Origin of the sequence: Bradyrhizobium sp. PSBB068, assembly GCA_016839165.1 — a bacterium.
Taxonomy (GTDB): domain Bacteria; phylum Pseudomonadota; class Alphaproteobacteria; order Rhizobiales; family Xanthobacteraceae; genus Bradyrhizobium.
Map to the genome: position 1 here is coordinate 4,006,015 of CP069300.1, position 114,072 is coordinate 4,120,086.

General features: G+C 65.4%; 110 protein-coding genes, 1 tRNA gene and 1 pseudogene (2 of these 112 cut by a window edge). 47 read left to right on the forward strand and 65 right to left on the reverse strand.

The genetic code is table 11. The features are described from left to right. The 3 genes from JQ507_18575 to JQ507_18585 form a co-directional block, all read right to left on the reverse strand. Positions 1–1,619, reverse strand: the 5' portion of a protein-coding gene (locus tag JQ507_18575) for an acyl-CoA dehydrogenase family protein (protein QRI67018.1). It extends 25 nt beyond the left edge of the window; only the first 1,619 of its 1,644 coding nucleotides appear in the window; the start codon lies at positions 1,617–1,619; its stop codon lies beyond the left edge, outside the window. Between the two features lie 149 nt (positions 1,620–1,768). Beyond that, entirely contained in the window at positions 1,769–2,182 is a 414-nt protein-coding gene (locus JQ507_18580) for a hypothetical protein (GenBank protein ID QRI67019.1), read from the reverse strand. Between the two features lie 129 nt (positions 2,183–2,311). Then, positions 2,312–3,079, reverse strand: a complete 768-nt coding sequence (locus JQ507_18585; protein ID QRI73406.1) for a M15 family metallopeptidase — start codon at positions 3,077–3,079, stop codon at positions 2,312–2,314. Positions 3,080–3,263: 184 nt separating this feature from the next. Here JQ507_18585 and JQ507_18590 point away from each other — a divergent pair, with 184 nt between their 5' ends. From JQ507_18590 to plsY, 3 genes are all read left to right on the forward strand, one after another. Then, positions 3,264–4,217, forward strand: a complete 954-nt coding sequence (locus tag JQ507_18590) for an aspartate carbamoyltransferase catalytic subunit (protein ID QRI67020.1) — start codon at positions 3,264–3,266, stop codon at positions 4,215–4,217. Positions 4,218–4,221: 4 nt separating this feature from the next. Beyond that, positions 4,222–5,523, forward strand: coding sequence for a dihydroorotase (locus JQ507_18595; protein QRI67021.1), 1,302 nt, complete (start codon positions 4,222–4,224; stop codon positions 5,521–5,523). Positions 5,524–5,749: 226 nt separating this feature from the next. After that, the gene (plsY, locus tag JQ507_18600) at positions 5,750–6,346 is read left to right on the forward strand and encodes a glycerol-3-phosphate 1-O-acyltransferase PlsY (GenBank protein QRI67022.1); all 597 of its coding nucleotides are present in this window, start codon (positions 5,750–5,752) and stop codon (positions 6,344–6,346) included. A gap of 116 nt (positions 6,347–6,462) precedes the next feature. Here plsY and JQ507_18605 read toward each other — a convergent pair whose 3' ends face one another. Next, a complete protein-coding gene (locus tag JQ507_18605; GenBank protein ID QRI67023.1) occupies positions 6,463–7,701 on the reverse strand; it encodes an amidase in 1,239 nt (412 codons plus the stop codon). A gap of 101 nt (positions 7,702–7,802) precedes the next feature. Here JQ507_18605 and dprA point away from each other — a divergent pair, with 101 nt between their 5' ends. Continuing rightward, positions 7,803–8,918 (forward strand): DNA-protecting protein DprA, encoded by a 1,116-nt coding sequence (gene dprA, locus JQ507_18610; GenBank protein ID QRI67024.1) that lies wholly within the window; start codon positions 7,803–7,805, stop codon positions 8,916–8,918. Positions 8,919–8,935: 17 nt separating this feature from the next. Here dprA and JQ507_18615 read toward each other — a convergent pair whose 3' ends face one another. Next, on the reverse strand, positions 8,936–9,343 hold the full coding sequence (locus JQ507_18615; protein ID QRI67025.1) for a helix-turn-helix transcriptional regulator: 408 nt from the start codon (positions 9,341–9,343) through the stop codon (positions 8,936–8,938). A 99-nt stretch (positions 9,344–9,442) separates the two neighbouring features. On the opposite strand from JQ507_18615, the gene JQ507_18620 reads away from it, so the two are divergent. Beyond that, complete coding sequence (locus JQ507_18620) at positions 9,443–10,051, forward strand: FMN-dependent NADH-azoreductase (protein QRI67026.1); 609 nt, start codon at positions 9,443–9,445, stop codon at positions 10,049–10,051. 57 nt (positions 10,052–10,108) lie between these two features. Here the strand turns inward: JQ507_18620 and JQ507_18625 are convergent, their stop codons facing one another. Next, positions 10,109–10,276, reverse strand: a complete 168-nt coding sequence (locus JQ507_18625) for a hypothetical protein (protein QRI67027.1) — start codon at positions 10,274–10,276, stop codon at positions 10,109–10,111. Between the two features lie 158 nt (positions 10,277–10,434). Continuing rightward, on the reverse strand, positions 10,435–11,208 hold the full coding sequence (locus JQ507_18630; GenBank protein ID QRI67028.1) for a glucose 1-dehydrogenase: 774 nt from the start codon (positions 11,206–11,208) through the stop codon (positions 10,435–10,437). 106 nt (positions 11,209–11,314) lie between these two features. Here JQ507_18630 and JQ507_18635 point away from each other — a divergent pair, with 106 nt between their 5' ends. Further along, positions 11,315–11,794, forward strand: coding sequence for a helix-turn-helix transcriptional regulator (locus JQ507_18635; GenBank protein QRI67029.1), 480 nt, complete (start codon positions 11,315–11,317; stop codon positions 11,792–11,794). A gap of 237 nt (positions 11,795–12,031) precedes the next feature. Here the strand turns inward: JQ507_18635 and JQ507_18640 are convergent, their stop codons facing one another. Next, positions 12,032–12,205 (reverse strand): hypothetical protein, encoded by a 174-nt coding sequence (locus JQ507_18640; GenBank protein QRI67030.1) that lies wholly within the window; start codon positions 12,203–12,205, stop codon positions 12,032–12,034. A gap of 295 nt (positions 12,206–12,500) precedes the next feature. On the opposite strand from JQ507_18640, the gene topA reads away from it, so the two are divergent. The 7 genes from topA (at position 12,501) to JQ507_18675 (ending at position 21,354) form a co-directional block, all read left to right on the forward strand. After that, complete coding sequence (gene topA, locus JQ507_18645) at positions 12,501–15,269, forward strand: type I DNA topoisomerase (GenBank protein QRI67031.1); 2,769 nt, start codon at positions 12,501–12,503, stop codon at positions 15,267–15,269. Continuing rightward, entirely contained in the window at positions 15,270–17,633 is a 2,364-nt protein-coding gene (gene rnr / locus JQ507_18650; protein ID QRI67032.1) for a ribonuclease R, read from the forward strand. Between the two features lie 18 nt (positions 17,634–17,651). Next, positions 17,652–18,089 carry a DUF983 domain-containing protein gene (locus tag JQ507_18655; protein QRI67033.1) on the forward strand — a complete coding sequence of 146 codons (438 nt, stop codon included), beginning with the start codon at positions 17,652–17,654 and terminating at the stop codon, positions 18,087–18,089. Between the two features lie 36 nt (positions 18,090–18,125). Continuing rightward, positions 18,126–18,875 carry an NUDIX domain-containing protein gene (locus JQ507_18660; GenBank protein QRI67034.1) on the forward strand — a complete coding sequence of 250 codons (750 nt, stop codon included), beginning with the start codon at positions 18,126–18,128 and terminating at the stop codon, positions 18,873–18,875. Positions 18,876–19,092: 217 nt separating this feature from the next. Beyond that, positions 19,093–20,418, forward strand: a complete 1,326-nt coding sequence (locus tag JQ507_18665) for an LLM class flavin-dependent oxidoreductase (GenBank protein QRI67035.1) — start codon at positions 19,093–19,095, stop codon at positions 20,416–20,418. A gap of 128 nt (positions 20,419–20,546) precedes the next feature. Beyond that, positions 20,547–20,714, forward strand: coding sequence for a 50S ribosomal protein L33 (rpmG, locus tag JQ507_18670; GenBank protein ID QRI67036.1), 168 nt, complete (start codon positions 20,547–20,549; stop codon positions 20,712–20,714). A 109-nt stretch (positions 20,715–20,823) separates the two neighbouring features. After that, complete coding sequence (locus tag JQ507_18675) at positions 20,824–21,354, forward strand: hypothetical protein (protein QRI67037.1); 531 nt, start codon at positions 20,824–20,826, stop codon at positions 21,352–21,354. Between the two features lie 197 nt (positions 21,355–21,551). On the opposite strand, the gene JQ507_18680 is transcribed toward JQ507_18675, so the two are convergent. Together JQ507_18680 and JQ507_18685 are read right to left on the reverse strand one after the other, a co-directional pair. Continuing rightward, a complete protein-coding gene (locus JQ507_18680) occupies positions 21,552–22,949 on the reverse strand; it encodes an ammonium transporter (protein QRI67038.1) in 1,398 nt (465 codons plus the stop codon). A gap of 502 nt (positions 22,950–23,451) precedes the next feature. Continuing rightward, on the reverse strand, positions 23,452–24,684 hold the full coding sequence (locus JQ507_18685) for an MFS transporter (protein QRI67039.1): 1,233 nt from the start codon (positions 24,682–24,684) through the stop codon (positions 23,452–23,454). A 133-nt stretch (positions 24,685–24,817) separates the two neighbouring features. Between JQ507_18685 and JQ507_18690 the strand changes: the two genes are divergently transcribed. After that, positions 24,818–25,420, forward strand: a complete 603-nt coding sequence (locus tag JQ507_18690) for a TetR/AcrR family transcriptional regulator (GenBank protein QRI67040.1) — start codon at positions 24,818–24,820, stop codon at positions 25,418–25,420. A gap of 190 nt (positions 25,421–25,610) precedes the next feature. Continuing rightward, positions 25,611–26,759, forward strand: coding sequence for a beta-lactamase family protein (locus tag JQ507_18695; GenBank protein QRI73407.1), 1,149 nt, complete (start codon positions 25,611–25,613; stop codon positions 26,757–26,759). A gap of 163 nt (positions 26,760–26,922) precedes the next feature. Here JQ507_18695 and JQ507_18700 read toward each other — a convergent pair whose 3' ends face one another. Both JQ507_18700 and JQ507_18705 read right to left on the reverse strand, forming a co-directional pair. After that, positions 26,923–28,296, reverse strand: coding sequence for a PleD family two-component system response regulator (locus JQ507_18700; GenBank protein QRI67041.1), 1,374 nt, complete (start codon positions 28,294–28,296; stop codon positions 26,923–26,925). Positions 28,297–28,311: 15 nt separating this feature from the next. Then, positions 28,312–28,677 (reverse strand): response regulator, encoded by a 366-nt coding sequence (locus JQ507_18705; GenBank protein ID QRI67042.1) that lies wholly within the window; start codon positions 28,675–28,677, stop codon positions 28,312–28,314. A gap of 228 nt (positions 28,678–28,905) precedes the next feature. On the opposite strand from JQ507_18705, the gene JQ507_18710 reads away from it, so the two are divergent. After that, the gene (locus JQ507_18710; protein QRI73408.1) at positions 28,906–29,205 is read left to right on the forward strand and encodes a DUF3572 domain-containing protein; all 300 of its coding nucleotides are present in this window, start codon (positions 28,906–28,908) and stop codon (positions 29,203–29,205) included. Further along, entirely contained in the window at positions 29,184–30,494 is a 1,311-nt protein-coding gene (locus JQ507_18715; protein ID QRI67043.1) for a DNA polymerase IV, read from the forward strand. The genes JQ507_18710 and JQ507_18715 overlap by 22 nt, the downstream gene beginning before the upstream one ends. Before the next feature lie 126 nt (positions 30,495–30,620). Here the strand turns inward: JQ507_18715 and JQ507_18720 are convergent, their stop codons facing one another. After that, on the reverse strand, positions 30,621–31,022 hold the full coding sequence (locus tag JQ507_18720) for a RidA family protein (protein ID QRI67044.1): 402 nt from the start codon (positions 31,020–31,022) through the stop codon (positions 30,621–30,623). Positions 31,023–31,249: 227 nt separating this feature from the next. Next, positions 31,250–32,113: a cell envelope integrity EipB family protein gene (locus tag JQ507_18725; protein QRI67045.1), complete on the reverse strand. Its 864-nt coding sequence runs from the start codon at positions 32,111–32,113 to the stop codon at positions 31,250–31,252. A 263-nt stretch (positions 32,114–32,376) separates the two neighbouring features. Here JQ507_18725 and JQ507_18730 point away from each other — a divergent pair, with 263 nt between their 5' ends. The 4 genes from JQ507_18730 (at position 32,377) to JQ507_18745 (ending at position 35,481) form a co-directional block, all read left to right on the forward strand. Next, entirely contained in the window at positions 32,377–32,844 is a 468-nt protein-coding gene (locus tag JQ507_18730; GenBank protein ID QRI67046.1) for a RidA family protein, read from the forward strand. A 3-nt stretch (positions 32,845–32,847) separates the two neighbouring features. Beyond that, entirely contained in the window at positions 32,848–33,600 is a 753-nt protein-coding gene (locus tag JQ507_18735; protein QRI67047.1) for a glycerophosphodiester phosphodiesterase, read from the forward strand. A gap of 155 nt (positions 33,601–33,755) precedes the next feature. Next, on the forward strand, positions 33,756–35,006 hold the full coding sequence (locus JQ507_18740; GenBank protein QRI67048.1) for an N-acetyltransferase: 1,251 nt from the start codon (positions 33,756–33,758) through the stop codon (positions 35,004–35,006). 52 nt (positions 35,007–35,058) lie between these two features. Next, positions 35,059–35,481: an HIT family protein gene (locus JQ507_18745; protein QRI67049.1), complete on the forward strand. Its 423-nt coding sequence runs from the start codon at positions 35,059–35,061 to the stop codon at positions 35,479–35,481. Between the two features lie 139 nt (positions 35,482–35,620). On the opposite strand, the gene tsaA is transcribed toward JQ507_18745, so the two are convergent. From tsaA to JQ507_18770, 5 genes are all read right to left on the reverse strand, one after another. Then, positions 35,621–36,112: a tRNA (N6-threonylcarbamoyladenosine(37)-N6)-methyltransferase TrmO gene (gene tsaA / locus JQ507_18750; GenBank protein QRI67050.1), complete on the reverse strand. Its 492-nt coding sequence runs from the start codon at positions 36,110–36,112 to the stop codon at positions 35,621–35,623. Between the two features lie 3 nt (positions 36,113–36,115). Then, positions 36,116–37,051, reverse strand: a complete 936-nt coding sequence (locus JQ507_18755; protein QRI73409.1) for a tripartite tricarboxylate transporter substrate binding protein — start codon at positions 37,049–37,051, stop codon at positions 36,116–36,118. 106 nt (positions 37,052–37,157) lie between these two features. Beyond that, positions 37,158–37,502, reverse strand: coding sequence for an AzlD domain-containing protein (locus JQ507_18760; GenBank protein QRI67051.1), 345 nt, complete (start codon positions 37,500–37,502; stop codon positions 37,158–37,160). Next, positions 37,499–38,251, reverse strand: a complete 753-nt coding sequence (locus JQ507_18765) for an AzlC family ABC transporter permease (protein ID QRI67052.1) — start codon at positions 38,249–38,251, stop codon at positions 37,499–37,501. Before JQ507_18765 ends, JQ507_18760 begins: the two co-directional genes overlap by 4 nt. Before the next feature lie 109 nt (positions 38,252–38,360). Beyond that, positions 38,361–39,419, reverse strand: a complete 1,059-nt coding sequence (locus JQ507_18770; protein ID QRI73410.1) for a lytic transglycosylase domain-containing protein — start codon at positions 39,417–39,419, stop codon at positions 38,361–38,363. 121 nt (positions 39,420–39,540) lie between these two features. Here JQ507_18770 and JQ507_18775 point away from each other — a divergent pair, with 121 nt between their 5' ends. Then, the gene (locus JQ507_18775) at positions 39,541–40,470 is read left to right on the forward strand and encodes a glycine reductase (GenBank protein ID QRI67053.1); all 930 of its coding nucleotides are present in this window, start codon (positions 39,541–39,543) and stop codon (positions 40,468–40,470) included. Between the two features lie 158 nt (positions 40,471–40,628). On the opposite strand, the gene JQ507_18780 is transcribed toward JQ507_18775, so the two are convergent. Further along, positions 40,629–41,642: a bile acid:sodium symporter gene (locus tag JQ507_18780; protein QRI67054.1), complete on the reverse strand. Its 1,014-nt coding sequence runs from the start codon at positions 41,640–41,642 to the stop codon at positions 40,629–40,631. 105 nt (positions 41,643–41,747) lie between these two features. Between JQ507_18780 and JQ507_18785 the strand changes: the two genes are divergently transcribed. Further along, positions 41,748–42,599 (forward strand): LysR family transcriptional regulator, encoded by an 852-nt coding sequence (locus tag JQ507_18785; protein ID QRI67055.1) that lies wholly within the window; start codon positions 41,748–41,750, stop codon positions 42,597–42,599. A 30-nt stretch (positions 42,600–42,629) separates the two neighbouring features. Here the strand turns inward: JQ507_18785 and JQ507_18790 are convergent, their stop codons facing one another. Both JQ507_18790 and JQ507_18795 read right to left on the reverse strand, forming a co-directional pair. Further along, on the reverse strand, positions 42,630–43,658 hold the full coding sequence (locus JQ507_18790; protein ID QRI67056.1) for a phenylacetaldoxime dehydratase family protein: 1,029 nt from the start codon (positions 43,656–43,658) through the stop codon (positions 42,630–42,632). Positions 43,659–43,694: 36 nt separating this feature from the next. Next, positions 43,695–44,705, reverse strand: a complete 1,011-nt coding sequence (locus JQ507_18795) for a carbon-nitrogen hydrolase family protein (GenBank protein QRI67057.1) — start codon at positions 44,703–44,705, stop codon at positions 43,695–43,697. Between the two features lie 208 nt (positions 44,706–44,913). On the opposite strand from JQ507_18795, the gene JQ507_18800 reads away from it, so the two are divergent. From JQ507_18800 to JQ507_18815, 4 genes are all read left to right on the forward strand, one after another. Further along, positions 44,914–45,870, forward strand: a complete 957-nt coding sequence (locus JQ507_18800; GenBank protein QRI67058.1) for a helix-turn-helix domain-containing protein — start codon at positions 44,914–44,916, stop codon at positions 45,868–45,870. A gap of 151 nt (positions 45,871–46,021) precedes the next feature. After that, positions 46,022–46,375: a PilZ domain-containing protein gene (locus JQ507_18805; protein ID QRI67059.1), complete on the forward strand. Its 354-nt coding sequence runs from the start codon at positions 46,022–46,024 to the stop codon at positions 46,373–46,375. 134 nt (positions 46,376–46,509) lie between these two features. Next, positions 46,510–47,931: an MFS transporter gene (locus JQ507_18810; GenBank protein QRI67060.1), complete on the forward strand. Its 1,422-nt coding sequence runs from the start codon at positions 46,510–46,512 to the stop codon at positions 47,929–47,931. A 108-nt stretch (positions 47,932–48,039) separates the two neighbouring features. Continuing rightward, positions 48,040–48,297, forward strand: coding sequence for a hypothetical protein (locus JQ507_18815; GenBank protein ID QRI67061.1), 258 nt, complete (start codon positions 48,040–48,042; stop codon positions 48,295–48,297). Positions 48,298–48,394: 97 nt separating this feature from the next. On the opposite strand, the gene clpA is transcribed toward JQ507_18815, so the two are convergent. Beyond that, positions 48,395–50,803, reverse strand: a complete 2,409-nt coding sequence (gene clpA / locus JQ507_18820) for an ATP-dependent Clp protease ATP-binding subunit ClpA (GenBank protein ID QRI67062.1) — start codon at positions 50,801–50,803, stop codon at positions 48,395–48,397. Between the two features lie 260 nt (positions 50,804–51,063). Beyond that, on the reverse strand, positions 51,064–51,396 hold the full coding sequence (gene clpS / locus JQ507_18825; GenBank protein ID QRI67063.1) for an ATP-dependent Clp protease adapter ClpS: 333 nt from the start codon (positions 51,394–51,396) through the stop codon (positions 51,064–51,066). Here clpS and JQ507_18830 point away from each other — a divergent pair. After that, the gene (locus tag JQ507_18830) at positions 51,389–51,733 is read left to right on the forward strand and encodes a hypothetical protein (GenBank protein ID QRI67064.1); all 345 of its coding nucleotides are present in this window, start codon (positions 51,389–51,391) and stop codon (positions 51,731–51,733) included. The two genes, clpS and JQ507_18830, sit on opposite strands and share 8 nt — an antisense overlap. A gap of 170 nt (positions 51,734–51,903) precedes the next feature. Next, complete coding sequence (locus JQ507_18835) at positions 51,904–53,787, forward strand: pilus assembly protein (protein ID QRI67065.1); 1,884 nt, start codon at positions 51,904–51,906, stop codon at positions 53,785–53,787. Positions 53,788–53,860: 73 nt separating this feature from the next. On the opposite strand, the gene JQ507_18840 is transcribed toward JQ507_18835, so the two are convergent. Beyond that, positions 53,861–54,196, reverse strand: a complete 336-nt coding sequence (locus JQ507_18840) for a phasin family protein (GenBank protein ID QRI67066.1) — start codon at positions 54,194–54,196, stop codon at positions 53,861–53,863. Between the two features lie 423 nt (positions 54,197–54,619). Between JQ507_18840 and JQ507_18845 the strand changes: the two genes are divergently transcribed. Next, entirely contained in the window at positions 54,620–56,401 is a 1,782-nt protein-coding gene (locus JQ507_18845; protein ID QRI67067.1) for a D-alanyl-D-alanine carboxypeptidase, read from the forward strand. 243 nt (positions 56,402–56,644) lie between these two features. On the opposite strand, the gene JQ507_18850 is transcribed toward JQ507_18845, so the two are convergent. The 4 genes from JQ507_18850 to JQ507_18865 form a co-directional block, all read right to left on the reverse strand. Next, complete coding sequence (locus JQ507_18850) at positions 56,645–57,364, reverse strand: DnaJ domain-containing protein (protein ID QRI67068.1); 720 nt, start codon at positions 57,362–57,364, stop codon at positions 56,645–56,647. Between the two features lie 162 nt (positions 57,365–57,526). After that, positions 57,527–58,267 (reverse strand): VWA domain-containing protein, encoded by a 741-nt coding sequence (locus tag JQ507_18855; GenBank protein ID QRI67069.1) that lies wholly within the window; start codon positions 58,265–58,267, stop codon positions 57,527–57,529. A 97-nt stretch (positions 58,268–58,364) separates the two neighbouring features. Beyond that, complete coding sequence (locus JQ507_18860) at positions 58,365–59,303, reverse strand: alpha/beta fold hydrolase (GenBank protein QRI67070.1); 939 nt, start codon at positions 59,301–59,303, stop codon at positions 58,365–58,367. 332 nt (positions 59,304–59,635) lie between these two features. Continuing rightward, entirely contained in the window at positions 59,636–60,412 is a 777-nt protein-coding gene (locus tag JQ507_18865; GenBank protein QRI67071.1) for a helix-turn-helix domain-containing protein, read from the reverse strand. Positions 60,413–60,515: 103 nt separating this feature from the next. Here JQ507_18865 and JQ507_18870 point away from each other — a divergent pair, with 103 nt between their 5' ends. Further along, positions 60,516–61,598 carry a zinc-binding alcohol dehydrogenase family protein gene (locus JQ507_18870; protein ID QRI67072.1) on the forward strand — a complete coding sequence of 361 codons (1,083 nt, stop codon included), beginning with the start codon at positions 60,516–60,518 and terminating at the stop codon, positions 61,596–61,598. A 10-nt stretch (positions 61,599–61,608) separates the two neighbouring features. On the opposite strand, the gene JQ507_18875 is transcribed toward JQ507_18870, so the two are convergent. Next, positions 61,609–62,778, reverse strand: a complete 1,170-nt coding sequence (locus JQ507_18875; GenBank protein ID QRI67073.1) for a serine hydrolase — start codon at positions 62,776–62,778, stop codon at positions 61,609–61,611. Between the two features lie 461 nt (positions 62,779–63,239). Then, positions 63,240–64,163: a division plane positioning ATPase MipZ gene (locus tag JQ507_18880; protein ID QRI67074.1), complete on the reverse strand. Its 924-nt coding sequence runs from the start codon at positions 64,161–64,163 to the stop codon at positions 63,240–63,242. A gap of 240 nt (positions 64,164–64,403) precedes the next feature. Here JQ507_18880 and JQ507_18885 point away from each other — a divergent pair, with 240 nt between their 5' ends. Further along, the gene (locus JQ507_18885) at positions 64,404–65,255 is read left to right on the forward strand and encodes a pantoate--beta-alanine ligase (GenBank protein QRI67075.1); all 852 of its coding nucleotides are present in this window, start codon (positions 64,404–64,406) and stop codon (positions 65,253–65,255) included. A gap of 81 nt (positions 65,256–65,336) precedes the next feature. Continuing rightward, positions 65,337–66,083, forward strand: a complete 747-nt coding sequence (locus JQ507_18890; GenBank protein ID QRI67076.1) for a hypothetical protein — start codon at positions 65,337–65,339, stop codon at positions 66,081–66,083. A gap of 21 nt (positions 66,084–66,104) precedes the next feature. On the opposite strand, the gene JQ507_18895 is transcribed toward JQ507_18890, so the two are convergent. The 5 genes from JQ507_18895 to JQ507_18915 all read right to left on the reverse strand — a co-directional run bounded on the left by JQ507_18895 (position 66,105) and on the right by JQ507_18915 (position 69,338). Continuing rightward, on the reverse strand, positions 66,105–66,545 hold the full coding sequence (locus JQ507_18895) for a DUF1489 domain-containing protein (protein ID QRI67077.1): 441 nt from the start codon (positions 66,543–66,545) through the stop codon (positions 66,105–66,107). Positions 66,546–66,674: 129 nt separating this feature from the next. Then, positions 66,675–67,625, reverse strand: a complete 951-nt coding sequence (locus tag JQ507_18900; protein QRI67078.1) for a hypothetical protein — start codon at positions 67,623–67,625, stop codon at positions 66,675–66,677. Between the two features lie 153 nt (positions 67,626–67,778). Next, the gene (locus JQ507_18905) at positions 67,779–67,982 is read right to left on the reverse strand and encodes a hypothetical protein (protein ID QRI67079.1); all 204 of its coding nucleotides are present in this window, start codon (positions 67,980–67,982) and stop codon (positions 67,779–67,781) included. 217 nt (positions 67,983–68,199) lie between these two features. Beyond that, positions 68,200–68,568, reverse strand: coding sequence for a DUF937 domain-containing protein (locus tag JQ507_18910; protein QRI67080.1), 369 nt, complete (start codon positions 68,566–68,568; stop codon positions 68,200–68,202). 116 nt (positions 68,569–68,684) lie between these two features. Next, positions 68,685–69,338, reverse strand: coding sequence for a glutathione S-transferase family protein (locus JQ507_18915; GenBank protein ID QRI67081.1), 654 nt, complete (start codon positions 69,336–69,338; stop codon positions 68,685–68,687). A 121-nt stretch (positions 69,339–69,459) separates the two neighbouring features. Between JQ507_18915 and JQ507_18920 the strand changes: the two genes are divergently transcribed. Beyond that, a complete protein-coding gene (locus JQ507_18920) occupies positions 69,460–70,137 on the forward strand; it encodes a DUF599 domain-containing protein (protein QRI67082.1) in 678 nt (225 codons plus the stop codon). A 13-nt stretch (positions 70,138–70,150) separates the two neighbouring features. Here the strand turns inward: JQ507_18920 and JQ507_18925 are convergent, their stop codons facing one another. From JQ507_18925 to mgtE, 12 genes and pseudogenes are all read right to left on the reverse strand, one after another. After that, positions 70,151–71,035, reverse strand: coding sequence for a hypothetical protein (locus JQ507_18925; protein QRI67083.1), 885 nt, complete (start codon positions 71,033–71,035; stop codon positions 70,151–70,153). Positions 71,036–71,221: 186 nt separating this feature from the next. After that, positions 71,222–72,007, reverse strand: coding sequence for an aldo/keto reductase (locus tag JQ507_18930; GenBank protein QRI67084.1), 786 nt, complete (start codon positions 72,005–72,007; stop codon positions 71,222–71,224). A gap of 72 nt (positions 72,008–72,079) precedes the next feature. Beyond that, a pseudogene (locus JQ507_18935) lies at positions 72,080–72,410 on the reverse strand (cytochrome-c peroxidase). A gap of 86 nt (positions 72,411–72,496) precedes the next feature. Then, positions 72,497–73,381, reverse strand: a complete 885-nt coding sequence (locus JQ507_18940) for an alpha/beta fold hydrolase (GenBank protein QRI67085.1) — start codon at positions 73,379–73,381, stop codon at positions 72,497–72,499. 29 nt (positions 73,382–73,410) lie between these two features. Beyond that, on the reverse strand, positions 73,411–74,823 hold the full coding sequence (hydA, locus tag JQ507_18945; protein ID QRI67086.1) for a dihydropyrimidinase: 1,413 nt from the start codon (positions 74,821–74,823) through the stop codon (positions 73,411–73,413). Then, the gene (locus JQ507_18950) at positions 74,823–75,587 is read right to left on the reverse strand and encodes an aspartate/glutamate racemase family protein (GenBank protein QRI67087.1); all 765 of its coding nucleotides are present in this window, start codon (positions 75,585–75,587) and stop codon (positions 74,823–74,825) included. Before JQ507_18950 ends, hydA begins: the two co-directional genes overlap by 1 nt. Next, positions 75,584–76,405: a GntR family transcriptional regulator gene (locus JQ507_18955; protein QRI67088.1), complete on the reverse strand. Its 822-nt coding sequence runs from the start codon at positions 76,403–76,405 to the stop codon at positions 75,584–75,586. The genes JQ507_18950 and JQ507_18955 overlap by 4 nt, the downstream gene beginning before the upstream one ends. Then, entirely contained in the window at positions 76,402–77,184 is a 783-nt protein-coding gene (locus JQ507_18960) for an aspartate/glutamate racemase family protein (GenBank protein ID QRI67089.1), read from the reverse strand. The genes JQ507_18955 and JQ507_18960 overlap by 4 nt, the downstream gene beginning before the upstream one ends. A gap of 55 nt (positions 77,185–77,239) precedes the next feature. Then, positions 77,240–78,544, reverse strand: coding sequence for an MFS transporter (locus JQ507_18965; GenBank protein ID QRI67090.1), 1,305 nt, complete (start codon positions 78,542–78,544; stop codon positions 77,240–77,242). A gap of 400 nt (positions 78,545–78,944) precedes the next feature. Beyond that, positions 78,945–79,154 carry a hypothetical protein gene (locus JQ507_18970; GenBank protein QRI67091.1) on the reverse strand — a complete coding sequence of 70 codons (210 nt, stop codon included), beginning with the start codon at positions 79,152–79,154 and terminating at the stop codon, positions 78,945–78,947. Between the two features lie 364 nt (positions 79,155–79,518). Beyond that, positions 79,519–79,839 carry a helix-turn-helix domain-containing protein gene (locus JQ507_18975; protein ID QRI67092.1) on the reverse strand — a complete coding sequence of 107 codons (321 nt, stop codon included), beginning with the start codon at positions 79,837–79,839 and terminating at the stop codon, positions 79,519–79,521. Between the two features lie 94 nt (positions 79,840–79,933). Further along, positions 79,934–81,355, reverse strand: coding sequence for a magnesium transporter (gene mgtE, locus JQ507_18980; protein QRI67093.1), 1,422 nt, complete (start codon positions 81,353–81,355; stop codon positions 79,934–79,936). A 134-nt stretch (positions 81,356–81,489) separates the two neighbouring features. Here mgtE and JQ507_18985 point away from each other — a divergent pair, with 134 nt between their 5' ends. Continuing rightward, positions 81,490–82,254: a polysaccharide deacetylase family protein gene (locus JQ507_18985; GenBank protein ID QRI73411.1), complete on the forward strand. Its 765-nt coding sequence runs from the start codon at positions 81,490–81,492 to the stop codon at positions 82,252–82,254. Positions 82,255–82,350: 96 nt separating this feature from the next. Continuing rightward, entirely contained in the window at positions 82,351–83,712 is a 1,362-nt protein-coding gene (locus tag JQ507_18990; GenBank protein QRI67094.1) for a polysaccharide deacetylase family protein, read from the forward strand. Between the two features lie 6 nt (positions 83,713–83,718). Here JQ507_18990 and JQ507_18995 read toward each other — a convergent pair whose 3' ends face one another. Next, positions 83,719–84,093: a hypothetical protein gene (locus JQ507_18995; protein QRI67095.1), complete on the reverse strand. Its 375-nt coding sequence runs from the start codon at positions 84,091–84,093 to the stop codon at positions 83,719–83,721. A 223-nt stretch (positions 84,094–84,316) separates the two neighbouring features. Between JQ507_18995 and JQ507_19000 the strand changes: the two genes are divergently transcribed. Continuing rightward, positions 84,317–85,741, forward strand: a complete 1,425-nt coding sequence (locus JQ507_19000; GenBank protein QRI73412.1) for an RNA-directed DNA polymerase — start codon at positions 84,317–84,319, stop codon at positions 85,739–85,741. A 191-nt stretch (positions 85,742–85,932) separates the two neighbouring features. Here JQ507_19000 and JQ507_19005 read toward each other — a convergent pair. Both JQ507_19005 and fliN read right to left on the reverse strand, forming a co-directional pair. Next, positions 85,933–86,017 (reverse strand) — tRNA-Leu (locus JQ507_19005). Positions 86,018–86,109: 92 nt separating this feature from the next. Beyond that, positions 86,110–86,355 carry a flagellar motor switch protein FliN gene (gene fliN, locus JQ507_19010; GenBank protein ID QRI67096.1) on the reverse strand — a complete coding sequence of 82 codons (246 nt, stop codon included), beginning with the start codon at positions 86,353–86,355 and terminating at the stop codon, positions 86,110–86,112. A gap of 60 nt (positions 86,356–86,415) precedes the next feature. Between fliN and lipB the strand changes: the two genes are divergently transcribed. Next, positions 86,416–87,144, forward strand: coding sequence for a lipoyl(octanoyl) transferase LipB (gene lipB, locus JQ507_19015; GenBank protein QRI67097.1), 729 nt, complete (start codon positions 86,416–86,418; stop codon positions 87,142–87,144). On the opposite strand, the gene JQ507_19020 is transcribed toward lipB, so the two are convergent. From JQ507_19020 to JQ507_19055, 8 genes are all read right to left on the reverse strand, one after another. After that, complete coding sequence (locus tag JQ507_19020; protein ID QRI67098.1) at positions 87,141–87,614, reverse strand: hypothetical protein; 474 nt, start codon at positions 87,612–87,614, stop codon at positions 87,141–87,143. The two genes, lipB and JQ507_19020, sit on opposite strands and share 4 nt — an antisense overlap. A gap of 11 nt (positions 87,615–87,625) precedes the next feature. Continuing rightward, complete coding sequence (locus JQ507_19025; protein QRI67099.1) at positions 87,626–89,062, reverse strand: TIGR01777 family oxidoreductase; 1,437 nt, start codon at positions 89,060–89,062, stop codon at positions 87,626–87,628. Then, the gene (locus JQ507_19030; GenBank protein QRI67100.1) at positions 89,059–89,724 is read right to left on the reverse strand and encodes a DUF4166 domain-containing protein; all 666 of its coding nucleotides are present in this window, start codon (positions 89,722–89,724) and stop codon (positions 89,059–89,061) included. The genes JQ507_19025 and JQ507_19030 overlap by 4 nt, the downstream gene beginning before the upstream one ends. A gap of 26 nt (positions 89,725–89,750) precedes the next feature. Then, positions 89,751–90,308 carry a MarR family transcriptional regulator gene (locus tag JQ507_19035; protein ID QRI67101.1) on the reverse strand — a complete coding sequence of 186 codons (558 nt, stop codon included), beginning with the start codon at positions 90,306–90,308 and terminating at the stop codon, positions 89,751–89,753. 99 nt (positions 90,309–90,407) lie between these two features. After that, positions 90,408–90,707: an acylphosphatase gene (locus tag JQ507_19040; protein QRI67102.1), complete on the reverse strand. Its 300-nt coding sequence runs from the start codon at positions 90,705–90,707 to the stop codon at positions 90,408–90,410. Next, positions 90,704–91,570, reverse strand: a complete 867-nt coding sequence (locus JQ507_19045) for an isocitrate lyase/PEP mutase family protein (protein ID QRI67103.1) — start codon at positions 91,568–91,570, stop codon at positions 90,704–90,706. The genes JQ507_19040 and JQ507_19045 overlap by 4 nt, the downstream gene beginning before the upstream one ends. A gap of 113 nt (positions 91,571–91,683) precedes the next feature. After that, a complete protein-coding gene (locus tag JQ507_19050) occupies positions 91,684–93,699 on the reverse strand; it encodes an acetyl/propionyl/methylcrotonyl-CoA carboxylase subunit alpha (protein QRI67104.1) in 2,016 nt (671 codons plus the stop codon). 182 nt (positions 93,700–93,881) lie between these two features. Continuing rightward, positions 93,882–94,085 (reverse strand): hypothetical protein, encoded by a 204-nt coding sequence (locus JQ507_19055; GenBank protein ID QRI67105.1) that lies wholly within the window; start codon positions 94,083–94,085, stop codon positions 93,882–93,884. Positions 94,086–94,382: 297 nt separating this feature from the next. On the opposite strand from JQ507_19055, the gene JQ507_19060 reads away from it, so the two are divergent. Beyond that, positions 94,383–95,162, forward strand: a complete 780-nt coding sequence (locus JQ507_19060) for a thermonuclease family protein (protein ID QRI67106.1) — start codon at positions 94,383–94,385, stop codon at positions 95,160–95,162. Between the two features lie 68 nt (positions 95,163–95,230). Continuing rightward, positions 95,231–97,711, forward strand: coding sequence for a PAS domain-containing protein (locus JQ507_19065; GenBank protein ID QRI67107.1), 2,481 nt, complete (start codon positions 95,231–95,233; stop codon positions 97,709–97,711). An 18-nt stretch (positions 97,712–97,729) separates the two neighbouring features. Here JQ507_19065 and JQ507_19070 read toward each other — a convergent pair whose 3' ends face one another. The 3 genes from JQ507_19070 to JQ507_19080 form a co-directional block, all read right to left on the reverse strand. Then, positions 97,730–97,999 carry a hypothetical protein gene (locus JQ507_19070; protein ID QRI67108.1) on the reverse strand — a complete coding sequence of 90 codons (270 nt, stop codon included), beginning with the start codon at positions 97,997–97,999 and terminating at the stop codon, positions 97,730–97,732. 164 nt (positions 98,000–98,163) lie between these two features. Continuing rightward, complete coding sequence (locus JQ507_19075; protein QRI73413.1) at positions 98,164–100,848, reverse strand: EAL domain-containing protein; 2,685 nt, start codon at positions 100,846–100,848, stop codon at positions 98,164–98,166. Between the two features lie 143 nt (positions 100,849–100,991). Beyond that, a complete protein-coding gene (locus tag JQ507_19080) occupies positions 100,992–101,528 on the reverse strand; it encodes a hypothetical protein (protein ID QRI67109.1) in 537 nt (178 codons plus the stop codon). A gap of 347 nt (positions 101,529–101,875) precedes the next feature. Between JQ507_19080 and JQ507_19085 the strand changes: the two genes are divergently transcribed. The 5 genes from JQ507_19085 to JQ507_19105 all read left to right on the forward strand — a co-directional run bounded on the left by JQ507_19085 (position 101,876) and on the right by JQ507_19105 (position 109,079). After that, positions 101,876–102,103, forward strand: coding sequence for a hypothetical protein (locus JQ507_19085; GenBank protein ID QRI67110.1), 228 nt, complete (start codon positions 101,876–101,878; stop codon positions 102,101–102,103). Positions 102,104–102,177: 74 nt separating this feature from the next. After that, the gene (locus JQ507_19090; GenBank protein ID QRI67111.1) at positions 102,178–102,546 is read left to right on the forward strand and encodes a hypothetical protein; all 369 of its coding nucleotides are present in this window, start codon (positions 102,178–102,180) and stop codon (positions 102,544–102,546) included. A 113-nt stretch (positions 102,547–102,659) separates the two neighbouring features. After that, positions 102,660–103,883, forward strand: a complete 1,224-nt coding sequence (locus JQ507_19095; protein ID QRI67112.1) for an efflux RND transporter periplasmic adaptor subunit — start codon at positions 102,660–102,662, stop codon at positions 103,881–103,883. Next, positions 103,876–107,100 (forward strand): CusA/CzcA family heavy metal efflux RND transporter, encoded by a 3,225-nt coding sequence (locus JQ507_19100; protein ID QRI67113.1) that lies wholly within the window; start codon positions 103,876–103,878, stop codon positions 107,098–107,100. The genes JQ507_19095 and JQ507_19100 overlap by 8 nt, the downstream gene beginning before the upstream one ends. A 137-nt stretch (positions 107,101–107,237) precedes the next feature. Continuing rightward, complete coding sequence (locus tag JQ507_19105) at positions 107,238–109,079, forward strand: alkaline phosphatase family protein (protein ID QRI67114.1); 1,842 nt, start codon at positions 107,238–107,240, stop codon at positions 109,077–109,079. A 63-nt stretch (positions 109,080–109,142) separates the two neighbouring features. On the opposite strand, the gene JQ507_19110 is transcribed toward JQ507_19105, so the two are convergent. Further along, complete coding sequence (locus JQ507_19110; protein QRI67115.1) at positions 109,143–109,724, reverse strand: hypothetical protein; 582 nt, start codon at positions 109,722–109,724, stop codon at positions 109,143–109,145. Positions 109,725–110,112: 388 nt separating this feature from the next. On the opposite strand from JQ507_19110, the gene JQ507_19115 reads away from it, so the two are divergent. Together JQ507_19115 and JQ507_19120 are read left to right on the forward strand one after the other, a co-directional pair. Next, on the forward strand, positions 110,113–110,772 hold the full coding sequence (locus JQ507_19115; GenBank protein ID QRI67116.1) for a peroxiredoxin: 660 nt from the start codon (positions 110,113–110,115) through the stop codon (positions 110,770–110,772). 21 nt (positions 110,773–110,793) lie between these two features. Beyond that, positions 110,794–112,257 carry a deoxyribodipyrimidine photo-lyase gene (locus tag JQ507_19120; GenBank protein ID QRI73414.1) on the forward strand — a complete coding sequence of 488 codons (1,464 nt, stop codon included), beginning with the start codon at positions 110,794–110,796 and terminating at the stop codon, positions 112,255–112,257. Here the strand turns inward: JQ507_19120 and JQ507_19125 are convergent. Then, on the reverse strand, positions 112,254–113,126 hold the full coding sequence (locus JQ507_19125; protein ID QRI67117.1) for a DMT family transporter: 873 nt from the start codon (positions 113,124–113,126) through the stop codon (positions 112,254–112,256). The two genes, JQ507_19120 and JQ507_19125, sit on opposite strands and share 4 nt — an antisense overlap. Positions 113,127–113,819: 693 nt before the next feature. Beyond that, positions 113,820–114,072, reverse strand: partial view of a hypothetical protein gene (locus JQ507_19130; protein QRI67118.1) — the 3' portion only. 95 nt of this gene lie beyond the right edge of the window; 253 of the gene's 348 nt are visible here — the last part of the coding sequence; its start codon lies beyond the right edge, outside the window — the gene reads right to left on this strand; the stop codon is at positions 113,820–113,822.

The following is a 114,072-nucleotide window of genomic DNA, read 5'->3' on the forward strand; positions in this document are numbered from 1 at the left end:
GCGCGCTGATCGGCGTCGGACAGATCCACCGCGCCGTACATGCCGGCGTGGCGTTCGGCAAGACGTGTCGCCGCGAATAGTTCGGCACTCTTCTGCGAGACCTGGTTGAGCGCCGCGGCCGCCGCCAGCAGCGCCAGCTTCTCGACCGCAAGCCGCGCGATGCGCTCGCTGTCGGGGCGGCGGAACGATTGCCCGATCGATGCGACCGCCTCGGCGGCACCCGGCAGGCCCTCGGTCTCGTCGGCCAGCGCACGCAGCACGACGAGCGCGGCATCGGCCTCGCGGCCGAGCGCGCGCAACACGTCGAGGCACATCACATTCCCTGAGCCTTCCCAGATCGCGTTGACCGGCGACTCCCGGTAGTGCCGCGCCAGAATGCCCTCCTCGACATAGCCATTGCCGCCGAGGCACTCCATCGCCTCATAGAGGAAGCCGGGCGCGCTCTTGCAGGTCCAGTATTTGATCGCCGGCGTCAGCAGCCGCATATAGGCCGCCTCGCCTGCATCGGCTCCCGCGCGATCGAAGGCGCGGCACAGCCGCATCACCAGCGCGACGGACGCCTCGACATGCAGCGCCATGTCTGACAGCACCGCCTGCATCAGCGGCTGGTCGGCGAGATGCTTCTGGAACACGCTGCGATGCCGCGCATGGTTGAGCGCATGCGCCAGCCCCGATCGCATCAGGCCGGCGGACGCGATCGCGCAATCCTGCCGCGTCAGCTGCACCATCTGGATGATGGTGCGGATGCCCTTGCCCTCCTCGCCGATCAACTCGGCATGCGCGCCGTGGAATTCGACCTCGGACGAGGCATTGGAGCGGTTGCCGAGCTTGTCCTTGAGGCGCTGGAAATGGATCGCATTCACGGTGCCGTCAGGCGCAAACCGCGGCATGAAGAAGCAGCTCAGGCCATCCTTCGCCTGCGCCAGCACCAGGAACGCGTCGCACATCGGCGCCGACATGAACCATTTGTGCCCGGTGATGCGCCAGGCGTCGCCATCGGGCTCGGCACGCGTCATGTTGGCGCGCACATCGGTGCCGCCCTGCTTTTCGGTCATGCCCATGCCGAGCGTCATGCCGCGCTTGGCCCACCATGGCGCAAAGCTCGGGTCGTAGGCGCGCGTGCCGATCACTGGCATCGTTTTCGCGAGGATGTCCGGTTGCGAGGCCAGCGCCGCGACCGAGGCGCGCGTCATCGTGATCGGGCAGAGGTGACCGGTCTCGACCTGGGAAGCGATGTAGAATTTCGCCGCGCGCACCACCTCGGCCGCGCCGCCGGCGGGTTTGCCGTCCGCGGTCCAGGTCGAGTTGTGCACCCCGGCATGAGCGGAGTGCGCCATCAACTCGTGATAGGCCGGATGAAACTCGACCTCGTCGCGACGATTGCCCCTGGCATCGAAGCTGCGCAGCTTCGGCGTGTTTTCATTGGCGACGCGGCCGCGCTCCGCCATCACGGCGGAGCCCCAATGCTTGCCGAAATCGGAGAGTTCAGCTGACGCCGGCGCCCCGCCATTGGCGGCCACCGCGGCCACGAGCGGCGCGTCGGCCGCGAAGAAGTCGATATCCTCAAACGGCGGCGACTGGTTGAGGACGTCGTGCGTGGCAAACGGAGCCTGCGTCATGGTCTCCTCGGGATTGATCTTTCTGCGCGCAATGCCGGGAACGCCGGCCTGCACGGGCCAGGATCATGCGCCGGCGGCAGCGCGATGGAATCGCGGGGATCATAGGCCTGCGACCCGGCGCGGGGCAGCAAAAAGTACACGCCAGACGGTCAGGTCAAACGCGTCCTGTCCACCTTGGTCCTGGACGCCAGTACCGGAAGCAGATCGCCGGCGTGCAGCGCTTGGCCGCAGGGGAAGGACGACATCCGCAGCACCGACTGATGCGTGGCCCCGTCGACCGGCGACACATAGGCGACGCGGACCTCGATCTTGTGTCTCACATCGTAGCCCTGCCACTTCGGATTGTCTTTCCGCAGCGCTTCGGCAGCTTCGCAACGGACCATGTCGGAGGTCCACCTGGTCTTGGTGAGGATTCCGCGCTCGACCCTTTCCAGATAGCATTGGTCGCTGACGCCGCTGATGCGCGCGTCGACGCGCGTGTAGTTCGTGGTCTTGTCGTACTGGTCATAGGCCACGACGCCGATCGCACCGACCAAGATGATCGCAAGGCCTGCCAGACGCATGTTCCGTGCTCCCGTTCGTCCGCCCATGATAGGCGCGGCAATTAAGGAGTGTTGAATGCGCGCGCCGCCGCCGTTGCGAGGGCAAGCATTGGGTTGCGCACATGCTTCGGATTTGAGGAAAATCCGGTGCTATCGCGCCCGCACGATCGGGAAATCGTAGGCGGCGCCGCCCGCCCCCGGCAGCGAGAAGTGCCACCATTCCTTTGAATAGTTGGCAAACCCCTGCCGGGCCATCGCCGCGACCAGCGTGCTCCGCCAGCGCCGCTGCGCCGGCGTGACCGAGCTCGCAGCGGTGTGGGCCTTGACGTCGGAACAATCATAGCCGGTGCCCATGTCGACACTGCCCTCCGGGGCGCGGGCGGCGGCGGGCGCGGTGCAATCGGCATAATCCTTGGCCGGATCGAATTTGCGCGAATTGTCGGCGCCAAGATCGACCAGCGTGAGATCGACGGCGGCGCCGGTCGAATGACCGGAATGAGTGGCGATATAGCCGAGGCGGAACAAATCCGCCTTCGAGAACGCCGGGTTGTAGCGGCGTTCGGCAGCGGTCTCCTTGCCGTTCCGCGACCACGCCACCATGTCGGCGACCGCACGGGCCGGCCGGTAGCAATCGAACATCTTCAGCGACAGTCGTTGCCGCGCCAGCTCCTGCTGCACGGCCTTGAGGCGCACCCCCACCTCCCGCTTCACCACGCATTCCGCCGCGTCGTACCCCGCGATCGGCCGCCCCGTGAAGTTGTTCGCACCGGCGTAACGGATGTCCTGGATGATGGTCGGATCGACATCGCGGAGGAACACGAAGTCGCCCGGCAGCCCCTGGGCAAGGGCCGGCCAGACCAGCCCCGCAACAGCGATGACGATCACGACAATTTTCACGAGCGCGCGCTCCGGCGTCATCGCCGGGTTGATCCCGGGCTCCAGTTCTTGTTCCGGAAACGCCTGCAAAAGCAAGGCGCGGATGCCGGGCGGAAGCCGTGCCGTGGCCGCCGGGAAGCCCTGCCGCATCTTACTCGGGGAAAACTCCTGAGGCCCCTCTTCGCGCTTGCCCCACCGGCCATCCGCGCCTATAGCTCTGGCTTTAATGACCCCATCATTGAAATCGACTTTTGTCCTCGGTCACCGGCATCTGCTGGGCATCGAGGGCCTTTCCGCTGACGACATCACGGGCCTGCTCGACCTCTCCGAGGAGTATGTCGAGCTCAACCGCCAGGTCGACAAGAAACGCGCCAGTCTGCGCGGCCGCACCCAGGTCAATCTGTTCTTCGAGGCCTCGACCCGGACCCAGTCCTCGTTCGAGATCGCCGGAAAACGCTTGGGCGCCGACGTCATGAACATGTCGGTGTCATCAATGTCGACCCGCAAGGGCGAGACCCTGATGGACACCGCGGTGACGCTGAACGCGATGCACCCCGACATCCTGGTGGTGCGCCACCACGCCTCCGGCGCGGTCGAGCTGCTGGCGCGCAAGGTTGACGGTTCCGTGATCAATGCCGGCGACGGCAGCCACGAGCACCCGACCCAGGCGCTACTCGACGCGCTCACCATCCGCCGCAACAAGGGCCGGCTCGAGGGGCTCGTGATCGCGATCTGCGGCGACGTGCTGCATTCCCGAGTGGCGCGCTCCAACATCTTCCTGCTCAACACGATGGGCGCCCGCGTCCGCGTGGTGGCTCCCTCCACCTTGCTGCCGCCCGGCATCGAGCGGATGGGCGTCGAGGTCGCGCGTGACATGCGCGAGGGGCTGAACGGCGCCGACATCGTCATGATGCTGCGGCTGCAGCGCGAGCGCATGAACGGCTCCTTCGTGCCGTCGTCGGGCGAGTATTTCCACTATTTCGGCCTCGACCAGAAGAAGCTCGGCTACGCCAAGCCGGACGCGCTGGTGATGCATCCGGGGCCGATGAACCGCGGTGTCGAGATCGACACCTTCGTTGCCGACGGCGCGCAATCGCTGATCCGTGAACAAGTCGAAATGGGTGTGGCGGTGCGCATGGCAGTGCTCGAAGCGCTCGCCCGCAACCTGCCGAACGCGTGACGCCATGCTGACTGACCGCCGCCCCATCCTGCTCGCCAACGCCCGCGTCATCGATCCCTCCCGCGACTTCGACGGTCCGGGCGATGTCCTGATCGCAGACGGCGTGATCCGTGACGCCAAGCGTGGCATCGGTGCCGCCGGCGTCCCCGAAGGCACCGACATCGTCAATTGCGCCGGCAAGATCGTGGCCCCCGGCCTGATCGACATGCGCGCCTTCGTCGGCGAACCCGGCGCCAGCCATCGCGAGACCTTTGCATCCGCCAGCCAGGCCGCCGCCGCCGGCGGCATCACCACCATCATCTGCCAGCCCGACACCTCGCCAGTGATCGACAATTCGGCGACCGTCGACTTCGTGCTGCGCCGCGCCCGCGACACCGCGATCGTCAACATCCATCCGATGGCGGCGCTGACCAAGGGCATGCAGGGCCAGGAGATGACCGAGATCGGCCTGCTCAAGGCCGCCGGCGCCGTCGCCTTCACCGATGGCGACCGCAGCGTCACCAACGCCCAGGTGATGCGGCGCGCGCTGACCTATGCCCGCGATTTCGATGCGCTGATCGTGCATCACACCGAGGATCCGCATCTGGTCGGCGAAGGCGTCATGAACGAAGGCGAGTTCGCCACCCGGCTCGGCCTCGCCGGGATTCCGACCGCCGCCGAATCGATCATGCTCGAGCGCGACATGCGGCTCGCGGGGCTGACCGGCGGGCGCTATCACGCGGCCTCGCTGACCTCGACCGAGTCGCTGGAGATCCTCAAGCGTGCCCGCGACGCCGGCCACAACGTTTCGGCCTCGGTCTCGATCAACCATGTGACCTTGAACGAAAACGACATCGGCCCCTACCGCACCTTCCTCAAGCTGGCGCCGCCGCTGCGCACCGAGGAGGACCGCAGGGCGCTGGTCGCGGCGCTGGCCTCCGGGCTGATTGATGTCGTGATGAGCGATCACAATCCGCAGGACGTCGAGGTCAAGCGGTTGCCGTTCGCGGAAGCGGCCAGCGGCGCAGTCGGCCTGCAGACCATGCTGCCGGCGGCGCTGCGGCTGATCCACAATGGCGAGATGGACTTCAAGACGCTGATCCGGGCGATGTCGACGCGGCCGGCCGAACTGCTCGGCCTGCCGGGCGGCACCCTGCGCGCCGGCGCCCCGGCCGACGTGATCGTGATCGATGCCGACACACCCTGGGTGCTCGATCGCGACGATCTCAAATCACTGTGCAAGAATACGCCGTTCGACGACGCCCGCTTCTCGGGCCGCGTGACGCGGACCATCGTCGGTGGACGCACCGTGTACGAGCACGTCTAAGTCAGAGTGGAACCTAGCGCGCCGCGAGTTGCGACATCGCCTCCATCGTCGTTCCAACGACGATGGCCGCGACGTAAACGACAAAGAAAACCTGCTCCAGCCGCCTGCGAACAGAAGCCATGATAAGCTCCCTCATTTCCACGGCCATGGTGCGGATTGATGGTTAATATTTCATTGATGGATTCGTCCGAATTGGACCGTCCCGGCTGTCCAGGGAGCCACCGCGATGTCTGCTGACGCGTTCCTGCCGGCCGCCTTGCTGATAGGCTATCTCTTGGGCTCGATCCCGTTCGGCATGATCCTGACGAGGCTCGCCGGCACGCAGGATCTGCGCACCATCGGCTCGGGCAATATCGGCGCCACCAACGTGCTGCGCACCGGCCGCAAGGGCCTCGCCGCGGCGACGCTGATCGGCGACATGCTGAAGGGCACGGTCGCCGTCATCATCGCGGGGACGATCGGTGGCCCGAATGCGGCAATGCTGGCGGCGCTGGGGGCATTCCTCGGCCACCTCTTCCCGGTCTGGCTGAAATTCCACGGCGGCAAGGGTGTCGCGACCTATCTCGGCGTGCTGCTCGGCCTGTTCTGGCCGGCGGCGCTGATCTTTGCCGTGATCTGGCTCGGCACCGCCTACACCACGCGCTACTCGTCGCTGTCGGCGCTGATCGCCGCGTTCGTGACGCCGCTGTTCCTGTGGTGGTTCGGCCACAGCGCGCTCGCCTCGCTGTTCGCCGTGCTGACGCTGCTGCTGTTCTACATGCACCGCGAGAACATCAAGCGCCTGCAGGCCGGCACCGAAGGCAAGATCGGCGAGAAGAAATAGATCTCTCCGTCATTCCGGGGCTCGCGTAGCGAGAGCCCGGAATCCATCGAGCCGCAGATGTCGCTGTGAAATGGATTCCGGGCTCGCGACTTCGTCGCGCCCCGGAATGACAGTCGTTATTTTCCCAACGCATCCTCAACAAAACTCGCGGCCGCCAGCGCCTTCGCATCGCCGCCGAACGGCGCGATCACCGTCACTCCCACCGGCAATCCCGCTTCGGCAACCAGCGTCGGCACGTTGACGCAGGGTACGCCCATCAAGGTCCAGAGCCGGTTGTAACGGGGATCGCCGGTCGACGTCAGTCCCTTCGGCGCGGCACCCGGCGCCGACAGCGTCAGCAGCACGTCGACCTCGTCGAAAATGCCGGCCAGCGCCTGCCGCGCCCGCAGCGTGACGTCCATCGCCGCGTCGTACTCGGCGGGCGTGCCGCCTTTGCTCTCGTCGAGCCGGCCACGCAGCAGCGGCGGCATCGCCTCGTAGTTCTGCCCATACTCCCAGGCGAGCGACTGATGCGCCTCGAACTCCTGCACGTCAGGATGGATCCGCCATGCCTCCGCGATGACGTCGGCCACGGCAATCTCACGCACCGTCGCGCCGGCCTGCTCCGCGGCGCGTGCGGCCCGCTGCAACGCCTCCGCGCCGGACGGTTCGGGCGCGCCGGCGAAGGCTTGCGTCACCATGCCGATCCGCGGCGCCGGCACAGCCGATGGCACGACAAGATCAGTCCGTTTCGTCATCGCGGCCAGCCCCAGCGCGACATCGCGCACGCCGGCGCCGAACAACCCGACCGTATCGAGCGTCCATGAAAAACACTTCACGCCGACGGTCGGCAGCAGCCGGTAGCTCGGCTTGATCGCGGCGACGCCGCAGAACGAGGCCGGCCGGATCACCGAGCCTCCGGTCTGTGTCCCCAATGCCAGCGAGACCATGCCGGCAGCGACCGCAGCCGCCGAGCCCGAGGACGATCCACCCGGGGTGTGCGCGTGGTTGCGCGGATTGACCGTCGCGGTCGGATCATTCGCCGCGAACGCGGTCGTCGTGGTCTTGCCGATGATGGTCGCGCCAGCCTGCTTCAGCGCCATCACCACAGGCGCATCGGCCCGCGGCTGATGGCCGCGATAGATCGCAGCGCCCATCTCGGTCGGGAAGTCAGCGGTATCGATGATGTCCTTGATGCCGACCGCGATGCCACGCAAAGGCCCGGCCGTTTGCGCACGCGCCCTTGGATCATGGCGGACGAAGGCCCCGATCGCATTGTCCTGTGCGCGGATCGCCTCCAGCGATTGGCCGATGGCGGCATCCGGCAACAGCGCGCCCTGCTCGATACGCGCTTGAAAGTCGGCAAGTGAGATCATGGGAGCTTCCTGATGTTGGCGGCTGCTTTTAGCGCGTCACGCGCGGTGGCGCCAATGTCGCAGTTGATCACAATCTCTGGTTGGGCGAAGCTGGGCCTCCCATGCATGACCGCTCGCCCAGCCCGACAAAACTCACCGACATCGAACGGCTCAACCGCCTGCGGCTGATCCGCTCCGACAATGTCGGCCCGCGTACCTTTGCATCGCTGCTCCGCCATTTTGGCGACGCCGCGCACGCGCTGGAGCGCTTGCCGGACCTCGCACGCCGCGGCGGCGGATCGGGACCGCAGCGGATCTGCAGCGAGGCCGACGCCACAGCCGAGCTCGCGGCCTGCCGCCGGTTCGGCATCGACCTCGTCGCACCGGAAGAGGAGCATTATCCGGCGCGGCTTGCCACCATCGACGATGCGCCGCCGTTGCTCGGCGTGCGCGGCACGCGCGCCACAATGATGCGGCCGATGATCGCGATCGTCGGCTCCCGCAATGCGTCCGGCGCCGGGCTGAAATTTGCAGGCACCCTGGCGCGCGATCTCGGCGACGCCGGCTTTGTCGTGATCTCGGGCCTGGCCCGCGGCATCGACCAGGCAGCGCATCGCACCACCGTTGCCAGCGGCACAGTCGCGGTGCTCGCCGGCGGCCACGACCGCATCTATCCGCCGGAGCACGCGGATCTGCTGGCGGCCCTGCTCGAACACGGCGCGGCGATCTCGGAGATGCCGCTCGGCCACGTGCCGCGAGCGCGCGACTTTCCCCGCCGCAACCGGCTGATCTCGGGCGCCTCGCTCGGCGTCGTGGTGGTGGAGGCCGCGCACCGTTCGGGTTCGTTGATCACGGCGCGGATGGCGGCCGAACAGGGCCGCGAAGTGTTCGCGGTGCCGGGCTCGCCGATCGATCCGCGCGCTGCCGGCGCCAACGACCTGATCAAGCAAGGTGCCACGCTGGTGACCGAAGCTGCCGACGTCATCAACGCGGTCGCGCCGATCATGGAGCGGCCCGTCATGCTCGGCGCGCGCGAAAACGACGAGCCACTCGATTTTGCCACTGATGGCGGTGATCGCGCCCGCATCATCAACCTGCTCGGGCCGAGCCCGATCAGCCTCGACGATCTGATCCGGATGGCCGACGTCTCGCCCGCCATCGTCCGCGCCGTGCTGCTGGAGCTTGAATTGGCAGGCAAACTGGAGCGTCACGGCGGCGGGCTGGTGTCGATGATTTAGTCGCGGTTGCGACCTGATCACTCCGCATTGCGCGCATCAAAATCGTTCCGCGCGCCCTCGATCTCCGGCAGATGCGCGAACGCCCATTCGCCGAGCGCCATCACTGGCACCGCGAGCCCGCGCCCGAGATCGGTCAGCTCGTAATCGACCCGCGGCGGGATGGTCGGAAACACCGTGCGCGTCACCAGGCCGTCGCGCTCCAGCCCGCGCAGGGTCAGCGTCAGCATCCGCTGCGAGATGCCGTTGATCATGCGCTTCAGCTCATTGAAGCGGCGCGGTCCGTCGCGCAGCAGCATGATGACCAGCACGCTCCATTTGTCGCCGACCCGCGACAACACCGAGGCCACGCCGCGGCAGTCCTGATGCGTGTCTGGTTGACGCGGAAGACCGGTCGCGACGGTTACATCGATGTGCTCGGGTTCCATTGGTGTGCTCGGGTTTCAAAAATGTGCGTTCTTGCGGAGATTTAAGACGGTCACTCATATAGCGCCAGTTACAAACCTATACCAAAGGTGACCCCTGCCATGAAACTTCTGCACATCGATTCCTCCGTCCTCGGCCCTCATTCCGTCAGCCGCCAGGTCTCCGCCGCCGCCGTCGAGCGGCTGCGCCAGGCCAATCCCGGCCTCGTCGTGAGCTACCGCGACCTCAGCCAGACCCCGCTCGCCCACCTCTCCGGCCTGCACCTTGCGGCCAGCCAGGGCGCGGCGCCTGATCCGTCGGTGCGCGACGACATCGCGACCGGCCAGGCGGTGCTCGACGAGTTCCTCGCCGCCGACATCGTGGTGATCGGTGCGCCGATGTACAACTTCACGATCCCCTCGCAGCTCAAGGCCTGGATCGACCGCATCCTCGTCGCAGGCAAGACCTTCAAATACGGCCCGACCGGCGTCGAGGGGCTGGCCGGCAACAAGCGCGTCATCATCGCGATCTCGCGCGGCGGCTATTACGGCGCCGACACGCCGATGGCCGCGCTCGAGCACCTCGAGACCTATCTGCGTGGAGTGTTCGGTTTCATCGGCGTCAGGAATGTGGAGTTCATCCCCGCCGACGGCATCCAGGTCGGCCCCGAGCATCGCGAGAAGGCGGTCGCGGGCGCGCTGCAAGCTGCCGGCAGCTTGAACGCGGCCTGATGTGGTCAAGCACCTGCCGTCGCCCCTGGCGGCGGCAGGCCATTCATTTGATGGAACTCAGAACCAGACGCCTTGGATGCCGCAGATGACGGCGACGAGCGAAATCAGCAGGCCGATGCCGGAAAACAGCGCGACCGTCACGAACTGTGCCGAGTCTGACGAGTCTGAATTGTCGGACGCAGACGAAACCTTGATCGGGGTCGCAATACGAACTGCTTTCGGCATGACGGCACTCCAAATGATTCCGTGGTGAAAATAATCCCCGACCTCTTCAAGAGTCCCGGGAACACGTCAAAGGTTCAATGCGCGCGATGATAGCCGCGCACGACAGCGGCCGGTGTGGTCCGTTTCACACCGGCCGCTCCGTACAATGAGAAACAAATCTAGCCGCGATAGATCGGCGCGCCGGCGGGCGATGCCGTTGCGCCGCCATCGATGAAGAGTTCCTGCCCCTGCACATGTGCCGCGTCGTCGGATGCCAGGAACAGCACGGTCTTCGAGATGTGATCGGGTTCGCCGATGCGGCCGAGCGGCGTGGTCTTGCCGATCCGCTGCTCGAACACCTTCTCGGCTTCGGGCGTTGCGATTGCCGCACCCCAGATCGGCGTGCGCACGGCGCCCGGCGCCACCACGTTGACGCGGATGTTGCGCGGCGACAGTTCTGACGCCATCACGCGCGCCATCGCGCGCACGCCGGCCTTGCTCGCGGCATAGGCCGAATAGCCGGGGTTGCCGAGCACCGAAATCACCGAGCCGTTGAGGATGATCGACGCGCCGTCATTGAGATAGGGCGCGACCGCCTGCACGGTGAAGAACACGCCGGTGAGATTGGTGCGGATCACATTTTCGAATGCGGCGAGTGTGGTGCCGCCGACCGGCGTCTGGCCGGGAATGCCGGCATTGGCGAACAGCACATCATACTTGCCGAACTTCTCGGCGCCCTGCTTCACCGCGGCTTCCAGCGCCGCGACGTCGGTGGCATCGGCCACGACGGCGAGCGCGTTCGGCCCAAGCTCCTTGGCCGCCGCCGCAAGCGTTTCCTTGTTGCGTCCGGTGATGACGACCTTGGCGCCTTCGGCGATGAACAGCTTCGCTGTCGCAAGCCCGATGCCGCTGTTGCCGCCGGTGATCAATGCCGTCTTGTTCGCCAGTCTCATGTCCGCCTCCAGTTGGTTGCATTATTAAACTTCATTGCCTAGCTAGAGGACGAGGTTTAATATTGCAACTACACAAGGCCGTGATGGCTTTAATTTTTGGAGACGCGTGGTGAAGAGAACCAGTCTGGCAGGCGACTCTTGCCCGGTGGCGCGCGCGCTCGACGTGTTCGGCGACTGGTGGTCGCTCTTGATCATCCGCGACGCCAGCCTCGGCCGGCGCCGCTTCGGCGAATTCCAGGCGAGCCTCGGGCTGGCCAAGAACATCCTCGCCACGCGGCTGCGCACGCTGGTCGAGCGCGACATCCTGAAGACGGTCCCCGCCTCCGACGGCAGCGCCTATCAGGAATATGTGCTGACGCCGAAGGGCCACGGCATCTTCCCGATCCTGGTCGCGCTCCGGCAATGGACCGAGGAGTTCGACGAGCATCCGGACGAGATCGCGACCATCATGGTCGATCGCGACAAGGGCAAGCCGGTGAAGAAGCTTGCGCTGTTGTCGCAGGACGGTCGCGTGCTCAGCGCGGCGGACACGACGCTGAAGCCAAGGCCTGCGGCGAAACGCGCGCGGCGGGCAGCGACTGTGTAAGCGGATCCTCTCCTTCGTCATTCCGGGGCGACGCGCAGCGTCGAGCCCGGAATCCATCCGGCCGCGCGTTCCGTAGACGAATGGATTCCGGGCTCTCGCTTCGCGAGCCCCGGAATGACGGGGTGGCAGGGCCGCAATCACGCCCATCACCGAATGCGGTGGTTATGGGTCCTGGCTTTCGCCAGGACGACGAACATAGAGAGAGCTGCGGAAGGTCGGCCCCGTCGATCCGCAGCATTAGGACAGCTTCCGCCGGCTGCGCGCCCGCAACTGCTCGTCGGCTTCCAGGCGGGTCATCGCGAGCAGATGGTCCAGGACTTCGAATTGGTGGCGCTGGGCGAGTTTGGCGAGTTCGGTCGCGGCGGCTGCGATCAGGACCAGGGCGTCATCCGGGCCGCCCTCCCCAGCCATGTCGTCGCTCGCCGGTCGTCGCCGGCCGGGCGGCTTGCGCTTCCGGCCGCCCCCTGTGCTGCTCAAAAGGCCTAATCCGATTCCCACCCCATATATAAAGAGATACGCCGTTTCCGGCCGCAACTCTAGGGCGCATTTTTCAACCTTTGAGATAGGAACTCCACAGCTTGGACACCCCCTTCAATATCTGGCGATTTGACACCGACCGCCCCAGCACCCATGTTCGCCCCGACAATGCGGGCCGCGAGTCTAGCGGAACCCGCCTTCAAGTTTTCCCGTAAGCTATTGGAATGACATGAATATCGTCATTGTGGAGTCGCCGGCCAAGGCCAAGACGATCAACAAATATCTGGGGTCCTCCTACGAGGTCCTGGCGTCGTTCGGCCATGTTCGCGACCTCCCGGCCAAGAACGGTTCCGTCGATCCGGACGCCAATTTCCAGATGATCTGGGAGGTCGATGCCAAGGCCGCGAGCCGGCTCAACGACATCGCCAAGGCGCTGAAGGGTGCCGACCGCCTGATCCTCGCAACCGACCCTGATCGGGAGGGCGAAGCGATCTCCTGGCACGTGCTGGAGGTGATGAAGGAAAAGCGCGCGCTGAAGGACCAGAAGGTCGAGCGCGTGGTGTTCAACGCCATCACCAAGCAGGCCGTCTCCGAGGCCATGAAGGCGCCGCGCCAGATCGACGGCGCGCTGGTCGACGCCTACATGGCGCGCCGCGCGCTGGACTATCTGGTCGGCTTCACGCTCTCCCCGGTGCTGTGGCGCAAGCTGCCCGGCGCCCGCTCGGCGGGCCGCGTGCAGTCGGTCGCGCTGCGGCTGGTCTGCGACCGCGAGCTCGAGATCGAAAAGTTCGTGCCGCGGGAGTACTGGTCGCTGGTCGCCACCCTGCTGACGCCGCGCGGCGAAGCCTTCGAGGCGCGCCTGGTCGGCGCCGACGGCAAGAAGATCGCGCGGCTCGACATCGGCTCCGGGGCGGAAGCCGAGGACTTCAAGAAGGCGATCGAAGCCGCGCTGTTCAAGGTCGCGACCGTCGAGGCCAAGCCGGCGCGGCGCAACCCGCAGGCGCCCTTCACCACCTCGACATTGCAGCAGGAAGCGAGCCGCAAGCTCGGCTTCGCGCCGGCGCACACCATGCGCATCGCGCAGCGGCTGTATGAGGGCATCGACATCGGCGGCGAGACCACCGGTCTCATCACATATATGCGAACCGACGGCGTGCAGATCGCGCCCGAGGCGATCACCCAGGCACGCAAGGTGATCGGCGAGGATTACGGCAACGCCTATGTGCCGGATGCGCCGCGCCAGTATCAGGCCAAGGCCAAGAACGCGCAGGAAGCGCACGAAGCGATCCGTCCGACCGATCTGTCGCGCCGCCCGGCCACCATCGGCCGCCGGCTCGATGCCGATCAGGCACGGCTCTATGAGCTGATCTGGAAGCGCACCATCGCGAGCCAGATGGAGTCCGCCGAGCTCGAACGCACCACTGTCGACATCGAGGCCAAGGCAGGCTCCCGCGTGCTGGAGCTGCGCGCCTCCGGGCAGGTCATCAAGTTCGACGGCTTCCTCGCGCTCTACCAGGAGAGCCGCGACGACGAGGAAGACGAGGACTCGCGCCGCCTGCCCGCGATGAGCCAGGGCGAAGCCGTGAAGCGCCAGAGCCTCGCCGTCACCCAGCATTTCACCGAGCCGCCGCCGCGCTTCTCGGAAGCATCATTGGTGAAGCGGATGGAAGAGCTCGGCATCGGCCGTCCCTCGACCTACGCCTCGATCCTGCAGGTGCTGAAGGACCGCGGCTACGTCAAGCTGGAGAAGAAGCGGCTGCACGGCGAGGACAAGGGCCGCGTCGTGGTCGCGTTCCTGGAGAACTTCTTCTCGCGCTATGTCGAGTACGACTTCACTGCCGATCTCGAGGAGCAGCTCGACCGCATCTCCAACAATGAGATCGCCTGGCAGCAGGTGCTGCAGGACTTCTGGCGCGGCTTCATCGGCGCGGTCAACGACATCAAGGACCTCAGGGTTGCCGAGGTGCTCGATGCGCTCGACGAGATGCTCGGCCCGCACATCTATCCGCCGCGCGCGGATGGCGGCGACGTCCGGCAATGCCCGACCTGCGGCACCGGCCGGCTCAACCTGAAGGCCGGCAAGTTCGGCGCCTTCGTCGGCTGCTCGAACTATCCGGAATGCCGCTACACCCGTCCGTTGGCGGCCGACAACGCCGAGAGCGCCGATCGCGTGCTCGGCACCGATCCCGACACCGGGTTCGACGTCACGGTGAAGGCCGGCCGCTTCGGCCCCTACATCCAGCTCGGCGAGCAGAAGGATTATGCCGAAGGCGAGAAGCCGAAGCGCGCGGGGATTCCCAAGGGCACCTCGCCCGCCGACGTGGATCTCGAACTGGCGCTGAAGCTGCTGTCGCTGCCGCGCGAGATCGGCAAGCATCCGGAGACCGGGCAGCCGATCACCGCCGGCCTCGGCCGGTTCGGGCCGTTCGTGAAGCACGAGAAGACCTATGCCAGCCTTGAGGCCGGCGACGAGGTGTTCGATATCGGCTTGAACCGCGCGGTGACGCTGATCGCGGAGAAGATCGCCAAGGGACCGAGCGGCCGCCGCTTCGGCGCCGATCCCGGCAAGCCGCTCGGCGATCATCCGACGCTCGGCGCGGTTGCACTGAAGAACGGACGCTACGGCGCCTATGTCGCGGCCGGCGGCGTCAACGCGACGATCCCGAGCGATCGCACGCCCGACGAGGTCACTCTCGCGGAAGCGATCGCTCTGATCGACGAGCGCGCGGCCAAGGGCGGCGGCAAGAAGGCCAAGAAGGCGGCGAAGCCTGCCAAGCCCAGCAAGGCCAAAGCAGCCAAGTCTGAAGAGACCGACGGCGACGCCGAGGCCAAGCCCGCCAAGAAGGCTGCGTCGAAGAAGGCCGCGGCAAAACCGAAAGCGGATGCGACCAGCAAGGCGCGCGCGCCGGTCGCTTCCGGTGCCAAGACGTCGCCTGCAAAGTCATCGGCACCTGCGAAAGCGCCCGCGAAGAAAAGCGCCGGCAAGGCACGAGGATAAGTGAAACGAAAACCCGACCATGGCTTTCCGGGCCGGGACGCCATCGTCGCCTTCATCCGCGCCAATCCAGGCAAGGTCGGCACCCGCGAGATCGCGCGCGAGTTCGGCCTGAAGAACGCCGACCGCATCGAGCTGAAGCGGATCCTCCGCGAGCTCGCCGACGACGGCACAGTTGCAAAACGCGGCCGCAAGATCCACGAGCCGGCGGCGCTGCCGCCGACCGTTCTCGCCGACATCACCGGCCGTGACAGCGACGGCGAATTGATCGCCACCCCCGCCGAGTGGGACTCCGAGGAAAACGGCACCGCGCCGAAAATCCGCATCGAGACGCCGCGGCGACCGAAGCCCGGCACCACCGCCGGTGTCGGCGACCGCGCGCTGCTGCGGGTTGAGGTGACCGACGAGCAAGACGGCACGCCCTATCGCGGCCGCGTCATCAAGGTGATCGATCACGGCCGTACCCGCATCCTCGGCATCTTCCGCCGCAATCCGGATGGCGGCGGACGGCTGATCCCGGTCGACAAGAAGCAGGCCGGCCGCGAGCTCAACATCGCCAAGCCGGATACCGGCGGCGCTGAGAATGGCGACCTGATCAGCGTCGACCTGATCCGCACCCGCAGCTTTGGCCTCGCCTCCGCCCGTGTCAAGGAACGGCTCGGCTCCATTGCCAGTGAGAAGGCGATCAGCCTGATCGCGATCAACACCCACGACATCCCGCAGGTATTTTCGCCTTCTGCGCTCCGAGAGGCCGAAGAGGCAAAACCCGCGACCTTGCAAGGCCGCGAGGACTGGCGCGACGTGCCGCTCGTCACCATCGATCCGCCCGATGCCAAGGATCACGACGACGCCGTGCATGCCGAGGTCGACACCGATCCCAACAACAAGGGCGGCTTCATCGTCCATGTCGCGATCGCCGATGTCGCCTACTATGTGCGGCCCGGCTCGGCGCTCGACCGCGATGCGCTCCAGCGCGGCAATTCGGTGTATTTCCCCGATCGCGTGGTGCCGATGCTGCCGGAGCGGATCTCCAACAACCTCTGCTCGCTGGTGCCGGGCGAGCCGCGCGGCGCGCTCGCGGTGCGGATGGTGATCGGCGCCGACGGCCGCAAGCGCTCGCATACGTTCCATCGCGTGCTGATGCGCTCGGCCGCAAAGCTTGCCTATGCCCAGGCGCAGGCCGCGATCGACGGCAGGCCCGACGACACGACAGGTCCCCTGCTCGAGCCGATCCTCAAGCCGCTGTGGGCGGCCTATGAGTTGGTCAAGCTCGCGCGCAACGAGCGCGATCCGCTCGATCTCGATCTGCCCGAACGCAAGATCCTGCTGAAGCCGGACGGCACCGTCGATCGCGTGATCGTGCCGCAGCGGCTCGACGCGCACCGGCTGATCGAGGAGTTCATGATCCTCGCCAACGCCGCCGCGGCCGAGATGCTTGAGAAGAAGGCGCTGCCGCTGATCTATCGCGTGCATGACGAGCCGAGCCAGGAGAAGGTGCACAACCTCCAGGAATTTTTGAAGACGCTCGACCTGCCCTTCACCAAGCAGGGTGCGCTGCGCCCCGCGCAATTCAACCGCGTGCTGGCGCAGGTCTCGGGCGAAGATTACGAACCGCTGGTCAACGAGGTGGTGCTGCGCTCGCAGGCGCAGGCCGAGTACTCCGCCGAGAACTACGGCCATTTCGGCTTGAACCTGCGCCGCTACGCGCATTTCACCTCACCGATTCGCCGCTACGCCGATCTGATCGTGCATCGCGCGCTGACTCGCGCGCTCGGCCTCGGCGAAGGCGCCCTGCCGGCCGACGAGAGCGTGGAGACGCTGGCCGAGATCGCCGCGCAGATTTCGGTCACCGAACGCCGCGCGATGAAGGCGGAGCGTGAGACCACCGACCGGCTGATCGCGCATTTCCTTGCCGACAAGGTCGGCGCCTCGTTCCAGGGCCGCATTTCCGGCGTGACGCGCGCCGGCCTGTTCGTGAAGCTCGACGACACCGGCGCCGACGGCCTGATCCCGATCCGCACCATCGGCAGCGAGTATTTCAACTACGACGAAACCCGCCATGCGCTGATCGGCACGCGCAGCGGCACCATGTATCGGCTCGGCGACGTCGTCGACGTGCGGCTGGTCGAGGCAGCGCCGGTGGCGGGCGCGCTGCGCTTTGAGCTATTATCCGAGGGCCAGGCTATTCCGCGCGATAGAAAACGCGACGGCAAGAGAGCCGAGCGCCGCGCCGCGGGATTTGGCAAGGGACCTGGTAAAGGATCCGGCAAGAAGGCGCACAAGGAACGGAAGACGCGCAGCAAGAAGGACCGCATGCCAGCGAAGCCGAAGTCGGGCAAATCGAAGCGAGGCAAGTCATGGACGTGAACTCATGGACGTGAAGTCATGGACGTGACACCGCCGACGGTGGTCTGGACTCGCGACGCGGCCGAGCCCGAGAAGCGCGACGTGTGGCGCGCGATGAAGCGCGGGTTCCGCGGCCATTGTCCACGCTGCGGAAATGGCAAACTGTTCCGCAAGTTTCTCAAATGCGACGGCCACTGCCCGGTCTGCGATCTGGATTTCTCGCCGCATCGTGCCGACGACCTGCCCGCCTATCTCGTCATCGTCATTGTCGGCCATATCGTGGTACCGACCGCACTGTGGATCGAGACCAACTATTCGCCGCCGGTGTGGCTGCAACTTGCGATCTATCTGCCGTTCACGCTGTTCGCATCTCTGGCACTGTTGCAACCGGTGAAGGGAGCCGTGATCGGATTGCAATGGGCCCTGCGCATGCATGGCTTTGACGAGAATCCCCCTAGCGACATCCCGCCGGTCTAGCTAAACCGGGCGATAAGAAGAAATGAAAGGGATGAAATGACTGAAGCTGCCGCACCCGCCGCCGTCGTCCACCAGGGCGAAAAGGAAGCCGATCATCACGCGTATTTCCGGCCGAAGGATGCCGCGACGCTGATCCTGATCGATCGCTCCAGTGCCAAGCCGAAGGTGCTCGTCGGCAAGCGCCACGACAAGGTGGTGTTCATGCCCGGCAAGTTCGTTTTCCCCGGCGGCCGCGTCGACAAGGCCGACAACCGCGTGCCGGTCGCCGCCCCGATCACGCCGGAGCTCGAAGCCAATCTCTTGAAGGGCAGCCCGAAGATCACGCCCGGCCGCGCGCGTGCGCTTGCCAATGCGGCGATCCGCGAAGCCTGCGAAGAGACCGGACTCTGCCTCGGCCGCAAGGTCGAGAAGAAGACAAAGCTCGACGGCCCCTGGGCGCCATTCGCCGATGCAGGACTGTTGCCCGATCCGTCCGGCCTGTTCCTGATCGCGCGCGCGATCACCCCGCCCGGCCGTGTCCGCCGCTTCGACACCCGCTTCTTCACCGCCGATGCGTCGACCATCGCGCATCGTGTCGAGGGCGTGGTCCATGCCGATGCCGAACTGGTCGAGCTCGTCTGGGTCGAGATCGGCTCCGAGCCGCTGGCCGATGCGCATGCCATGACCAAGAATGTGCTCGCCGAACTCGACCGCCGTCTCGCCACCGGCCCGCTCCGTCACGACGCGCCGGTGCCGTTCTTCCATTTCTATGGCGGCAAGATGCAGAAGGATGTGCTGGGAGCGTGATCCCCTCGCGTCATTCCGGGGCGCGCCTCTTGGCGCGAGCCCGGAATCCATCGGGCCGCATCGTTTGTTGAAGAATGGATTCCGGGCTCGTCGCTTCGCTCCGCCCCGGAATGACGATGTTGAGATGGCCCCCAAAAACAAAATAATCTACCCAATGGCGCGCCGCGAAACGCCTCCCTATCTGTTCCGCTAACGACATCAAGAACGGAACGGGGCAATGGCGAAGCGTCAACTCAAGCTCGGCGCATTCATGCGGCCGATCAGCATCCACACCGGCGCCTGGCGCTACCCCGGGGCGTGGCCCGACGCCAATTTCAACTTCGACCACATCAAGACGCTGATCCGCAAGCTCGAGGCCGGCAAGTTCGACGCCTTCTTCATGGCCGACCATCTGGCCGTGCTGAACATGCCGATCAACGCGCTGAAGCGCAGCCACACCGTGACCTCGTTCGAGCCGTTTACGCTGCTGTCGGCCCTCTCCGCCGTGACCGAGAATATCGGCCTGATCGCGACCGGCTCGACCACCTTCGACGAGCCCTATCACGTCGCCCGGCGGTTCGCCTCGCTCGACCACATCTCCGGCGGCCGCGCCGGCTGGAACATCGTCACCACGTCCAATCCGGACGCGGCGCTGAATTTCGGCCTCGACGATCACATGGAGCACGCCGAGCGCTACAAGCGCGCCCGCGAGTTCTACGACGTCGTCACCGGTCTCTGGGATTCCTTCGCCGATGACGCCTTCGTGCGCGACGTCGAGTCCGGGCTGTTCGTCGATCCCGACAAGATGCATGTGCTCAACCACAAGGGCAAATATCTCTCGGTGCGCGGCCCGCTCAACATCGCCCGTCCCGTGCAGGGCTGGCCGGTGATCGTGCAGGCCGGCGCCTCCGATGACGGCAGGCAGCTCGCGGCCGAGACCGCGGAAGCCGTGTTCACCGGCGGCGGCAGCCTCGCCGACGGACAGAAGCTCTATGCCGATATCAAGGGCCGCATGGAGAAGATCGGCCGCGATCCCGAGCACCTGAAGATCCTGCCCGGCGCCTTCGTGGTGGTCGGCGACAGCGTCGAGGAAGCCAAGGAGAAGCGCGCGCTGCTCGACAGCCGCGTCCACTACGACAGCGCGATCGCCTCGCTCTCGGTGATCCTCGGCACCGACGCATCCGGCTTCGATCCCGACGGGCAGTTGCCGCCGATCCCCGAGACCAACGCCAGCAAGAGCGGCAGGCAGCGCCTGGTCGAGGTCGCCGCGCGCGACAAGCTCACCGTGCGCCAGCTCGCCCAGCGCGTCGGCGGCTATGGCGGGCTCGCCTTCGTCGGCACGCCGCAGACCATCGCCGACCAGATGGAGGAATGGCTGGTGGGCCGCGGCAGCGACGGTTTCAACATCATGTTCCCCTATCTGCCGCAGGGCCTGTTCGAGTTCGTCGACCGGGTGGTGCCGGAACTGCAGAAGCGCGGAATCTTCCGGACCGAGTACGAAGGGCGGACCCTGCGCGAGAATTTGGGCCTGCCGCGGCCCGAAAATCAGTTCTTCGCGGGGTAATCGGGCCGGAATCGGGGTGGTTTAGGCCCGGAAATCCTTGACTTTGAGCGGTTTGTGGCTAGTTTCCGGGCCAAACGCGGGCCGATTTGGCCGGCTCCCGATACCCCTTCCTTTTCGAGGATTTGCACATGGCCAAAGCGGTCACCATCAAGGTCAAGCTCGTGTCGACGGCCGATACCGGCTTCTATTACGTCGCCAAGAAGAATTCGCGCACCATGACCGACAAGCTGGTCAAGAAGAAGTACGATCCGGTCGCGCGCAAGCACGTCGAGTTCAAGGAAGCCAAGATCAAGTAAGATAGGCTGCTTCCAACGTTTCAAACGGGGCCCTCGCGGCCCCGTTTTTGCTTTGTGGCCTCACGTCGTCCCTCATGTCTTTCGGGCAGGTCCCGGGCGCAGGGCTCACATGATCGCAGGCTTGGACGAAGGCAACGTCGGCGGCTACTCGGTCGCCTACGGCCGCGAGGACATCTACTTCCCGGTCTATGTCACGGCCGCCCTCGCCGCGGTCTTTATGACCGCGACGTGGATCACGGGCGCGCTTTACTGGCTGGTGCTGGCGGCGGCCGCAGCGGGCTTTACCTATTACAACATCCCGCTGCTGGAGGCCGGTCGTCCGACCATCGGCGCCAACCAGTATGGCATCTTCATCCAGGCCTTCGGGCTGATCCGCTGGCGCGCGATCACGCAGATCGATCTCGTCGAGATCGCAGAGCGCGCGATGACCGTCCACGAATTGCAGATCGCACTCAATGGGCCGCTCGGCAGCGCACTGGTGGCCGATTGGCGCAAGCGGCCGGCCTATCGGCTGCTGATGCGCCTGCCGTGGCGCATGGACCATCGCGGCGTGGTGCGCGTCAATCTGGAGCCGTTCGACCGGACGCCCGACGAGATCCACCGGACGTTCCTGAGGATGTGGCGCTACTACCGGAGCTAGCCCTTGAACGCTTCATCCGGCAGATGCGCATCCGCGATCTCAGCATCCGGATTGTGCGTGATGGTCATGAACCAGACCAGGCTGAAGAACAGCGACCACGCTGTGTTCCAATAGAACCAGTTCATCGGATCACCTCGAACAGCTTTGATCCGTGCCAGCCGGCAGAGATTGCCGGCCGGCGCGGAACGCCGCCAAGTCTACTGCACGACCTCGCCGTGCAGTGCCAGATCCAACCCTTCGCGCTCGATATCCCGGCTCACGCGAAGCCCGACGAAGAGATTGATCACGAACAGGATGATCAGGCTCACGACGGCATCATACACGAAAACCGTCGCGACGCCGATGCATTGATTGACGAACTGCCCAGGATTTCCCTCAAGAACGCCAGCCGTTCCACCATACTGCTCGACCGCGAACACGCCGGTCAGCAGCGCCCCGACGATGCCGCCGAGGGCATGGACGCCGAAACAGTCCAGCGCGTCATCGTAGCTGAACATGCGCTTCAAGCCGGTGCATCCCCAGTAGCAGCAGACGCCGGCGGCGATGCCGATGGCGAAGGCGCCGACCGGCCCGACGAACCCGGAGGCCGGCGTGATCGCGACGAGGCCCGCGACGGCGCCCGAGCAGATGCCGACGACGGTCGGCTTGCCCTTCAATGCCCATTCCACCAGCATCCAGGTGAAGCCCGCCACCGCGGTGGCGATCTGGGTCACCAGCATGGCCATGCCGGCCTGCATGCCGGCCGTGACGGCGGAGCCGGCATTGAAGCCGAACCAGCCGACCCACAGCAGCGAGGCGCCGATGAAGGTCAGCACCATGTTGTGCGCCGGCCCGGTCTCGACACGCTTGCCGAGCATGATCGCGCACATCAAGCCGGCGACGCCGGCATTGATGTGCACCACGGTGCCGCCGGCGAAATCGAGAACCTTGACATAGGCGGCGTCGTTGCCCGCGGAGAAGATGCCGTCGGGCCCCCAGACCCAGTGCGCGATCGGCGCATAGACGAAGATCGCCCACAGCCCGATGAACCAGAGCATCGCCGAGAACTTCATCCGCTCGGCAAACGCGCCGGCGATCAGCGCCGGCGTGATGATGGCGAACGTCATCTGGAAGCAGATGTAGACGGACTCAGGAATGGTCGCGGCGAGCGGATTGGGATTGCCGATGCCGCCCTTGCCGATGTCGCTCAGGATGTCCTTGAGGAACATGCGATCCAGGCCACCGATGAACGGCGTTCCGGCACGGAACGCGAGGCTGTAGGTGAGGACGGCAAACAGGATCGTGACCAGGCAGGTGACGGCGAAGCTGGTCATCACGGTGTCGCCGACATTCTTCTTGCGCACCATGCCGCCATAGAACAGGCCGAGCCCCGGCACCGTCATCATCAGGACCAACGCGACGGACGTCAGCATCCAGGCGGTGTCGCCCGAATTGGGCGTGCACTTCTCGAGAATCTTGCCGCCGCAGGCAGGCGGCGCCACCGCATCCTCAGCCAGCGCAATGTCACTGAACAGCAGGCAAAGAAACGCCACTCCCAGCAGGGCAATCACGATTCTCACGAGCTTCGGGCGCGTGTATGTCGCAGACTCCATCATCGTCCTCCCATCACAAGAAATGCTGGTGTTCGGAATGGGCGTGGCGCGTTCGGAGCGCGAACGCCGAAGACAGCGCGCATTCGGTTATCGGGATGTCTCGAAGCGCCGTGGTGCGGCTGGCGGGATGCGGCGAAGGCGCAGCGGCATTCAGGCCCGGCGCAAGGCACAAGCGCCTCCTGCTCGGCGGCGCGGCAAAGGCCGTGGTGCGCGGATAGCTGGAGAATGACGGCGACTAGCCTCATTGCGGCCAGCCCTTCCCATGGGATCCCCAGGCCGGAAACCCTGCAACGGCTTCCGGCACGATTTCTAGCCATATTCAATCAAGATTCGTGCCACCGGCGCATGCCGAGCAACAGATTGAAGACGCAGTAAATTCAATCCGCGCGCAGAACGGCATCGCGCACCACTGCACGTTCTCGCAGCAAGCGATCGATGGAAAAACAGGCAGCCGTCGGCGACCGCCCTCGTATGGGGCAATCGCCGGTTTGCCGGGATTGGGAGCTCAAATGGCCTTGAGCAGCGGCGGCTGCGCCGGCCGGATCAGCGCGAAGGCAAGCTGGATGATGCCGCCGGCAAGTCCGAGCGCGACGCCGATGCGCCAGGCCATGGTGTAGGAGCCGAGCGAGTCGTAGATCACCCCTCCTCCGTAGGCACCGAGGAAGCTGCCGACCTGGTGGCTCATGAAGGCAAGGCCCTGGATCATCGCCTGCCAGCGCAAGCCGAACATCTCCGCCACCGCGCCCGCGACCAGCGGCCCGACACCCATCCAGAGGAAGCCCATGATGGCGCCGAACAGCAGCGTCGAGCCCGGCGTTGCCGGCAGCATGAAGTACCAGGCGAGCGCCAGCGAGCGCAGGATGTAGATCGCGCCGAGCAGCGCCAGCTTGTTCCAGCGCTGGCCGGCCCAGCCGAAGAACAGCGAGCCCAGCACGTTGAAGCCGCCGATCATGCCGAGCGTCTGCGCGCTCAGCATCGGATCGAGCCCGCAGATGGCGAGATATGACGGCAGATGCGTGGTGAGGAAGACGAGCTGCATGCCGCAGACCATGTAGGCGCAGGTCATCACCACGAACGACGCGTTGCCGAACGCGGTCTTTGCCGCGGTCGCCGCCGTCGCATTGCCGATGTCGTCACCCGCGGGCTTCGGCAGCGGGATGTTGTCGACGCGGCCGGCATACAACGCCGCAGGGATCATCCCGACCGACAGGATGACGAAGCCGGCGAGCCCGACGCGCCAGCCGAAACCTTCATTGAGCATCTGGCCGATCGGCGCCGACAGCAGCGCGCCGAGCGAGCCCGCGGCAGAGACGATACCGAGCACGGTGGAGCGCACCATCTCCGGCACCGCGCGCGCCGCGACCGACATCGCAATGGCATTCGCGGTACAGGCGAGCGAAATGCCGATCAGCACGCCGGCGCCGATCATGATGCTGACGAGGCCATGCGCGGTCGTCATCAGCACAAGGCCTGCGATATAGGCCAGCGCACCGACCACCATGATCGGGCGGAAGCCGTAACGCACGGTCATCGCACCGGCGAGCGGCTGCAAGAAGCCCCAGGCGAGGTTCTGCACCGCCAGCGCCAGCGTGAAATGCGACACCGTAATTCCGATGTCGTGCGTCAGCGGCTGCATGAAGATGCCGAGGCTCTGCCGCAGGCCCATGCTCAGCGTGAGCATGATGGAGGCGCCGATCAGAATGGGAAGCGTGGGACGCAGGACCTGCAGCAGGGGCATTGTTTTTGTTCTCCCATAACGGCGCGGCACGCGCGCCACAGCCTGCGATTCACGCATGTTTTGGTTACACAGACCTGTGTACTTAGGCTATACAAGGGGCGAACTGTCAAGCGAAGAGGATCACGGCCGGCGCATGGCTTCCCCGCCTCCCAAACAGACCATGAAAGAGCGGATCCTCGAGACCGCCGACAAGCTGTTCTACCTGCAGGGCATTCGCGCCATCGGCGTCGACACCATCGCGGCCGAGATCGGCATCAGCAAGCGCACGCTTTACAACCACTTCCCGTCGAAGGACGCGCTGATCGAGGCCTATCTGCAACGCCGCTTCGTGCAGCCCCGCCCGTCCGACAAGCCGCCGGCCGAGCAGATTCTTGCAACCTTCGATTCATTGGAGCGGCGCTTCGCGGCAAAGGATTTTCGCGGCTGCCCGTTCGTGAACGCGGTGGCCGAGCTCGGACCTGATGACGAGGACCACACCGTCCGCGACATTGCCGTTGCCTTCAAGGAAAGCCGCCGGGTCTGGTTTCGCGATCTGCTGCAGCAGCTCGGCGTCGCCGATGCGGAGGGGCTTGCGACCCAGCTCACGCTGCTGGTCGACGGCTCGATCGCGCAGGACCTGGTGCGCGACGATCCGGCGATGGCTCGCGCGGCCAGGGAAGCCGCCCGCGTGCTGCTGGCCAACGCCGGCGTCAAGCTTGGCGCCTCCGCAGCTACGGACAACAAGCGCACCGGATAAATCCGGTTGCGTAGACAAGTCCGGTTTGGTTGTTAGCGGTGACGGCATGCGACGGCATTCCCAATCTGGATATTCCGTCCGGCGAGATTGACAGCGACCGCGAGACAAGCTGCGGCACAACTGGGGAACGACCATGGAAGATCTGAAGGTGACGGCCACCGGCTACGATTTCGCGCCGGCGCGCGCCGCCATGCAGCGCTACATCGACAACAATCTGCTGTCCGGCATCTCGTCCGCCGTGATGGTGGGGCGCGAGCTGGTCGACGTGTCCTGCGTCGGCTGGGCCGACAAGGAAGCGCAGACCCCGTTGCGCACCGACCACATCTTCCGGGTGTTCTCCAACACCAAGCTGATCACCTCCTGCGCGGCGCTGCTGCTGGTCGAAGACGGCCGCATCCGGCTCGACGATCCGATCGAGACCTACATCCCGCACCTCGGTAACCGCAAGGTGCTGCGGCCGGGCGCGACGTCGATCGACGACACCGAGCCGGCGCGGAGCTCGATCACCATCCGCCAATTGCTGAGCCACAGCGCCGGCTTGAGCTACGGCTTCTTCGATCCCGGCACCGTCATCTTCAAGGCGCTCAACGAGCGCGGCGTGCACAACCCCAACACGACCCTGGCCGAGATGGTCGATGTGCTGGCCGGCCTGCCGCTGATCTATCAGCCTGGCACGTCGTGGGAATACTCGCTCGCGATCGACGTGGTGGCGCGCCTCGTCGAGGTGGTCAGCGGCCAGAGCTTCGACAAATTCATCAAGGCGCGCATCCTCGATCCGCTCGGCATGGTCGATACCGGCTTCGTGGTCCCCGAGCAGGATCAGGGACGCCTGGTCGCGTACTACGCAGGCGCCGATCTGATGGAGCCGATGAAGCCGGGCCTCACCCGCACCGACAATGCGCCCTTCCCCGGCGCCTATCTGCGCCCGGTCGCACGGCTCAATGGCGGCGGCGGCCTGGTGTCGACACTGCCCGACATGGTCGCGCTGATCCGCAGCCTGCTGCCAGGCGGACCGACCCTGCTGAAGCCGGACACGATCGCTGCGATGATGTCCAACCAGTTGCCGGACGGCCAATGGATCCGCTTCGCGATGATGGGCGAGCAACCCGGCAAGGCGCATGGGCTTGCCGGCGGCCTGATCCTCAATCCCTCACCAATCGATCATCCCGACGCCGCCGGCGAATTCTACTGGGGCGGCGTCGCCGGCACGCAATGGTGGATTTCGCCCAAGAAGGGCATCGCCGGCGTCATGATGGCACAGCGCCAGATGGCGTTCGTCCATCCGTTCTCGTTCGAGTTCAAGCGGATGGCCTATGACGCGGTGAAGCGCGGCCGTTAGCAGGCTGCGTTTACGACAATCCTGTCGGCACCCGCAAAAGCGAAAGCGGGTGACCCAGTATTCCAGAGACGGTTCAGCTTGAATCGAGAGGCCGCGGCGTACTGGATATCCCGCATTCGCGGGGTATGACGACGAGTGTTGTGGATGGTGTGAAGCGCGGCCGTTAGGCCGCCGCGGAAACCACGCGGTTGCGGCCGTCGTGCTTGGCGCGATAGAGCGCGGTGTCGGCGCGCTTCAGCACGTCGGCAACCTGCTCGCCCTTGCGCTCCAGCGTGGTGAGCCCGATCGAGATCGTGACCGTGATCCGCTTGCCGCCCTTCTCGACGGCAAAGGGCTCGCCCGCGATCGAGCGGCGCAGCCGCTCGGCGACCATGCCGGCGACATGCAGATCGGTCTCCGGCATCACGATCACGAACTCCTCGCCGCCATAGCGGCAGGCCAGATCGATGCCGCGGATCGACTTGCGGATGCGAACGGCAAATTCGCGCAGCACGTCGTCGCCGGCGTCGTGGCCGTAGGTGTCGTTGATCGCCTTGAAGTAATCGATGTCGAGGATCATCAGCGCCAGCGGCTTGCCGCGGACCGAAGCCTGCTCCGCCAGCGTCGCGAGGTGGCTCTCCATGTAGCGCCGGTTGTTGAGGCCGGTCAGCGCATCGGTGATCGCCATCTCGATCGAGTTCTGCACGTTGTCGCGCAGATGATCGGTGTAGCGGCGGCGGCGGATCTGGGTGCGCGCCCGTGCCAGCAATTCATTCTTGTCGACCGGGCGCAGCAGGTAGTCGTTGACGCCGATCTCGAGCCCGCGCATCAGCCGCGTGTTGTTGTCGGCATCGGACACTGCCAGGATCGGCACCTGCCGCGTCCGCTCCAGCGAACGGGCCTGGCTGCACAGCCGCAGGCCGTCGTAATTGTCGAGGCTGAGCGACACGATCAGCAGGTCGTAATTGCCCTCGGCCGCATGGAACAGCGCTTCAGACGGATTGACCTCGACGTCGACGGTATGCTCGGCGGAAAGGATCGGCGCCAGCTTCTCGTAAGACGACGGCCGGTCGTCGACCAGGAGGATGCGGCCGCCGGTGCCACGATCCGCGATCGCGCTGCGCTCGGGCGCCTGCATGCCGATCTCGAGCGAGGTGATGGCGCGCATGCGCAGTTCGTCGGTCATCATCTTCAGCCGCGTCAGCGAGCGCACGCGCGCAATCAGCACGACGTCGGACACCGGCTTGGTCAGGAAGTCATCGGCGCCGGATTCGAGGCCGCGGACGCGGTCAGCCGGACTGTCGAGCGCGGTGACGATGACGACGGGAATGAAATGGGTCGCTGGATTCGACTTCAAGCGGCGGCAGACCTCGAAGCCGTCCATATCCGGCATCATGACGTCGAGCAGGATGATGTCGCATTCGGCGCGCGAACAGATTTCCAGCGCCTCGGTCCCGTTGGATGCGGTCAGCACATCGAAATATTCGGCCGACAGGCGAGCTTCCAACAGCTTGACGTTCGCCGGAACGTCATCGACGACGAGGATACGCGCGGACATCGCAACCCAACTCCCCTATCCGATAAAGCGTCGGACAGTCTCAATGAATTTGCCGACCGAGATCGGCTTGGACAAATAGGCTTCGCAGCCGCCCTCGCGGATGCGTTCTTCGTCGCCCTTCATGGCGAAGGCGGTGACTGCGACCACCGGAATCGTGCGCAGATCGGGATCGTCCTTGATCCAGCGCGTGACCTCGAGGCCGGAAACCTGAGGCAGTTGAATATCCATCAAAATGAGATCGGGGCGCAGCTTGCGCACGAGATCGAGCGCTTCGAAGCCATTGCTGGTGCCCGAAGTCTGGTAGCCATGCGCTTCCAACAGATCGCGAAAGAGCTTCATGTTGAGCTCATTGTCCTCCACGATCAGGACGGTTTTGGCCATCCCGTCCCTCCCAAACCCAGGAGACGGGCCCGGCTGCGGCACCTCACGCACCGCGCTCGGGACGCGTCGAAAATGTGAATTCAAACTAGCGCCAGAATCGCTCTAACCCGTTAACCCGACATCCAACTTCCGCAGCGTGGTTTCCGTTGCTTGAACATGCGCGGAAGACTCGGGCATGATGGGCCTCTCAATAGAGACCATAAGTTAACGGAAAGGCAAACCGGCGCGTTGAAAAAGCCTGTTCACAACCTGCGGGAAGTCGCTGAAATCGTTGCGATTCAGGCGCTGGGCTTCATTGCCGGCGATCCCGAGCGGCTGGGCCTGTTCCTGGCTGAGTCCGGAATCGGTCCGGAGACGCTGCGGAACGCGGCGTCCAATCCTCAATTTCTTGCGAGCGTGCTCGATTTCGTGATGCGCGACGATGCCACCGTGCAGGCGTTCGCCGCAGCCTCCGAACTGCACCCGACCAACATCGCCGCCGCCCACCAGGCGCTGGGTGACCCGAGATGGGAGCGCGACGTGCCGTGACGACGGCGGCGGCAGCGCCCGGCGGCCCCCTCGGTTTCTGCCGGGATTGCCTCGGCGATCTAGATATCAAGGTCAGGCGATGCAGCCATTGCGGCTCGCCGCGGCTGGTGCGCCATCGCACCCTGCCCGCGCTCGCGCTCGCGCATATCGATTGCGACGCGTTCTACGCCACCGTTGAGAAGCGCGACAATCCTGAGATCGCCGACCGCCCCGTCATCATCGGCGGCGGCAAGCGCGGCGTGGTGTCGGCCGCCTGCTACATCGCCCGCACCTACGGTGTCCGCTCGGCGATGCCGATGTTCAAGGCGCTGGAACTCTGCCCCGACGCCACCGTGATTCCCCCCGACATGGCGAAATATGTCCGGGTCGGCCGCGAGGTGCGCCAGGCAATGCAGGCGCTGACGCCGCTGGTCGAGCCGCTGTCGATCGACGAAGCGTTCCTCGATCTCTCCGGCACGCAGCGCGTCCACGGCATGATCCCGGCCAAGGTGCTCGCCAAATTCGCCCGCGAGGTCGAGCGCGAGATCGGCATCACGGTGTCGGTCGGGCTGTCCTGCAACAAGTTCCTCGCCAAGATCGCCTCCGATCTCGACAAGCCGAGGGGTTTTGCCGCGCTCGACCAGGACGAGGCGCGCGAGATGCTGGCCAGTAAACCGGTCGGCTTCATCTACGGCGTCGGTCCCGCGACCCAGGAGAAGCTCGTGCAGCGCGGTTTCCGCGTCATCGCCGATTTGCAACGCGCCGACGAGAACGAGCTGATGAAGCAGTTCGCCGGCGAAGGCCGCAGGCTTTGGCGGCTGGCGCGCGGCATCGACGACCGCAGCGTGGTGCCCGATCGCGGCGCCAAGACCATCTCGAGCGAGACCACCTTCGAGACCGACATCCGCGATTTCGCAACCCTGGAAAAACTGCTCTGGAAGCTGTCAGAGAAGACCTCGGCGCGGCTGAAGAGCAGCGACCTCTCAGGCTGCACCATCACGCTGAAGCTGAAGACCGCGGACTTCCGCCAGCGCACCCGCTCGCAATCGATCCAGACCCCGACCCAATTGGCCGCAAAGATCTTTGCGGTGACGCGCGAGATGCTGGCCAGGGAGATCGACGGCACCGCCTTCCGCCTGATGGGCGCCGGCGTTAGCGCGTTGCGCCCGGGCGCGCAGGCCAACGATTCCGACATGCTCGACCGTCGCTCGGCACACGCCGAACGCGCGATGGATAATCTGCGCAAGAAGTTCGGCAACGCCGCCGTGATCAGGGGCATTGCCTATGATGGGCCGGCAAAGCCGGAATAGTTCGGGCTCGACCGCGACCCGAACTCCGTCATTGCGAGGAGCGCAGCGACGAAGCAATCCATCGCTCCGCAGGCGTGGAGGTATGGAATGCTTCGCTGCGCCCGCAATGACGGGGAGCCACGGCCCTCAATCCGCCACCGCAATCGCCTCGATCTCGATCAGCCATTCCGGAGCCGCGAGCGCGGTTACGCCGACCAGCGTCGAGGCCGGCGGCTCCATGCCCTCGAAGAACGCCGAGCGCGCCTTGCCGATGATCGGACGCAGTTCCGGCTTGTAGCCGACCACGTAGGTCGTGATCTTGACGATGTTGGAATAGCTCGCCCCGGCGGCCTTCAGCGCAGTGCCGAGATTTTGCATCACCTGCGTCGTCTGCGCGGCGAGATCGCCGGCGCCGACCAGCCGGCCCTCCTCATCCGTGGACACCTGTCCCGAGATGTAGATGGTGCGCGCGCCCGAGGCGACGACGACGTGGGAGTAAGCCGGATTGTGATGCAGGCCGCTGGGGCGAAGATGGTCGCGCTTGCTCATGATGTGCCTCCCTGACACGCGTGTTTCGGGAAGCGTACTCGGGTCTGATGGTTCCGGCCAGAGTGGTCTCTTGCTCCGCTGTCGTCCCGGCGAAAGCCGGGACCCATAACCACAGGAAGCAGTTGTTGAGGGAAGCCGTGGCCCCAGCGTCGCAAAACGCACCTTCGGTGGTTATGGGTCCCGGCTTTCGCCGGGACGACACTGAATGTGTGGCTACAGCCGGCCCCTTACTTGCAGGGCTTGGAATCCCTGACGTCGAACTTGTCGAGCGCGCCGGAGATCACGAAATCGTTGTAATCCAGCACCAGCGCGCGCGAGACGCCGTTTTCGTAGAGCTCGAACGACATCGCGTAGACCGGCGTCTGCTCGCCGTCCTTGGCGCGTGCGTCGCTGTCATAATAGCTCACCGTCACCGGCCAGCGCGTCATGGTCTTCATCGCATCGCTGGCGGTCGACGGATCGGGCGATGACGGCGCGCGGTCGCCCGCAATGGGGCGGCCGATCACGGTCAGCGTGTTGTAGACCTTCTCGCCGTTGTCCGAGCCGTCATAGACGGTCTGTTCGAGCACCGATTTGCCGTCGCGGGCGGCGGCGATGATGCGCTGGATCTGTTCGGTCGGGAATACGATCTTGCCGTCGAGATTGAATGTCTTCTTCACCGGCTGGGTCAGCTTCACGGTGATATGATCGCCGACCCGCTCGGCGATGCCGTCGACCGGCGAGGATTCACTGTCGTTCATCCGCGTGTCGATCTTGAACCGATAGCTCTTGCCTGCCGCATCCTCCCAGGACGTGGAGCGCAGGTCTGATAGCGTCACCTTGCCCTCGCCGCTGTCGAGCTCGGACACCTGACGAAATTCGGAGGTGTAGCCTTCGCAGGAGCTGCCGGAGAAATTGTAGAGAATGCGCCCGCGCGCGTCGCTGACCGAATTGGAGCCGCGTGATTTCACCAGGCTCAGATCGTACAGCGCCTGGTGCGCGAGAAACGGCCCGCTTGCCGCGGCGGCAGCCCCATGAACCAGAGCGGATCCTGCGGTAACGGCGATCGTGAGCACCAGGGCACGCGACGGATTCCGGAACGGCAAGGTCATGGTTTGTCCTCGGGGAGGCAGGGATTCGCCACAATAGTGACGGTGGTATTGCGCCGCAACTGGGGCAAGTCTGACAAAATCGCAATGTCGGCGACGAAATTGCCGTCATTTTCGGCAGTTTCCGTGCGATTGCGCACGTCCCGACCGCCACGCCCTCAGGCGACCGTCGCTTGCAACCGGCGGCACGATGCGCGAAACAATCGAAACAAACTCGGCCCTGACCGCGTTTCAGGCTTCGTGCAATCCAATTGGGGGACAAAAAGATGGCGGGTACCGTCGAACAGAAACTGGCGTCACAGGGCATCACGCTTCCCGAGCCGACCTCCCCGGTCGCAAACTATGTCCCCTTCGTCCGCAGCGGAAACCTGCTGTTCGTTTCCGGTCAGGTCTGCTTCAACGCCGAAGGCAAGCTGATCGCCAAGGGCAAGCTTGGGGCCGGCGTCACGCTCGAGCAAGGCGTCGCTGCGGCGCAGGGCTGCGCGATCAACCTGCTGGCCCAGGTCAAGGCTGCGCTGGGCGATCTCGACAAGGTGGTGCGCGTGGTGCGATTGGGCGGCTTCATCAACTCCGCGCCTGATTTCTTCGACGGACCGAAAGTCCTGAACGGCGCCTCCGACCTGATGGTCGCCGCCTTCGGCGACAAGGGCCGCCATGCCCGCACCACCGTCGGCGTCGCCTCGCTGCCCGCGGACGCCGCGGTCGAGGTCGAAGGCGTGTTCGAAGTCGCCTGAGCGATGCGCGCACCTGATTGGCTGACCAAACGGCCGGTCGCCCATCGCGGCCTGCACGATGCCGCACGCGGCATCATCGAGAACATGCCGGCCGCGGCCAACGCCGCGGTATCAGGCAATTTCGCGATCGAGTGCGATATCCAGCTCACCGCCGACGGCGAGGCCATGGTGCACCACGACGATGCGCTCGGCCGCCTCACCGAAGGTTCTGGCCTGTTGGTCACCAAGACCGCGGCCGAGCTGAAAGCGGTCAGGTTCAAGGGCACCACCGAGCACATGATGACGCTCGGCGATCTCTGCGCGCTGGTCGCCGGCCGCGTTCCGCTGGTGGTCGAGGTGAAGAGCCATTTCGACGGCGACCGCAGGCTGGTAGCTCGGATGGCCGAGGTGCTGTCGTCCTATTCCGGCCCTGTTGTCGGCATGTCCTTTGATCCGGACCAGGTGCTGGCGCTACGCGAGACCATGCCGAACCTGCCGCGCGGCATCACCGCCCAGCGCACCTATGACGACAGTTCCTGGACCAAGCTGACCCCGGCGCAGCGCGACGGCATGCTGTATCTGCGCCACGGCTTCAGAACCGAGCCGCACTTCGTTGCCTTCTGGGTCAACCAGCTGCCGGCGCCGGCGCCTTGGATCGCCCGCAACGTGTTCGGCTGCCCATTGCTGGCGTGGACCGTCCGGACCGCGGAACAGCGCGCGCGCGCGGCGCGCTACGCCGACCAGATGATTTTCGAGGGGTTTGTACCGGGAACCTGACATGTCGCCGGTAGCCTTGAACTCGTCGCTGCGACGCACGATGTTGTCGGGAGTTGGTCGTCATCGGCGATGGCGGAATGCGGGGCATGATCCGGAAGTGGAGCCAGCTGTTCCGGAAAGATCATGCTCAAAAGAGGCACCGGTCTTCATTCTCGATGACGTCGTCTGAAATCACCCTAGAGGCTGTGGCTGATATCGGCGGCATTCCAGCCGCCGAGTGGGACGCCTGTGCCAATCCGAGGCCGGACGCCGACAGCATCCATAACCTCGACACGCTGGCCTCGTCCGCCACCGCAGGCGATTGCCAGGCGGCTGCAAGTTCGATCTATAACCCGTTCGTTTCCCATGCCTTTTTCGCTGCTGCGGAAGCCTCCAATTCGGCCTGCCCGCGGACCGGCTGGGGCCCGCGGCATCTGGTGGCGAAACTCGATGGCCGGATCGTCGGCGTCGTGCCCTGCTATCTGAAATCGCACTCGCAGGGCGAATACGTGTTCGATCGCGGCTGGGCCGAGGCCTATCACCGCGCCGGCGGCAGCTACTATCCGAAGCTGCAGGTCTCCGTGCCCTTCACGCCGGCGACCGGGCCGCGGCTGTTGATCCGCGATGGCGTCGACCGCGAGATGATCGGCTCCGCGCTGGCGCGGGGCCTGCGGGCGCTCTGCAACGCCACCGAGGCCTCCTCGGTGCACGTGACCTTCGCCCGCGAAGACGAAGCAAAATTCCTCGGCGCGCACGGCTTCCTGCAAAGGACCGACCAGCAGTTCCACTGGCACAATCAAGGCTACAAGACCTTCGACGATTTCCTCGGCTCGCTGAACTCGCGCCACCGCAAGGGCATCAAGCGCGAGCGCCGCGAGGCGCTTGCTGCCGGCATTACCATCCACTGGCTGACCGGCTCCGATATCACCGAGGACGCCTGGGACGCTTTCTTCGAGTTCTACATGGAGACCGGCTCGCGCAAATGGGGCCGGCCGTATCTGACCCGCGAATTCTTCTCGCTGATCGGCGAGAGCATGGCCCGCGACGTGCTGCTGGTCATGGCCAAGCGCAACGGCCGCTGGATCGCGGGCGCCATCAACTTCATCGGCTCGGACACGCTGTTCGGCCGCAACTGGGGGGCGATCGAGCACCACCCGTTCCTGCATTTCGAGGTCTGCTACTACCAGGCCATCGATTTCGCGGTTCAGCGCGGGCTCAAGGTGGTGGAGGCCGGCGCACAGGGCGAGCACAAGCTCGCGCGCGGCTACCTGCCGCAGACCACCCACTCGGCGCATTTCATCGCCGATCCCGGGTTGCGCCGCGCGATCGCCGACTATCTCAAGCGCGAGCGCGATTATGTCGCCGAGGTCGGCCGCGAGCTCACCGAGGCGGGCCCATTCCGCAAGACGGTCGACGACGACGCTTGACGTTTCGGCCGCGACCTAGACATTAGCGCTATAGAATTGAGGAGCCGCCGCCATGCCCGCCTACGACAACAACAACCCCTTCGCAAAAATCCTGCGCGGCGAGTTTCCCTGCTACAAGGTCTATGAGAACGAGCACGTGCTCGCCTTCCTCGACATCATGCCGCGCTCACCCGGGCATACGCTCGTCATCCCGAAAGCCCCTGCCCGCAACATCCTCGACATCACGCCTGATGATTACGCCCATGTCGCGCGCGCCGCCCACAAGATCGCCGCCGCCGGGATGAAGGCGTTCGAGGCCGACGGCATCACCGTGCAGCAATTCAACGAGCCCGCCGGCGGCCAGGTCGTGTTCCACCTCCACATGCATGTGATGCCGCGCAAGGACGGCGTCGCGCTGCTGCCGCCCGCCAGCCTCAAGGAAGACGGCAAGGTGCTGGAGGCGAACGCGGCGAAGCTGATCGCGGCGTTGAAGTAGCCACCAGCGTCATTCCGGGGCGCGCCGCTTGGCGCGAGCCCGGAATCCATTCCTCCGCGAATATTTAACTAACCACCGACCGCTCCTGCGGCCCAATGGATTCCGGGCTCATCGCTGCGCGATGCCCCGGAATGACGGCTCACTCCGTCTCGAAATCGCCCGCCTGTGGCGGAGCGAGCGGCGTGAACTCGCAGCGGTCGGGCTTGACGTCGATCAGCGGCGTCTCGTCGAGGCAGTCGAGACCACGGACCAGGATGACGTTGCCCTCGACGCCGACCAGCTTGACGATCGAAGTGCCGATCGGATTGGGCCGCACCGGCGAGCGCAGCGAGAAGGTGCCGCGGGTGTTGCCGTTGTTCTTCGGGCTTTGCAGCACGATGTCGCGGCGCGACTGGTGCAGCCAGTACAGCACTTCGAGATTGCTGTAGAAATCGACGCCCTTGATGGCGGCGACCCAGGGCTCGAAGATCTCGAGCCGGCACACCGGGCCATCATGCCGCCCCTGCCGCGGCGTCGCCAGCCGCGAGGTCCAGGGCGTGCGGATGCGGCCGATGAAGACGAGCCCGGCATCGCGCGGCGCCGGCATGTCGACGGCGATTTCGCCCTGGCGCAATTCCATTTCACGTACCATGTGTCAGTCCAGCGATATGTTGAGCGCCTTGACCACGCCTGCCCACCGTGCGCGATCGGTATCCACGAACTTGTCGATCTCGGCCTGGCTCTTCGCCCGCAGCGGCGGGAAACCGATCTTGACCAGCGAAGCGCGGAACACCTCGTCGTTCAAGGCCCGGTCGAGGCTCGCCTTGATCTTGCCGGCGATCTCGTCAGGCACTTTCGACGGCGCTGCAATACCATACCAGACGCTGACCGCATAATCCGGATAGCCGCTCTCGGCGATCGTCGGCAGATCGGGCAAATCGGCGATGCGCTCGGTCGAGCTGACGCCGAGCGCGCGCAGCATGCCGGACTTGACCGGCGGCAGCGCGGTGCCGAGCGTGTCGAACATCAGCTGGATGTTACCTGACAGCAAATCCTGCAGCGCGGGTCCGGCGCCCTTGTACGGCACATGGGTCATCTCGACGCCGGCCATCTGCTTGAACATCTCGCCGGCGAGATGAACCGTGCCGCCTGTGCCGGCCGATCCGAAATTGAGCTTGCCGGGATTCTTCCTGGCGTAGGCGACGAACTCAGCGATCGTCTTCGCGGGCACCGACGGATTCACTTCCATGATCATCGGCGCATCCGTGATCACGGACAGCAGGCGGAAATCCTTCGCCGGATCGTAAGGCAACTTCTTGTAGAGCAGCGGATTGAGCACGAAGATCGAAGCCGCCGTCACGAACAGCGTGTAGCCGTCGGGATCGGAGCGCGCCACGGCCTCGGCACCGATCGCGCCCTGCGCGCCCGCCTTGTTCTCGACCACGACGACCTGCTTGAGATCGCGCCCGAGATATTCGCCGATGATGCGGCCGAGCACGTCGGTCGGGCCGCCCGCGGCATAGGGCACCACGAGCTTGATCGGACGCGCCGGATAATCTGCGGCGCGCGCCGGCAGCGCCGCCACCAGCAACGCCGTCAGAGCAACAATGAATGGCGATGATGCGCGCCGCTGCATGCCGTTTCCCCGCTGTCTCGTTCTTGGGGAACGAGAGTAGCGGATAATGCGGTCGCCGCAATCAGCCGAGCCAGTATTTGCCCGCGATCATCACGACTTCGCCGACGATGACGCCGGCGAAGATCGATTTTCGCGCCAGCGTGAACGCCACGAATCCCGCGGCGACGGCACCGTAGCGGAGCCAATCCGGCACGCTGGCCAGCGCGCCCGGCGGCTGCACCACGATCTGCGCGATGATACCGGCGAGGATCGCGGTGGCGACCGCCCTCACCCATACCAGCAGCTCGGAGTTTTCGTCGATGCCGCCGCCGAACCACAGGCCGAGCATGCGCCAGATCTGGTTGGGAATGACGCCCGCCACGAACAGGATCGCGAGCGCGTGCCAGTCGCCGATGAACGTGCTCATGCCCGCGCCCTCACGGTGCCCGCCCGCGCCCGGTGCACCCCATAGGCGACGGTTCCCGCGACGACGCCGCTGACCAGGATGTCGACGCCGCTGTTCAGCATTGCGGCCAGCGGAAACAGCAAGAGACCGAGCACCAGCGCGATGACGTCGGCGAGCTCGCGGCAGTTGCGCGCGGTGGAGAACAGGAAGGCGAGCGGCGTCAGCATCAGCATGCCGGCGGCGAGCAGCGGCGTCAGGTTGGCGGCGAGTGTGTAGCCGATCGTGTTGGCGATCAGGCAGACCGAGACCAGCCCCAGGCCGAGCCCATGGATGAAGGCGATCCGGCGGTTGCGCGGCACCTGCGGCAGGAAGCGGTAGCATTCGACCCACAGCGTCACGGCAGTGAGATGCGCCACCAGGATCAGATGCCGGCGTTTGGTGTCTTCGGTGCGCATCAACGGCAGCACCGACACCACCATCGGAAACAGCCGGATCGCGCTGACGGTGACCGCGATCGCCGATTGCAGCACCGTGGCGCCGGAGCCGAGCGTCGTGATCACGATGATCTGCGCGGGCCCCGCCCAGACGAACGCCGTGCTCGCCAGGGTCCAGCCCAGCGAGAAGCCGGAATCATGCGCCAGCGCGCCGATGCCGAGATAGGTCGCAAACAGCACCAGCGTCAGCACGGTCGCGCCGACCGACCGCGCACCCCACAGGAAAGCGCGGAACGAGGTCTGCCATTGCGGAGAATCGAGCGGAGGAAGCGCCACGGGGGACCGGATGGTTATGCAATGGCGGCGGCTTAGGGCGCGGTGCTCAACGGGTCAAGCAAGTGGCTGCACAGCGCAGGTATGCAGTAGCCCGAATGGAGCTGCGCAATCACGCCCGGTTCTTCAGCACGAAGCATGCCCCGCCCGCCTTGCGGATGCGGCTGCACAGGCCGTCGGCCTCGGGGCGTGTGTCGGCGCCGATACGCACCTGATAGAATGTCGCGCTGCCGCGTGTGCGCAGCCGCGAGCCGAGCAGGCTTGGATCCTGATCTCCGATCACATTCGACAGCCGCTTCATCGCGCGGGCATACATCGCGAGCGCCTTGTCGCGGCTGAAGCCGGCGGCGAGCTGCACGCCCCAGACCTTGGCTGCCGACAGCGTAATGTGCTGCTCGAGCCCGGCCACGAACGGATTGGGCGCGCGCTTCAACAGCGCCATCAGCTCGCGGCAGCTCGTGGTCGGCCTACGCTCCGGCATCTTGCCGCTGTTGCGGGCAGCAGCGGCCCAGTCGTCGACGCTGGAGCCGGTGATCGCCGAGACGTAGTTGCGCGTCTCCTGCGGCATGGAGCCGGAGCCGGCGAGCCAATCCTGCACGCGGCGCGGGCCGGCATTGTAGGCGGCGGCCGCGAGGCCGAGATTACCGAACTGGTTGCGCAGCTCACTGAGGAATTCCGCGGACTTCGGCAGCGCCTGGACGGGATTGAACGGATCGAGCAGCCCGCGTTCGTTAGCAGTGCCCGGCATGAACTGCGCGATGCCCTGCGCGCGCTGGCCGCTGCGGGTGACCGGACCGATCGCGTCGGCCTGGAAGCGGCTTTCCTGCCAGATCACGCGCGCGAAGAATTCGAGCGGCAGGTCGTTGGCCCGCGCCGCCGACTCGATCATCAGGCACATCGCCTCGCGGGTGTCGCTCTCGCGCGCGTCGTCTGCGGGCTTGTCGGCTGTGGCCGCGGCGGGCTTCTCGGCAGGCGTCTCCGCTGGGGGCGCAGGCTTCTCGGCCGATGGTGCGGCCTGCTGGGCCGGCACCTCCGCGGGTTTTTCGCTGGGCGCAGCCGGCTTGTCCGCGGGCGGCGCTGCGGGTTGCTCAGCGCCTGGCGGCGCCGGCGGGGCTGCGGCAGGCGCGTCCTCCGCGCCGGCACCGACCGGCGGCACCAGCGTCAAAAGCAGAACCAATGCGGCGCAACGACCTGTTCGCATCGCAAATCTGTTCCCGCGCAGCGCGGCTTGACACCGCAGGCTCGTGGTCTAGCTATGGACTGAAATGATGGCGCGCAAAAGGGAGCGCAAAATGGCCGCAGCTACGGACGATCAACTCGGCTTCGCCCCCGACGACGACGCCCCGATCGGCTACATGAAGCGGACCCGCGATTATTACGCGGCGATCGGCTACACCACCCCCTACCGCTGGGCGCATTACACGTCCGCGCCGTTCCAACCGCTGACGAAGCCGCTGAACCAGTCCCGCGTCGCCATCATCACGACCGCGGCGCCGTTCGATCCTGCCCGCGGCGACCAGGGTCCGGGCGCGAAATACAACGGCGGCGCAAAATTCTATTCGGTCTATGACGGCGACACCTCGCAGCCACACGATTTGCGAATTTCGCACATCGCCTATGACCGCACCCACACCACGGCGACCGACAGCGGCACCTGGTTCCCGCTGGCGCAGCTCAAGCGCCTCGCCGCGGAAGGCACGATCGGCGAAGTCGCGCCGCGCTTCTTCGGCGCACCGACCAACCGCAGCCACCGCGTCACCATCGAGACCGATGCGCCCGAGATCCTCAAGCGCTGCCGCGACGACAAGGTCGACGCCGCGGTGCTGGTGCCGAACTGCCCGGTCTGCCACCAGACCGTCAGCCTCGTGGCACGGCATCTCGAAGCCAACGGCATCCCGACCGTCGTGATGGGCTGCGCCAAGGACATCGTCGAGCACGCCGCGGTGCCGCGCTTCCTGTTCTCGGATTTCCCGCTCGGCAATTCGGCCGGCAAGCCGCATGACGAGGCCTCGCAGGCCGTCACGCTGGAGCTCGCGCTGCGCGTGCTGGAGACTGCGCCCGGCCCGCAGACAACCGTGCAGTCGCCGCTACGCTGGAGCGAGGATGCGTCCTGGAAACGCGACTACAGCAACGCCGACGCGCTGAGCGCCGAGGAGCTGGCGCGCCTGCGCCGTGAGTTCGACGCGCAGAAGGAAATCGCCAAGGGCCTGCGTGTTGCGTAGCACCGGGCGTTGCGTCCATCGCTCGCCAAACCAAAGGTGTCATCGCCCGGCTTGACCGGGCGATCCAGTATTCCAGAGACACCGGTCAGTCACGGAGAACCCGCGGCGTACTGGGTCCCCCGGTCAAGCCGGGGGACGACACCTTGGAAAGGCGGCGCTCAGCGCGCCCTTACGAGCACGGGGACTGCGCCGTGTGAGGCGGATTCTTGAGCCCCCGCATAACGCCGCGCGAGCGCCGCGCAGGTCATCAGCTGGATCTGGTGAAACAGCATCAGCGGCAGCACGATCAGCCCGACCGATTGGCCGGCGAGCAGCACGCTCGCCATCGGCAACCCGCTCGCGAGGCTCTTCTTCGAGCCGCAGAACATGATGGCGATGCGGTCGGCACGCGAGAAGCCGAGCAGCCGGCTGCCGAAATTGGTGATCAGCAGCACGACCGCGAGCAGCACCGCGTCGAGGCCGAGCACGGTCGCCATCTGCGTCGCGTCGACCTGGTGCCAGATGCCGTGGCTGACGCCGTCGCTGAACGCGGTGTAGACGATCAGGAGGATCGAGCCGCGGTCGACCAGTCCCAGCACCGCGTGATGCCTGGCAACGAAGCCGCCGATCAGCGGCCGCGACAATTGTCCCGCCGCGAACGGCAGCAGCAATTGCACGACGATGTCGAGCGCGGCATTGCCGGAGAACCCGCCATGGCTGGAGAGCAGCACGCCCGCCAGCAGCGGCGTCGCGACGATGCCGAGCAGATTGGAAGCGGTCGCCGAGCACAGCGCTGCCGACACGTTGCCATGCGCGATCGAGGTGAAGGCGACCGAGGACTGCACGGTCGACGGCAGGATGCAGATCAGGATCACGCCCGCCCACAGCGCCGGCGTCAAAAGATGCGGCGCCAGCGCATGCGCCGCGAGCCCGAGCAGCGGGAACAGGGCAAAGGTCGAGAGGAAGATCACGAGATGCAGCTTCCAGTGCCGGGCGCCGACCAGTGCCTCGGTGGTCGACAGGCGGGCGCCGTGCAGAAAGAACAACAGCGCGATCGCAACATCGGCGGCATAGCCGCCGATCACGGTGCCCTGCCCGTGCAGCGGCAGCAGCGTGGCAAGGCCGACCATGCCGACGATGGCGGCGATGTAGGGATCGACGGGCGCGAATGATCGCAGGCGGCTGATGGTCATGGCGGGTTCCTTTCCTTGCTCGCAAGGTGGCTCTGCCGGCACCGATTGTGAACCGCGCTTACCGATGTTATTATCATTACGTTATGTAATGACGAGATCGCCGCCATGCTCGACCCGACCCAGCTCGAGACCTTCCTCACCGTCGTACAGACGCAGAACTTCACCGAGGCCGGCCGCCGCCTCGGCCTGAAGCAGTCGACGGTGAGCCAGCACATCCGCAAGCTCGAGGCCGCCGCCGGCCGCCGCCTGTTCGTGCGCGACACCCACTCGGTGGTGCTCACCGCCGACGGCGAGGCGATGACGGGCTTCGCGCGCCCGATCCTCGAGGCCAACGCACGGGCCCGCGATTACTTCGCAGGCTCGCAGGTGCGCGGAAAAGTCCGGTTCGGCGCCGCGGAGGATTTTGCCAGCTCACGCCTGCCGGATCTGTTGCGCGATTTCGTCCGCCGTCATCCGCAAGTCGATCTCGAGCTGACGGTGGGCTTGAGCGCCGTGCTGTACCAGCAGTTCGATGCCGGCGAGCTCGACCTCGTGCTGGGCAAGCGCCGGCCCGGCGACGCGCTCGGACAATTGGTGTGGCAGGACCGCCTGGTGTGGACCGGCGCGCCCGGGATGCGGCTCGATCCGGAACAGCCGCTGCCGCTGATCCTCTACGCGCCGCCGAGCGTCAGCCGCAGCGTGGTGCTGGAGGCGATGGAACGGTCCGGACGGCCCTGGCGCATCGTCTGCTCCAGCGGCAGCTTGAGCGGCCTGCGCGCCGCAGCGCTCGCCGGCCTCGGCATCACGCCGCAGGCCCAAGGCTTCATCCCGGACGGATTGGAGGCGATGCCGGAGTCGAGCCTGCCGCCGCTCGGCAGCGTCGAATTCGTGGTCCGCACCCAGCGCCGGACCAAGCGCGGCCCGGCGATCGAACTGGCGCAGGCCATCACCGCGCAGGGCGGCCGGCTGCGGCCGTAGTTTGCGTCAGGCGGGCTGTGCTGCGGTCACCTACACCGCACCGAGCATGCCCGTGCGATCGTGGCAGCCGAGATATTCGAAGAATTGCTCGTCGGCGGCGGCGACCGTGACCTCGTGATACAGCCTGAGCTTGGCGCTCGGCCCGAGCGTCGACAGATACTTCATCGCCGCGCCGAAGATCCGGACATGGGTCGGATGCGATTCCGCCCAGCGTTCCAGCGCGGCGAGGCTCTTCCACCAGCTCTGGCCATAGGACTTCTCCGTCACTCGTCCATCCGCATCGACGACACGCATGTAGCGGTTGGCGTAGCAGCCGATCGGCACGCCCTGGTCGCGCAAGAAATCCATGCCCTCGCGCAGCACCGGCTCGACATCGTCGAGATACATCTTGCGCTCGGAGGCCTCGGTGTCGCTCCAGTCCTGGCCGGAGCGGATCAGGCAGAGATTGTCATGCGCGACCACGCGGATTCGTGCGCCGTCGCGGATGACGCGCGGCTCGCCGCTGGGCGTCATCGGGTCGGTCTGCGACAGCGGGATGCGGTCGCGCATGCCGCCCCAATAGGCGTGCTCCTGCACCTCACCGCTCATGCCGTCGGCGAGCACCGCGACGCCCTCAGGCCGGTCGAGCGAGGAGAACAGCGTCTCGTAGTGCGCAACATGCGGCCGCAGCACCTCGATGAAGCGGCCGATGCCGTCAGCGGCAGCGCCGCCGGTCCAGGCTTCGCGGGCGCCCTCGAACCAGGCATCGAAACGACCGGCATCGTCCCAATAGGCGACCGAGACGACATTGGTGAAGCCGGCCTGGTCGACATATTGGGCGCGGTCCCAATGCGTCGGCCCGTTCTCGCCGGCAAAGCGTGCTGCGATCTGCGCCAGCGCCCCGGTCGCGGCGGCCGTCGGCTCGCCGCGAAACTGCACGCCGAAATAGGCCATGATCACGTTTGCGACCGCGGGCTTGTGGCGCGCGACGAAGGACGGATATGGCGGCGCGTAGTCGTCGGGCACACGGCGATGACGGGAGCGCGCGGTCTGCAAATGAGGAGGAATCGCGGATTCCATGGCAGTCACCTCGGGTTGGATGTTGCCCTGATGCGTTCAGCTCGCAGCCGCGTCGATCTCCTCAAAACTGTCGAGCGGCAGCGCGAAATGCTCGACGCGCTTCGAGGGCTTCCTGTTCAGCAGCAGGCGCGTGACGTCGGGCCGCGAATAGTGCCCGGCCGGATCGGCGGCGTTCTTGGCGATCCCGATCGCGCCGAGATCGATGTCGGCGAGCAGCAGCCCTTCCTGATCGGGCGGCAGCTTCTCGGCGATCGAACTGCCGTCGGGCCCATAGATCGCGGCATGTCCGCCGCCGACATGCAGCAGCGCGTGCTTGTCGTCGCGGTCGCACATTTCGTCGATCATGGCCTGCGAGACAGTGGCGCAGGGCGCCAGCACGAAGCACGAGCCCTCGACCGCATAGACGCGCGAGGCCGCGTTGTTGACCTCCCAGCCGAGCGCCGGCGCGAACGGATCGTACAGCGAGAAGCTCGGCCAGGCCGCGACATGCACCTGCTCGTTCTGGGCATACATCGCGTATTTCGACAGCGGCTGCAGATGCTCCCAGCAGCACAGCGCGCCGAGCCGGCCGATGCCGGGGCGGTCATGCACCGCAAGGTCGCTGCCGTCGCCCTCGCCATAGACGGTGCGCTCGGCGTGGGTCGGCCGCAGCTTCCGCCGCTTGGCGATCGTCTCTCCGTCAGGCCCGATCAGCCATTGCGCGAGATAGAGGCTGCCGCCGTCGCGCTCGGACAGCCCGAACACCGCGGTCATGCCGGCCTGCTTCACAGCGAGCCGCAGCTGCTCCGCCTGCGGGCTGTCGTAGGACAGGGAATTATCGAAATAGCGCTGCACGAAACCGCGCCCGATCGCCCAGGCCGGCGAGTCGAGCCAGATGTACCAGGGATAGCCGGGGATGAAAGCCTCGGGGAACGCGATCAGCTTTGCCCCCTTGGCGGCGGCTTCCTCGATCAACGCAATGCTTTTGGCAATCGAGGCGTCGAGATCGAGCCAGGCCGGCGCCGCCTGCACCACCGCAACGCGATATTTCGGATGTTCGATGCCCATGATGTCCTCCTCGGGGCCGACGCTGGCGGCCGGTTCGTGCTTGATCGGCCGCAGCCGCTTCTGACATCATGCTGCCCCGGGACCGGGAGCGCCGTTCGACCAGGACGGAAGGAAAATTCGACTGCGGAGGAGATGCCCCCAGCGGTCGCCGGTACGAAGCTTGCTTTGTTTGCGTGGCCAGCGTTTGCACTCGTGAAGGGAGGAAATCATGCCGGCCCTGTTCACCACGGAAGGCGCGCCCACGCATCGGCGCCTCGCGCTCTGGCAGGACATTGTCTGCGACGTGTTCGTGCAGCTCGACTGCAAGTCCGACCTCGGCTCCGCCTTCCACGGCGCCATCACCAGCGCGCAGCTTGGTCCGGCGAAGTGCTCGGTCGTGTCGTCGAGCCGGCAGCGCGTGCTGCGGACGCCGTCGCGGATCGCGCGCGCCAGCGAGGATTTCGTGCTGTTCGCGCTCGGCCGCAGCGGCTCGGGCGGCGTGGTGCAGGACGGCCGCGAGACCGTGATCCAGCCCGGCGAGTTCGCGTTCTACGACACCACCCGGCCCTATGAGCTGCGCTTCAATGACGACTTCACGCAGACCATCTTCCAGGTGCCGCGCGCGATGCTGCACCGGCGCTTCGCCGGCAGCCAGGGCCTGACGGCAACGACGTTCACGTCCGATCGCCCGGTGCAGCGGCTCGCCTGGCAGTTCATCTCGGGGCTCGCTGATATCGCCGACCGGCTCGAGCCGGACAATGCGATCCGTCTCGCCGATCAGGCCGCCGACCTGCTCGCGATGGCGATCAGCGAGCGCATCGGCGGCACCGCGCTGCCGGCCTCGACGCACCGCTCCGCCCTGCTCTACCGGCTGAAGGCGCATGTGCTTGCGCATCTGCCGAACCCCGAGCTCGGCATCAGTGAAACCGCCGCAGCGCTCGGCATCTCGCCGCGCTACGTCAACAGCCTGCTGGCCGACGAAGACACCTCGTTCCAGCGCTTCGTGCTGGCAGAGCGGCTGGAACGCTGCAAGCGCGACCTCGCCTCGCCGACACATGCGCATCGCCACATCAGCGAGATCGCGTTCGCCTGGGGCTTTAACGACCTTTCGCATTTCGGCCGCGTGTTCCGCGAGCATTACGGCCTGTCGCCGCGCGAGTGGCGGCACAGCCGGCTGCCGAACTAGCTTCTCGGCTCGTTTGCGGCGCAAAATAGCCGGGAATCCGGGCCTTCACAGATGCAAACAATTTACACTAACTGCAACGGGTTCCGTTCGTACCCTTCTTTTCGCTGGTCGACAGCGGTAAAGTTCTGCCGTTAATTTAGGAGGATTTCCCATGCAGGACCGGCGCCAGAGCCCGCGTGAAAAGGTGTTTTACGGTGCGGTTGCGGAGATCAATGAACGCGGCTCGACGATGGATTGCGTCGTCCGCAACATCAGCGAAGGCGGCGCCTGCGTCGAATTTGGCGACGCCGCACACCTGCCCGAAGAGATGAATCTCAGTGTCGCGCGCAAGGGCCGCTCGTTCCTGGCGCGCCTGATCTGGCGTCAGGCCAACAAGGTGGGCCTCGCGTTCCGGATCATGACGTCGGACACCTATGTCAGCGATCTCGACGAACGGGTCCGCCGCAGCGAGATCAAGAAGCGGCAGCTGCAGCGGCGCATCAAGGAACTGCTCGGCCAAAGCTAAGGCTGAGCCCTTTTTTGGTGTTCCGCGGCCCCGTTTCGGAGCACCCCGGGGCGGACATTTCGGGGGTTGCAAAGGCCAGGCTAATCCAGCATCCGGTAAGCCCGCCAAGCTGGAACCGAAGGCAACCTCACGACATGTCGTCCGCGATCATCGAGCATCCCGATGGGCTGCCGCAGCCGCAGCGCAATTGGGCCACTCTCACGATCGCGCTCGGCCTCGTGATGGCCGTCGTCGACGGCTCGATCGCCAACGTCGCGCTGCCGACCATTGCCCGGGACCTCAACGCCAGCCCGGCGTTCTCGATCTGGATCGTCAACGGCTATCAGCTGGCGATCACCATCTCGCTGCTGCCGCTCGCCTCGCTCGGCGAGATCATCGGCTATCGCCGGGTCTACCTCGCCGGGCTGCTCCTGTTCACGCTGGCCTCGCTGTTCTGCGCGCTGGCACATACGCTGCCGCTGCTGACGATCGCCCGCATCCTGCAAGGATTTGGCGCCGCCGGAATCCTCAGCGTCAACACCGCCCTCGTCCGCTTCATCTATCCGCATTCGCTGCTCGGCCGCGGCATCGGCGTCAATGCGCTGGTGGTCGCGATCTCGGCCGCGGTCGGCCCGACCATCGCCTCGTTCATCCTTGCGGTCGGCACCTGGCCCTATCTGTTCGCGATCAACGTGCCGCTCGGCATCGTGACGCTGGCGCTGGGCTGGCGCTTCCTGCCGCATACCCGGCCCGCGGTCCACGCGTTCGACTGGCTGAGCGCCGGCATGAGCGCGATCGCGTTCGGCTTCGGCATCAGCGCGATCGACAGCGCCGGCCATGGCGAGGCGCTGTACCTGTGCGCACTGGAATTCGCCATCGCCGTGGTCGCCTCGCATCTGCTGTACCGGCGGCAGCTGAATCTGCCCTCGCCGCTGCTGCCCGTCGATCTGCTGAGGATTCCGATCTTCGCGCTGTCGATCGGCACCTCGATCGCCTCGTTCTGCGGCCAGATGCTGGCCTTCGTCGCGATGCCGTTCTACCTGGAGAACCATTTCGGATATTCGGCGGTGCAGATCGGCCTCTTGATCACGCCGTGGCCGATCGCCGTCGCATTTGCCGCGCCCATTGCCGGCTGGCTGGTCGAGCGTTATCCGGCCGGCCTGCTCGGCGGCATCGGCCTTTTGGTGTTCGCGACAGGACTGGGCACGCTAGCGTTGATGCCGGCCAACGCGACGCCGATCGACGTGATCTGGCGCATGGCGCTCGCCGGCGTCGGCTTCGGCCTGTTCCAGACCCCGAACAACCGCACCATGATCGCCGCCGCCCCGCGCGAGCGCTCCGGCGGCGCCAGCGGCATGCTGGGCACCGCCCGCCTGCTCGGACAGACCATCGGCGCCGCCCTTGTGGCCCTGCTACTGGCGCGCTTCCCGGCTGACGGCACAAGGCTCTCGCTGATGGTCGGCGTCGGCTTCGCGCTGGTCGGCGCCATGCTGAGCATGCTGCGGCTATCCTCCGCAGGCAGCCGCGGCGCCGAGCGGGTGCGCGTTCAAGAGGGGCAGCGTTTGAAGGGCGAGTGACGTGGTGCATGCGATGCGATCGGACTGGTGTTCTGATCGTTCGTTTCACGCCGCAAGCAAAAAGAGATACCCTACCTCATCGAACGACGCTCGCTGGACACAGCTCAAATGCAAGCCAATCGCGGACGGCCCGAAACGACGGCTGGCGAACTTCTGCGCATTTATTCCATACGCCTGAGAATGAATGATGAGGGGCTGACGAAGTGGACGCCCGCCTTGCGGGCATCAGTCGAGAGTCTTGCTGAAAAACTTGAGAGTCTCGATCCCGCGGAAGCCGTCGAAATCGAAGCTGACATTGATAACGATCCGATAGGCCGGTTTATCAGGGTGGCGACGGGTGAATGTTTGGCGGAAATTCGACGTTAGCCGAAGACTTCTTCCTGTACGTCTCACGTCGTATTTGCCGAACGAAACAAAAAGGCCGGCTGTTGAGCCGGCCTTTCGTTGATCACTTGCTCGCGCCTCAGGCCTTGACCATCGGACCCTTGGAGACCGGCCCCTTGGTGCCGCCTCCGCCGCCGTTGTTCGGGCCACCCTTCGGCGGCTTGCGCTTGCGCGGCGGCAGGTTCTCGGGCTTCGGCGTGACCGGGCCTTCGACATATTCGAAGCCGATCTTGTCCTTGGCGGTCGCCTCGTCCTTGACCAGCACGACGCGGACGTGCCCGCCACCCTTGAGCTGGCCGAACAGCACTTCATCTGCGAGCGGCTTCTTGATGTGCTCCTGGATGATGCGCGCCATCGGACGTGCGCCCATCTGCTCGTCATAGCCGTGCTCGATCAGCCAGGCCTTGGCGAGCTCGGACAGCTCGATCGTGACGTCGCGGTCGGCAAGCTGCGCCTCGAGCTGCAGCACGAACTTCTCGACCACCATGCCGATCACGTCGGCATTGAGGTGCGCGAAGGAGACGATCGCATCCAGCCGGTTGCGGAACTCCGGCGCGAACTGGCGGCTGATCGCCTCGTGGTCGTCGCCTTCCCGCTTCGAGCGGGTGAAGCCGAAGGCCTGCCGCGCGAGATCGGCCGCGCCCGCATTCGTGGTCATGATCAGGATCACGTTGCGGAAGTTGACCTGCTTGCCGTTGTGGTCGGTGAGCCGGCCGTGGTCCATGATCTGCAGCAACACGTTGTACAGATCCGGATGCGCCTTCTCGATCTCGTCGAGCAGCACCACGCAATGCGGATGCTGGTCGACGCCATCGGTGAGCAGGCCGCCCTGGTCGAAGCCGACATAGCCGGGAGGTGCGCCGATCAGGCGCGACACGGTGTGCCGCTCCATGTATTCGGACATGTCGAAGCGCAGCAGCTCGACGCCGAGCGTCGCCGCCAATTGCTTCGCCACCTCGGTCTTGCCGACGCCGGTCGGACCCGAGAACAGATAGCAGCCGATCGGCTTCTCCGGCTCGCGCAGGCCGGCCCGCGCCAGCTTGATCGACGCCGACAGCGACTCGATCGCCTTGTCCTGGCCGAACACCGTGCGCTTCAGGGTCTGCTCGAGATGCTTCAGCACCTCGGCATCGTCCTTCGACACGCTCTTCGGCGGGATCCGCGCCATGGTCGCGATCGTGGTCTCGATCTCCTTGATGCCGATCGTCTTCTTGCGCTTGCTCTCGGCGACCAGCATCTGCGCCGCGCCGGACTCGTCGATCACGTCGATCGCCTTGTCGGGCAGCTTGCGGTCGTGGATGTAGCGCGAGGAGAGCTGCACCGCCGCCTCGATCGCCTCATTGGTGTATTTCAGCCGATGGTAATCCTCGAAATAGGGCTTGAGGCCCTTGAGGATCGCAATCGCATCTTCCACCGTCGGCTCGTTGACGTCAATCTTCTGGAAGCGCCGCACCAGCGCGCGGTCCTTCTCGAAGTGCTGACGATATTCCTTGTAGGTGGTCGAGCCCATGCAGCGGATCGTGCCCGAAGCCAGCGCGGGCTTGAGCAGATTGGATGCATCCATGGCGCCGCCCGAGGTGGCGCCGGCGCCGATCACGGTGTGAATCTCGTCGATGAACAGGATGGCGTTGGGATGCGCCTCCAGCTCCTTCAGGACCTGCTTCAACCGCTCCTCGAAATCGCCACGGTAGCGGGTGCCCGCGAGCAGCGTGCCCATGTCGAGCGAGAACACGGTCGCGGCCGCCAGCACCTCAGGCACGTCGCTGTCGACGATGCGCTTGGCGAGGCCTTCGGCGATCGCGGTCTTACCGACGCCGGCTTCACCGACGAACAGCGGGTTGTTTTTCTGGCGGCGGCACAGCACCTGGATCGCACGGTTGATCTCGGCATTGCGGCCGATCACCGGATCGATCTTGCCGTCGCGCGCCTTCTTGTTGAGGTTGACGCAATAGGTCTCGAGCGCCTCGCCCTTCTTCTTCGAGTCCTCGTTGCCCTTGGTCTCGGTTTCCTCGTCGACGCCGCGCACCGGCCGCGCCTCGGAGACGCCGGGCCGCTTGGCGATCCCGTGGCTGATGTAATTCACTGCGTCGTAGCGCGTCATGTCCTGCTCCTGCAGGAAATACGCGGCATGGCTCTCGCGCTCGGCGAAGATCGCGATCAGCACGTTGGCGCCAGTCACTTCCTCGCGACCGGACGACTGGACGTGAATTACCGCGCGCTGGATCACGCGCTGGAACCCGGCGGTCGGCTTCGCATCATCGGCGCCGTCCGTCACCAGGTTTTCGAATTCGGTCTCGAGGTAGTTGACGAGGCTCGTCCTCAACTTGTCGAGATCGACGCTGCAGGCTCGCATCACCGCCGCCGCGTCCGAGTCGTCGATCAGCGACAGCAGCAGATGTTCGAGCGTCGCGTACTGATGGTGACGCTCGTTCGCGATCGCCAATGCACGATGCAGCGATTGTTCAAGGCTTTGAGAAAAAGTTGGCATTCGCGTCCTCTATGGCCCCTGGCCATCATGATCGCCATTACCGGGTCAGGCAATAACAACCTTCGTGATCGCCATTGATATAGTTACGACGGATCGTGGCGAAAGACCGGCCCCGCGATGATGGTTTCCCTCTAAATTTCGGGCAGCGGGACGCCGCCCGACCGCGTCCCGTGATCATACGGGAACGCCGTTCGCGTCCGTCAGAAAATGCGGTGCAAGACCCGTTCCGCGTCCCGCGGCGGGTCAATCGTTCCGGCGAACTACTTCTTTTCCATCACACATTGCAGTGGATGCTGGTGCTTGCGCGCGAAGTCCATGACCTGCGTCACCTTGGTCTCGGCGATCTCATAGGTAAACACGCCGCACTCGCCGATCCCGTGATGGTGAACGTGCAGCATGATCGTGGTCGCCGCCTCGGCGTCCTTGTTGAAGAATCGTTCCAGCACGTGAACGACGAACTCCATCGGCGTGTAGTCGTCGTTCAGGATCAGGACGCGATACAGGTTCGGACGCTTAGTCTTCGGCTTGACCTTGGTGATGACCGACGTCGACGGGCCGCTGCCCGCGCCGTTGCGGTTGTCGTCATTGGTCATTTTCGGCACCGGCGCGGCGGGCACCGCCGGCATGGACGAAACCGGCTCGGAGATCGGGATTGTCAACGTGGATCGCAACATGGCTCAGGCGTTCGAATTCCCAAAGGGAGGCCGGCTGGACACCGGATGGCGCTGGAAGGTGGACGCGATTGCCGCGAGACTGATCGCGGAACCCCCAGCAATGCCTTCCAGATTGCCGCTCCCGGTCCGATCCGGCGGCCGGATCGACCTCCCGAATATGGGGCTCACGACGGCCTGCCGCAAGCGCAGACCCGCCGCAGCCCACCGGTCCGATTCCCGGCGCGCCAACCCCGGAAGGTTAATCATTTCTGCCTGATTTGACAAAGGATCGGGGCATCCAATTTAGGCGCCATTGACGATGGTGGGGGCTTTTGCCCGGCTTTTGACCATCCGCCGGGCTGCCCGACGGGTTTCACCTACCCGATTCACCATCTGTTTAACCACGCTCGTAGAGATGGCCGCGCAATCCATTTTGACGAGAGCGTCATGCCTGGCTCAGCCATATTCAACCACATCCGCGCAGCTGCCCGCCGGTATGCAACCTCAACCAACGGCAACGTCGCGGTGATGTTCACCCTCGCAATACTGCCGATCCTCGCCTTCGTAGGCGTAGCGATCGACTATACCCGCGCCAACAACGCCCGGTCCTCGATGCAGGCGGCGCTCGATTCCACCGCGCTGATGCTGTCCAAGGACCTGACCATGGGCAACATCACGGCCGCGCAGATCCCGAGCAAGGCGCAGGCCTATTTCAACGGCCTCTACACCAACAAGGACGGCCAGGGCATTGCGGTCTCGGCCACCTACACGACCCCGACCTCGAACGCGGCGGCAACCATCCTCCTGAGCGGGTCCGGCCACGTCAAGACCACCTTCCTGCAGGCCGCGGGCTATCCCTCGACCATGAATTTCGGAACCTCGAGCACCACGACCTGGGGCAACGTCAAGATGCGCGTCGCCCTCGCCCTCGACAACACGGGATCGATGCAGGACAACGGCAAGATTGTCGCGCTGCGCAACGCGGTGGCCGGATCAGGCGGCCTGATCGACCAGCTCAGCGCGCTGAGCAAGAACAACGGCGACGTCTATATCTCCGTCATTCCGTTCGCCAAGGTCGTCAACGTCGGCTCCAGCAACTATGGCAAGAACTATATCGACTGGACCGACTGGCTCAATCCGCCGACCACGCAGCCCAACAACGGCAGCACGCAGGCAAAGCTCCCGATGAACTGGCATGCGGTCGGACCGGGTGCGCGATGCCCCTGGACCAACAACAATGGCGGCTTCACCTGCACCACGAGCCCGACCAGTTCGTCCAACACGACCTACATTCCGTCGAGCGGGACCTATTCCGGCTATATCTGCCCGAGCGTCGATTATAATTCCCACACCGTGTACAATGGCTGCTGGGTGAGCACGCAGGTCGGCACCGGCGTGTTCTGCTCGGGGTCGTCGTCCTGCGCCTGCCCGACCAATTCGTCCGGCTCCGCCGTCTCCGGCTGCGGCTGTACCGGCAGCGGAAGTTCGCGGTCGTGCACGGGCAAGCTGTATACCCACGATTGGACGCAGCCGGGCCCCAACGACCTCGTCGACAACAAGAACCAGCCCCGTGTCACCGCCGTCGTCGGATGGACCAACAACCAATGGACCGCGACCAATCAGACACCGACCGTGGTGAACAACTGGCAGCAGCCCTCGACCAACCCGATCAACACATGGACCGGCTGCGTCACCGACCGCACCCAGCCCAATGATGCGACCGGCGTGCTGCCCACGACGTCCGACGTCACCACGCTGTTTCCGGCCAACGAGTACTATGAGAACGGCTCGGCTTATTGCAGCAACAACGCCTCCCCGCAGCTCGAGCCGATCATTCCGCTGAGCTACGACTGGACCTCATTGAAGAACGCGGTCAACGCCATGCAGCCGACCGGCGGCACCGACCAGTCGGTCGGGCTCGCCTGGGCATGGCAGTCGCTGCTGGTGGGCGGTCCGCTCAACACGCCGGCCGAGGACTCCAACTCCACCTACAACCGGGTCATCATCCTGCTGTCCGACGGCTTGAACACCGAGGACCGCTGGCCCGACTACGGCGACGGCAGCTCGCAGGCGTCGGGCAATCCGATCGACGCGAGGCAGACCCTGCAGTGCCAGAACCTGCAGGCGGCAAAGGATTCCAAGGGCGCCCCGATGTTCACCATCTACACGATCCAGGTGAACACCAGCTCGCCCCCCGATCCGACCTCGACGGTCCTGAAGAACTGCGCCAGCACCCCCGACAAGTTCTACATGCTGACCAGCTCCAGCCAGATCGTTACGACGTTCAACACGATCGGCACGGCGCTCAGCAAGCTGCGGCTGGCGAAATAGCCCCCCGCCTCCCGCTCAACAAAAAAGCCCGGCCGAAACGGCCGGGCTCTTCGTTTGACGTGATCGGCAGCGCTTACTGAGCGGGCGCGAACTTGGAGACCAGGCCTTCATACGGCTTGAAGGTTTGCTTGGCGCAATCGCTGTACAGGCCGGCGATCTTCTGCGATTCCGCAACGAAGGTCTCGTAGGACGAGCGCAGGTACTCGGTCTGGGCCTCGAGCGCCTTGTCCAGCGACTTCACGCCCGACAGCTTCTCGACGAACGACTTGGTGTCCTCGAACGACTTCTTGGCGTAGTCGCCATAGGCGGTGGCGATCGCCTGGACGCCGCTCTGCAGGTTGTTGGCCGACGCAGTGACCGACTCGAAATGCTCTTTGCCGTAGTTCTGAATGTCTTCGATCTTGACCATGGATTGGAATTCCTTTTCCCAGACTTGAAGGCGCAAATTCCCATTGCCGGGAAGCTCCCGGCCCCCTGACTTGATTAGAATACCGCATCGCACAATAAAGTCAACAAATATTGTGCAACGCACAATCATACAGCCCGAATCCTGGGCATTTGCGCTAAAACCCAGGGGACCACGCAACGGTTGCTTAATCTTTTGGAAACTCGGTCCGCCTAACCTGATTCCCGGACTTTGTTCGCCTTCCGACAAGCAGCCTTGAAATCTGTTTGTGAACAACACCTTAGCTAGAAGAGCGACCTGAGCCGCCGCGAGGGCCGATGGTTCGGCCCGACGTGGTCTGTTGCGCAGGCAAGGATCGATGGCCGCCGGGCACAATTTCGCCCCACGAGCCGGTGATCTAGAACAGAACTTGGGACGGGGAAGTAGATGCTTCGAACAACCTTTGCCTCCTCGCGGGCGCTGCGAGTTGGCGTTCTTGGGCTCGTAACCGTCACGACGGCGATCCTGATCACGAGTGATAGCGCCGAGGCGCGCCGCCACCGGCGCCACACCGCGCGTCATCACCACAGCGAGTCGGCGCGCGAGAGCTACAGCCCGCAATTCGCGTCGATCATCGTCGACGGCAATACCGGTTCGGTGCTGTCATCCAACAGTCCCGACGGCCTGCGGCACCCCGCCTCGCTCACCAAGATCATGACGCTCTATCTGCTGTTCGAGCGCCTCGATTCCGGAAAGATGAAACTCGACACCGAGATGCCGGTTTCCGAGCACGCTTCCGAACAGGATCCGACCAAGCTCGGCCTGCGCCCCGGCCAGACCATCAAGGTCGAAGACGCCATCAAGGGCCTGGTCACCCGGTCCGCCAATGACGCCGCGGTCGTGATCGCCGAGGCGATCGGCGGCAGCGAAGAGGATTTCGCGCGGATGATGACCCGCAAGGCGCGCGCGCTCGGCATGAGCCGGACCACCTATCGCAATGCCTCCGGCCTGCCCAATGACGAGCAGATCACGACGGCGCGCGATCAGTCGACGCTGGGCCGCGCCATCCAGGATCGCTTCCCGCGCTATTATCGCTACTTCTCGACGACGGCCTTCAATTTCCGCGGCCACACCATCACCGGTCACAATCGCCTGCTCGGCAGCGTCGAAGGTGTCGACGGCATCAAGACCGGTTACACCCGCGCCTCCGGCTTCAACCTCGTGACCTCGATCCACCGCGGCAATCGCTTCCTGGTCGGCGTCGTGCTCGGCGGCCGCAGCGGCGGCTCCCGCGACGCCATCATGCGCAACCTGCTGGCGGAGAACATCGGCAAGGGTGCTACCACCCGGACTGCTGCCGCGATCACCGAGCGCAATCCGGCCGACGCCAATGTCCAGGTCGCCGATGCCGACGATGCGCGCGAAGCCGACAGCGCGCCGATCGCCGCCTCGGAGCCCGCCCCGTTGCCGGCGCCGCGCCCGGCCAGCAAGCCCTCGCTGATCGCCGCAGCCGCCGCCGCGCTGCCGCCGGCCCCCGCAAAGCCGGAGCCGCAGGCCAAGCCCGAACCGGCGCCGCTGACCTCCGGCGTGATCCAGACCCAGCAGCTCGCGGCGATCCCGGGTTCGGCTGAACCGATGAAGCCGGTCAAGGTGAAGACCGTCCAGGTCAAGGCCGGCCAGATCAAGCTCGCCGCCGCCGGCCCGGCGCAGTCCGCGCCGCCGATCACCAGCACGATCCCCTCGCGTGGCGAGATCCCCGAGACCTCCAATGCGATGATGGCGCGGGCCGTCGAGACCTCGAGGCCCGAGATGCCGCCGCAGCCGGCCAATTTCGGCACCGGCAACGGCATCCTCGGCGTGCTGCCGGCGTCGTCCGTGCATGCCCCCGCCACCGCCCCGGCCGCGCAGGCCGTGGCCTCGATCGAACCGACCCGCAGCCTCCAGGCCGCGCCGCAGACCAGCGCGGTCAAGCCGGGCGCCGCGCATTCCGGCTGGATCATCCAGGTCGGCGCGCTGGAGTCCGAGGGCGAGGCCAACAAGCGCATCGACCTCGCACGCAGCTCGGCCCGCGGCCTGCTCAGCAAGGCGGACCCGTTCACCGAGGTCGTCGCCAAGGACAATCGCAAGCTCTACCGCGCCCGCTTTGCCGGGCTCGAGCGCGATCAGGCCGAGGCGGCCTGCAAGACGCTGAAGCGCGCCGAGATCTCCTGCATCACCGTTCGCAACTGATCGACACGATCGGGCGATTTCAAAGGGCCGGCGCCGCAAGCGCCGGCCCTTTTGCTTTGCGGGCCGCCGCGACAAATGACGGGTCTTGTCGCGCGAGGCCGCAATGAAAACTTCTCGTCAAGATTTTACGGTTAAGTTTTCCCGAAACAACGATCGGCCACGCCGGACAGCGGCGGGCCAGACGGGGCATCAATCAGAAGCGGAAGGCAGCTCTCGGCTGTGGCGTCAGTGGCGTAGCCGGAGTTAGAGATGCGTGCGAAGCAGAGTATCCTTGGCCTCGTTCACACGGGCAGCGAGATACGTCGAGCCCCCCTGGTCGGGATGCAGTTTCTTCATCAGGGTGCGGTGAGCCCGGCTGATGTCGTCACGCGACGCTCCCGGCTGCAGGCCAAGGATCTGATAGGCCTCCTCGTTCGTCATTTTGCCGCTCGGCGCCGCGCGGCCCTGCCCCCCTGCCCGGTCGCCCTGCGCGTCCTGACGCCAGGCGGGAAAGCGGCGGTCCAGATAGCTTTCAAGTAACGCGACGCTCTCGGCGTCAAAGCTCGGCACCATCGCCAGCAGCTGCGACAGGTCGAACTCGTCGAGCATGCGGCCGGCCTGCGGCCCGGCCACGATCTGGCCCGTGAGCACGCCGCTGCCGTGATCGAGGCTCATGTCGAGATACTGCGAGCGCACCCGCGAGCTTTGTCCGGGGCTGCGCGAACCGCCGAACATGCCGCCGAAATTGGGAAAGCCGGTGTTGCCGAACGGCGACCAGCCGAGCAGTCCGGCACCGAAGATGCCGAGCGGGATCGCCACCGCCAGTTCGCCGCGCACGCCGGTAAAGGCCGCCACCGCCAGCGCGAGCACCCCGCCGCCGATCTTGATCGCGCGCGCGAGCACGGCGGGATTGGCCGCACGAAACATCTGCAGCGCGGAATAAAGGACGACAACGGCGACGACGCCGGCGATCAGGGTTGGCATGCGCGGAATATAGGCGGCCCGGCGGCAAAAAGCATGCGAAGCTTCGTCTCACCGGAGCGTGAAGCTGCCCGCGTGGCGCCGCCCGACATGCATGAGCAATGTCGGCGCTGCTCGCTGCGATCGCGAAAGCCGTGACGGCCGGCGGAGCCTGACCAAGGCGCTCTATTTCATCTGGCCGATCAGCCTGGCTGCGCCGTTCGTCGTCTTCGCCAGCTGCAACAGCGCCTCGCGACCGCCGGCGGCATAGGCCGCGGCGGCACGCAGCAATTCGCGGAGCTGTGCAGCCGCGCCAGGATCGAACCTGCACCATGCCCCGCCGGTCAGCCGCGCGATCTCGCGGAACGTCTGTTCGGCGGCTGCATCGCTGCCTTCCTGGAACATGAACACCGGCACCTTGAGCAGGCCGAGTTCGCCGGCCTTCGCGCAAAGCGCATCGGCGTTCTCCTCCATCGCATCGCCCACGAACACCAGCGCGCGCACGCCCGAGGCGACCGCCTCGCGGCGCGTCTCCGACAGCACCTTGCCGATCTGGGTATTGCCGCCCTGGCAGTCGATCTTGCTCATCAGCCGCGCGAGCTGCGCGCTGTCGGAGATCCAGCCCGTGGCCCGGCACTCGTTGAAGCCGCGATAATAGACGAGGCGGATGTCGAGGCTGCCGAGCGCGGCGGCCTCGCGGAACATGTCGGCTTGCAGCGTGCACGCCATGTCCCATGTCGGCTGCCGGCTCATCGTGGCGTCGAGCGCAAACACCAGTCTGCCGCGCGCGCCGGCGCGATGTGGCGACATCGCGCGCGCCTTCGCCACGAACGCGGCGATGTCGTTCGCGCTCGACGTCGGTACGTCAGGCGCATCGACCGGGCGTACGTCACTTCCGGATGTCGGTTTGATCGTCTTGCCAGCCATCAGCGCTTGCCTCGTACAGCAAACACTATGTGGGCCGCGGTATCGGATTGGTCAACGCGACGAGCAGCCTGCCCGGATGCGATTCCGGGCGGCTCGGTCAGTTGGTGGCCGACGGAACCTTCTTGGTCTCGGTCAGCGAGAGCGACTTCTTGAGCTTCTCGCCGAAGGTCTGGGGCGGCTTCTCAACCGGCACGTAGAGCGAGACCGGGCCTGGCTCCAAAATCTTCGGCGGTGCATTGCGCGTGTCGACCGGCGCGACGGCACTGTCGGTGTCGGCCAGGAATTTATCGAGCATGGCCTGGATCGAGTCCTTGGCCTTCTCGGGTCCGGTGTCGCGCATGTCGTTGTGCTGGAAGTCGGTGTTCACGACGGTGATGCCGGCCTTCTCGCACTGCTCCTCGTCGGGCACGACGCCGGGATCGGGCTTGAAGTGCTGATCATGCGAACGGAACGACAGGATCTTGAACTTGCCGTCGGTCATGAACGGCACGCGCAGATTGTCCAGCGTCACGACCTTCTTGATCTCGTCCGGATACTGCTTGGCGAAATACATCGCGATGTCGCCGCCATTGGAATGGCCGACCATCGTCAGCTTGCTGTAGTCCGCGTTCGGCTGACGCTTCTTCATCTCCTCGATCGCGAATTTGATGTTGGTGATGCCGCGCTGATACTGCGGCAGGCGCCCGACATAGAGCTCGCCGACCTTGGTCACCATCGGCCCGTCCGACGGCAGGTCGTTCTGAATGCTGACGGTCAGATAGCCGCGCGCGGCGAACACGTTCGCGAGGAAGGAATATTCGGTGAATTTGACGGTATTGCCATGATTGAGGATCGCAACCGGAAGCTTGATCATGCCGGCGTCGGCCTGCATCTCCTTGTCGAAGCGCACGGCGACGTCGACCGCGACCGGCCGCTCATCGCGAGTCGGATCCTTGAACATGAGAGTTTCATGACGGATCGCCCACTTGCTCGCGGTGAAATACGCACCCGTGATCACCACGGAGAGCGAAAGCAGAACGAGAATTCCACGCTTCATGACGTCCTCGAGGTGCCCGCCTTTTACAGGGCGATTTTGGCCGGAGGCTCTTCGGCCTCCTTTTGAGAATATATGTCACAGCGCCGTGACAGGAAGTCCAAATATTGTGGCTTCCGTGGCATAACGTTGTGCGTCGCACCTATACTTTGTGCAGATGCACACCACGAACCCGCCGGCTCGCACTCTCCTCTAACCCTCTGACGCGAGTTCCCAAGGTTGCGTTCGAGCCATGCTCGTACCTTGGGTCGACGCTCAGGAGAAACCGGATTCCGGCACCTTTGTTCCGGCTTTTTGGCCGCTCTGTGACAAAAATCACCGGAAAACCACGGATTTCAGCCGATTTCGGTGTAGATGATCAGCTTCAGGCCCGGATCGTCGTTAGCCTGGAAGGTCGCGTATTCGAAGGTCAGCCGGCCGCGCTTGGGGTGATTGAGCACCTTTCGTCCGGCGACGCTGACGCTGACGTCGTGGGTGCCCCACCAGCCGTCGAACTCCGGACAGCCTGCGCGAAGCCGCGCCTGCAGATCGACGAAGGCCGGGTCGCCGGCCCAGAGATCGTGGGTCCGGCGGAACTGGGTCACGATGCGCCGCGCCTCCTCGGGCCAGCCTGCGCCGAACAGCTGCCGGCTCTTGGGGTTGGTCAACACGAAGAGCAGCGTATTGCGCTCGTCCCCAGGCATGCGGCCGAACGCGAAGACCTCTTCCGCCGCAGCGTTCCAGGTCAGCACGTCCCATCGCCGTCCCGTGACATAGGCCGGCTGGTTGAGGCTTTCGACGACCCGCCGGATCGCAGACGGCACGGTCTCGGCCGCAAATGGCCGGCGGTCGCCGTCCTTTGCAAGCGCCCGCAGATGGGCGTGCTCGGCCTTGCTGAGGCGCAGCGCCCGCGCCAGCGCGTCGATCGTGGTGGCGGACGGGCTGACGGAGCGGCCCTGCTCGAGGCGGATGTACCAGTCGACCCCGATGCCGGCGAGCTCGGCCACCTCCTCGCGGCGCAGACCGGGCGTTCGGCGCCGCCGCCCGGCCTGGGCACCGTTGAGCTTGGGCGTCAGCTTCTGGCGCCGCGATCGCAGGAAATCGCCAAGTTCGGTTTGCCGCGCAGTGGCCATTACCGGGCTCCTGAGTAGGACTTATGATCCTAGGATAATACCAGGTCTTCCTGGCCGCAACGGAGCGCGTGATGATGCCGATCTCAGCAAGGGATGAGATCAGATGAAAGCAGCAGTTCTAAAGTCGTTCGGCTCTCCGCTCGCGATCCAGGAGATCCCCGCACCGGTGATGGGAACGGGCGAAGTCCTCGTCGACGTGATCGCGACACGCGTGCTGTCCTACACCAACGAGGTGTTCAGCGGTGAGCGCCGCTACCTGCTCGCGTTGCCGGCCGTTCCGGGTCTCGGCGCCATCGGACGGGTTCGCGCGATCGGGCCCGACGCAACCCACCTCGCCGCCGGCGATTGGGTGTACTGCGATCCGACCTTCCGCGCGCGTGACGACAGCATCTCGCCGGACATCACCTTGCAGGGCTGGAGCGCGCGCGGCGAAGGCGGACTGCGCCTGCAGCGACACTTCCGTCACGGCACGTTTGCCGAGCAGACGCTGGTGCCGACCGAGAACGCCAAGCGGATCGGCGCGATCGATCCGGCCGATGCGCCGTCATGGTGCGCGCTCGGCACCTGCCTCGTGCCCTATGGCGGATTCCTGGCTGCACGCCTGCAGCCGGGCGAGACCGTGCTGGTGAACGGCGCCACCGGCAATTTCGGCAGTGCCGCCGTTGCCGTCGCGCTCGCGATGGGCGCGGCCTGCGTGGTCGCTCCCGGCCGCAACGAGAAAGTGCTCGCCGATCTGGTCCACAGGTTCGGACCGCGCGTGCGCACCGTGAAGCTCGGTGGCAACGAGGACGACGATCGCGAACGCATGCGGCGCGCCGCGCCCGGCCCGATCGACTGCGTGCTCGACCTGATGCCGCCGTCGGTGACGACGCCGACCGTCCGCGCCGCGATCATGACGGTGCGTTCCTACGGCCGGGTCGTCCTGATGGGCGGCGTCGGCATGTTGGGCGGACCGGGGCTCGACCTGCCCTATCCCTGGATCATGCGCGAATGCATCAGCATCCACGGCGTCTGGATGTATCCTCCGGCGGCGACCCTGGGCCTCGTCAACCTCGCCCGCGCCGGGCTGTTGCGGCTCGATCAGTTCGAGGTCACCACCTTCGATCTCGACCACGCCAACGACGCGGTCGCGCATGCCGCCACCAATAGCGGGCCGTTCAAGATGACGGTGCTGAGGCCGAATTAGCGTCTCCGATTCAAACCGGAGGCGGAATCGCTTGCAGGACGTCCGTGAAGACGGCGAACTGCGCGCGAAAGGCTTGCGGGCTGTAGTCCTGGTAGTATCCCGCGGTCACCACGACGACGAGGTCGAGCTCCGGGACGATGCGGATCGACTGACCGCCACGCCCCAGCGCGCCGATCCACTGGATCGCGCGGCCATTGAAGCGGGCGCGGCCAAGCCACCACAGAAAGCCATACGACTGATAGTCGGAGGCCTTGAGCTTCGGTGCCGTGGAGCTCTCGATCCATGCCTTTGGGACGATCTGGCGACCGTTCCAGCGGCCGCCCGAAAGGACAAGCTGGCCGATCTTTGCCATGTCGCGCGGTCGCAGCCGCAACCCGCCACCGGCATCGCTATCGCCTTTGACCCGGCTCCATTCGAACGCCGTAATCCCCAAAGGCTCGAACAATTCGGTGCGCGCAAATTCATCGAGCGGACGTCCGGCGGCCTTGCGGACGATGGCCGACAGCAGCGTCAGCGCGCCGGTGTTGTACAGAAACTGCTGCCCCGGCTCGCCCGCGGACGCAAGACCGAGCACGTAACGGCACGGGTCTGACGCCCTGTGCATGCGCGCCTCATCATTGTCGTCTCCGGTCGCAGGGGTCGCCTCCACCCACGCCAATCCCATCGACATGGTCAGGGCGTGGACGAGCTGGATGCGGTCTTTCTCAGGGGACCGCAGGTCGGACAATTCGGGGAAGAAGCTGAAGATCGGCTCGTTGATGCTGCGTATCAGCCCGCGATCGATCGCGATCCCGATGACGAGTGACGCGACACTCTTTGAAGCCGATTTGATGTTGTGCAGCGTATCGGCATCGAAGCTGACGTCTTCGACGCGGGGACCGTAAAAGCGGCTCGGTACCTCGTCGCGTCCCCTGAAGTAGCGCTCGAACTCCAGCCTGCCGCCGCGGACAACCAGCACGGAATGAATGTTGCTATCGCTGGAGGCGGCGAGCCGCTCAGCCATGGTGCACAGCGCGCGGCGGTCGATGAGCTTGTCCTCAGCTAAGGAGGCGGTGGACCAGCCGTCGTTTCGCCCGATTGGAACGCCGCAGCCGTCGGACGGGTCGGCGTATGCCGGCAGCCTGGCGAGCGGTGCCAACGCAGCTCCGCCGAGCAGTGATATGAACTGGCGCCGTTCCATTCGATCCTCGCTTCGCAGTTTGCGACCGCCCAAACCGATCGTGCGGAGAACCTGCACGAAAATTTCAGTGCGCGCTTGGCGGCTGCAGAATTCGGCTGGCCGATTCCTAAGTCCGGCTGGCCGATTCCTGAGCTGTCACCCGGTCTGCCCGTCCCAGACGCCTCCTTCGCCAGCGCAAGCCGCCTGTATTCAGTCGATGTCAGATCGGTCGCGGCCTTGAAAGCCCGGTTGAACGGGCCGATCGACTGGAAACCAGCATCCGCTCCAGGCGGGAGGAACTGGCCTTGGGGCGAGCTCAAGTGCACAATTTCGGAATATTGGAAAAATACCGGTGAGTTGCCCGACGTGTCAAGCAGCCCGGTCGAACGCCGGCCACCACCGGCTCCTTTGCATGGGGTTGTTTTCGGTATTTTGACCAGGCGCCAGCGAGCCTGGGAGCGGCCCCCATGAATTGACGATCGCTAGCTGCCGATGATGTCGTCGACTTCCAGCGGCTTGTCGACCTGGCTGAACCATTCGGCCCGGTTGGCGGCGCGGCGGCGGCCGCGCTCGTCGAGCGGCAGCTTGAGCTGGCGCAGCAGGCCCATCACCTCCTCGCGGGCGGTGACGTGGCCGAGGTTTGGGCGGGTGCCGAGCGTCGCCTCGTCGATGTCGTCGAGCGCCGTCAGCCCGCGCGGGAAAAACTCGCGATAGACCACCCGCTCGGCAAAGCCGTCGACCGCCCGGAACCCGAGCCGCAGCGACAGCTGCTTCAGGCCGTCGGCGACCAGCTGCTTGTTGCGCGAGCCAAGCATCGACAGCCGGTTGCGCACCACGATCCAGTCGGTCGAGGCGCCGTCGAGCTGGCGGCGCTTGCGTCTGGTGTCGCGCACCATCTCGGCGTAATGGCTCTCGCCGATCACCGCATAGGTCGCCGGATCGACGGTGCCGAGCACGTCGAAATCGAGGAAGCTGTCGTTGATCGGCGTCACCAGCGTGTCGGCCATCGAATGCGCGAGCCGCATCAGGTAGCTGTCCGAGCCCGGGGTGTCGATGACGATGAAATCATAGGCACGTTCCACCGCGCTCACCGCTTCCATGAACTGCTGGAACTCGGCGTTCTCGTTCTCCTCGATCTGCATCGTCTCGCCGTACTTGATGCAGTGGTGCGCGGGGAGTTCGAGATCGAGCCCGGAGCGCCGCGCCCAGGCCTGGCGATTGCCGATGTAGCGGGTGAAGCTTTGCTGGCGGCAGTCGAGATCGATGCTGGCGACGCGCTGCCCGGCCTTCAGGAGCGCGACGGCGATATGCAGGGCGGTGGTCGACTTGCCCGAACCACCCTTCTCGTTGCCCAGCACAACGACGTGTGCGGAGCCGGATTGACCCTGACTAGCCTGCACCAACATGATTCAAACCCCGGCAATGATCTTCAAATCGAGCGCGGCTGCGGTCAAGTGAAATGCATCACTGCGAGCGGAAATCAATTGCAGGCGTCCTTAATGATGAATCGAACGAGCGATCCATGCGCGTTCGAGATCGGGTAATGCATGTGCGGCGGTTTGCCGATAGCGGCTCGGACTTGGTAAACTCCGCGGCCTGCCGAACGCCAAACATCCCACCCCGATTGCCCCACGAGTCGAGACCAGATGCCGAGAAATCCCACCGTCGTCCGTACCGTCCCTGCCCTTCGTCGCGCCGTCGACGCCCTGCGCGCCAAGAAGGCGACTGTCGCGCTGGTCCCGACCATGGGTGCGCTCCATGACGGCCATGTGTCGCTGGTGCGGCTCGCCAAGCGCCGCGCCAAGCGGGTCGTGGTCTCGATCTTCGTCAATCCGACGCAGTTCGCTCCCACCGAGGACTTCGGTTCGTATCCGCGCACCTGGAAGGAAGACGTCGCCAAGCTCGCCGCCGAGGGCGTCGACCTGATCTGGCACCCCGAGGTGAAGGCGATGTACCCGGACGGCTTCGCCACCAGGATCGTTCCGGAGGGACCGGCGACCGCCGGGCTCGAGGATCGCTTCCGGCCGCATTTCTTCGGTGGCGTCGCCACCGTGGTCGGCAAGCTGTTCACCCAGGTCCGGCCCGACGTTGCGATCTTCGGCGAGAAGGACTTTCAGCAGCTCCGGGTCGTGACCCAGATGGCCGCGGATCTCGACCTCGGGGTCAAGGTGATCGGATCGAAGACGGTGCGCGAGCGCGACGGCCTCGCGATGTCCTCGCGCAACGTGTACCTCTCGCCGGAAGAACGGCGCGCGGCCCCCGCGCTCAACCGCGTGATGAAGCAAGCGGCAGGCCGCCTGCGCGCCGGCGAGGACACTGCAACCGCCATGGCCGCCGGCGCCGCCGAGATCACCAAGGCCGGCTTCGTGCTCGATTATCTCGAGGTTCGCCACGCCGCCACCCTGGCGCCGATCGGCTCGCTCAAGGACGGCCCGATGCGGATGCTGGTGGCGGCCAAGCTCGGCAACACGCGGCTGATCGACAACATCGCGGTGTAAGGCATCGCGAAAAGTGTGATGCCGTTCGCTTGCGCGGCGGCCGCGACGCAGGGATGATCGCGCCTTTCACAGGCGGTCGGAATGATCAGGTATTTCAGGCAAGGCATCGCTCTCGGCATCGCGCTATTGGCCGCCGGCATGGCGCAGGCGCAGACCCGGCCACCGGTCGGCGGCGTCAATTCGGCGCCCGGCGCGATGATCTTCTACGTCGCGCATGGCGCACCGGACGCCTGCGGACCGGGCTGCTCGGACTGGATCGCCGCCGAAGGCGCCGTGCAATGGGACACCTACAAGCGCCTGCTGGCGATCCTCGACCGGCAAGCCGGGCGCAAGCTGCCGGTCGTGATCAACATCAAGGGCGAATCCAACCTCAACGTCGCCTCCAGCCTCGGCCGCATCCTGCGCGATCGCGGGATCGATACCATGGTTGCGGCGACCGCCGTCGAAGCCTGCAACGGAAAGCCCGAGGAGGAATGCTTTGCGCTCAAGCGGCCCGGCGGCCCGCTGGACGCGAAGGAGAAGCCGTCGGGCACGGCTTGTGATCTCGCCTGCGTGCTGGTGCTGGCCGGCGGCGTGCATCGCAGCCTGCCGGCGGGCAGCCACGTGGTGCTGAGCGGCATGGCGATCCACAACCGGCTCGCGCCCAACGTCTCGGCCGAGCATCGCGAAAGCCTGACCTCGATCTTCACCGACCAGTTCCGGCGCTATCTCGGCGAGATGGGGATCGATCACGAACTGCTCGACGTCGCCGTCAGCAATGCCGGGGGTGGCCGCTATGTCGAGATCCCGGCGTCGGAATGGGGCCGGCTGCATCTCGTCACGCAGTGATCCGCGGCAACTGCCGTTAGCTCACAGCAATCCGAGGTCGCGCAGCTCGCGGCGCATCGGCTCCGGCATCGAGGCCACGCTGGCCGCGCTCGATTTGGTGAGATCTGACGGCGCAGAGTCCGCAGTCAGGTAGCGCCAGCCCTGGAACGGCCGCATCGGCCGCGGCGAGACCGCGATCACCTTGGGCTGCATCACCAGCCGGCAGCGTCCGATGCCGTCCTTGTCGCGGAACGGCTCGATCGCGATGATCTTCTCGCGCGCGGCGATCTCGCCGCGGATCACCCAATACAGCGAGCCGCCGGCGAGGAGCTCCTCCTCGCGCTTCGGCGTCATCCGCGTGATGTGGACGTGGCGGAGCGGCAGGCCTTTTTTCTTGGCGGTCGCCATCCGTTCGGCAACCCAACCCTTGAGTTCCTTGACCGAGTCGCAACCGACGGCGAGCTTGATGAGATGCAGCGGCATACGGCGGATGTAGCGGCCGGCGCGCGCTTTGGAAAGGGAGCGATCAAGGCGGCAGTGGATATCGGGATTATCGCAGGGAGTATGCAATGACAGTGGCTCAGGCCACCGTCATCGCGCTCAGGCCCGTGCCTAGTCCTGGCTCGCGGCTGCCGGCGCACTCGCCGCGGCGGGAGGCGGCGCCGCTGGCGCCGGAGCAGCCGGCGCGATCTGGACCGGACGCTTCGCGGCCGGCGGCCGCTTCGGCGCAGCGGGCGGCGCGGCGGCAGCGCGTGCGGCCGGCGGCGGGGCCGCAGCAGCCGGCTTCGCCGGTTCTGATGTCATGATGCTGACCGGCGGCGTGTTCGCCGAGCTCGGAAACTCCGCATTGGTCGGCCGGCCGGTGGGCATCGACGGCGGCAGCGCGGCGACCAATCCGGCTGCCGATGGCGTGGCGCCGGCTGGCGCGTTCCAGGACGCGGCGTAGCGCGTGACCAGGTTCTCATAGGTCCGATCGTTCATGTTGGCGACGATCTGGTGGTTGTCGCCGAGCGAGCGGAATGCGGGGCACGCCGTCGGCGTGCAGTGGTCGCGCGCCATCAGCGCATAGGCCACCAGGCCGTACCGGTCGTGCTCGATGGCGCGGCGCAGTGCCTGCAATTCGGTGGTCGTATTGCGCTCCGCGGTGGCGAGGTCGCCGAGCGCAGTCAGGCGCGATATCTGCGCCGCCGCATAGCTGACCGCCGCCGCGGCCGTATCGGACGAACCGAACAGCACTTTCTCGCAGGCATTGAGAACGGCATCTCCGGCGAGGTCGTCGACGCAGGCCAGCGCCGGCACGGTCTGGCCGGTGAATTGCGCGGTTCGTGTCTCGCTCGGCGCCGCTGCCTGCCCGCCCGGTCCGAAGCCGCGGATCGTTGCGGCGACCGCGACCGCGATCGACAGCAGCGTGATGACGGTCAGCGCGCCGTTGGCGACGGATTTTTCCGCGCGCAGCAGCGTGATCAGCACAACGATCCCAAAGAAGCCCGCGGCAGCCAGCGTCAGCCACATCGGGAAAGTCGGTGAGCGCCAGATCTGATCCAGCGAGGAAGCCCAGTTCATGCGCGATGTCCCTCAACGCAGCGTAAGCACAATCGGCGGCGGCGAACGCCGCCACCCCGACGTCCAACCTTCAGCACAATGGGTCTGCGAACAGGGCCTTTTGACGGCGGCGACGGGGAACCCGCTCCAGCCACCGGCTTGCGCACAACTCGTTCAGGACAGCGCGAGCTGGCTCTCCTTGGCCACCCGTTCGAAAGCTTCGGTCGAGCTCTTGATGCGATACTGGCAGTCGTCACCTTCGGTCGGCAGCAGGCGGATCACCTGATAGGTGCCGCTCGCAGCGGGGCGCGCCACATTGCTGGCCGTGAAATAGACGGTCTCGCCAATCGAGTACTTATGCTTCAACGCCCTCTCCATTTTCTTAGAGATTGCTGGCCGGGCTGACAGTCCCGATAGCTCTGGCCGGCATTTTGAGAACCCTGCGGCAAGCTAGCACATCGCCCTGCCCCAAATCCAGCAAGATTGGGGCACGGTGAAGGTACGCTTTTTGCAGGTTTTTCAGGGCGATAGGCAGCAATTTACATGCCAGCCGGAAATTGCCCGCCGGCCTCGGCCGGAACCCGGTTTCAGTGGCTCAGGCGGTATGCGGCAACTTGCCGTCGGGGCTCGCGCTGTCCACCGCCCCCGGAAGCTGCTGGGCCAGCACCTTGGACAGCTGGTCGACCGGAATGTTGAACCTGGCGGCGAGCTGCTTGACCGTGTCGCTGCCCAGCACCTGCTGCAGCTGGTCGGCCGTGATCGGCAGGTTCTGGCCGGTGCCGATCCAGGATTTGACCTGGTCGCCGAGCCCGGCCTGTTCGAGCTTGGCGACGATCGCCGACAAGCCGCCCTGCCCGCCATTGCCCATCACCTCGCCGAGCACGACGGGAATCACGGCCGCCCCGAGCTGGCCAAGCATGCCCTTCAGCTCCGGCGAATTCTCCAGGGAATCGAGAATGCCCATGGTCTAAGTCCTTTCACGACTTGCAAAACCGGTGTTTCGGATTCGACGCCTTCGGCCCCGCGGCGTCAAGCCGCGATCTTTGTGGCTGCTGTCACAATTCGGCAGCGAGGGACCAGTCAGGCGTCCTCGAATCGGTCGATCCGCAGCGTCTCGGCAAGGCCATCGCGGGTCCATTCCTGGAACGCCGGCAGCGCCATCATGGCATCGACATAATGCTGCGCCTCAGCCTTCACTGGGATCGCGTAGGTGCGGAAGCGATGCACCACGGGGGCGTACATCGCATCCGCCGCCGAGAATGCCCCGAACAGGAACGGGCCTTGCCTGCCGTAGCGCGCGTGGCAATCGGCCCAGATCTCCTCGATCCGCGCCACGTTGGCCCGCGCATCGTTCGACAGCGCGACGGCCTTGATCGGCCGGTGCAGGTTCATGCCGCATTCGCTGCGCAGCGGCACGAAGCCGGAATGCATCTCGGCCGAGATTGCGCGGGCATGCGCGCGCGCGGCGCGATCCGCCGGCCACAGCTTCGCCTCGGGAAACTTCTCGGCCAGATATTCGATGATCGCCAGCGAATCCCACACTGTGACGTCACCGTCGATCAGCGTCGGCACCTTGCCGGCCTTGCTGAAGCCGAGGATGCGGTCCTTGTCGGCCTGATCGGTGTAAAGCGGAACGAAGATTTCCTCGAACGGGATGTTATTGGCGCGCAGCGCCAGCCAGGGCCGCATCGACCATGACGAATAGTTCTTGTTGCCGATGACGAGCTTGAGCATGTCCGGGGAATCCTGTTGCCGGCGCAGTTTGCCATAGTGCATTGCACGCGTTCAACCTGTACATGACGCGGGATGCAACGGGGCGCAGATCGGCGGCCGCGCATTCACGAAGGAAGGCACCATGACCGGCTATTGGGTCGACATCCTAGCGGTCGGCTTCTTCGCGCTGGAATGGCTGGTCTATGCCATCACGCTCGAGCACACCGCCTACGGGCGCGACAGCCTGTCGGCGCGGATGCATGTCTATCGCGAGATCTGGGTGCGGAACCTGCTCCACCGCGACGCGCGGATGGTCGACATGCAGATCATGGCATCCTTGCAGAACGGCACCGCGTTCTTTGCCTCGACCAGCCTGATCGCGATCGGCGGCGCGCTGGCGCTGCTGCGCGCGACCAACGACGCGCTCGCGGTGCTCGGTGCACTGCCGGTCAACCTGACGCCCTCGCCCGCTCTCTGGGAGGTCAAATGCATCGGGTTGATCCTGATCTTCATCTACACCTTCTTCAAATTCGCCTGGGCCTATCGCCTGTTCAACTATGTCGCGATCCTGTTCGGCGCGATGCCGCCGGCCGGCCAGCGCGATACGCCCGAGGCGGAGGCCCATGTGATCCGCACCACGCGGCTGTTCGAGACCGCGGGCCGGCACTTCAACCGCGGTCAGCGCGCGTTCTTCTTTGCGCTCGGCTATCTCGGCTGGTTCGTCAGCCCCTGGGTGCTGTTCGCCACGACCGCCGCGGTCGTGATCGTGATCTGGCGCCGGCAGTTCGCCTCGAATGCCTGGCAGGCGATGGGAAGCTGAAGCCTGCTTCGACTTACGACGAAAAATCGCGCGGCGTGAAGTCGAGGTCGAGCACCTTCCATTCGCCGTAGCGCTCCCGCGGCAGCATCGCGTAGGGCTGGCAGGTTTGCAGCGCATCGGTCGCGCTCTTGAGCAGCAGCGGCCCCTTTTCCGATGCGGTGGCCTCGATCAGCAAGGGCGACGCGGCGAGCTTGCCGTCGGGCTTCATGAACACCCGAAGCTTGATCCTGACATCATCGCCGGTGCTCAGCGTCGCCGGAAGCTTCATGCAGGTCTTCAGATGGCGACGGAATTCGGCGACCACGCTGGACCCGACGTCGGCCTGCTCGGTGGCCGCGGCGTCGAAACTGTCCTTGCCGGGACCGGGAGCGGACGGCGCCCCCGCAGGCGGCTTCACCGAGATGTCAGGCGGCAGGCCAAGCATGACGTTGTATTTGACCGACAGGTCCGGCTCGGGCTGCGCATAGGCAGGCGGTGATGCCGCCGCCTGTTGCTGGGGCATCGGCGGCGTCTGGGGTGCAGGCGGCGCGGATGGCTGCTCGGCCGCGGCAGGTGGCGGCGCCGGGCTGGGCTTGGGCGCCGGTGGCGTCAGCTGCTTCTGCGCCGCGGACTGCTGCTTCTGCGGCGCTTGCGCCGATGGTTCGGGCTTGGCCGCATCCACCGGCTTGTCGAACGAGGGCAATTGCAGTTCGGGCGTCGGCGACGGGCTCGGTACCGGATCGGGCTCGGGCTTGATCTCCGCCTTGGCGACCTCCTGCGGCGTCACGATCTCGACCGGCACCGTGTCAGCGGCGACGGGATCGAACTGATGGACCTCCGAATAGAGGAAAATCAGCGCGAGCAGCATCAGGTGCACGAACACCGACGCCACCATATCCGCGTTTGGCCGAAACTTCATCCCGCTCGATCACATCAGTGTCGTCTCCCCGCCGGCTACAATACCGGCTGGAACCCGCCTGCCTCAATCCCCCATTTCGCGGCCGAGTCCGCGGTCAGCCAGCGGGCAATAGCACGATCCGGACCGCGGCCCAGCCATTTTCCGCGAAGCAATGCGCAGGCTAGAATCCGGTCGGCGCTCGGGCCGTCACCGCGCGGCCGCGCTCCCCATCGTCGAAATCTCGCGCATGTCCTCATCCGAAAGTTCGAAATCGAAGATGTCGATATTTTCCTGGAGCCGCTCGAGCTTTGAGGTGCGCGGGATCGCCGAGACATTCTGTTGCACCAGCCAGCGCAGGCAGATTTGGGCCGCGGTCTTGCGATAGCGGTCGCCGATCCGCGCCAGCGCGCGGTCGCCCTTGACGCGCCCTTTCGCGATCGGGCTGTAGGCGACGAACGCCATGCCATGGCGTGCACAGGCCGCGATCACGTCGGCCTGCCCGAGATAGGGATGGTACTCGACCTGATCACAGGCGAGCGGTTCGGGGCACGCCGCGACCGCCTCCTCGATCTGCGCCGTGCTGAAGTTCGAGAGCCCGATGTGCCGCGCCAGCCCCGCCTGCCTGACCCGCGCCAGCGCACCGAGCGTCTCGGCAAGCGGCACGTGCGGATTGGGCCAGTGCAACAGCAACAGGTCGACCTCGGTCAAGCGCAGCCGCGCCAGGCTCTCCTTGGCGGAGCGCTCGAGATCCTTCGCCAGGAAGTGCGTGGTCCAGACCTTGGTGGTCACGAAGACATCATTGCGCTTGATGCCGGAGGCACGCAGCCCCTCGCCGACCTCACGCTCGTTGTCATAGATCTGCGCGGTGTCGATGTGCCGGTAACCGAGGCGCAGCGCCTGCTCGACGATGCGAGCGCAGGTCCGCCCGCGCAGCTCCCATGTGCCGAGCCCGATCGCGGGGATTTTTGCGCCGTTGCCTTCGACGACATTCATGCGCCCATTATGCGCGCATGACGAGGAGCTGCCAACTGACCGATGAGTTCCGCGTCAGACGGTCGCGGCGGCCTACGGCTCCTGCCGGTAGCCGTCCGTCAATGTCCTCAGGAAGGCGATGATGTCGGCTTCATCCTGCGCAGTCATCGCAGGCTTGTCGCCCAGATGGCGCTCGAACGGCGGATCGCTGACGTCAACATTGCCGCGATATTTTTCCGGCAGATCGTTGTATTTCAGCACCGTGCCGTCGGCTGCGCGCGGATACACCTTCTCCGGTTTGGTATCGCGGAAACTATAGAAATCGAGCACCTGCCCGAGACTGGTGAAGACACCGTTATGGAAGAACACCCGGCGTGTTGCGCAAGGTCGGCGTCAGAAACATCCCGCAATATTGCGTCTGCTCGGCAAAGCGTGGCGCGCAGCTCGCCTGGCGCAGCTTCTGCGCGACCAACTCGATGGTCGCCGCGTGGCGGCAGTCGAGGATGCAGTCTAGTCCTTCATCCCCGTGATCGAAGCACTCACCGCGCGCGGATCGCGCTGCGGCCAGCGGCCGCTTTCGACCTGCGCCAGGAATTCCCCGACGATCCGGTTGTATTCGTCGGGCTCCTCGATGTTGATGGCATGGCCGCAATTCGGCATCACCGCAAGCGCGGCCGACGGGATGCTCTGCTTCATCAGGATGCCCGGCAGCAGGCACGGCCAGTCCTCGTCACCGGTGATAATCAAGGTCGGCACATTGATGCGCTTCATCTCCTCGACCAGCGTGTAGAGCGAGGGCCGCTCCTTCTGCACGCCCTGCTGCGTATTGGCCGATCCCACCGCCGAGTGCCCGGCCAGCATCGCCTTGAACTCGGCGTGTCCGCGCGGATCCTTGTTCTCGTACTGCACGCGCGTCGGCCCGTAGGCGTAGCGCTCGGCGAAGGCCGGCATACCCTCCTTGCGGATCACGCCCGCGATCACATCGGCCTCAGCGCGAAACGTTTCGCGCTTGTCGAGCTCGGCGCCGTAGCCGCAGCCCCCGATGCACAACGACAGCGCGCGCGACGGATGGCGGATGCCAAAATGCAGGGTCGCGAAGCCGCCCATCGACAGGCCGACGATATGCGCCTTGGGCGCACCGATGTGATCGAGCACCGCGAGGATATCGTCGGCGGCGCGCGCCTGCGAATAGGACGAGACCTGCTCGGGTACATCCGACGGCGGAAAGCCGCGCGCATTGTAGGCGATGGTGCGGAAGCGCTTGCCGAAATGCCGCAGCTGCGGCTCGTAGCTGCGCAGATCACCGGCGAATTCATGGACCAGGATCACCGGATGACCGGATCCGGTCTCCTCGAAATAGAGCCGTACGCCATCGTCGGTCGTCGCATAGGGCATGGTGGTCTCCTGCCTTCTTGGTTCGCGGGTTATGGGATGGTCGCGGCTCCCGGTGGTTTCGAACGCGGCAGGTAGGTGCCATGCTCCTTGCCGCCGACAAGGGTGCCGTCCTCGACGACCACCTTGCCGCGCACCATGGTCAGCACCGGCCAGCCGGTCACTTCGAGGCCTTCATAGGGTGTGTAGTCCGCGCCGTCATGGATCAGCTCATGGCGGATCGTCACCTTGCGCTTGGGATCCCACAGCGCGATGTCGGCATCCGAGCCGACCGCGATCGTCCCCTTGCGCGGATACAGGCCGTAGATCTTGGCGTGGTTGGTGGCGCTGAAGGCGACGAAGCTGTTGAGATCGATGCGGCCCTTCACCACGCCTTCGGAGAACAGGATCGGCAGCCGCGTCGCGACGCCGGGGATTCCGTTCGGCACCCAGCGGAAACTGGTGCGGCCCTTCGGTGCGAGCTTGCCTTGCGGATCGTCGTAGCGGAACGGGCAATGGTCCGACGAGAACACCGAGAACACCTTCTGCTGCAGGCCTTCCCAGCACGCCTGCTGGCTGGCGATATCGCGCGGCGGCGGCGAGCAGACATATTTGGCGCCTTCCATGTTGAGCTGGTCGAGGTCCTTCTCGGTCAGCATCAGGTATTGTGGACAGGTCTCGCCCATCACCCGGAGCCCGCGCTGCTGCGCGCGCCGGATCTCGTCCATCGCCTCACGGTTCGAAACATGCACGATCATGATCGGCACATCGACGAGCTCGGACAGCGAGATGGCACGGTGGGTGGCTTCGCGCTCGACCGGGATCGGTCGCGACGTGGCGTGGAAGCGCGGCGCGGTGTTGCCGGCGCGCTCCAGCCGGTCAGTCAGGAAGCGGATCGCGTCGAAGTTTTCGGCATGGACCATCAGCATCGCGCCGGTCTCGCGCGCCACCGCCATGGTCTCGAGCAGCTCGCGATCCGACAGTGCGAGCCCCTCATAGGTCATGAAGACCTTGAGCGAGGTGTAGCCGTCCTCGACCAGCGCCGGCAGCTCCTGACCCAGCACGTGCTCGGTCGGATCCGTGACGATGAGATGGAAGGCGACGTCGACATGGCATTCGCCGTCCGCCAGCGAATGATAATGCTTCAGCGCCTCGCGCAGTGTCTGGCCCTTCTCCTGCAGGCAGAACGGCAGCACCGTGGTGTTGCCGCCGAACGCCGCCGAGCGGGTGCCGGAGGCAAAGCCATCGGCCATCACGATGCCGTCGCCGGACGGCTGGGCGAAATGGACGTGGCTGTCGATGCCGCCGGGCAGCACCAGCCGGTCGGTCGCGTCGATGATGGCAGTCGCATCGCCGAGATCATGCCCGAGCGCGGCGATCTTGCCGTCGCGGATGCCGACGTCGCAGGCAAAGGTGTCGGCGGCGGTGACGACCGTGCCGCCGCGGATGATGATGTCGAAGGACATCAGCTTGTCCCCTCTTTCGGTGAGCGATGTTCGATGATGGCGGCAAGCGGCGCGGCCAGCCCGCGCGTCGGCTTCGGGTCGGGCCGGCGGAAGGTGCCGGCGACCGCCTTGCGCGGTTTGAGCATGGCGAGCGTCTCCGCCTGACGCACGGCGGCCGCGACGGGATCAACGACGGGCACCGGAATACGGTCGCGCACTTTCGCCGCGAGCCCGGCAAGCGGCGCGCCGGACAGGATGACGACATCGGCGCCGTCCTGTTCGACCGCCTGGTTGGCGAGCGCGACCAGCAGCTCTTCCTTCTCGGCCTGCACTTCCGAGATCGAGCGGAAGCTGCCGTCGAGCGCGCGGATGCCGGCACAGCGTCCGGCGAGCCCGTGCATGGCGACGCATTCCTCGTACCAGGGCGCCAGTGCGCCGGCGAAGGTCACGATCGCAAACCGCCGGCCGAGCATGCAGGCGGTCAGCATTGCGGCCTCGGCCAATCCGACGACCGGAAACGCGAACAACTCGCGCGCGCCGAACAGGCCGGGATCGCCGAACGCGGCGATCACGGCGGCATCGAAGCCGGGACCGGCCTCGGCCAGCATTTCCAGCGCGATCGCGCCGCCGATCTGCGCCTCGGCGCGGGTCGCGATATAGGGCACGCCGCGCGCGGCGGTCATCGGCACCAGCTCAGTGCCGTCCGACGCCACCCCGCTGCCGGCGGCATGCAGCAGATCGGTCACATCCGCCGTCGTGTTGGGATTGAGCAGCAGGATCTTCATGGCGCAACTTTCTTCGTCTTGCGGCTGCGCGGCGTGGCGGAAAGGTGCGCGACTGCGGCGTCATCTGCTCTGCCATCCAGCGTCTCGGCGACGATCTCGCCGGTGCGGCGCACATGGTGGGCCAGGATCTGCCCGGCGCGGGCCGCATCGCGCGCCTTGAGTGCGGCCAGGATTTCCTGGTGCTCGCGCACCGATTCATCCCAGCGCCCGAGCACCGAGAGCGCGAAGAACCGCGCGCGCTCGGCCCGCGCCAGCAGCGCCTCGTGGGTCGCCTTCAGCACCGCGTTGCGGGCGAAGCCGACGATCGCCGAATGGATCTGCTGGTTGATTTGAAAATAGTCGCGCAGCTCGCCGCGGCCGTGATGCCACTCGATCTTGTCCTGCAGCGCTTCGAGCCGTTCGAAATCGGTCTCCTCCATCCGCAGCGCCGCGAGCTCGGCGGCGCAGCGCTCGATGCCGCTGACGGCCTCGAACAATTCGGTCAGCTCGGCGCGGCGGAACGGCGTGATCACGGCGCTGTGGTTGAGCCGGAGCTCGACCAGGCCCTCGTTCGCCAACTGCTTCAGCGCTTCGCGCAACGGGGTGCGCGAAATGCCGAGCGCGTCGGACAAATCAGCCTCGCCCAGCGATTGTCCCGGCGCCAGCTCGCCGCGCACGATCATGGCACGCAGCCGCGCCGCCGCCTGCTCGTGCAGTCCGACCCGCGGCACGCGCAGCCGCCGCCGTTGCAGCGTCGTCATCGCACGCTTCGGTTCCTTGCTGCGTCTGGTCGGCTTGGTCTTGGCTTTAGTCTTGGCTCTAGTCTTGGCTTCAGTCACCGCTCGCCTTCGTCGTCGTCATTATGTTCGGGGATAGCAGTCACTGCGCGCAGATCGGGATTGGTGAACAGGCTGCCCCAGCCGTGCACGCGTGACGGATCGCAGCCGGTCGCCGTGAGGCACGCCCACAGCGTCACCGCGATCGAATCCAGCACCGGCACGCCGAACCCGCGCTCCAGCCGTTCGGCGGCGCCGGCGCCGCGCATGTTGGTGCAGAGCACCACTGCCGCGTCGCAGCCGTCGCGCACCACCTCTTCGATCAGCGCCGCCACCTCGGCTTCGCTGACCTCGGCAAAGGAGAAATTGTCCTGCAGCGACAAATGGCGCTCGGCAAAGCAATTGAGCCCTTCCGAGTTCCAGTTGGCGATGATCTTGTCCTGCACATCCCGGCGATACGGCGTCACCAGCCCTATGCGTCCGGCACCGATCCGCCGCAGCAGGTCGCGATAGGCCAGCACCGTGGTGCAGGCCTTGATCCCTGTTGCCGCGGTGATCTGCTCGCACAGGCTTTCGTCGCGATCGAAGCCGAGCCAGCTTGCCGAGGTGCCGTTCCAGGCGATCACGTCGACCTTGGCATGCGCCAGCAATTCTGCTGCGCGCAAAATCTCGCTGGCGTCGAACTGGCGCAGCGCCTGCTCCGACAGCGCGATCTCCGTCACCTTGAAGCGCGAGAAATGCGCCGAGACGCCGTCGATCCCGGCCAGCATCGCGCAGGTGATCGGCTCGAGTGCGGTATTCGACGACGGCGTCAGCATGCCGAGCCGGACGGGACGTGTCATTCGCGAGGCCTCATCAACCGGCCGAACCCCTCACGGGCTCGGCCGCGCTTCGATTCTAGACCGGGAGCTTGCGGCTGTAATCGATCAGGGTCGAGCAGATCAACAGCGCAATGCCCGCGGCGGCGAAATACATCAGGGCCAGGAAGTACGAACCAGTGGCCTGCACGATGAAGCCGACGATCAGCGGCGTCGTGATGCCGGCGATGTTGCCGCCGAGATTCATGCAGCCGCCGAGGAAGCCGGACTTGCCGCGGCCCGCGAGCGCCGAGGGGATCGCCCAGTACATGCCGCACCAGCGCAGGAAGAACAGCGTCGTCGACAGCAGCACCACCACCGCAACCGCATTGGTGACGTAGGCGACGAGGAAGATCGACACCGTCGCCATGATCGCCGCGATGCCGAACAGGGTGCGGAACACGGTGTTGGGCGCCCCGCCCCGTTCCCGCCAGGTATCGCCGATCCAGCCGCCGACCAGTTCGCCGACGAAACCCGCGAAGAAGATGATGAACGAGGCACCGCCGAGCGCCTTGATGTCGAAGCCGTGCACCTTGAACAGATAGGTCGGCATCCAGGTCAACAGCCCGTAGAAGGTGGTGTTGAAGAACATCCAGCCGAGGCACATGCACCACACCGAGCGGAAGCGGAAATAGGCCATCCAGCTCGCGCCGGACGGCGGCGGCGTCGCGGCGTCCTCGATCGCATGGGCTTCCTCGAGATAGCGCGCCTCGGCTTCATTGACCGAGGGATGCTCGCGCGGCACGTTGCGGATGTAGTACCAGGCCCACAGCCCGCACAGCATGGTGCCGATGCCGGCGACGACGAAGGCGACACGCCAGGAGCTGAACGCCGCCATCAGCCAGGCGATCACGATCGAGCCGAGCGCAGCGCCAAGCGGAGCGCCGCCGTCGAGCAAGGTCGCGCCGCGGCCGCGTTCGGTCTGCGTCATCCAGATCGCGTTGAGCTTGCCGCCCGCCGGATAGATCGGCGCTTCCGACGCGCCGAGCCCGAGCCGGGTCATGAGCAGCAGCATCCAGCTGGTGGACAGCGCCGCCAGCGCCTGGAAGAAGCCCCAGAACAATGTCGCAAGGGCGATCACGATGCGCGGCTTGAAGCGGTCGGCGAGCATGCCGCCCGGCACCTGCATCAGCGCGTAGGTCCAGAAGAACGAGCTCAGGATCAGCCCCTGCATCGCCGGGTCGATGTCGAACTCCTTGGCGATGACCGGCATCGCGACCGACAGCGAGGCGCGATCGATATAGTTGATCGAGATCAGGAACAGCATCAGCAGGAAGATCTTCCAGCGCACGCCACTCGGCTTCGCCGTATCTGCCATTGCGATGGTGGACACCTGATCGCTCATTGCTCGCTCCTCTGCCGGCAGATTTGTTTTTTGCCCCTGGCGTGCCCCTCGTCATCGAAGGTCATCGGCCTCTCCTGCCCCGCGGGAAGTCTGCTTCAAGGAGGTCGAGGCGACAAGCACATTTTGTATTCTGCATGCAATCTTTATCAATATACTGATTATATTAAATTTTTTACAGAAAATACATCACAATTGGTCAGCGTCTGATGACGGATTGGGCGTCAGATCAGCCAATCGGCCGGCGATTTCGGGGAATTGGCTCCGAGCGCACCATCAAGACCCGGGCACGGCGTGGCCGCCACGGCGGTCGCGGCCGCTCCCCGATCATCAAGGCGTTCATCGATACGGTTCGGCGGATGAAGGAGAGCGGCCGCAGCAAGTGAGAGCGCGCCATCGCAGGCTATGGGTGCTCGTCAAAGCGGGCCAATGCGGCCTCGATGAGTTCGATCTCCTCGCGGAGCGTGTCATTCACGACCGTCGGCCTGAAACCCGGGACACTGTGAGCTTGAACACCTTCCAACAGTCGTTGGCGATGCTCCCTGAGTTCTTCCAGCGCTTGACGATTCCTGAGCGACACATAGCCGGCAATGATCTGCTCGATGGCATTCATAGGAAATCCACGGGTTAAAAAAATATCTTGCTGCAATGCTTCGATTAGAACGGTCAAACCGCGTTGCTGGCAAGCCCCATGATGCTGCGCCGGAAGCGTTCACGCCGCAGCGGATCAGAACATGCGCGAGCGATGACGCCGTGTGTTTGACATCTTGAAGCGAGAACCATCTCATCGTCGTCCTGGCGAAAGCCAGGACCCATTACCCCAAATTTCAGTTGTTGCGCGTCGCTGGGGACCGCTGTCCCGTTCCGACCAAACGCGGTGGTTATGGGCTCCTGGCTTTCGCCAGGACGACGGCGGTGGATGCGGCGCGTAAGCGCGATCTGTCGGCTGCCGGTGGCGGCGAAGAACGTCTACCCGCTCAAGCGGCCGTCGGCGCGCTCGACAGCGCGGCGAACACGGTTTCCGGCGAGTGCGCGATCACGGCGAGCAGCGCGCGGGCGGGTCCCCGCGGGGCGCGCTTGCCCTGCTCCCAATTGCGGATGGTCTCCACTGGCACGCCGAGCTTGGCGGCGAATTCGAGCTGGGTGAGCCGGGCGCGGCGGCGCAGATCGCGCACCGCCGGTTGCGCGGCTGCGGGCAGCATCGCCGCCTCGGCCGGATGTGCGGTCGCAAGCGGGATTTCCTGCCCGTCGCGCAATTCGACGATCCGTCCGTCCGCCTTGAGCCGCAACCGCTGCATGATGGCCCCCGTGATGGCCCCCTTGGAGATAGGAGCATCATCCGCCAACCCCGTTAAGGCGCGATTAACGATAAGCACGCCCCCAGGCGCCGGCTTATTTCAACCCGAACCACAGCGTCGCGATGCCGAGGAACGAGAAGAAGCCGACCACGTCGGTGACCGTCGTGACGAAGGTGCCGGAGGCAACCGCAGGGTCGGCGCGTACCCGTTCCAGCACCATCGGGATCAGGATGCCGCCGAGCGCGCCGGCGACCAGGTTGCAGATGATGGCAAGGCCGATCACGAGGCCAAGCCCCGGAATCTTGAACCAGGCCACTGCGGCGATGCCGGTGATGACGGCAAAGGCGATGCCATTGACGAGCCCGACCATGGTCTCGCGCAGCACCACGCGCATCGCGTTGTAGGAGCCGAGCTCGCGGGTGGCGAGCGCGCGCACCGCGACCGTCATGGTCTGGGTCGCGGCGTTGCCGCCCTGGCTAGCCACGATCGGCGCCAGCACCGCGAGCGCCACCATCTTCTCAAGCTGGCCCTCGAACAGGCCGAGCACCGACGAAGCCAGGAATGCGGTGGCGAGATTGACCAGGAGCCAGTTGAAGCGGCCGCGGGCGATGGTCCAGACCGTGTCGGACAGCTCTTCGGGATGGGTGACGCCGCCGAGCGCCTTGAGGTCCTGATCGGCCTCCTCCTCGATCACGTCGACGACGTCGTCGATCGTGATCACGCCGACCAGCCGGTCGACGGTGTCGACCACCGGAGCGGCAACCAGATTGTACTTGCCGAACATCCGCGCGACCTCTTCCTGGTCCTCCAACGCGGACACCCGGCGACGGTCCTCATCGATCACGTCCGCGATCGGAACCGGACGACGCGTACGCAGCAGCACGTCGAGCGGCACCGCGCCCAGCAGGTGTTTGTCGGCGTCGACCACATAGATCTCGTAGAATCGATCAGGCAGATCCGGTGTGTCGCGCATGTAGTCGATCGCCTGCCCGACCGTCCGATCCGGCGGCACCGCGATGAATTCCGTCTGCATCCGCCGGCCGGCGGAATTCTCCGGATACAGCAGGCTGCGCTCGATGTCCTCGCGCTCGGCCGCCGGCAGCTTCTCCAGGATCTCTTCCTGATCCGCTTCGTCGAGGCTTTCCAGCAGCTCGACGGCGTCGTCGGATTCGAGCTCGCGGACACCTTCGGCCACGGTCTCCGGCTCGAGTTCCTCGAGGATCTCCTCGCGGACCGTCTCGTCGACCTCGTTGAGCGCCGAGAAGTCGAAATCCGTGCCCGTGATCTCGACCAGGGTGACGCGGTCGTCCGGCTCGAGTGCAGCGATCAGGTCGCCGAGATCGGCCTCATGCAGTTCCGCCACCACCTCGCACAGCAGCGGCCGGTCGGCGGCATGGATCGCCCGGGTGATCTCCTCGACGAATTCCGGGCGGAGCTGGCCCTCCTCGTCCCGCATCGGCATCCGGGCGAGCGGGTCGGCCGCGGCGGGTTCGGCAATGTCGATATTCTCGGCCATGCCGTGTTTCGCCGGTTTGACAGGAGGAGAAAAACTGCTTGATTGATGCGGACCGGATTACCTAATCGGCGGGGGCCAGTGCAATGAGAAATATGTCGAGCGCACCACGACCGCTCCTGAACGTTGTCGCGACATTGGTCGCACTCGCGCCTTGTGCGCTGTTCGGCCCGGCGCACGCCGCCGAATGCCTGCGCAAGGATGCGCTCGGCACCTCGCGTGTGCTCGAGGTCGATCCTGCGACCTATCCGCGCGTGGGGCTGAAAAGCTTTCCGCAGACCCTGCCGCTCAGGGATGGCGAGGTCGTGCTGACCTTCGACGACGGACCGACGCCGGGAGTCACAGACAAGGTGCTGACGGCACTGGCCGCCGAATGCGTGCAGGCCACCTTCTTCATGGTCGGCCGCAACGCGGCCGATCACCCCGACATGGTGCGCAAGATCGCCCGCCTCGGCCACACCATCGGCTACCACACCTGGGACCATCCGCATCTCAACAAGATTCCGCTGGATCAGGCCGAGGCGAACATCAACCGAGGGATCGAAGCGGTCGGAAAGGCCCTGCACGGGACCTCGAGCACGATCCCGAGCACCCCGTTCTTCCGGTTCCCGTATTTCGAATCGACACCGGACCTGCTGTCCCAGATGGAAAAGCGCGGTATCGCGGTGTTCGGCGCCGATTTCTGGGCCAGCGATTGGAACAAGATGACGCCCGAGGAGGAACTCAAGCTGCTCACCGGGCGGCTCGAAGGCCATCGCAAGGGAATTATCCTGCTGCATGACCCGCAAATGCGGACGGCCGTGATGCTGCCGGCCTTTCTAAGGTACCTGCAGGAGCATAATTATCACATCGTCCACATCGTGCCGGCAGCGATGAAGACCGTGTCTGACCGGACACATTGAACCCGGCACCCAAGCTGGATTACAGACCGTTAAGGCCGCATTCATGGGGCCGCCCTTAAGGATTCGTCAGTGCGTTTGGAATGCGGCCGAGATTCGATGATTGCAAACGTCCTGGTGATGATCCGGAAGCGGTCGCGGACCGTGATCGGCGCGGCACTGCTGGGCTGCTGCTTCATGACGCCGCAGCCCGCCCTTGCCGCGGACTGCGCGGGTAATCCCAACGCACTCGGCACCTCGCGGACTCTCGTCGTCGATCCCATGGAGCATCCGCGGATCGGCACCATGCAATATCCGGAGACGCTGCCGCTCGCCGACCACGAGGTGGTGCTGACCTTTGACGATGGGCCGCTGCCGAAATACAGCAACCAGGTGCTGGCCATCCTCGCCAGCCAGTGCGTCAAGGCGACCTTCTTCACCATCGGCTCCCAGGCCCGGTTCAATCCGGACGGCGTGCGCAAGCTGATCGCGGCCGGGCATACCGTCGGCACGCACAGCCAGAACCATCCGTTGACGATGAACAAGATGCCGCTCGAGAAGGTGCGGCAGGAAGTCGACGACGGCATCGCCTCGACGCTCGCCGCGCTCAACGGCGACAAGAGCAAGCTCGCGCCGTTCTTCCGGATTCCCGGCCTGATGCGCGCCGAGGTTCCGGAAGCCTATCTGGCGTCGCAGGGCATCCAGGTCTGGAGCGCCGACTTCCCGGCCGACGACTGGCGCCACGTCTCGCCGCAGCGGGTCTACGACCTCGCGATCCAGCGCATCGAGGCCAAGCGCAAGGGCATCCTGCTGCTGCACGACATCCAGCCGCGCACCGTCGCGGCGCTGCCGCGCATCCTCGCCACTCTGAAGGAACGCGGCTACCGCATCGTTCACGTCGTCCCCGCGACGGCCGACCGTCCGGCGACACCGACCGAGCCGCAGCAATGGTTCATGCACCCGCCGACCGAGACGGTGGCGACGACGCGCTGGCCGAGAATTCCGAACTTCGTCTTCACCGCGACGCGGACGCTGCCGGCACCGGTGTTTGCCGATCTGGACTGGCGCGACGCCGACATCCTCGACCATGCGCAGCGCGCCCGCATCGGCGTGGCGGTCCGCACCCTGTGGCCGCAGCCGCAGCTCGCGCAACTCGCGGCGGCCTCGACATTGCCCGTCCCAGCGGCCGGCGTGTTTCGCGTTCCCGAGGCGCTGGACCTGACCCTGCTTGCGACCCGCTCGACGGCCAGTCGCCGCCTCGCTGCTCCAGCCGCTGGCGCACCGCGCGCGCAGGCAATCTCCGCACGCCAGGTCAAGCATCCGAAGCAGGCAGCGCATCAGGTCCCCGCGGCGGCCGATGGCAGAGGCCGTGGTGCGCCGCTGCAGGTCGCGCCGCCGACGGCGAGCAATGCGTCAGTCCACGTCGCCAAGCGTGTCCCGCGCGCCGAAGCCTCGGCAGCCAGCAAGCGCGTGCCTGATTGAAGCGGCCTAGCTGGCCACGATCTTGGCGACGCAGAGCAGGATCACCAGCGCCAGGAAGAAGATGTCGATATAGGATTTGATCTCGCCGGCGTGCCTGAGCTCGGTGACATCGGCGACGATCTGCTTGCGCGAGGCCGCAGCATTCGGTCCCTCGCCGGCCGCAGCCGCGAGCCGCCGCGTCTCGCCTTCGAGGCGCTCGATGCGCTGGAAGAAATAGAATGAGCGCAGGCCGGAAAGGGCATGCATCACCGCATAGACCAGAACCAGGATCGCGACGGTCGCGCGCTGCTCGTATTTCTCCAGCAGGTTCAGCGTGAAATAGACCAGCCCCAGGAACACGAAGTTGGAGACGGCACGGTAGACGTAGCTGGCAAAGATCATCGGGAACTCCGGGTGGGGCAGGCTCGCGGCGGCGCGATCGGGAGACGCGACGGCCTCCGGTCGGCAGCGACATACCAGCAAGGCCGTGCAACAGTTACTCTACCCTGCTGGTGTTACAGAACCGCATCGATCGACACCTCGACGTCACACGCGCGAAGTCTGCCTGCACCAGGAGCCCATTGACGTCCGCCAGTCGTCGAAGGACGAGGTCATCCTCGAGGAGATGATCCGGCTCGGCTTCTGGCCCGACGGCGAAGACGCGCCGGCGCCCGCCGCGGACGTCATCCGCGCCCGTGCCGATGCGATGCGCGAGCTCACCGAGTTGCAGCGCCAGAACGCCATGCTCGGCGATCCCCAGCGCGCGCTGAAGGAGATGCACAAGCGCCGCAAGGCCGAGGCGATGGCGCGGCGGCAGGAGACAAAGCGTCGCAACGCCGAGGCGCGACAAAGCCGGGCCTTTGCCTGGTACGATCGGCGCAAGCGCGACGTGCTCTATCTCGGCGAGGACGTCTCGCGCGGCCTTCATGCCCGCACCACGGCGACGCTCCTGCGCGACGGCCTGCCCCCGCTCGCCGATGCCAAGGCGCTGGCTGATGCGATGGGCGTGCCACTTGGCGAGTTGCGCTTCCTCGCTTTCAACAGGAAGGTGGCGTCGGTCAACCACTATCAGCGCTTCACGATCCCGAAGAAGAGCGGCGGCGAGCGGTTGATCTCGGCACCGATGCCGCGCCTCAAGCGCGCGCAGTATTGGGTGCTCGAGAACATTCTCGCGCGGGTGCCGCTGCATGATGCCGCGCATGGATTTGCGCCGCAGCGCTCGATCCTGACCAATGCGCGCAACCATGTCGGCCGTGACGTGGTGATCAATCTCGATCTCAAGGATTTCTTCCCGACCCTGACTTACGCCCGCGTCAAGGGCCTGTTCGAGGCGCTGGGCTACGCGGAGGCAGTCGCGATCCCGCTTGCGCTGCTGTGCACCGAGCCGATGGTCGACCAAGTCGCGCTCGACGGCGAGCGACATTTCATCGCGGACGGTCCGCGGCTGCTGCCGCAGGGCGCGCCGACCAGCCCGGCGATCACCAACCTGATCTGCCGCAAGCTCGACAAACGCCTTGTCAGGCTCTCACGCGTCCTCGGCTTCGTCTACAGCCGCTGCGCCGACGATCTGACCTTCTCCGGCTCGGGCGAAGCGGTGAAGAAGATCGGCACCCTGATCAAGGCCGTGCACGGCATCGTCGCGGCCGAAGGGTTCAATGTCCATCCGGACAAGACCCGCGTGATGCGCCGCTCGTCGCGCCAGGAGGTCACCGGCCTCACCGTCAACGAGGCGGTGGCCGTGCCGCGTGACCTGCTGGTCGCGCTGGCGCGGCAGGACGAAAAGAAGCGGGCTGCGCATGCGCGCGTCACAGCGCCCATCCCGTCGCGCGTGCCCAATGTCCCGTCACCGCCAGCGGATGCGACGCGTGCGGCCGGTCCGCAGGCGGCTCCTGCAACTGGACCGGCGACGGCACCAAGCAAGAAAAGGCAGCCGTGGTTCGTCACCGCATTGGTGATCCTGGTGGCTCTCGCATTCCTACCGCTCCCCGGCGGCCCCGCGATCGCCGGCGCGATGCTGTTTCTGTACTTCAGCCGATGGTGGAGGCGCTGAGCCAACGCCCGGCCCGGTCAGGCTCGATCGGGAGAATCGCTGCGGGCAATTCAACGCAGGCGGCGTCGGGATGGCAGGCTGCCGTGCGAGCTGGGAGCGGAGCAAAATCGCAACATTCGATAGCGCCACCGCGCCCCATGCAAAGCGCATGGCAGCTAAAACAGCAACGATTTCAATCGCAATTCTAGGGGTGGTGCGCTCGGAGGGACTCGAACCCCCACGGTGTTACCCACTGCCACCTCAAGGCAGCGCGTCTACCAATTCCGCCACGAGCGCTAAGGATGTCGGATGGAACCCTAAGGCGCCGCCGCATCGAGGGGGCCATGTAACAAATCACGGATGCAGGGACAAGCGGCTTGATGCTTGAATTAACTGCGAACCCCGGGAGATTTCGGCAGCATTTGCTTGACCTCGACCGCAATCCGGTTGCGGTCGACCAGAACCACGCCGCTGGCCACCGGCAGGTTGTTGGCGAGGATCTTGACCTCGTCGGCCTCGGTGGCATCCAGTTCGATGATGGCACCGCGGGAGAGCCGCATGACCTGGTGAATCGGCATAGTGGTGGTACCGAGGACCACCATGAGATCGACGCTGACTTTATCGAGGGTGGGCACTTCTGAACCGCCGAACGGGAACTAGATTGTGGGTTCACCTGACCATGTTAGGGTTAGCTAATGGTTAACGACCGCCAAAGCCTCGATCTGACGACGTTTGCACGCCCCTCGGGCGGCGACGCGGTCGAATGGCGGATCTCAAATAGTCCGGTCCCCTACCCCGATTCTCTCGCCGCGATGGATGCACGGGTCGCAGCGATCGCCACGGGCGAGGCGCCAGAACTGGTGTGGCTGCTGGAGCATCCGCCGCTCTATACCTCCGGCACCAGCGGCAAGGCCGACGACCTGCTCGACGCGCGCTTTCCGACCTTCCAGAGCGGCCGCGGAGGCCAGGTCACCTATCACGGCCCGGGCCAGCGCGTGGCCTATGTGATGCTCGACCTCAAGGGGCGCCGGCCGGACGTGCGCGCCTATGTCGCTTCGCTGGAAGAATGGATTATCCGGACGCTTGCGGCCTTCAACGTCCGCGGCGAGCGCCGCGAGGACCGCGTCGGGGTCTGGGTGAAACGCCCGGACAAGGGGCCTGGCCATGAGGACAAGATCGCCGCGATCGGCGTGCGGCTGCGCCGCTGGGTCTCGTTCCACGGCATCGCGATCAATGTCGAGCCCGACCTTTCGCACTTCCAGGCGATCGTGCCCTGCGGCGTGGTCGATCCGCGCTACGGCGTGACCTCGCTGGTCGATCTCGGGCTGCCGGTCACGATGGCCGACGTCGACATCGCGCTCCGGCAGGCCTTTTCCGAAGTGTTCGGCGACACCGCGGCGCGGCTGCGGGAAACCGCGATCTAACCGGGCTTCCTGCGCGTCGCGACGGCGTGATCAGCAACGGGTCTTGCCGGCTCGCCGCTGCCCGCGTGACGGCCGGCAATGCGCCAATAGGCCACCCCTGCAGCAAATCCAGCAACGCCAAACAGCAAGCCGATCACCGGATTCCACGAGCCGCTGGCGCCCACGAGAAGGCTGACGCTGATTACGCCGATGCCAGCGCCAACGAAGCCGAAGAACAGGACCGAGCGGATCGCAAGCCGCTCACTAAGCCAGATAACCAAAACGGACGGAATGGCCGTCAACGCGCCTATGACGACGAAGTCGATCAGCGCGAAGACAAGAAGTGCAAGACCGCCCTCGAGAAATCTCACCAGATCGCGACCGGACGCGATCGCCAGGACCACCAGCCCTAAGCCACACATAACCGCCGTTGCGGCGGCGCATCCGGCCAGCCATCCCGTCAGCGCGCGAGAACACGTACCAGATGTCACTCTGCCCTCCCCTACAAGATCGCCTCGAACGCGCTGCGCAACGTTTCGTGCCGGAACACAAAGCCGTTGCTCAGCGCCTTGTTCGGCAGCACGCGCTGACCGCCGAGCAGCAACTCGTCGGCGAAGTCGCCGCCGACGGCACGCAGCAGCGCGGCCGGCACGCGGAAGATCGTGGGCCGGTGCAGGCGACGTCCGAGCTCTTCGGTGAATTTCGTGTTGGTGACCGGGATCGGGGCGGTCGCGTTGATCGGCCCTGAGAGCTCGGGCTTCGCGATCACATGCGCGATCAGCCGCACGAGGTCGTCGCGCTCGATCCACGACATCCACTGCCTGCCGGAGCCGAGCGGCCCGCCGAGACCGAACTCGAACGGCGTCAGCATCCGCGTGATGAAGCCGCCGTCGGTGCCTACCACGAGTCCGATCCGCAAATACGCCACGCGCACGCCGTGGTCGGCGGCGGGTCTGGCCGCGTTCTCCCAGGCCTCGCACAGTTCGTGACTGAAGCAGGCATGGGACTTCGCCGACTCGGTGAGCACCTGGTCCTGCCAGAGCCCGTACCAGCCGATCGCCGATCCACTCACCAAGACCTGCGGCTTGCGCTCGAGGCGCGCGATCAGCTTGACGACATCAGCGGTCATATCGACGCGCGAGGCTATGATCCTGCGGCGCTTGGCCTCGGTCCACAGGCCGTTGCCGATCGGCTCACCGGCGAGATTGACGACGGCGTCGATCACTGAACACGCAGGCAACTGGTCGAGGCTGGTGATCAGCGTCACCGGCGGCGACAGCGTCTCGGCCTTGGCCGGATTGCGGATCAGCGCGATCACCTGATGGCCCGATGCGGCGAGGCTTGCGACCAGGCGGCTGCCGATGAAGCCGGTCGCGCCGGTGATCAGTACGGTCTGACGGGGCGGCAGTTTCTCGACGAGCGTCGCAGCCGGCACGGTTGCCATCCGTCCCAGGCGTCGGGACGCGGCAAAGTCGCGCGCGCCGAACAGCGCCGCACCGAAGGCCGCGGTGGTCGCAAAAATGCTCAGGAGCCCGGCATAAGCGGGAGCGATCCCGGTCGGCTGCGTGGTCCAGCCGATCAGCACCGGCACCAGCAGCACGAGGATCGCGCCGTAGTTGATCGCCAGCAGCGTGTGATTGATCCGCTCGCTCGGCGGCAGCTTGCGGCTCAGATCCTCCTCGACGAAATCCATCAGCGTGATGACGACCTCGACCGCGAGCACGGCCAGGATGGCAATCGCAAGAATGCCGTGCACCTCGAGCCAGCCGAGCACGAGGAACAGCAGCGCATAGAGCATGTTGCGGACGCTGTGCAGCTGCAGCTCATGGCGCTGCGATGGACGCCAGGCGAGCCGCTCGGTGAATTCATGGTGATAGAAGGTGTCGAAGGCGCCCATCGCGATCTGGATGGCGACCAGGGTCCACAGCAGCGGCGTCATGACGAAGCCTCCCTGAACACGGCGGACTGACGGATCAGCCGGCCGAAACGCGGGTGGATGATCTCCAGCGTGAAGCGGAAGTCGCCGCAACCGAGATCGGAATGTGTCACGGTGAGATCGCCGGGGGTGAGCCAGTCGGGCAGCGGCAGGCGGAACGGACCGAGTTGCAACGAATAGCCGACGCTGTGAAACACCAGCGCCTCGTGCTCGACCGCGATCCTGAGCGCCATGCTGACGCCGAACCCGACATATTCCTCGAGCCCGGTCGGGCCGGCAAAGCGCTTGGCAGAATGAATCACCTGCGGGAAGCCGTCGCGGCGCGCACAGATCCGGGTCCAGATCTGGCCGCCGCTTGCGGCGTCCTCGGTGACCGTGACGATCATCGGCACCCGGGTCTCGTTGCCGGTCGGAAGCGGCCCGCCGATCAGCCGCGCGGCCTGCGCCAGCCACCAGCCGGCGCGGCTGCTCGCGGCTTCCTCGACCTCGCCGACATAGACGACGGTGTTGCCGTCCTCGAAGCGCTTCGAGAAGCGCCGCCAGATCGCGACCGGCAGGCGGCCCCAATCCTCGTCCGACAGCAACGCGCGGAAGCGATGGTCGTCGAGCAGTTTGGTATCGGAAGCCGGCGCTGTCTTTAAGGTGGATATCCTTGCTGACGCCATCGCATACTCCCGTTACGCCGCGGCCCCTATTTGGCCCTGCCTGTCGGCAGGAAACTCACAATCTTCTCGCCGAGCTTGATCAGCGCGACCAGGCGCGGCCGCGGCACGTTCAGCATCTGCGAGTACCAGCGGTCGACCAGCTCGGTGAAGGTCAGCATCTCCTTCAGCCGCTTGCTGGCGAGCGGGCTGATGGCGGGGTCGTCGGCCGCGTCGGAGACGCAGGCGCGCAGTGCCGCGAGCGCAGGATCGATCTCGCGCTCCTTGCGCCCGGCCGCGATCTTGGCCGCCACCTCCCAGATGTCGGTCTCGGCCTCGAAGTGGTCGCGACGGTCGCCGAGGATCGGCACCCGCCGGATCAAGCCCCAGGACAACAGCTCCTTGATCGAGTTGGAGACGTTGGAGCGCGCCATGCCGAGCGTGTCGGCAATGTCCTCAGCCGTCATCGGCGCTTCGGCGAGGTAGAGCAGCCCGTGGATCTGGCTGACCGAGCGGTTGACACCCCATTCGTCGCCCATGTCGCCCCAATGCAGGATGAAGCGTTCGACGACGGCGGGGAGTTTTTTCTTGGCGGTTGTTTCTGTCATAACAGAAATATCAGATTATTCGGACCGAAAGTCAAGGGCCGCCGGAAACCGTTCGGCCGCGAACGTCGTCGATGGTGAGACGGATGACTTTGCGGACGGTCAGACCGTCGGCAGGAAGGCGAAGCGCTCGCCTGCCCCGCGCAGATTGAGCAGATCGGCCGTGCCGACGTCTTCCTGCACACGGTCGACGCGCGCCGAGATCGGGCCGCGGCCGCACGCCTTGATCATGTCGGCGACGACGCCCTCGGGACCGACGAACATCGCCTCGACGCTGCCGTCGCGGCGGTTGCGAACCCAGCCTTCGAGGCCGCGCGCGTTCGCATGTTCGTGAACCCAGGCGCGATAGCCGACGCCCTGCACGCGTCCGGTGATCGTAACGTGGCGGATCACATCGCTCACTTCTTCAGGCCGAGGAATTCGCCGCTGCGCGCCTTGGTCTCCGCCTCGCGCATCGCGCGGCTGGTCAGTTCGGAGGACGCAATGCCCTTGAGATTCCTTGGCGAGGTGCCTTCGCGCAGCGCCTTCAGCGTCTCGTAGACGGCCTGGGTCGCGGCCGCGAACGGCGCGTGGCCCTGCAACGCGATCCTGACGCGCTGGCTTGCCAGATAGTCCGGCGCGGTCATCTCCTCCGGTGCGCCGCCGAGCACGATCGGCAGCGTCGTCGCGGCCGACAGTGCCTCCAGCTCACCGCGCGATTTGATGCCGGTGAAGAACAAGCCATCGACGCCGACCGCCTCATAGGCCTTCGCGCGCGCGATCGCGTCGTCGAGGTTGGTGATCGAGACGGCGCCGGTCCGGCCGAGGATGACGAGCGACGGGTCGCTGCGGCCGTCGAGCGCGGCTTTCATCTTGCCGACGCCCTCCTCGCGCGAGATCAGTTGCGTCTTCGTCTCGCCGAACGGCTGCGGCAGCAGCGTGTCCTCGATCGTGAGGCCGGCGGCACCGGCGGCTTCCACCTCCTGGACCGTGCGGCGGACATTGAGCGCGTTGCCGTAGCCGTGGTCGGCATCGACCAGCACCGGCAGCGTCGATGCGCGCGACATCCGCCGGATCTGCTCGGCGAACTCGGTCAGTGTGATCAGCGCGATGTCGGGATCGCCGAGCACGGCGAGCGAGGCCACCGAGCCGCCGAACATGCCGAGCTCGAAGCCGAGGTCCTCTGCGATCCGGATCGAGGTCGCGTCATAGACCGAGCCCGGCCGAATGCAGCCTGATCCGGTGAGGATCGATCGCAGTGCTTCGCGGCGTCTGCGGAAGGCCATGGTGGTGTCTCCCTCCACGTCATTGCGAGAAGCGAAGCGACGAAGCAATCCATCTCTCATCATACGCATACGCGGTCGGATGGATTGCTTCGCTGCGCTCGCAAATGACGAGTTTATGCGAACTCCAGGATCAACGCATCGACCGCGAGCGTGGCGCCGGCGGCGGCGTGGATCTTCTTCACCGTGCCGTCGCGTTCGGCGCGCAGCACGTTCTGCATCTTCATGGCTTCGACCACCGCAAGCGTCTCGCCAGCCTTGACCTCCTGGCCTTCGGTCACCGCGATCGACACCACGAGCCCCGGCATCGGGCACAGCAGCTTCTTGCCGGTGTCGGCGGCCGAGACCACCGGCATCAGCCGCGCCGAGGTCGCCTCGGTCTCGGTGAAGACGTAGACCGGCACTTCAAAACCCTGATGCGCAAGGCGGAAGCCGTTGTTGATCGCGCGCACCTGCACGGCGACCAAATTGCCGTCGATGGTGCCCTGCCAGACCGGCTCGCCCGGCGCCCAGCTCGACACCAGATTGTGCGGATTGCCAGGCAGCCCGTCGGCGCCGACGAAGCGCACCGCGATGGCGTCATCCTCGCGCGCGACGTCGAGCGCGATCTCGGCCCGATCGAGCCACACCGCGCGGCGGCGCTCGCGCTGCACGACGCGGCCGCCCATCTGGCCGGAAATCTGCCGCTTGCGTTCGCCCAGCACATGGTCGATCGCGGCACCCACTGCTGCGAGCCGCCGCGCGATCTCGCCCTCGGGCGCGCGCGCCGAGAATCCCTTGGGGAATTCCTCGGCGATGAATCCGGTCGAGAGCCGGCCCTCGCGCCAGCGCGGATGGTTCATCAATGCCGAGAGGAACGGAATGTTGTGCCTGATGCCGTCGACATAGAAGGCGTCGAGCGCGGTCGCCTGCGCCTCGATCGCGGCGGCGCGCGACGGGGCGTGGGTGACGAGCTTGGCGATCATCGGATCGTAGTAGATCGAGATCTCGCCGCCTTCCTGGACGCCGGTGTCGTTACGAACAGTGATGCCGTCATGGCTGGCTTCGGCCGGCGGACGGTATTTGACCAGGCGGCCGATCGACGGCAGGAAGTTGCGGAACGGATCCTCGGCATAGACGCGGGACTCCACCGCCCAGCCGGTCAGCGTGACGTCCTTCTGCGCGATCGCGAGCTTCTCGCCGGCCGCGACGCGGATCATCTGCTCGACAAGGTCGACGCCGGTGATCAGTTCGGTGACGGGATGCTCGACCTGCAGGCGGGTGTTCATCTCCAGGAAGTAGAAGCTCTTGTCCTGGCCGGCGACGAACTCCACGGTGCCCGCCGAATCGTAGTTCACGGCATTGGCCAAAGCGACCGCCTGCTCGCCCATCTTGCGGCGGGTGGTCTCGTCGAGCAGCGGCGACGGCGCCTCCTCGATGACCTTCTGGTTACGGCGCTGGATCGAGCATTCGCGCTCGCCGAGGTAAATCACGTTGCCATGCTTGTCGCCGAGCACCTGGATCTCGATGTGCCGGGGATCGACGATGAACTTCTCGATGAAGACGCGGTCGTCGCCGAACGACGACTTCGCCTCGGCCTTGGCGAGGTTGAAGCCCTCGGCGACCTCGGCCTTGGAATGCGCGATGCGCATACCCTTGCCACCGCCGCCGGCGGAGGCCTTGATCATTACGGGATAGCCGATCTCGTCGGCGATCTGGACCGCGTGCTTGTCGTCCTCGATGACGCCGAGATGACCCGGCACGGTCGAGACTTTCGCCTTTGCGGCGGCCTTCTTGGATTCGATCTTGTCGCCCATCGCGGCGATCGCGCCGGGGTTCGGGCCGATGAAGACGACGCCGGCGGCTTCCAGCGCGCGCGGAAACGCCTCGCGCTCGGAAAGGAAGCCGTAGCCGGGATGCACCGCCTGCGCGCCGGTCTTGCGGCAGGCTTCGACGATCTTGTCGATCAATAGATAGCTCTCGGCCGCGGCGGGCGGGCCGATCAGCACGGCATCATCGGCCATCTCGACATGCAGCGCGTCGCGGTCGGCCTCGGAGTAGACGGCGACCGTCTCAATCCCCATACGGCGCGCAGTCTTGATGACCCGGCAGGCGATCTCGCCGCGGTTGGCGATCAGGATTCGTTTGAACATGCTCTTCTTGCTTGGGCTTTTTAGGACTTGGCAGGATTCCTCCCCGCGCAATCTGGCACGGGCGATTGGGCGTAACCACTCCGTGGTACAGCAAATTGCCCCGGAGGCAACGGTCTAATGCAAATCCGGCCCGGTGCCTGGCCAGGCCTTGGGTGGGCTTTTGCGGTAGCCTGAGGGGGACTTCAGCCCGAATAGGTCTTGAAGCGGCCGCGGGAATACGCCTTCGCAACGGCTTTCATCAGCTCGCTGACCTCATTTTCCAGAAACTCATTGGCCACGATCAGCGCCCGGATGGTCGCGCGCAGATTCCCGCCGCAGGCGGAAATGGCCTGATCGACAGCCGCTTCCAGCCCGTCATCGTCGTCAGATTCGGGCCGTGCAGACATCGTGAGGTATCCGGGATTCAGGTGGCACATCATGTTCCTATTTTGTTCTTATCGAGTCAATCGGATCTTTGCGCACGCCAGCACGCGAGACATTGCAGGGGATGTCGGCAATGACGTTCCATGATGAAACTCGGCCATGCCTGCATCCCTGCAACGGCGATGCCCGTCCGTTCTACGTCGCGGAACGCCGGTCGGGATGTGACTGCGCGCACGCACCGGTTCGCGAACAGTCCTTGGTTGGATCGTACCGGGCTGTGCTAGAAGTCCGGTTGCCCGCCAAAGATCTGAAGTGAGAAAATGCGGTTTCGAAATCCGGTCGTCACGACACTTCTCCTGACATGCCTGTTCGCGAGCCCCGTCCTGCCGGCGACCGCTGGCCCCGCGGTCACCGCGATCATCAAGGACGCCGGCACCGTTCAGCTCGGCAACACGACCTATCGACTCGACGGCATCGATGCGCCGGCGGTTGACCAGCTCTGTATCGACGAGCACGCCGATGTCTGGACCTGTGGAATGGAAGCGCGCGACCAGCTCTCCAAGCTGATCGGCGGCAAGCCTGTTCACTGCGACGATATCGGCGTCGACCCGACCTACAAGAAGCGCCGCCTCGGCGTCTGCAAGATCGAGGGCGACCCGACCAACCTCAGCCAGGTGCTGGTGCAGAAGGGATACGCCCTCAACGTCGAGACGTCGGCCACTGGCCGATTCAAGCCGGATGAAGCCACCGCCAGGGACAATCGCGCGGGGCTGTGGAAGGGCTGCTTCGTGGCGCCGCGCGATTTTCGTGCCGCCAGGAAGGACGGTGCCCTGCTCGGCAATGCCTGTCCGGCCAACCGCGACACACAGATCCGCGACGCGCTCTTCCCCGCAGACCTGCCGATGCCGGCAAGCTGCAACATCAAGGGCAAGTACGCCGTGCGCGCCCGCGTCACCGGCAATGTCGGCATCTATCATTTGCAGGCGTGCCGCAGTTACCCGGGCCTCAGCAATCCGGATCGCTGGTTCTGCTCCGAAGAGGATGCGCAGGCCGCCGGGTTCCGCAGGGCCTATAATTGCCGTCCGCCCAAGGGCAAGTGACCAGCAACTGAATGCGACAAAACAAGCTGGCAAAGCCGCCTCGTCCTGTGTGAGACTGCGCCAAGAGGTTGCCGGCGCGCATGACCCCACCCGATCGCTCTGATGTGCTTCCCGAAGCTGCGGCAGCAGAACGGCTGCGGCAGCACCTCGAGGAAATCGCGCGCGAACGCGATCGCGCGCATCGCGAGCTGCAGGAGCGCGAGGCCGAGCTGGCGCGGATCCAGCGCATTGCGCGGGTCGGCGGGCTTGAGATCGATTTCCGCGACGGCGTGCGCAACCGCCGCTCCCCCGAATATCTCCTGGTGCATGGACTACCCCCTGAGGAAGTCAACGAGACCTATGAGAACTGGGTCGCGCGCATCCACCCCGACGATCGCGAGCGAACCATCGAGCACCTGTTCGGCGTGCTGAAGGCCGGCGGCGAGGATTACACCGCCGAGTACCGCATCATCCGCCCGAGCGACGGCGAGAGCCGCTGGATTCGTGTCGTCGCCAAGATCGACCGCGATCGCAGCGGCCGCGCGCTGCGGCTGGTCGGCGCCGATCTCGACGTCACCGATCAGATGCTGGCGCAGGAAACCTTGCGGGAAAGCGAGGAACGCTTCCGCCTGATCGCCGACAGCGCGCCGGTCCCGATCTGGGTGACCAAGCTCGACCGCACCCGCTCCTTCGCCAATCAGGCCTATCTCGACTTCCTCGGACTGCCGTTCGAGGAAGCGATCGTGTTCGACTGGCGCAAGGCGCTGCATCCGGATGATCTACCGAAGATCCTGCAGGAGCAGATCACCGGCGAGCTCTCGCTGAAACCATTCGTGCTGGAGGCCCGTTATCGAAACGCTGCGGGCGACTGGCGCTGGCTGCGCTCGGAGTCGCAGCCGCGCTGGGACCCGAACGGCAAGCATATCGGCTTCATCGGCGTCGCCCACGACATCACCGCCGCCAAGCAGGCCGAGATCGAGCTGCGCAAGCTCAACGAGTCGCTGGAGCGACGCATCACCGAACGGACCGCGCAGCTCGAGTCCAGCGAGGCCCAGATGCGCGCGATCCTGGAAACCAGCCATCAACATCAGGGGCTGCTCAATCAGGACGGCGAGTTGCTCTACGCCAACCGGACCGCGCTGGCCGGCATTCGCGCTGACGCCGCTGATGTCGTAGGCAGGCTGTTCTGGGAAACGCCCTGGTTCAGCTCGACCGAAGGCGCGCCGGAAACGATCAAGAATGCGTTCGCCACCGCAATGCGCGGCGAGGACGTCAAGTCCGAATTGCCGCTGCGGCTGCCGATCGGCGACCGCCATTTCGACTTCGAGATGCGGCCGCTGCGCGACCAGCACGGCGCGATCGTCGGCGCGGTGCCGGAGGCCGTCGACATCACCGAACGGCGCCGCGGCGAGGAAGCGCTGCGGCAATCGCAGAAAATGGAAGCGGTCGGGCAGCTCACCGGGGGCGTCGCGCACGACTTCAACAATCTACTCACCATCATCCGCTCCGCGACCGATTTCCTGCGCCGCCGCGAGCTGCCCGATGAACGGCGCCGCCGCTACATCGACGCGATCGCCGAGACCGTCGAGCGTGCCTCCAAGCTGACCGCGCAGCTGCTGGCATTTGCGCGCCGGCAACCGCTCAACCCCGAAGTGTTCAACGTCGGCACCCAGGTCGACAGCGTGGTGCAGCTGATCCGCCCACTGGTCGGGGCACGGATCCACATCGAGGTCAGGATCGAGGATCCCGACTGCTTTGCGATCGCCGATATCGGCCAGTTCGAGACCGCGATGATCAATCTTGCGGTCAACGGCCGCGATGCCATGAACGGCGAGGGCCAGCTGACGATCGGCGTCAGGAAGGTCAAGCACATCCCTGCCCTGCGCGCGCAGGCCTCGCGCAGCGGCGATTTCGTCACGGTCTCGATCCAGGATACCGGCACCGGCATCTCTCCGGAAAATCTCGACGCGATCTTCGAACCGTTCTTCACGACCAAGGAGGTCGGCAAGGGAACCGGTCTCGGATTGAGCCAGGCGTTCGGCTTCGTCAAGCAATCCGATGGCGACATCGAGGTCACCTCTGCGCCCGGCCAGGGCGCGACCTTCACGATCTATCTGCCGCAGGCGATGCGCCCGGTGGACGTCAAGGTCGCAGCCAGCGCCGGCACCGAGCAGACCTCGATCGGCCGCGGCTATCGTGTCCTCGTGGTGGAGGACAACGACGATGTCGGCCAGTTCTCTACCGAGCTACTCGAGGATCTCGGCTATTCGGTCAAGCGCGCGGCGAATGCCAACACGGCGCTGTCGATCCTGTCCGAAAACGAGTTCGCCGCCGACCTCGTGTTCTCCGACGTGATCATGCCCGGCATGAACGGCGTCGAACTGGCCGGCATCATCCGCGATCGCTTTCCCGGCCTGCCGGTGGTGCTGACCAGCGGCTACAGCAACGTGCTCGCCGAAAACGCGCATAGCGGCTTCGAGCTGATCCAGAAACCCTATTCGGTCGAGGCGTTGTCGCGCACGCTCCGCAAGGCGATCGCCGAACAGCGCGCGATCGCCACCAAGCCCTGATCCGCAGCCGACCGCGCGCTATTCGATCACCACATGGGCGACGCCGAGCTGCAGGATGCCGAGCGCACGGGCCGCCGTGGTCGAGACGTCGATGATCCGTCCGCGAACGAACGGGCCGCGGTCGTTGACGCGGCAGCGGATCGATTTCCCGCGGTAGGACACGGTGACCATGCTGCCGAATGGCCGCTTGCGATGCGCGCAGGTCATCTCGCCGCTCCTGCCGATGCCATGATAGTAGGACGCAAGGCCACTCTCTGCGTTCGCCATGCACGAGGTAAACAGTAGCATGGCCGCGGACGTTATTGCGGTTTTCATTGATCGCCTGCCGGTCGAGCCCCGCAGGGGAACGCGGTCCCACGGTTTCGGTTCCGCGTCCGGCGTGCCGGCGGAGCGATTTTTGGGAACCATTTCTGCGGAAGCTGCCCACCCGCCCTGAACGACGGTGGCAGCGCTCAGGCTGCGTCCTCGACCCCTTCGGCCGCGAGCAGGGTCCGGACATCCTGCGCCGGGACCGGCCGGCTGAACAGATAGCCCTGCATCTGCGTGCAGCCGAGCATCTGCACGGTGTCGCGCTGCTGGTCGGTCTCGACGCCCTCGGCGGTCGTGATCATGTTGCGGTCGGCGGCGATCGACACCACCGCACGGATGATCGAGGCCGAGCCCGAGTTGCGGGTGACTTCCTTGACGAAGCTGCGGTCGATCTTGATCTTGTCGAACGGAAAGCGCTGCAGATATTGCAGCGACGAGTAGCCGGTGCCGAAATCGTCGAGCGCGATGTGGACGCCGAGCGCACGGAGCTGGCCGAGCGTGACCAGCGCCGCATCGTCATCTGCGATCAGCACCGCCTCGGTGATCTCGAGCTCGAGCCTGCGCGGATCGAGGCCGCTCTCGGCCAGCGCGCTCGCGACCTTCAGCGCCAGCGTTTCCGACTTGAACTGAATCGGCGAGACGTTGACCGCAAGGCGCACATGCGCCGGCCAGGCCGACGCCTCGATACAGGCGGTGCGCAACACCCACTGCCCGATCTCCTCGATCAGCCCGGTTTCCTCGGCGACCGGAATGAACTCCGCCGGCGGGATCATGCCGCGCACCGGATGGCGCCAGCGCAGCAACGCCTCGCAGCCGGTCACCTCGTCGCTGCGCAGGTCGACCAGCGGCTGGTAGTGCAATTCGAAGCCGCCCTCGGCCAGCGCGGTGCGCAGATCGGCCTCCAGCGCGCGGCGCAGATTGGCCTGCTTCTCCATCGCCGGATCGAAGAAGCGATAGGTCCTGCGGCCGGCGGCCTTGGCCGCGTACATGGCAAGGTCGGCGCATTTGAGCAGGCCGAACAGGTCGGAACCGTGGCGCGGCGCGATCGCGATCCCGATGCTGGCATCGCTCGACAGCCAATGACCGAGGCAGTCGAACGGCGTGCGCAGCGACTGATAGATGCGCGCCACCAGATCACTGACATCGTCATCCGAGGTGATGTCGCGCTGGACGATCGCAAACTCGTCGCCGCCGAGCCGCGCGATGAAGTCGTTCAATCCGACCGATTGACGCAGCTTCTCGGCGACGCGCCTCAGGAATTCATCACCGATCAGATGGCCGAGCGTATCGTTGATCCGCTTGAATTCGTCGATGTCGATGTAATGGATCGCGAACTCGCGGACCGTCGCCTTGCGCAACAATTCCTCGGCATGGCGCTGGAACAGCGTCCGGTTCGGCAGATTGGTCAGGGCATCGTAATGCGCGAGATATTCGATCTGCGCCTGCGCCCGCCGCCCGTCGGTGACATCCTCAAGCGTGGTGGCCCAGCCGCCGTCGGGCGCGCGCTTGTAGATCAGGCGGATGCTGCGGCCGTCTGGGGTTATGATCACGGAGTCCCGGATGTCGTCACCCCTCGGATTGGTGAAGCGGGCGCAGTATTCATCGACATCGCCGACGAATGAACCGATCGCCTGGCGATGCAGGATCAGGTCGCGCAGATGGCAGCCGGGCCTCACGATATCGGGGGACAGGCCGAACATGTCGATGTATCGCTGGTTGCAGATCACGAGCCGCGCCGAGGCATCGAACAGCAGGAGCCCCTGTGTCATGGTGTTGATCGCGGTGTCGAGGTGCTGGCTTTTCTCGGACAGCCGGCGCTGCGCGGCATCGTGCTGCCGCTGCAGCTGGCGGACGATCAGGAAGATCGTCATGACGACGATCAGCACCGCGAGCACCGCGGCGCAGAACTGCAGCTTGGTCTGGGCGCGCCAGTCCTCCAGCGCGCTGGAGGTTCTGGTGGTGGCAAGGATCATGATCGGAAAGTGCTGCAGCGATCTCACCGCGCCGACGTTCTCCTCGCCGTCGCCGCCGACGAACCGCCCCGACGTGTTGCCGCCGAGACCGATGACCTTGCGGAACAACGACTGGTCCGTGATGTTGCGGCCGACCACGTCGGCATCCTGCGGATAGCGCGCGATGATCGTGCCGTCGCGATGGATCATCGAGATGACCGTGTCGCCGTTCAACGCCAGCGAGGCCACGAAATCCTCGAAATGGCTGGGCTCGACGCCGCGGCTCGCAAAACCGATGATCTCGCCATTGCGCCCGGTAATCTTGCGCGCAAAGATCGTGGTCCAGTTGCCGGTCACCTTGCTCATCGCCGGCTCGACGATCACAGGCGACGTCGGCCGTCCCGAGGTGAACTCCTGGAAATAACGCCGGTCCGCGATGCTGATGTCGGGCACCGGCCACATCTCGGACGAGTTGATCAGCCATCCGTTGGCATTGAACAGATTAAGCCCGCCGACATGCGGCAGCGCCGCCAATCGCCTGCGCAGCATCTCATGCGCACTGAGCTGCGACATGTTCTTCTCGAACTGGTCGGCGGTCTCGACCTGTTCGGACCGCAGATAGTTCACGACGTCGTCGTGGATATGCTGGAGATCGCTGAGCTGCTGGTCGAAATGCCGCGACAGCAGCAGCGCGGTGTTGTTGAGCTCGCGTTCGGACATCTCCAGGGCACGCTCGCGAAACTGCAGCGCGAGATAGCCGGTGCCAAGCGTAATCGCAAGCACCAGCAGCGCGGCACTCAGGACGAGCCACTGAATGGCGCCGATCCTGGCGGCACGCAGCACACCCTTGATCGACAGCCGCCGGTGTTCCGGCATCATGCTGTTCGTTGAGACAACCGACATTTTCCTGCCCCTGCGCGTGCCCTTCTACGGGAACACAACCCAAGGGGTCGTTAGGAAAATCGGTTATCGGACAGTTAAGGTGAATGCGGAAGCGAACGCGATTTGCGCCAAGATCGTCAGGAGGCGACCACTCCAGGCGAGGACCCCGTCGTCTCCTTCAGGCTGCACTCGATCAACGCGCCTTCGACGGTGAATTTCGAAAATGGTGAGGACGGCGTCACGGCCTTGAGCGCAGCGAAGAATTGCGAGTCGCCCGGACTCTTCAGGAGAAACCGGATGTGGTTGGCCGACAGCGCGTCGCGCGACAGCCAGACGACGCCGGAGAACAGCGTCACAAGCATCTGCCCATAGTTGCTGATATCGGTGAGGCCGAGATCGTAAATCGGAGACACATTGACGTAACGCGCGCTGAGCGCCGGCGCCGAGTATCGGCTCATCAGGAGGCGCCGGACCTGGCAGACCGAATGAACCCGTTCTCCGTCGGTCAGGTGATACAGCCCCTGACTGTCGCCCTCCCTGGCGGTCAGCGCTTCAAAGGCGCTGATGCCGCCGAAAGTGGCAAAGTCCTCTCCGACGCCTTCAGCGTCCTTCTTCCATTGTGCCTTGATCTGGCGCCAGGACCGCTCAGGATCCTTGATTGGCAAAAGCCGCATGGTTAAGGGGCTGTTAGCACGGAGGGGAGTCTTCGCGGGATAATATGTCGCAGGCATTAAGCCTTTGCTTACAGCGGTAGCCGGTTGCGTCGGTGCGGTGGCTGGCCCGACGAAAGCGAAGCAGAATCCGGGGAGCTGTCACAACGGCTGGCGCTCTCCGGATTTCGCCTCGCTTCGTCCGGGCTACGACCCTCGCATTGGAGTTCGCGATCGCACCGAACTTGCGATCTGCAACGAACACCCATGCGCTTGATGGACAAACCCTTCGGGCGGCGACGCCTGGATGGATATTCCATCGCGAGCGTGCTCAGATATCAACATCGTGACGGCAGGAGTTGTACCTCGAAATGGATGCGCTGACGCTGTTCGGATTGTTCGCCGTGACGATGATGCTGGTCTGCTACGCGGCTGAAGATCGCAGCCCATGGTTCATCCTGGCCTTCGCGGTCTCGTGCGCACTGGGGTCGGCCTACGGCTTCCTGCAGGGCGCCTGGCCATTCGGCCTGGTCGAAGCGATCTGGGCCGTCGTCGCGTCGCGCCGCTGGCTGATGCGCCGAACCGCGGACCGCGTGTAACGTTATAGTATCCGCTGCCAATCTGTCGCGGACTTGAACTTGAATGCGCACGGTCGGGGCGCTAATTAGGGCCCATGGCCGCTTCGCGCACCAAGATTCAGTCGTCCACCCACGCATCGGGACCGCGCCGCTGGCGCAGCCTCCTTGCGGGTCTGATCTCACTCGCGCTGGTGCTGTCGTTCTTCCACGGCTGGACCTCCGACGGCGACGACGATGCAGCTCCGGCGATCTCGATCGCGCAGTCGATCAACGACACCGGCGGCAAGGCTCCCGCGCATCCAGCTTCGCTCCACGGCGATCATTGCCTGACGCACGTCGTCTCCGTCGTTCCGCAAGAGACGGCGTTCCCGATCGCCTATGCGCCGCACAGCTATGGCGACGCCAGCATTGCGCTGCCAGCGTCGGCCGAGCGTCTCTCTCCATTCAAACCACCCCGCGCCTAATCCGGTCGGCTTGACCGGCCGTGCGTCGCTGCCATCCGGCCGCGCGCACGCTTCCGCACAGATCGATGTCGCGACAGCGCAGGGCCACCGGCATGCGCTGCGAAGAGGCGCATATGAAACGGGTTGTTCTATTTTTCGCCGGCGTGGCCGCCGGCATCGCACTGGTCCTGATGGCGGCCGGAGGTACCGGCTGGCCGGTCAAGTTCCCGGTCACGACGCAGGAGACCGCGTCCGAAGCTCCATCGAAAGCCGAGGCCAAGCATGAGGCCACCGGACGTGTCGAGCTGAGCGAAGATCAGATTCGCGAGGCCGGCATCACGCTCGCGCAGGCCGGCGGCGGGATGCTGAAACGACATTTCCTCGCACCGGGCTCGCTGATCCCCGACGCCGACCATATCGGCCGCGTCTCGGTGCGCGTGCTCGCAACGGTCACGGAACTGCGCAAACGCCTCGGCGACGTCGTCGAGAAAGGGGAGATCGTCGCAGCGATCGAAAGCCGCGAGGTCGCCGACGCCAAGAGCGAATATCTTGCAGCGAGGCTCACCAACGATCTGCAGCAGACGCTCTACGCGCGGCAGAAGACGTTGGTCGAGACCCGCATCGTGTCGGAAAACGAATTCCTGCGCACGCGGCTGACCGCGAACGACGCGCAAATCAAGCTCGACGGCGCGCGACAGAAACTGTTTGCGCTGGGCCTGTCGGAAAGCGAGATCGCCGACCTGCCCAACCAGCCGCCGGAAAGCTTGCGAACCCAATTCCTGCGCGCGCCGATCAGCGGCCGGGTGTCCGAACGCCGCGTCGACGTCGGTGGACTGATCGGGCGCGAGGGCCAGGAAAGCGAGCTCTACGTCATCGTCAATCTCGACGACATCTGGGTTGATCTGGCGGTGTCGCCGGAGGACATCAGTGCCGTCCGCGAAGGCGTTTCGGTGAGGATCCGCGCCATCGGCAACGAGGCTGAAGCCAACGCCGGCGTGATCTTCGTCAGCCCCCTGCTCGATCGAGAGACCCGCAACGCCCGCGTGATCGCGACCATGCCCAACAAGGATCACCGCTGGAAGCCGGGCACCTTCGTCACCGCGGAGGTGCCGCTGTCAGGCGCGCCGTCAACCGTGATGGTCACGAAGAAGGCCATTCAAACCATCAAGGGGACGCCGACCGTGTTCGTGCGTGACGCCGACGGCTTCGAAGCGCGGTCAGTACGAACCGGCCGCGAGGACGACGATGATATCGAAATCATCTCAGGCCTCGCTGCCGGCGAGACCGTCGCCGTGCAGAACACCTTCACGCTGAAGGCCGAGGTCGAGAAGGACGAGGCGGAGCACGACCATGATTGAGCGCATCATCGGTCTTGCGATCCAGCGGCGCTGGGTCGTCGTCACCCTGGCGGCGATCCTGATGTTCCTCGGCGGCCTCGCGCTGACCAGGCTGCCGATCGACGCGGTGCCCGACATCACCAACAAGCAGGTGCAGATCAACACCGTGGCCCCGGCGCTGTCGCCGGCGGAAATCGAGAAGCAGATCACCTTCCCGATCGAAACTGCACTGGCGGGCGCACCGGGGCTGGAGAGCACGCGCTCGCTCTCCCGCAACGGCTTCTCGCAGATCACGGCGGTGTTCAGCGAAGCCACCGACATCTATTTCGCCCGCCAGCAGGTCGGCGAGCGCCTGACCGAAGTGCGCGCGCGCCTGCCGCAGGGTATCGAGCCGCGGATCGGGCCGACCTCGACCGGCCTCGGCGAAATCTACATGTGGACCGTCCATTACTCCGGCGAGAAGGTTCAGAGCGACGGCGCACCGGGCCTGCAAAGCGACGGCCGCTTCCTCACGGCGGACGGCCAGGTGCTGCAGACCGAAGTCGAGAAGGATGCCTATCTGCGCACGGTGCAGGACTGGATCATCAAGCCGCAGATCAAGATGGTGCCGGGCGTCGCCGGCGTCGATTCGATCGGTGGCTATCTCAAGCAGTATCAGGTCCAGCCCGATGCGGCGAAGCTGATCGCGCTCGGCCTGACCTTCGCCGACGTCGCCAAGGCGATCGAAACCAATAATGTCAGCCGTGGTGCGCGCTACATCGAGCGCAACGGCGAAGGCTTCGTGGTCCGCTCCGGCGGACGCCTGGAGAACATCGAGGAGTTGGGTGCCGTCGTCGTCACCACGCGTGGCGGTGTGCCGGTCCGGATCCGCGACCTCGCGACGCTCTCGATCGGCGGGGAGACGCGGACCGGCAGCGCCAGCGAAAACGGCCGCGAGGTCGTGGTCGGCACCGCGCTGATGCTGATCGGCGCCAACAGCCGCACCGTTTCGGCCGCGGTCGATGCCAAGCTGCGCGCGATCACGCCGTCCCTGCCGGCCGGCGTCAAGGTCGAGACGGTGCTGGATCGCACTCAGCTCGTCGATGCGACCATCGGCACCGTGGCGCGCAACCTCAGCGAAGGCGCCCTGCTCGTGATCGCGGTGCTGTTCGTGCTGCTCGGCAATTTCCGGGCGGCTCTGATCACCGCGCTGGTGATCCCGATTGCCATGCTGATGACCGCCATCGGCATGTGGCAGGGGCGCATCAGCGCCAATCTGATGAGCCTCGGCGCGCTTGATTTCGGCCTGATCGTCGACGGCGCCGTCATCATCACCGAAAACAGCCTGCGCCACCTCGCCGAGAGGCAGCATGCGCTCGGGCGCGTGTTGACGCGCGACGAACGGCTGGCGACGGTGCGGGTTTCCGCCGTGGAAATGGTGCAGCCGAGCCTCTACGGCCAGGCGATCATCCTGCTGGTCTATGTGCCGCTCCTCACCTTCACCGGCGTCGAAGGCAAGATGTTCGAGCCGATGGCACTGACCGTGATCCTCGCGCTCGCCGCGGCCTTCGTGCTGTCGCTGACGCTGGTGCCGGCGTTGATCGCGATCACCATTACCGGCCGCGTGCAGGAGAAGGAGAACTGGCTGGTGGCCGCCCTGAAGCGCTGGTACAGCCCGCTGCTGCGGCGCGCGGTTGCGACGCCGGTGCCGGTCATCGCGACGGCGGTCGTGCTGTTCGCCGCCGCCCTGTTCGGGTTCTTCCGCCTCGGCCAGGAGTTCATCCCCTCGCTCGACGAGAAGAACATCGCCATGCACGCGCTCAGAATTCCGAGCACGGCGCTGTCGCAGTCGCAGGCGATGCAGCTCTCGGTCGAGAAGGCCGTCAGCCGCTTCCCGCAAGTGGCGTTCGTCTTCTCCAAGACCGGCACCGCGGAGGTGGCGAGCGACCCGATGCCGCCGAACGCGTCCGACACCTTCATCATTCTGAAGCCGCGTGAGCAATGGCCGGATCCATCGCTGACCAAGGAGCAGTTGATCGAGGACATCTCGAAGGCGGTCGGCCGGCTGCCCGGCAACGTCTATGAGTTCACCCAGCCGATCCAGATGCGCTTCAACGAACTGCTCGCCGGCGTTCGCGGCGACATCGCGGTCAAGGTGTTCGGCGACGAGTTCGAACCGATGCAGAAGGCCGCCAACCAGATCGCTGCAGCGCTGCGCGGCGTCCGTGGCGCGACCGACGTCAAGGTCGAACAGGCGAGCGGCCTCCCGGTGCTCGAGATCAAGGTCGACAAGGCGGCGATCGCCCGGCGTGGCCTCAGTGTCTCCGAGGTCCATGACGTGATCGGCGCCGCGGTCGGCGGCCAGGATGCCGGTGTCGTCTACGAGGGTGATCGCAGCTTCGATATCGTGGTGCGATTGCCGGAGAGCGTGCGCTCCGATCTCGAAGCCTTGAGCAATCTGCCGGTCGCTCTGCCGAAGGCGACGCCGAGCTCGCCGGTACAGAGCCTGCCGCTCAACCGCGTCGCGCAATTCTCCTTCACCGAAGGGCCGAACCAGATCAGCCGCGAGAACGGCAAGCGCCGCATCGTGGTGACGGCCAATGTCCGCGGCCGCGATCTCGGCTCGGTGGTCGAGGAAGCACAGACGAGAGTCGCGCAATCGGTCAAGCTGCCGCCCGGTTACTGGATGACCTGGGGCGGCCAGTCCGAGAACCTCGCTGCGGCGCGCCAACGCTTGGCCGTCGTGGTGCCGGCCTGCTTTGCGATGATCTTCCTGCTGCTGCTGGCGGCGATGGGCTCGGCGCGCGATGCGCTGCTGGTGTTCAGCGCGGTGCCGCTGGCGCTGACCGGCGGCATCGCGGCGCTGTGGCTGCGCGGCATGCCGTTCTCGATCTCGGCGGCGGTCGGCTTCATCGCGCTGTCCGGCGTTGCGGTGCTGAACGGGCTGGTGATGCTGAGCTTCGTCAGGCAGTTGCGCGAGCAAGGCGTGCCGCTGCGGGAGGCGATCGAGCAAGGCGCCCTCACCCGCTTCCGCCCCGTGGTGATGACCGCGCTGGTGGCCTCGCTCGGTTTCGTGCCGATGGCCTTCGCCACCGGCACCGGCGCCGAGGTGCAGAAGCCGCTCGCCACCGTCGTGATCGGCGGCCTGATCAGCGCGACCCTGCTGACGCTCGCCGTGCTGCCCGCGCTCTATGCACGGTACGGGCATGCCGGCAGCGCTGCGCGCAATGAGAGAACCGCGATTCAGCCTGCGGAATGACGGCGTGTTGACCGGCAGTCCGCAGCAGAGACCTCGATGTTTTGACTGGGAGAATCCAACGTAACAATTCTGTCATATGGCAAAACTAAACGAAGACGGCGGCGATCTGTCGCGGGCATCATCAGGGGGAAGAACGAATGCGCCGAGCCATCACACTATTGTCCGCGAGCATGATCGCGCTTTCAGCCGGCGCCGCTGCGGCGCAGAACGCCAAGCCCCGCAACCTCATCCTGTTCGTCCCCGACGGCCTGCGCGGCGGCATCGTGACGCCGGACACAACGCCTGCGATGGCCGACATCCGCGACAAGGGCGTCCACTTCAAGAACTCGCATTCGCTGTTCCCGACCTTCACGATGGCGAACAGCTCGGCGCTCTCGACGGGTCACTATCTCGGCGACACCGGCACCTTCTCCAACACGATCTACACCGGCTACACCTCGGTGCCAGCCGGCGACACCGTGGTGCCGTTCATCGAGAACGACGCGGTGCTCGCAGATGTCGACGATCACTTCAATGGCGACTACCTCAACGAGGAGACGCTGCTGAAGATAGCGCGCGGCCAGGGCTTCAGCACCGCCGCCATCGGCAAGGTCGGCCCGACCCTGCTGTTCGACCACACCGATCGCGGCAAGAACACGATCGTGATCGACGATTCCACCGGCGGCAAGACCGGCGTGCCTCTGTCCGACGAGATGAAGGATGCGTTGACCAAGGCCGGACTGCCGCTCGCGACCCCGAGCCGCGGCGACAATGCCAAGGCGGGCGATGCCAAGACGCCCGGCACCACGGTCGCGAACGTTGCGCAGCAGGCCTACATGGCGGATGTCGCGACCAAGGTCGTGCTTCCGATGTTCAAGGCGCGCAACAAGCCGTTCGTGCTGGTGTTCTGGTCGCGCGATCCGGACGGCAGCCAGCACAACACCGGCGACAGTCTCAACACCATCACGCCCGGCATCAACGGCCCGACCTCGATGGCCGGGATCAAGAATGCCGACAACAACCTCGCCCAGCTGCGCAAGGCGCTCGACGAACTCGGGCTTTCCGCCAACACCAACATCATGGTGTCCTCCGACCACGGCTTCTCGACGATCTCGAAGGAGAGCAAGACCAGCCCCTCGGCCAAGGTCGTCTTTGACGACACGCCGAAGGACTTCCTGCCGATGGGCTTTCTGGCGATTGATCTTGCCAAGGCGCTGAACCTGCCGCTGTTCGACCCGAACGACAAGAACGCCAAGGTCGCCGACAATGCCCATCCGAAGGCCGGCAACGGCGTGCTCGGCCAGGATCCGGCCAAGCCCGATGTCGTGATCGCAACCAATGGCGGCTCCGACCTGATCTATCTGCCGAACCGCGACAAGAAGCTGGCCGACCGCGTCATCAAGGCGCTGCTCGAGCAGGACTATGTCAGCGGGCTTTTCGTGGACGACAAGCTCGGCAACTTCCCCGGCACGCTGCCGATGTCGAACCTCAATCTGAAGGGCAAGGCGATGACACCGAACCCGTCGATCGTGGTCAACTTCCGCTCCTGGTCGAGCGGCTGCCCGATCCCGACCAACTGCTCGGTGCAGATCGCCGACACCGTGCTGCGCCAGGGCCAGGGCATGCATGGCAGCTTCAGCCGCGGCGATACCTACAATTTCACCGCGGCGATCGGCCCCGACTTCAAGGCCGGCTACGTCGATCCGCTTCCCGTCAGCAACGCCGACGTCGGCATGACCGCGGCCCAACTGCTCGGCCTGCGCGCGCCGAACAATGGCGGGCTGATCGGCCGGGTGATGTCGGAGGCGCTGCCGAACGGCATCGTGCCGAAGGCGGCCGAGGGCACCATCATGTCGAAGAAGCCGTCGGCCAACGGGCTGCGCACCGTGCTGAAATTCCAGCGCGTGCTCTCGACCCGCTATTTCGACGTCGCCGGGTTCCCGGGACGCACGCTCGGTCTCGAGGAGACCGCCGGCAAACAGAAAACGGCGGGGAAGTGATCCCCGCCGCCGTCGCCTGAAGCCGTTGGTCCGGGGTGATGCGCGCATCATCCCGGGCAATCATCACATCATCCCGATGTCGAACACGTTGGGCAGCTGGGTCGCGAGCGGCAGCGCCGCGGCGCCGACCAGCGTCGCCACCATCGCCGCGAGCGCACGGCCGGAGCGGCGCTTGCCGCGCATCTGGCCGGCGATCCACTCCAGAACCTTGGTGTCGATCTTCGTTCCTTGCGTCGGTGCCCAGCGATCGATCTCGGTGTCAGGCGACAGCGCCACCGTGCGCGGCGGCACCGGCAGGCCGGACTCGGAGGCGGCATGATGGGCGATCGCCTTGGCGAGCAGGTCGTCGAACCGGCCGTCATCGCTGCGCTCGGCAGCCGCCTCGTTGATCGCGAACAGCGCCTCGATCTCGGCCCGGCTGACCGGCTGATGCTCGACCGCGGCCGCCGTCAGGATGCGCGCGCACCAGGCAGCGTCGTCGGCATCGAGCGAACGGGAGAAATGGATACGGCCCTTGGTGGTCGGGCCTTCGCCGGTGATGACGCCGTCGCGCACGATGGTCAGCGCATGGGCGGCGGTCTTGCGGCAGGATGGAGACAACACACCGCTGAGAGCCTCAGCGGTCTTGGTACTTGGGGTAGACATTGTGGGAGCTTTCAATTCCTATCTCAGGCCAGCTTTTCCATGCGGGCGTAAACGAGTGGTTAATGATTCGGAACTTGGGTTCCGAGATTTTTAGATGGTTGCTATTTGGTCGCTTCAAATGCCGTCAGGGTTCGGTTCCTATAGCAGCCCGGGCCGGCGTGATGACCGCGATAAGCGGCTTTATCTAGGCATTTCCAAGCTTTTGTGCAGCAGTTGATGTTTCGCCGCAGGGGGTTGGATCAAAACAAGTTGCTTGGAATTCCACCCCCAAGGAGAAATTTCTCACCTTTTTTCAGAACCCGTTCACTTAAGCCTTGCCGCCTCCTATAGTGATGGCGGGACCTCTAAATCAAATTCACCTGTAACTACAATTAGATGAGGTAAGATCATGGCACTTCAGATTGGCGCCACCGCCCCCGATTTCGAAGCCGAGACCACCGAAGGCAAGATCAAGTTCCACGACTGGATTGGTAGCAGCTGGGCGCTTTTGTTCTCCCATCCCAAGGACTTCACGCCGGTCTGCACCACCGAGCTCGGCACGCTCGCCCGCCTGAAGCCCGAGTTCGATCAGCGCGGCGTCAAGCTGTTGGGCCTGTCGGTCGACCCGGTCGACCGCCACGCCAAATGGTCCGAGGACATCAAGGAAACCCAGGGTGCGGCCCCGAACTATCCGATGATCGGCGACACCGACTACAACGTGTCGAAGCTCTACGACATGCTGCCGGCCTCGACCTCGGGCGATCCCCTCACCCGCACGCCAGCGGATAACCAGACGGTCCGCAACGTCTTCATCATCGGCCCCGACAAGAAGATCAAGCTGGTGCTGGTCTATCCGATGACCACGGGTCGCAACTTCCAGGAGATCCTGCGCGTCATCGACTCGCTGCAACTCACCGCCAAGCATCGCGTCGCCACCCCGGCCGACTGGAAGCAAGGCGAAGACGTGATCATTGCCGGCTCGGTCAACAATGACGAGGCCAAGACGATCTACCCGCAGGGCTGGAAGGAACCGAAGCCCTACATCCGCATCGTGCCGCAGCCGAAGTAACTGTTGGCACGCAACCTCCTGGTGACCCGAGTGCAGCCTGTCATCGTCTGGTTCCGCGACGATCTGCGGCTGTCGGATCACCCTGCCCTGCAGGAAGCGGCCAGCCGCGGCGCGCCCGTGATTGGTCTCTATGTCCGCGACGAACAGAGCCGCGCCCTCAAACCGCCGGCCGCGCGCCCCCTCGGGGGCGCGACGCGCTGGTGGTTGGCGCATTCGCTGCGCGCGCTCGGCAAGAGCTTTGAGGCGATCGGCGGAACGCTGGTGCTGCGCACCGGACCCGCCGCTTCCGTGATCGCCACACTGGCGCGCGAAACCAATGCGGGCGCCGTGTTCTGGAACGACATCGCGCAGGCGCCGCATCAGGCGATTGCCGGCGATGTTGAATCCGCGCTCGCAAGTGACGGCGTCGTCTCGAAAATTTTCCCTGGCGACCTGCTCGTCGACCCCCAAGCGATCCGCAACAAGGACAATCGGGGCCTGCGCGTGTTCACGCCGTTCTGGCGTCGCGTGCAGGGTCTCGGCGATCCGCCAAAGCCGCTGCCGGCGCCGAAGAAGCTCACATCGGTCAGCGGCATCGCGAGCGAAGCGCTTGACGAGTGGAAGCTCGAGCCGACGCAGCCGGACTGGGCTGGCGGGCTGCGCGAGAGCTGGACGCCGGGCGAAGCCGGCGCTCAGGCTCGGCTGAAGGCGTTTCTCGACGACGGCATCGAGGGCTACGCCAATGACCGCGACCGGCCGGACCACGACGGGACCTCGCGCCTGTCGCCGCATCTGCGCTTCGGCGAGATCAGCCCGCGCCAGCTCTGGCATGCCGCCCGGTTCGTTGCCGCCGAGCACCCGCGCCTCGCCGGCGACATCGACAAGTTCCTGAGCGAGCTCGGTTGGCGCGAATTCTGCCGCCATCTGCTGTTCGACGTCCCCGACCTGGCGAAGCGGAATCTGCAGGAGCAATTCGACGACTTTCCCTGGAAGCGTGACGCACGCGCATTGAAGGCCTGGCAGCGCGGCCTGACCGGCTATCCGATCGTCGATGCCGGCATGCGCGAGCTCTGGCACAGCGGCGTGATGCACAACCGGGTGCGGATGGTGGTCGCCTCGTTCCTGGTGAAGCATCTCCTGATCGACTGGCGCGCCGGTGAGCAATGGTTCTGGGACACGCTGGTCGATGCCGATGCCGGCTCCAATCCGGCGAACTGGCAATGGGTCGCGGGCTCCGGCGCCGATGCCGCGCCCTATTTCCGCGTGTTCAATCCGATCCTCCAGGGCGAGAAATTCGATCCCGACGGCGGCTATGTCAGGCGCTGGGTGCCGGAGCTCGCGCAATTGCCCGACGACCTGATCCATCAGCCTTGGACCGCGACGCCGATCGAACTCGCCAGTGCCGACGTCGAGCTCGGCAAGACCTATCCGCGGCCGATCGTCGACCACAAGCAAGGTCGCGAACGTGCGCTGGCGGCCTACGCGAAAATCCGCGGCAAGGGCTAACTTCGGCGGTTGACCAGCAGCACCGCCGCGGCGCAGGCGGCCATGCCGGCAATCGCGACATAATCCAGCCGTTCGCCGAACAGCACATAGGCCATCAGCGCGGTCGTCGCCGGCACCAGATAGAACAGGCTTGCGACCGACGTCGCGGCATGGTGACGGATCAGCCAGTACAACAGCCCGATCGAGCCGATCGACAACGCGAACACCAGCCAGGCCAGCGCCAGCACGAACTCGCTGGTCCAATGCACGACATTGGTCTCGAACAACCACGCGCCAATGCCGAAGAAGATTGTCACCGCGACGTACTGCACCAGATTGCCGGCGCGCCAATCGATCCGGTTGCAGTAGCGGCGCTGATACAGCGTGCCCAGCGTAATGCTGATCAGCGAGACGCCGGAGGCAAGCCAACCCCATCCGGCATCGCCGGTCATCGGGCGGTTGTGCAGGATCAGGACGACGCCGGCGAGCCCGAGCAGCAGGCCGCCCCATTGCAGCGGCGTGACGCGCTCCCCCAGCCAGCGATTGGCGATGGTCGAGGTCAGGATCGGTTGCAAGCCCGGGATCAACGCCGAGAGCCCGGCCGGAATCGAATGCGCGATCGCGATCGCGGTGCCGCCGAGATAGAAGCCGTGCACCAGGATGCCGGCCACCGCGCTGTGGAAGACGCCGGTGCGGTCCGGCCATTTCGGCCGCGCCACCGCCGCGATGACCGCCATCACCACCACCACGAACGCCATCCGGATCGCCAGATAGGTCAGCGGCTCGGCATTGTTGATGACGTATTTGGTGCCGATGAATCCCGTGCTCCACAGCACGACAAAGATCGCCGGCGCCAGGCGAGCGGCAGTTTCCTCGAAGCTCTTGTTCATTGCAGACCGTCATTGCCCGAAGACAAGCCAGCCGGCAATCACGAAGTTTTGCGGGGCTGCTACGCTGGTGCCCCAGGCACATTGCCGTTCCTGCGTTCGTGTCTACAGGGGCGACACCGGGAATGGCTCTCGATTCAAGACGTCAAACGAACAGTCGGTGTCATTACCCTCGACAGGCTTTCGCGGGTGATCCAGTATTCCAGAGACGCTTGTGCTTCAGCCGATAGGGCGCGGCGTGCCTGGATCGCCCGGTCGAGTGTTCAGCCCGGGGACATGACCGACGGGTGTTCGGGGACATAGCCGACACATCATAGTGCACGGATTTGGCAGTATGGGAGGCCAAGTCCATGCCCTGGCGAGAGGTGTCGGTGATAGATCAGCGGGATCGCGATATCGTTCGGCTCTCGCGCGGGCGAGGTCGAGAGTTCTCGCCGGCACGGCGCTGCCGTTCGCTTTCAGTGCGCGACATCGTTGGCTGACGAACGCGTCGACCCCGGCATGCGCCGAGAGCGGCGCGCCACGGATATCGGCATTCCTGCCGGGTGCGAGCAAGCCGGCGCTCGATACCGCATTGGCGCTGGGAATGCGGATCACATGTCCGATGCTGCTGACGTCGTCGCGAGACTTCGGAGACTGGGCCCAGTATCTGACGCGCAACCCGGGCTTCATGTGATCGGCACACGGCGCCGATCGTCATCTGAGGTGATACTTCCTGCCGTTGGTATTCGGGTCGGTATTGTCGCTTGTCGAGAGCAGCAGGACTGGTCCGAAAAAGCTTTTGGTGTCCCGGAACAGCTGAAACCGGCCGCCGCCCTTGGCGGCGATCTCCTGCCGGTCGCTGTTTGCCGGGCCGAGCAGCCTGTCATCCTCGTACAGCCGAGCCGCGCCGAGTTCGCCGTCGAGATATTTGACGGGAATTTGGTAGGCGTGCCCCTCCAGGAAATAG

Excerpts from the sequence above, each read along its gene's own strand:
- JQ507_18580 (QRI67019.1), bottom strand. The coding sequence starts at position 2,182 with ATGCGTCTGGCAGGCCTTGCGATCATCTTGGTCGGTGCGATCGGCGTC.
- JQ507_18585 (QRI73406.1), bottom strand. The coding sequence starts at position 3,079 with ATGACGCCGGAGCGCGCGCTCGTGAAAATTGTCGTGATCGTCATCGCT.
- JQ507_18590 (QRI67020.1), top strand. The coding sequence starts at position 3,264 with ATGACCCCATCATTGAAATCGACTTTTGTCCTCGGTCACCGGCATCTG.
- JQ507_18595 (QRI67021.1), top strand. The coding sequence starts at position 4,222 with ATGCTGACTGACCGCCGCCCCATCCTGCTCGCCAACGCCCGCGTCATC.
- plsY (QRI67022.1), top strand. The coding sequence starts at position 5,750 with ATGTCTGCTGACGCGTTCCTGCCGGCCGCCTTGCTGATAGGCTATCTC.
- JQ507_18605 (QRI67023.1), bottom strand. The coding sequence starts at position 7,701 with ATGATCTCACTTGCCGACTTTCAAGCGCGTATCGAGCAGGGCGCGCTG.
- dprA (QRI67024.1), top strand. The coding sequence starts at position 7,803 with ATGCATGACCGCTCGCCCAGCCCGACAAAACTCACCGACATCGAACGG.
- JQ507_18615 (QRI67025.1), bottom strand. The coding sequence starts at position 9,343 with ATGGAACCCGAGCACATCGATGTAACCGTCGCGACCGGTCTTCCGCGT.
- JQ507_18620 (QRI67026.1), top strand. The coding sequence starts at position 9,443 with ATGAAACTTCTGCACATCGATTCCTCCGTCCTCGGCCCTCATTCCGTC.
- JQ507_18625 (QRI67027.1), bottom strand. The coding sequence starts at position 10,276 with ATGCCGAAAGCAGTTCGTATTGCGACCCCGATCAAGGTTTCGTCTGCG.
- JQ507_18630 (QRI67028.1), bottom strand. The coding sequence starts at position 11,208 with ATGAGACTGGCGAACAAGACGGCATTGATCACCGGCGGCAACAGCGGC.
- JQ507_18640 (QRI67030.1), bottom strand. The coding sequence starts at position 12,205 with ATGGCTGGGGAGGGCGGCCCGGATGACGCCCTGGTCCTGATCGCAGCC.
- topA (QRI67031.1), top strand. The coding sequence starts at position 12,501 with ATGAATATCGTCATTGTGGAGTCGCCGGCCAAGGCCAAGACGATCAAC.
- JQ507_18655 (QRI67033.1), top strand. The coding sequence starts at position 17,652 with ATGGACGTGACACCGCCGACGGTGGTCTGGACTCGCGACGCGGCCGAG.
- JQ507_18660 (QRI67034.1), top strand. The coding sequence starts at position 18,126 with ATGACTGAAGCTGCCGCACCCGCCGCCGTCGTCCACCAGGGCGAAAAG.
- JQ507_18665 (QRI67035.1), top strand. The coding sequence starts at position 19,093 with ATGGCGAAGCGTCAACTCAAGCTCGGCGCATTCATGCGGCCGATCAGC.
- rpmG (QRI67036.1), top strand. The coding sequence starts at position 20,547 with ATGGCCAAAGCGGTCACCATCAAGGTCAAGCTCGTGTCGACGGCCGAT.
- JQ507_18675 (QRI67037.1), top strand. The coding sequence starts at position 20,824 with ATGATCGCAGGCTTGGACGAAGGCAACGTCGGCGGCTACTCGGTCGCC.
- JQ507_18680 (QRI67038.1), bottom strand. The coding sequence starts at position 22,949 with ATGATGGAGTCTGCGACATACACGCGCCCGAAGCTCGTGAGAATCGTG.
- JQ507_18685 (QRI67039.1), bottom strand. The coding sequence starts at position 24,684 with ATGCCCCTGCTGCAGGTCCTGCGTCCCACGCTTCCCATTCTGATCGGC.
- JQ507_18690 (QRI67040.1), top strand. The coding sequence starts at position 24,818 with ATGGCTTCCCCGCCTCCCAAACAGACCATGAAAGAGCGGATCCTCGAG.
- JQ507_18695 (QRI73407.1), top strand. The coding sequence starts at position 25,611 with ATGCAGCGCTACATCGACAACAATCTGCTGTCCGGCATCTCGTCCGCC.
- JQ507_18700 (QRI67041.1), bottom strand. The coding sequence starts at position 28,296 with ATGTCCGCGCGTATCCTCGTCGTCGATGACGTTCCGGCGAACGTCAAG.
- JQ507_18705 (QRI67042.1), bottom strand. The coding sequence starts at position 28,677 with ATGGCCAAAACCGTCCTGATCGTGGAGGACAATGAGCTCAACATGAAG.
- JQ507_18715 (QRI67043.1), top strand. The coding sequence starts at position 29,184 with ATGGGAGCGCGACGTGCCGTGACGACGGCGGCGGCAGCGCCCGGCGGC.
- JQ507_18720 (QRI67044.1), bottom strand. The coding sequence starts at position 31,022 with ATGAGCAAGCGCGACCATCTTCGCCCCAGCGGCCTGCATCACAATCCG.
- JQ507_18725 (QRI67045.1), bottom strand. The coding sequence starts at position 32,113 with ATGACCTTGCCGTTCCGGAATCCGTCGCGTGCCCTGGTGCTCACGATC.
- JQ507_18730 (QRI67046.1), top strand. The coding sequence starts at position 32,377 with ATGGCGGGTACCGTCGAACAGAAACTGGCGTCACAGGGCATCACGCTT.
- JQ507_18735 (QRI67047.1), top strand. The coding sequence starts at position 32,848 with ATGCGCGCACCTGATTGGCTGACCAAACGGCCGGTCGCCCATCGCGGC.
- JQ507_18740 (QRI67048.1), top strand. The coding sequence starts at position 33,756 with ATGACGTCGTCTGAAATCACCCTAGAGGCTGTGGCTGATATCGGCGGC.
- JQ507_18745 (QRI67049.1), top strand. The coding sequence starts at position 35,059 with ATGCCCGCCTACGACAACAACAACCCCTTCGCAAAAATCCTGCGCGGC.
- tsaA (QRI67050.1), bottom strand. The coding sequence starts at position 36,112 with ATGGTACGTGAAATGGAATTGCGCCAGGGCGAAATCGCCGTCGACATG.
- JQ507_18760 (QRI67051.1), bottom strand. The coding sequence starts at position 37,502 with ATGAGCACGTTCATCGGCGACTGGCACGCGCTCGCGATCCTGTTCGTG.
- JQ507_18775 (QRI67053.1), top strand. The coding sequence starts at position 39,541 with ATGGCCGCAGCTACGGACGATCAACTCGGCTTCGCCCCCGACGACGAC.
- JQ507_18780 (QRI67054.1), bottom strand. The coding sequence starts at position 41,642 with ATGACCATCAGCCGCCTGCGATCATTCGCGCCCGTCGATCCCTACATC.
- JQ507_18785 (QRI67055.1), top strand. The coding sequence starts at position 41,748 with ATGCTCGACCCGACCCAGCTCGAGACCTTCCTCACCGTCGTACAGACG.
- JQ507_18790 (QRI67056.1), bottom strand. The coding sequence starts at position 43,658 with ATGGAATCCGCGATTCCTCCTCATTTGCAGACCGCGCGCTCCCGTCAT.
- JQ507_18795 (QRI67057.1), bottom strand. The coding sequence starts at position 44,705 with ATGGGCATCGAACATCCGAAATATCGCGTTGCGGTGGTGCAGGCGGCG.
- JQ507_18800 (QRI67058.1), top strand. The coding sequence starts at position 44,914 with ATGCCGGCCCTGTTCACCACGGAAGGCGCGCCCACGCATCGGCGCCTC.
- JQ507_18805 (QRI67059.1), top strand. The coding sequence starts at position 46,022 with ATGCAGGACCGGCGCCAGAGCCCGCGTGAAAAGGTGTTTTACGGTGCG.
- JQ507_18810 (QRI67060.1), top strand. The coding sequence starts at position 46,510 with ATGTCGTCCGCGATCATCGAGCATCCCGATGGGCTGCCGCAGCCGCAG.
- JQ507_18815 (QRI67061.1), top strand. The coding sequence starts at position 48,040 with ATGCAAGCCAATCGCGGACGGCCCGAAACGACGGCTGGCGAACTTCTG.
- clpA (QRI67062.1), bottom strand. The coding sequence starts at position 50,803 with ATGCCAACTTTTTCTCAAAGCCTTGAACAATCGCTGCATCGTGCATTG.
- clpS (QRI67063.1), bottom strand. The coding sequence starts at position 51,396 with ATGACCAATGACGACAACCGCAACGGCGCGGGCAGCGGCCCGTCGACG.
- JQ507_18835 (QRI67065.1), top strand. The coding sequence starts at position 51,904 with ATGCCTGGCTCAGCCATATTCAACCACATCCGCGCAGCTGCCCGCCGG.
- JQ507_18840 (QRI67066.1), bottom strand. The coding sequence starts at position 54,196 with ATGGTCAAGATCGAAGACATTCAGAACTACGGCAAAGAGCATTTCGAG.
- JQ507_18845 (QRI67067.1), top strand. The coding sequence starts at position 54,620 with ATGCTTCGAACAACCTTTGCCTCCTCGCGGGCGCTGCGAGTTGGCGTT.
- JQ507_18850 (QRI67068.1), bottom strand. The coding sequence starts at position 57,364 with ATGCCAACCCTGATCGCCGGCGTCGTCGCCGTTGTCGTCCTTTATTCC.
- JQ507_18855 (QRI67069.1), bottom strand. The coding sequence starts at position 58,267 with ATGGCTGGCAAGACGATCAAACCGACATCCGGAAGTGACGTACGCCCG.
- JQ507_18860 (QRI67070.1), bottom strand. The coding sequence starts at position 59,303 with ATGAAGCGTGGAATTCTCGTTCTGCTTTCGCTCTCCGTGGTGATCACG.
- JQ507_18865 (QRI67071.1), bottom strand. The coding sequence starts at position 60,412 with ATGGCCACTGCGCGGCAAACCGAACTTGGCGATTTCCTGCGATCGCGG.
- JQ507_18870 (QRI67072.1), top strand. The coding sequence starts at position 60,516 with ATGAAAGCAGCAGTTCTAAAGTCGTTCGGCTCTCCGCTCGCGATCCAG.
- JQ507_18875 (QRI67073.1), bottom strand. The coding sequence starts at position 62,778 with ATGGAACGGCGCCAGTTCATATCACTGCTCGGCGGAGCTGCGTTGGCA.
- JQ507_18880 (QRI67074.1), bottom strand. The coding sequence starts at position 64,163 with ATGTTGGTGCAGGCTAGTCAGGGTCAATCCGGCTCCGCACACGTCGTT.
- JQ507_18885 (QRI67075.1), top strand. The coding sequence starts at position 64,404 with ATGCCGAGAAATCCCACCGTCGTCCGTACCGTCCCTGCCCTTCGTCGC.
- JQ507_18890 (QRI67076.1), top strand. The coding sequence starts at position 65,337 with ATGATCAGGTATTTCAGGCAAGGCATCGCTCTCGGCATCGCGCTATTG.
- JQ507_18895 (QRI67077.1), bottom strand. The coding sequence starts at position 66,545 with ATGCCGCTGCATCTCATCAAGCTCGCCGTCGGTTGCGACTCGGTCAAG.
- JQ507_18900 (QRI67078.1), bottom strand. The coding sequence starts at position 67,625 with ATGAACTGGGCTTCCTCGCTGGATCAGATCTGGCGCTCACCGACTTTC.
- JQ507_18905 (QRI67079.1), bottom strand. The coding sequence starts at position 67,982 with ATGGAGAGGGCGTTGAAGCATAAGTACTCGATTGGCGAGACCGTCTAT.
- JQ507_18910 (QRI67080.1), bottom strand. The coding sequence starts at position 68,568 with ATGGGCATTCTCGATTCCCTGGAGAATTCGCCGGAGCTGAAGGGCATG.
- JQ507_18915 (QRI67081.1), bottom strand. The coding sequence starts at position 69,338 with ATGCTCAAGCTCGTCATCGGCAACAAGAACTATTCGTCATGGTCGATG.
- JQ507_18920 (QRI67082.1), top strand. The coding sequence starts at position 69,460 with ATGACCGGCTATTGGGTCGACATCCTAGCGGTCGGCTTCTTCGCGCTG.
- JQ507_18925 (QRI67083.1), bottom strand. The coding sequence starts at position 71,035 with ATGAAGTTTCGGCCAAACGCGGATATGGTGGCGTCGGTGTTCGTGCAC.
- JQ507_18930 (QRI67084.1), bottom strand. The coding sequence starts at position 72,007 with ATGAATGTCGTCGAAGGCAACGGCGCAAAAATCCCCGCGATCGGGCTC.
- JQ507_18940 (QRI67085.1), bottom strand. The coding sequence starts at position 73,381 with ATGCCCTATGCGACGACCGACGATGGCGTACGGCTCTATTTCGAGGAG.
- hydA (QRI67086.1), bottom strand. The coding sequence starts at position 74,823 with ATGTCCTTCGACATCATCATCCGCGGCGGCACGGTCGTCACCGCCGCC.
- JQ507_18950 (QRI67087.1), bottom strand. The coding sequence starts at position 75,587 with ATGAAGATCCTGCTGCTCAATCCCAACACGACGGCGGATGTGACCGAT.
- JQ507_18960 (QRI67089.1), bottom strand. The coding sequence starts at position 77,184 with ATGACACGTCCCGTCCGGCTCGGCATGCTGACGCCGTCGTCGAATACC.
- JQ507_18965 (QRI67090.1), bottom strand. The coding sequence starts at position 78,544 with ATGAGCGATCAGGTGTCCACCATCGCAATGGCAGATACGGCGAAGCCG.
- JQ507_18970 (QRI67091.1), bottom strand. The coding sequence starts at position 79,154 with ATGAATGCCATCGAGCAGATCATTGCCGGCTATGTGTCGCTCAGGAAT.
- JQ507_18975 (QRI67092.1), bottom strand. The coding sequence starts at position 79,839 with ATGCAGCGGTTGCGGCTCAAGGCGGACGGACGGATCGTCGAATTGCGC.
- mgtE (QRI67093.1), bottom strand. The coding sequence starts at position 81,355 with ATGGCCGAGAATATCGACATTGCCGAACCCGCCGCGGCCGACCCGCTC.
- JQ507_18990 (QRI67094.1), top strand. The coding sequence starts at position 82,351 with ATGATTGCAAACGTCCTGGTGATGATCCGGAAGCGGTCGCGGACCGTG.
- JQ507_18995 (QRI67095.1), bottom strand. The coding sequence starts at position 84,093 with ATGATCTTTGCCAGCTACGTCTACCGTGCCGTCTCCAACTTCGTGTTC.
- JQ507_19000 (QRI73412.1), top strand. The coding sequence starts at position 84,317 with ATGATCCGGCTCGGCTTCTGGCCCGACGGCGAAGACGCGCCGGCGCCC.
- lipB (QRI67097.1), top strand. The coding sequence starts at position 86,416 with ATGGTTAACGACCGCCAAAGCCTCGATCTGACGACGTTTGCACGCCCC.
- JQ507_19025 (QRI67099.1), bottom strand. The coding sequence starts at position 89,062 with ATGACGCCGCTGCTGTGGACCCTGGTCGCCATCCAGATCGCGATGGGC.
- JQ507_19030 (QRI67100.1), bottom strand. The coding sequence starts at position 89,724 with ATGGCGTCAGCAAGGATATCCACCTTAAAGACAGCGCCGGCTTCCGAT.
- JQ507_19035 (QRI67101.1), bottom strand. The coding sequence starts at position 90,308 with ATGACAGAAACAACCGCCAAGAAAAAACTCCCCGCCGTCGTCGAACGC.
- JQ507_19045 (QRI67103.1), bottom strand. The coding sequence starts at position 91,570 with ATGGCCTTCCGCAGACGCCGCGAAGCACTGCGATCGATCCTCACCGGA.
- JQ507_19050 (QRI67104.1), bottom strand. The coding sequence starts at position 93,699 with ATGTTCAAACGAATCCTGATCGCCAACCGCGGCGAGATCGCCTGCCGG.
- JQ507_19055 (QRI67105.1), bottom strand. The coding sequence starts at position 94,085 with ATGTCTGCACGGCCCGAATCTGACGACGATGACGGGCTGGAAGCGGCT.
- JQ507_19060 (QRI67106.1), top strand. The coding sequence starts at position 94,383 with ATGCGGTTTCGAAATCCGGTCGTCACGACACTTCTCCTGACATGCCTG.
- JQ507_19070 (QRI67108.1), bottom strand. The coding sequence starts at position 97,999 with ATGCTACTGTTTACCTCGTGCATGGCGAACGCAGAGAGTGGCCTTGCG.
- JQ507_19075 (QRI73413.1), bottom strand. The coding sequence starts at position 100,848 with ATGCCGGAACACCGGCGGCTGTCGATCAAGGGTGTGCTGCGTGCCGCC.
- JQ507_19080 (QRI67109.1), bottom strand. The coding sequence starts at position 101,528 with ATGCGGCTTTTGCCAATCAAGGATCCTGAGCGGTCCTGGCGCCAGATC.
- JQ507_19085 (QRI67110.1), top strand. The coding sequence starts at position 101,876 with ATGGATGCGCTGACGCTGTTCGGATTGTTCGCCGTGACGATGATGCTG.
- JQ507_19090 (QRI67111.1), top strand. The coding sequence starts at position 102,178 with ATGGCCGCTTCGCGCACCAAGATTCAGTCGTCCACCCACGCATCGGGA.
- JQ507_19095 (QRI67112.1), top strand. The coding sequence starts at position 102,660 with ATGAAACGGGTTGTTCTATTTTTCGCCGGCGTGGCCGCCGGCATCGCA.
- JQ507_19100 (QRI67113.1), top strand. The coding sequence starts at position 103,876 with ATGATTGAGCGCATCATCGGTCTTGCGATCCAGCGGCGCTGGGTCGTC.
- JQ507_19105 (QRI67114.1), top strand. The coding sequence starts at position 107,238 with ATGCGCCGAGCCATCACACTATTGTCCGCGAGCATGATCGCGCTTTCA.
- JQ507_19110 (QRI67115.1), bottom strand. The coding sequence starts at position 109,724 with ATGTCTACCCCAAGTACCAAGACCGCTGAGGCTCTCAGCGGTGTGTTG.
- JQ507_19115 (QRI67116.1), top strand. The coding sequence starts at position 110,113 with ATGGCACTTCAGATTGGCGCCACCGCCCCCGATTTCGAAGCCGAGACC.
- JQ507_19125 (QRI67117.1), bottom strand. The coding sequence starts at position 113,126 with ATGAACAAGAGCTTCGAGGAAACTGCCGCTCGCCTGGCGCCGGCGATC.